Source organism: Mycolicibacterium helvum, assembly GCF_010731895.1.
GTDB classification, from domain to species: Bacteria; Actinomycetota; Actinomycetes; order Mycobacteriales; family Mycobacteriaceae; genus Mycobacterium; species Mycobacterium helvum.
Genome location: NZ_AP022596.1, coordinates 977,382 through 1,090,479 on the forward strand (window position 1 = coordinate 977,382; position 113,098 = coordinate 1,090,479).

Here is a 113,098-nt window from a genome sequence, read left to right on the forward strand (position 1 = left end):
GCCCAGCCGCTCCACTGCGGCGGCGATTCGTTCGTCCGTTGCGGTCAGAGCCACCCGAACGTGCTGCGCACCCCGGGCCCCGTAGAACTCCCCGGGAGCGACCAGAATGCCACGCTCGGCCAGCCAGGACAGGGTCGTCCGGCACGGCTCACCGCGAGTAGCCCACAAGTACAGCCCCGCCTCGGAATCGTCGACGGTGAAATCCGCTGACCGCATCGCGGCGAGCAGGACATCGCGGCGGCGCGCATAGCGCTGCCGCTGCTCCAGTTCATGGGCGTCATCGTCGAGCGCGGCCACCATCGCCGCCTGCACCGGCGTCGGCACCATCATTCCGGCGTGTTTACGCACCGCCAACAACTCCGCGACCACGTCAGGGTCGCCGGCGACGAACCCGGCGCGATACCCCGCCAGTGACGAGCTCTTGGACAGCGAGTGCACCGCCAGTAGCCCGGTGTGGTCACCGCCGCTGACCGAGGGATGCAGCACCGAGGTCGGCTCCGCCTCCCACGCCAGGCCCAGATAGCACTCGTCGGACACCACGAGAGTGCCGCGCTCGCGGGCCCATTCGATCACCTTGCGTAGATGGTCGCGGCCCAGCACCTTGCCCGTCGGGTTACTCGGAGAGTTGATGAACAGCACCGCGGGCGATTCGGGACCGAGCTGGGTCACCGAATCCGCGGGGATCACCCGGGCGCCGGCCAGCCGCGCCCCCACGTCATAGGTGGGATAGGCCAACTCGGGCACCACGACCACGTCGTCGGCACCCACACCCAACAGCGTGGGCAGCCACGCGATCAGCTCCTTGGTGCCGATGACCGGCAGCACCGCCTGCTCGGTCAGCCCGGTGATGCCGTAGCGCCGGTGCAACGCGGCTACCGCCGAGGCGCGCAGGGCCGGCGTACCCGCGGTCGTCGGATAGCCCGGTGCGGCGCTGGCCTCGGCGAGGGCGGCCCGGATTACCGGAGCCACCTCGTCCACCGGGGTGCCCACCGACAGGTCGACGATGCCACCGGGGTGCGCCCGCGCGGTGGCCGTCACTTCGGCAAGGGTGTCCCAGGGGAAGACCGGCAGCGCCGCTGACAGTGGCCGGCGGCGCGCACGCAACGGGATCGGAGGCGTCAGTCCTCTTCCTTGGGCGGCAGATCCTTGATGAACTGCGGGTCGTTATCGGTCTGCCCGACCTTGGAGGCGCCGCCCGGCGAACCGAGTTCGGCGAAGAAGTCAGCGTTGATCTGGGTGTACTGCGACCACTGATCCGGAACGTCGTCCTCGTAGTAGATCGCCTCGACGGGGCAAACCGGCTCACACGCGCCACAATCAACGCATTCATCGGGGTGGATGAACAGCATGCGCGCGCCCTCGTAGATGCAGTCGACCGGGCATTCCTCAATACATGCCTTGTCCTTGATGTCGACGCAGGGTTCGGCAATCGTGTACGTCACTGAGGTTCTCCTCGGTCTGTCTACTCGTCGGGGTGGCTGTTATTCGGTGTGGCTGTGTGTCTAGCGCTGGCGCTGAGAACGCCTAGTATCCGATGCCGGTCGCTGGATAGCCGACTCAGTGTGCCCTAACTTGTCGGATACCCGATACCAGGCCGCTCAGGTGTTCCGCGCGGTAACTGATACTAGACGTTTCGTATATTAACTAGCGACAGCCGCAGATGCAGTGGTGACACCGACAGCGCGTCACTATCCCCAGACAACCGAAGGCGGGCAGCCTCCTCAGGCAGCGCGGTCGGCGTACGTCGTAGTGCGCTGGCGGGCCGGGCGGCCGATGCCCTCGGCGATGGCGACCAGCTCTTCGACCGACTTCGCCGAGCCGTTCTCCGAACCCGCCATCCGCGAGATGGTCTCCTCCATCAGCGTTCCGCCCAGATCGTTGGCGCCACCGGTCAGCATCACCTGGGTGCGCTCCACACCCAGCTTGACCCAGCTGGTCTGGATGTTGGAGATCCTGCCGTGCAGCATGATTCGCGCCAGCGCGTGCACCGCACGGTTGTCGCGGTGCGTCGGCCCGGGCCGAGCGCCGCCGGCCAGGTACAGCGGCGAGCTCTGGTGCACGAACGGCAGCGGCACGAACTCGGTGAAACCACCGGTGCGATCCTGGATGTCGCGCAACACATTGAGGTGACCGACCCAGTGCCGCGGGGTGTCGACGTGGCCGTACATCATCGTCGAGCTGGACCGCAGGCCGACCTCGTGCGCGGTGCTGACCACCTCGATCCACATCGACGTCGGCAGCTTGCCCTTGGTGAGCACCCAGCGCACTTCATCATCGAGAATCTCGGCGGCCGTGCCGGGGATGGAGCCAAGACCGGCTTCCCGCAGCGCCGTCAGCCATTCCCGAATGCTCAAGCCGCTCTTGGTGACCCCATTGGAGATCTCCATCGGCGAGAACGCGTGCACGTGCATGGACGGCACACGTGCCTTCACCGCGCGCACCAGGTCGGCGTAGCCGGTGACCGGCAACTCGGGGTCGATGCCGCCCTGCATGCACACCTCGGTGGCACCGGCGACGTGCGCCTCCCAGGCACGGTCGGCGACTTCGTCGGTGGACAGCGAGTAGGCGTCGGCGTCGCCCTTACGTTGGGCGAACGCACAGAACCGGCAGCCGGTGTAGCAGATGTTGGTGAAATTGATGTTGCGGTTGACCACGAACGTGACGTCGTCGCCGACGGCATCGCGGCGAAGCGAATCAGCAAGGGCTGCAACGGCATCCATCGCGGGTCCGTCCGCGGTGGCCAGCGCGAAGTACTCGTCGTCGGTGCATCCGGCAGGATCGCGCTCGGCGGATCGCAACGCGGCCAGCACATCGGTGTCGAGCCGCTCGGGAGCGCGGGCGGCGAGCTCGTGCACCTTCTCGCGGATGGATTCCCAGTCGCCGAACGCGCTGCCCAGATCACTGCGGGTCTCGGTCAGCCGGCCCTCGCTGTCGATCGCCGTGTGCAGGTCGGTGCGCCCCAGCGACTCGGTCGCCTCATCGGGCTCCTGCCAGGGCCGGCCTACCGGATTGACGTCGAGGGCGTAACCGGTCTCGGGGTCGGCCAGCGCCTCGACGTGCCCGTAAACGCGGGGGTCGATCCAGGCTGCACCGGCCTGCACGTACTGCGGCTGGGCCGTCAGACGCTGCACCAGGTCGTAGCCCGCCTCGGCGGTCACCGCGGCCAGCTCGTCAAGCGCGGGCCACGGCCGTTCGGGGTTGACGTGGTCGGGCGTCAGCGGCGACACCCCGCCCCAGTCGTCGACGCCCGCGCCGATCAGGGCGAGGCACTCCTGCCGCGACACCAGGTTCGGTGGGGCCTGGATGCGCATCTTGGGCCCCATCACCAGGCGGGTCACCGCCAGTGTGGCCAGGAAGTCGTCGATGTCGGCATCGGGCACCGACGCCATCGCGGTGTGGTCCTTGGCCCGGAAGTTCTGCACGATCACTTCCTGGACATGGCCGAATTCCTTGTGCGAGCGCCGGATCGCGTGGATGGTCTCGGCGCGCTCGATCAGCGTCTCGCCGATGCCCACCAGCAGACCCGTGGTGAAGGGAACTGAAAGCCTGCCAGCGTCATCCAACGTCCGCAGCCGCACGGCGGGATCCTTGTCGGGACTGCCGTAATGGGCCTCGCCCTTGGTCTCGAACAGCCGGCGCGAGGTCGTCTCGAGCATCATGCCCATCGAGGGCGCCACCGGCTTGAGCCGCGACAGCTCCGACCAGCTCATCACACCGGGGTTCAGATGCGGGAGCAGACCGGTCTCTTCGAGCACCCGGATCGCCATCGCCCGCACATAGTCCAGCGTGGAGTCATAGCCCCGCTCGTCGAGCCACTGCTTGGCTTCTGGCCAGCGCGCCTCCGGACGGTCACCGAGAGTGAACAGGGCTTCCTTGCAACCCAATTCGGCGCCGCGCCGCGCAACGTCGAGTATTTCGTCGGGCTCCATGAACATGCCCTGGCCCTGCGCTCGCAGCTTGCCCGGCACCGTGACGAACGTGCAGTAGTGGCAGGTGTCGCGGCACAGGTGCGTCACCGGGATGAACACCTTGCGCGAATACGTCACCGGCAGGCGACCGTTCGCACCGCGGCGGCCGGCCGATTCCAGGCCGGCATCGCGGACCCGGGCCGCACTGGCACACAGATCCACGAGATCATCGCCCCGGGCGGTCAGCGCGATCGCCGCCTCGTCGACATTGAGCGCGACACCATCCCGGGCGCGACGCAGGACACGTCTCATCGCCGCAGGCGAGGGAGCTTCGGTCCGCGGCGGAACCACCGGGATGGGCAGCGGACTACTTGGCTGCGAGTTCAGGGCCACTCCCCGATAACCGTCCAGAGCTGGGAAATCATCCGGGTGTCTCACAATCTGAAACTCGGGTGACGGACATGGTCCACACAGTAGTCCGCGCAGTTAACGGCGCGACCCCGTGTCTCAGCGCCCCACAAACACGCGGACACGGCTAAGAAAGTTGTAACACTGCGCCATCAGCAACGTAAATTGTCGTTGTTAGCTGAAATCCAAGCAGGGGGTTCCGCCATGACCGTGTCCACCCGTTCCTATCTGACGGCAGGTGTGGCGGCGATGGTCGTCGGGGCTATCACACTCGTCCCGATCCAGCCATCGGCACCGGCCTCGATCACGACGGACACCGTGCGCCTGTCGGCAGCCGTTCAGCCCCTGGTAAACCAGGTCGACACCGCTGCGGCGGTGCTGGGCCAGGCCTCCCCCGCGGCGGCGGTGCAGCAACCCCACACCCAGGCCGCGGCGCAGGCGAACAACAACGCGTCGAACGCCATCGATGCCGCCTACAACGTGATCATGTACTGGGCGAACTACTGGGCCAACGACCTCGGGCCGTATTTACTGGGATGGATCCCGTTGGGCTATCTCATCAGCGACCAGATTCAGATCTGGTACAACAACTTCACCGTGCCAGTGGCCAACTCCTTCGTCTACGACTTCCTCGACCCGGTGGTCAATGACTTCTGGAACCCGTCCGTGTGGGGTAACGGCCTGAGAGCCCTTGCCAACACCACCGGCACCGCCCTGGGCCAGACCATCAACGCAGAGATCAACTACATCGTCACGCTGCAGTGGTTCCCAATCCCGCTGCCGCCATTGCCAGGGTCGGCTGCCGCCGCGGCGAGGGTGCCCGCCGCCGCCGCAAGCGCTGACCAGGCTGCGCCGGCCAAAGCGGCCGCCACCACGGGAACGGGCCACTCCGCCCGCCTGCAGGTGGTCACCCAATCGGCGGGCACGCTGACCGCCGAAGCGGTCACCGACACCGCCGTCACCACCGTCACCACCCCCAGCGCGTCGAAGTCCGCCAAGGCCGACAACACCAGTGCGACATCCGGCAAGAGTGGCGCGGCCAAGTCACAAGGTGACACCGGTAAGAAGCAGGGCACGGCGGGCTCGGCACGCAGCCACGGTCCGACGGCGGACAAGGCCGCCAAGTAACAGCCTCAGCGAGGACGGTTGTGCCGCCACAGGAGAAGCGCCGGCGGCGCGGCGCCCAGCGCCAGGAACACCAAGACCGAGTAGGCCATCACGCCCGGGCCGCCGAAGACGATGTCGCCGCCCGGCCCGCCGAGCGTCAGCAGGGCGACGGTGACCAGCCACGTCAGCAACGGCAGTGCGGCCAGGCGGTCCGAATCCGTCCAATGCACGGCCGCCCACACCAGGGCCAGATTCACCAGCCCAGTGACCAACGCGCTGATCGGGAACGGCACCGAGCCGAGATACAACGGCAGAAGTAGCGCGCCGGTCACTGCCGAGATGACGCCGTCGACGGCGAGCAGCGCGAGCACCACGGCGCGAATGGCCGGGTCGGTCTTATCTGGGTCTTCGTTGACCGCGACGGGACGTTTGGTGGCGGTCAGGTCGGGATGCTGCTTCAAACCCGCCTACTGTCCGAAGCCGAGACCGGCGAGCAGGTCGGTCTCCCAACCACGCTCGTCGGTCGGGCCTGCGGTGCCCTCGACGAGCACATAGTGTTCGGCGGCCAGCACCGGTAGGACGAGCTTGTTGGACAGGGTGAATGCCCGCCGGGTCGGACCGACCAGCATCTGAGTGGCGTGCGCGGCGATGGCGTCCACCTTGGCGGCGACGTGTTCAGGCGCCTCGACGACGGCGGTGATCTTCTCGTCGGAGAAGCCGAATTCGACGTCGGCGGGCGGCCGGATCCAGTCTTCCAACACGTCCTCATCGCCGAGCGCATTGACGCCGTCGCGAAAAGCGCTGGCCCCGATGACACCCCAGTAGAACTTCGGCACCTTCCACGTCGCGGCGGCGACGGCGGCAGTCGTGATGCGGTGGGTCTGAATGTGGTCGGGGTGCCCGTAGCCGCCGTCGGGGTCGTAGGTGGCGACCACGTGGGGCCGCAACTCGTCGATGACGGCGGTCAGCAGCCCGACGGCCTCGTCGAAATCGGCGTCGACGAACTTGGTGCGACCGCGCGCCGGGGTGCCGGGCATGCCCGAGTCGCGCCACCGACCCGCACCGCCGAGAAACCGCGGCCCCGGTAAGCCCAACTTCTGCAGGGCGGTCGTCAGTTCGGCGATCCGGTAGCCACCGAGCTGGTCGGCTTCGTCGACCGCCAGCCGCAGCCACCGATCGTCGATGATCTCGCCCTCTTCACCGAGCGTGCAGGTGACGACGGTGACCTCGGCACCCCGTCGCACGTAGCGCGCGATGGTGACGCCGTTGTTCATCGTCTCGTCGTCGGGGTGGGCGTGAACGAACAACAACCGCGGAGTCTCCTGCGAAGCCACGAACGTCACACTACCGGGGTTGGTGGCATAGATTCGGCCCGTGAACCGGCGCGACCTGGAGTTCGCCTGCGCGATCATGGCGATCGGTCTGCTGGCCGGGCTCGCCGGCGCCGCGACGACGTTGGTGCTGCACGCCGTGGAGCACCTCACCTATCACTACAGCTTCGGAACACTGCTCGACGGCGTCTCCGGTTCCAGCCCGGTGCGACGCGCGGTGGGACCGATGATCGGCGGCGCCCTGGCCGGTCTGGGCTGGTGGCTGCTTCGCCGGCGGAATCCGGTGCCCTCGTTGACCGATGCCATCAACGCACCCGGGCCGATGCAAAGGCTGACGTTGACCATCGACGCCGGTCTACAGGTGCTACTGGTCGGCGCCGGTGCGTCCCTGGGCCGAGAGGGCGCCCCGCGGCAATTCGCCGCCGCGCTGGGCGATCTGGGCACGTCGAGATTGGCTCTGACCGCCAGCGACCGTCGCATCTTGCTGGGCTGCGCGGCGGGCGCGGGCCTGGCTGCGGTCTACAGCGTGCCGATGGGTGGCGCCCTGTTCGCCATCCAGATTGTGCTGCGCAGCTGGCGTCTGCGTACGGTCGGCACGGCGCTGATCACCTCGAGCATCGCGGTGGCAGTGGCGGCTCCGGTCACCCGCCTCGACGTGCCGCTGCACTGGCCGAATCCCGAGCTGTCCTACCTGCTCACCGGATTCGCGATCCTGCTCGCCCCGTTGGCGCTGGCGGTGGGCCGGGGGTTCAACCGGCTGATGGACCACGCCAGAGCGCATCGGGTCGGCAACTCGTGGCTCCTGATCCCGGCGATCGCGGCCGCCGGGCTGTCGATCGGGGTCCTGTCCCACTGGTGGCCTGAGTTACCGGGCAATGGCAAGAGCGTGTTGACCGTCAGCGTCGCCGACGGCCTGACCCTCGCCTCGGCCGGGGTCATCCTGCTGCTCAAGCCACTGCTGACCGCGCTGTTTCTCCGTGCCGGCGCGGTCGGCGGTCTGCTCACCCCCGCGCTGGCGACCGGCGCGGCGATGGGCTCGGTGGTGGCGATCGCGGTGAACACGTGGACACCGGTGACGGTGAACGTGCCTGCGGTGTCACTGGCCTGTGCCGCGGGCGTGCTGGCGATCACCCAGAGCGCGCCCGCGTGGGCCGCGCTGTTCGTGTGGGAGCTGGCCCACCCGCCGTTGTGGCTACTGATCGTCTTCGCCGCCGCGGCAGCCGGCGCGTATCTGCTCGACAATCTGCTCAAGCCCCGGGCCGAGCGGAAACCACCCCACTGACCTCATTTGCAGAGGTCGGCGACCTGCCTGCGCTCGAAGTCGCCTTCGGCCTGCCGCGCGGCCTGCCGGGGATCGTTGTACGGCACACCGGCCAGCGCGTTCATTCCGACTTCCTGCAGGTCGCGGGCGAAAGCTCGGACGGCGCCGGCGAGATGGGCCGGGGTGTTGGCGTCCAGCTGGCGCATCAGGTAGTCGCCACCGCCGAGCAGTGCCAGGCTCGCATTGGCAGGCGCCAGATCACTGCGCGACTGTATGGCAGTCACCATCTCGAAGGCGGTACATACGCGCGTCTTCGGATCACCACGCAGCGCAACGCCATTGGCTTCGTTCGTCGACACGCGCACCGCCACCCAGATGGACACCGCCAGCGCAGTCACCGCGAGCAGGATGGCGAATGGCACCAGCCGCTGCCAAATTGTCGGCGCGGTAAGCGTTGGCGCGGAACGCACTTCGACATCTTGGTCGGCATCCGACATCAACCGACTATATCGGCGTGAATTGGACTATGGATACCCGTTTGCCCATTTTCTCCGGCGAAAACCAAAGGGCACCAATGCATCTGGCCGACCGATCCCGCCAACGGAGATTGCCAGTTTCGTAAATGACCGTCGAGCCGAGATTACGGTCGACCCACCTGAATCGGGCTATTTTGGTTGCGCACCGCACCACCTACCGCGAACCGATCTTTGCCAACACGGGCCGCGACAGGGTAGTCGTCAAACGTCGTCGTAGGGAGACCTGACAACGGCGGCCGCATCGGGTAGAAGAATCCTGGTGGAAAACTCGCCCCTTCAGAGCGCAATGGCCCGCCGACTGCACCGGCGTGCGATCGCCACCGGCGAGATCAGCGTGCCCGCAGTGCCCGGCATGCTCGAAGAATATGTGGCGATGTGCGCCGGGCTGTTCGAAAGCCTGGGCCGGGGGTTCTCCGACGAGGAGCTCGACAACCTCCGTTACATCCTCAACGACCAGCTCAACGAAGCCTTTGCCGCCTCACCGCGCTCGGAGATCGTGATCACCTACAACGCGCCGGTGGGGATGGTGGTGAATTACCACGTGAAGTGCCGCTGGTGGTCGGTCGAGGGCGCCTACGAGAACTGGATCGCCACCCGCGAACCACCGCTGTTCGGCTCTGAGCCCGACGCCCGGGTGTGGAACTTGGCCGGTGAGGCGGGCGATCCCCGCACCTACCCGATCCTCGACCTGGGCGCCGGGACCGGGCGCAATGCCCTGGCACTGGCCCGCCGTGGCCATCCGGTCGACGCGGTGGAGATGACGCCCTCATTCGCCGAGACCATCCTCGTGAGCGCGCAACGCGACTCACTGGCCGTCCGCGTGCTGCAGCGCGACATCTTCGCGACGCTGGACGATCTGCGCCGCGACTACCAGCTGATCCTGCTGTCGGAGGTGGTGTCGGACTTCCGTTCGGCGGATCAGCTGCGCGGCGTCTTCGATCTGGCCTCGCAATGCCTGGCCCCCGGCGGCCGATTGCTTTTCAACGCCTTCGTCGCACACCGGGACTACACCCCCGACGAGGGCGCCCTTCAACTGGGCCAACAGTGCTACACCACCATTTTCACCCAGCCGCAGATGGCCGACGCGCTGGCCGGGTTCCCGCTGACGCTGGTGTCCGACGAGTCGGTGTACGACTACGAGAAGGAACATCTGCCGGCGGAATCATGGCCTCCCACCAGCTGGTATGCCGACTGGGTCAGCGGCCAGGACGTGTTCGACGTCCCCCGCGCGGATCGGCCGATCGAGATGCGGTGGCTGATCTACGAAAAGCCCAACATGGTCGGCGGCCCTGCGATCGGCTGACGCACCGCTGGAATTTGCTGGCGTCGTACCGGGTCACGTACCCACCCGGTGACACCCGTCACAGCCTCGGCTATCGCCGCACCCGGCCACAGAAGTTAGCCGGTCTTTGCAAGCGTCCAACCCTCAGCCGCACCAAAAGCGCCCCACCCGATGGATTGGATTGGCCCGCAAGGATTTTCTCCTGAACCGGCGATACGTCGGTGAACTGCGTGGCAAAAATTCTCAGGAAGAGTCTTTAGCCTTATCAGCCTCCTCTCAGGTATCGTTCTTTCTTAGCTGTGCCGCAAACAGCGGAGGGAGACGGCATGCGACGGGCCCTGGGGCCATTCCTCACCACAGGAGTGGCGTTGGTGGCGGCCACTGTGGTCGTCGCTAACCCGGTCGCGCCGCCGTCCAGGGACATGCAGATCTCGACGACGCAGTTGTCCACAAGCCCCGACTTGCTCAGCCCCTCCGATAAATCGCTGCTCAGCGCGCTGACGCCGCAGTTACCGCTATCCGGCATCGGCCCGGCGCTGGCGCAGATCCTGGCCGCGCTGGCCGCCGACGCCGACCGGATCAGCCGCGAGGTCGCCTCGGAGGCGGGCCCGCAGGGGCTGGCCACCGGGGCGCTATCCGAGCAAACCGCCTATCGGCCCGAGTCGATGGTGGCGCAATTCGTCGAGTCGCCCAACGCGACCCCCGTCGCCGCCAGCACCGGATTTGCCTCAGCAGTCGTCAGCTCTGATGTCGTACAGGTCCTCAATGGCTTAGTCGCCGACACCTCCTACCTCGGCGGGAAGGTCGTCGAGGCCTCCTACGCCCTCGTCCAGGTCATCATCAGGGTCCCCGAGTTCGTCATAACCGCCGCTTTGGACCTGCTCAACGGCAATGTCGCTGGTGCGCTGGAAACCGTCCAATCGGCCGTCCAAGCATTCTTCGGCCCCGGGCTGATCATTCTTGACGGGATCAGGGACGTCCTCTACGGCCGGCAGCTGCCGCCGCTGCCGACCGCCGCGAAGAAGCTCGTGCAGCAGATCACCGGGACAAGCCCTGACCAGTCGGCGACCGGCGGCACGGCGCGTACGACCAGTGCCGACAAGCCCCAGTCGGCCCGCAAGCAGGCGCAGGCACCGTCGACCGCTGCGCTGCGGCCCACCACCACGACGTCGAAGCCGGCCACCTCGGCTGACCAAGCGCCGACGTCCGCCAAGCCTGCTGGCAGCAAGCCGGCGTCGGGGTCGACACGCGGCACGGCCGGATCGGCCCGGGAATCGAAGTCCGCCGCCAGCACCGGCGCGTCGGCCGACTGACACCGACCGATGCCAAAGCCGCAGCCAGCGGCTTCGCCCATCGTCCGCGACACTCATCCGCGCGGTTCTCTAGTGGTTGCGCACTCAAGAAAGTCGGATCGCCGACGTGAATTACCCTTTTCCTCAGGTTGCTCTCAGGTAGTTTTGCTGGTCAGCTCACTACGGGGAAGGGGCCTGAAATGCCTGCCGCAATCAGCTCGCTCTACAAGACCGGCATCGCGCTAGCGGGGGCGGGCGTCATCGCCGTCAGTCCACTGGCTCCCAGCCACAATGCGCAGATCACGACCGCGCACCTGCCCGAGATCCAGCTCACGTCCCTGTCGGTCCCCGCACTCGGCGCCATCCCCTACCAGATCGGTATCAACGTCCTCGGCGACATCATCGCCGCGGCGCCGATCCTGATCGGCAGCACGCAACAGTGTGCGACCTACTGCCTGGGACCGAACACTCCCGCGCCTGCACCGACCTACGCCCCGTTCACCGGTTGGGGCCTGGTCGGGCTTGGCAAAGGGCTGATCTCCAGTCCGGTCGCGTTCATCGCGGCGCTGCAGGCTGGGCAGAACGTCGCCCAGGCGCTCGGTGCCGCACTGCTCGCCATCCAGGTGCCGATCACAAACACCTTCAGCCTGCTCACCGCTCCGCGAATTCCCGCTGGCGGCTTCGAGCTGCAGGCGACGCTGGATCGCGCGTTCGCCGCCTACAAGCATGCCGTCGACTACGCGGTGAACATCGCCGCCCAGGCACTGGTGACCGGCCCGCTGACCGTTCTGGGCGGCGCGGTCGAGGGCACGACGGCGTTCGCGGCAACGCTGGCCCAGACTGGTGATTTCGTCACCGCATTCAACAACGGTCGCGCGCCGATCCAGTCCTCGATCCGAACCGCCACAACCGATCTCGTCAACGAGATCAACGAGGGCCGCTCGACCATCTACGCCGACCTGACCGCCGGGCCCAAAGCGACCACCTCGCCGATCCCCACAGTCCCGCCGCCGACGGCAGCGGCGCGCGTGAGCAACGTGGATTCGGCCAAGGCAGTTTCTGGCAGCTCCGCCGCCGCCAGCAGCAAGTCCGCCGCCCCCAAGAAGGGTGCGGTCGCCGGTTCCAAGCGCGCGCACAAGGCCGCCACTGGCGGATAGGCCCCATAGGCCTACTGCGCAGCGGCCTACTGCGCGGCCTTGGCCCACCGGCCGGCGTCACCGACGATGCCGACCGGTACCGCCCCGGTCAGGCTCACGTTCTGCACGCTCGGGCCCACCGCGACGATCGTGGTGTCCTGCAGGATCGGCAGCACCGCCGACATGTTCCACAGTCGAGGTTCGACCAGATCGATCACATCGTCGATCTTCGCCGAACCATCAAGGGCGGCATCGATATTGGGCTGAATGCTGCGATCGCAGATGCCGGTGAGGTTCGAAGGCGCCTGCACCAGCGCACCGGACTCCGGCGCGGGCGGCGGTGCGGTGGTCGGCGTCGTGGTAGCGACGCTGGGCGGCGGACTCGATGATGAAGTCGGCGACGTGCTGGCCGGCGTGCTGGCCGGAGCCGCCGGCGCGGACGGGACTGCCGTTGCCTGCAAGGCCGGGCACCCATAGCGGGACGCCAGCAGCGTGGCCAGGTCACCACCGGCGGCGTGCCAGCCGACGATCGCGTCGACGCGGTTGTTCACCAGCGCATCCCCGTAGAGCACCGGCGGATCCAGCGCCAGCACGGTCGCGGCGATGCCCACACTGCGCAGCTGATCGGCCGCGGTGTTGGCGACGGCCACTGCCGTTGGGTCGTTAGCGGCCACCCCGATCACAAGCGACAGCGTCTCGCCATCCTTGCTGATCCGTCCGCGGGTGATCTCCGGCGGGCCCGGCTGCGGGGTGGCGGTGCGTGACCCCGCCGACGGCGGCGGCTGCACGGGCGATTCGGTCGGGGTGCGGTCGATCTGGAAGCCGGCCTGCTCGAGCATCTCGAGTGACCGCTGCCGGCCCAGGGCCGGCGGCGCGGTGGGCACGTAGCCCGGATCGCTTGGGGCGCGGACCTGAGCCTGGGCCAGGGTGACGGTGTTATCGCTGCCGGCCCCCACCGCGGCGAGCAGATCCACGTCGAGCAGGCCCAGAATCGCTTTACGCACAGCCGGATCCGACAACTTCGGCTCCGCGGCACGCAGCGTCAGCTGCATGACCCGCGGGGTGACGATACGTGCGGTGCGCACATCCGGGATCGCGGACAGCTGCGCGAACGCCGCCGCCCCACCGTGGACCTGGGCCACCTGGGTGTCACCGTTGCGGATCGAGTCGGCCAGCGCGGCGGGCGCGCCGGCGCGGCGGAACAGGATCTGATCGGGATGGGCGGGCGGTCCCCAGAATCGGTCGTTGCGGGCAAGCAGGATCTCGTCGCGCTGCGGGTCGATGTTGTCCACCCGGAACTGCCCTGCGGTGACCGGTAGCGCACGGGCCAGACCCGCCGGGAACCCGCCCGGTACGTCCTTGACGATGTGGGCCGGCAGCAGATCGTTGAACAGCTCCCGCCACGCCGGGTACGGCTGAGAGAACGTGACCACCGCGGTCTTGCCGCCCTCGATCGACTGCACGCCGGTAATCAGGTCATAGCCCGCCGGGTCGACCACGCCGGGCTGGCTGACCATCTGGCGCCACAGGTACCAGAAATCGTCGGCGGCGATCGGGGCGTTATCGGTCCAGGACGCCTCGGGGCGAATCTTGTAGGTGACCGTGAACGGGTTCTGGTTGGTCACTTCCGCCGAGACGAGCAGCGTCGGGTCCATCTCCCAACGGGATCCCGTCGAGGTGGCCGGGTCTGGCACCGGCCGGAACGAACTGGGCAACACCAGCGCGCTGATGGCCGCATTGACCGGGGACTGATCGGAGAGCAGATGCGGGTTGAAGCCGGCGCCGATGGAGTCGATGCCCATGATGATCTGGGTTGCCCTCGGCGGTAACGGGGCCGGTGAATTGGCCGTCTCCGTGCTCTGCGGCGCGGGCGGCGGGCTGACCGTACACGCGGCCGTGACCAGCGCTGACACGAACACAGCCAGGGCTCGCGGGCTGCGTCGTCGGGTCGGCACGCCCATCAGAGTAGCGACACGTCTGTGAGCCGCCGGGTCAACTGCGATTGGTCGCCTTGGCCCTGGCCTTGGCCCTGGCCCGGCCGGTGGCGTCCAGTTCGACCTTGCGGACGCGGACGATCTCGGGGGTCACCTCGACACACTCGTCCTCGGCACAGAACTCCATCGCCTGCTCGAGGCCCAGCTCCAGGGGCCGCGCCAGCGTCTCCATCACATCGGCGGTAGATGAGCGCATGTTGGTGAGCTTCTTCTCGCGGGTGATGTTGATGTCCAGGTCCTCGGCGCGCGGGTTGATGCCGACGACCTGCCCCTCGTAGGTGTCCTGGCCGGGCTCGACGAAGAACTGCCCGCGGTCGGCCAGCTGGATCATCGCGAACGGGGTGACGGCTCCGGAGCGGTCCGACACCAGCGAACCGGTGTGCCGGGCGCGGATCTCCCCCGCCCACGGCCGGTAGCCGTCGAACACCGCGTTGGCGATGCCGGTGCCGCGGGTCAGGGTCAGGAAGTCGGTGCGGAACCCGATGAGGCCGCGGCTGGGCACGATGAAGTCCATCCGCACCCATCCGGCGGCATGGTTGGCCATCTCCTCCATACGTCCCTTGCGGGCGGCCATCAGCTGGGTGATGGCGCCGACGAACTCCTCGGGACAGTCGATGGTCATGGCCTCGAAGGGCTCGTGCAGCTTGCCGTCGACGGTCCTGGTGACCACCTGCGGCTTGCCCACGGTCAGCTCGAAGCCTTCGCGCCGCATCTGCTCGACGAGCACGGCCAGCGCGAGTTCGCCACGGCCCTGGACTTCCCAGGCGTCCGGGCGGCCGATGTCGACGACCTTGATGGATACGTTGCCGACCAGTTCGGAATCCAAGCGGGACTTGACCATTCGCGCGGTCAGCTTGTGCCCCGACACCTTGCCGGCCAGCGGCGAGGTGTTGGTGCCGACGGTCACCGAGATCGCCGGCTCGTCGACGTGGATGCGCGGCAGCGCGTGCGCATGCTCGGTGTCGGCGAGGGTGTCACCGATCATGATGTCGGGAATCCCGGCCACCGCGACGATATCTCCAGCCACCGCTTCCTCTGTCGGCGTGCGCTCGACGCCTTCGGTGACCAGCAGCTCGGTGATCTTGGCGTTGGTAATGACGGGGTGCCCGTCCACGTCACGCATCCAGGCCACCTGCTGGCCCTTGCGGATACGTCCCTTGTAGATCCGGATCAGCGCGAGGCGGCCCAGGAACGCCGACGCGTCCAGGTTGGTCACCAGTGCCTGCAGCGGCGCCTCGGGGTCGCCCTGCGGCGGCGGAATGTGCTCGAGCAGGACGTCGAACAGCGGGTTGAGGTTCTCCCCATCGGGGTTCTCGCCGTTCGCGGGTTGAGTGGTGCTGGCGATGCCGGCGCGGCCGGACGCGTACAACGTGGGTAGGTCGAGCGCCTTCTCGGCGGCCGCCTGCGCCTCCTCGTCGAGGTCGGACGCGACGTCGAGCAACAGGTCGTGGCTCTCCTCGACGACTTCGGCGATGCGGGCGTCGGGCCGGTCGGTCTTGTTGACCACCAGGATCACCGGCAGGTGCGCAGCAAGCGCCTTGCGTAGCACGAACCGGGTCTGCGGCAGCGGCCCCTCCGAGGCGTCTACCAGCAGCAGCACCCCGTCGACCATGGACAGCCCACGCTCCACCTCACCGCCGAAGTCGGCGTGGCCGGGGGTGTCTATGACGTTGATCACTGTCATGGAACCGTCGGGGTTATGGCGATGCACGGCGGTGTTCTTCGCCAGGATCGTGATGCCCTTTTCCTTTTCCAGGTCACCGGAATCCATCAGCCGTTCGATGGTGTCGTCGCCACGGTGTGTCAGGGCACCGGACTGCCGCAACATGGCATCCACCAGCGTGGTCTTGCCATGGTCGACGTGCGCCACGATGGCGACATTGCGGAAGTCTTGATTGTTCACGGCCCTGATTCTCGCAGCGCAGGTGCCCTTTTGCGAAAACGGGGAAGGACCAGCAGGGCCGCACCAAGGAAACACAGCGCCCCGAGGAAGGTGCCGAGGTTCGCCAGCAGCTCGTCCTCGGTGATCCCGGTGCGCCGTACGAAGGCGCCCACCGCCGAGACGCCGAAGGCGATCGATCCGATCATGTTGATCCACTCGGCCTGCCAGTCCCGCGAGCCCAGCGCGATCAAGCCGATCGCGATCGAGGCCGCGGCCACCCCCAATGCCGCGCTCACCAGGAAGGCGACGGACCCCAGGGCATCCGGGGCCCACACGTAGTGGCGCCGCACCCCGGTCGCGTGCGCCCACACCGCGGAACCGGTGCTGATGTTGAACATGAGAGTTCCGGTGAATTGAATTGCCGCCGAGAGCCATTCCAGCTTCTGCGACGGAGCCGAGCGCACCAGTTGCATCCAGGCAGCGGTGGTGAAGAACCAGGATCCGATGAAGCACAGCCAGTTGGCGGCGCCCGCACCGGCAACGGCCGAAAAACCGGGCAGGGTCGCGAGCGCGAAGAACGCCGAGCCGACGGCGAAGAGCCAACACTGCCGCGACAGCGTCGCGCACGTCCCCACACTCGGCATTTCAGCAGGCAATCCACATCCGATGCAAACCCCGCGGGGTTAGCCTGAATCACCGCCGTCAATTGGAGGCCTGACATGACGGTTTATGAAGTTCTCACCATCGCGATCATTGTCATCCTCGGCACTGCCGCGACCGCCGGGATCTACCTCGGTCTGCTCAACTGGATCGGCGCGGCGTACATCGTGCGGTGCGCGACCTGTCGCCACCTGACGGTCTCGTCGGATCGCCAGCAGCCGCAGTCGTGTCCGCACTGCCGCCATCCGGTGCTGATGCACCCGGTGCACGCGGCTCATCACCCACGAGAATTCGCCGATGTGCGGGTCGTGAGTGACCCGCTGAAGCACTGAGTGCCCGACCCGCCGGCCGTCAGCTGGAAATCGGTGCGGTCGGGGTGAATTCGACGGGCATGGCTTCCAGTCCGCTGACGAAGTTGGCGGGTCGCAGTGGCAGTTCGGCGCCGTCGGCCAGTCGCAGATCCGGTAGCCGCGCCAGCACGCGTCGGGTCATGGCCGTCAGTTCCAGGCGAGCCAGCTGGTTGCCCAGACAGAAGTGGGTTCCGAAGCCGAAACTGACGTGGGTATTGGGATGGCGGTCGATGCGAAATGCATCGGGATCGCCGAACACCGTCTCGTCGAAATTGGCCGACTCGAACAGCAGCAGCATCTTCTCGCCGGCGTGCAGCGCGGCACCGTGGAAGTCGGTGTCGGCGGTCAGGGTTCGGCACATGTTCTTGATCGGCGAGGTCCAGCGCAGCATCTCCTCCACCGCGGCAGGCAGCAACTCGGGATCGTCCTGCACGGCCCGCCACTGATCGGGGTGCCGGGATAGCTCGGCGGTTCCGCCGGACAGGGTGTGGCGGGTGGTCTCATCGCCGCCGATGAGGATCAGCAGCGTCTCGGCGAGGATCTGCTCGTCGGTGAGCCGCTGCCCGTCGACCTCGGCAGCGATCAGCACGCTGACAAGATCATCGGCCGGTTCCCGACGGCGCGCCTCGAGGAAGCCACCCATGAACTCGTTGTAGGCGAGAAGCGCATTGGCCGCCGACGTCAGCGACTCCTCGGTGGCCGCCGAACTCAGCGCCACCACCATGTCGTCAGACCACGCCAGCAGGGTGGCCCGGTCTTCGGGTGCCACGCCGAGCATGTCGCCGATCACAGCCATTGGCAGCGGTGCGGCGAGGTCACGGACGAAGTCGCACTCGCCGCGCTCACAGATGGCGTCGATCAGCGTATCGCACAGCGCCTCAATGGATTTCATCTTGGCTTGAACCCGCTTGCGGGTGAAGCCGGCGTTGACCAGCTTGCGTCGCAACAGGTGCGCGGGATCATCCATGTCGATCATGTGCGGCAGCGCCGGAGTGGTGGGGCGAATCCCGCCGGCGTTGGAAAAAAGTTCGGGCTGACGCTCGGCGTCGATCACCGCGCGGTAGCTGGCGGCGGCCGCCAGGCCGTTGCGGTCCCGAAAGACGGGCTGGTGTTCGCGCATCCAGCGGTAGGCGTCACGCGCCTGCATGGTGGCGTAGAACCGGCCGTCCATGAGATCGACGCCGGCGGTGACGTCCGTGAGCACGCCCCAGATCATAGGGCGAGAGGCTCACCGCCCAAGGCGTTTCGAGAGCTCCGGCAGCCAGGCCCGATCCGCGGGCACCCAGTCCAGCGATGCCAGCTCGTCCACGCTCACCCAGCGCAGCGCACGGTGGTCATGGGGATGCAGGGCGCCGCCGGTGTGCGCGACGAGGTACCCACGCAGGATCAGCGACTCCCCGACGGGCACGTCGGGGCCGAGCCGATCGCCGACGACGACGTCGACCCCGAGTTCTTCGCGCAGCTCGCGAACCAGCGCGTCGGGCTCGGTCTCTCCCGGGGCGACCTTGCCGCCCGGCAGCTCCCACAGCCCGGCAAGTTCCGGCGGGCGCTGCCGCTGCGCCACCAGGAGCGTCGCGCCGGAGATCAGCGCTCCGGCGACGACGATCTGGGACACGCCAATGAGCTTATGTCGTGGTCGGATTCGCCTTCACGATGGTCAGCTCGTAGTCGTTGCTCTGCCATCCGTTCAGAAAGGCACCGATGGGGACCGCCATGTCTTGGCCATAGCCCGGTCCGCTGTCGTTGAAATACACCTTGCCGTTCGGAATGTCCACGGCGATCACCACCGCCTCGTGGTTACCGTCGGTGTAGTTCGGTGTTGCCGACGACCGGTATCCCGGCTGGGTGCTCCACACGATGGCGGAGTTGATCGTGACCATGGTGGCGTTGCCCGCGGCCAACGCGGCTTCCAAGTCGCTCAACGCGATCTGGGCGTCCGCGGCGGTGGCACCGGTGATCCTATTGCCGGCATCGTCGTAGACGCCGTACCGCTTGGTAGACGCTGTGACGCCCCAGTCGGGGTTGGTGTTCATCAGCTGCACCGCGTCCTTGACGGCGACTCCCTTGGCGATGTCCTCGTCGAGGTACATCCGCCTACCGGGGTAAGCGACGCTGGCGGTCGTCTTGGCCAGGTAGACCATCTCTTCTTCGGTTGGCTTGGTTCCGGTGACCTGGCCGACGGCCATCGCTGTCGCCATGAGCGTGCAATTCTGATAGCTCTGTTTCACCCACCAGACTTTGTTGGCGCGGTTGCCGTAATAACCCGTGCCGTTGACCGTCACCACGATTTCGCGTTCCACCGTGTCCGGTTTGGCTAGGCCGAGCCGGACCGCCAAGGTGTGCAGAGCGTTCTGCAGCATGCCCAACGCGCCGGGCAGATCGGCGGCGGTTCCATTGTCGACGGTGATGGTGAAGCGGTCGGTGATGCCCGGGGTGACCAACGTCGAATAAGGCGTGTAGGTGTATTTGCCCGTGGCGTCCCAGGTGACGGTGCCGTGCGTGGGTTGCTGGCTCACCCCATAGGTGACGGCGTAGCCGTTATTGCTCACCCCGTTGGCGTCCACCCGGATCGTCCCGGCGCTGGACTGGTTGTACCACTGGGGCGACAAAGTGGGCGTCCGGTTGAAAAAGATGTAGGTCAGCTGGCGGGACAGATCGCTCCACATTGATGCGAGCGTCTGCGCCGGGGTTGCCGCCGCTGTCGAATTGGCCTGAGCTGCAACCGACTTCACCTCGACGACGTTGTCACTGACCGCTGCGGCCGTGGCCGCCGGGCCGGGTGCACCGTTGTTACCGGACGAGCCGTTGGTACCGCCGGAACCGCCAGTACCGCCTGGCCAGGCACTGCCGCCCCAACCGCCGCTGCCCCAGCCGCCACCCGAGCCGCCGTCACCGCTGCCCTGTCCGCCTTGGCCACCATCGCCGCCCGAGCCGCCGTTGCCGCCCTTGCCGCCGGTGAAACCGGTGCCGCCGGCACCGGCCGCTGCGCCCCAGCCGCCGTTGCCGCCATCACCACCGCCGGTACCGCCCTGGCCGCCGGTACCGCCGTCACCACCGGCGCCGCCGTCACCACCGTCGCCGTTGGCGCCGCCCTGCCCACCGGGTCCGCCCGTACCACCGGTGCCGCCTCTGCCACCGGCCGCGCCGGCGCCGCCCACACCACCGTTACCACCGCGGCCGCCGTAGCCGCCGAGGCCGCCATTGCCATCGGGATCCGTTGTGTAGCCGCCCCATTTGCCCACACCGCCGTTACCGCCGTTACCGCCGGCGCCGCTGATTCCGTTGGTGCCATTGGCTGCGATGAAGAAGAGATAGCGACCCGCCCCTGCGGCGCCGCCGCTGGCTCCGCCGGGCCCACCGTTGCCGCCGGCCCCACCGGTGCCGCCGGGCGCGCCGTCACCGATCGCGACGTTCCCGGGGTAGCGCCCGTTCCCGCCCTGGCCACCCTGACCGCCTTGACCACCCTGACCACCGTCGCCGCCGCTGCCGAAGACGAAGCTGCCATTTCCACCGTGGCCACCCTTACCACCGGGGCCACCGTCCCCGCCCGGCCCGCCATCGACGGTGGTCAGTGATTCACTCGTTCCAGGCAAGCCGGTCTGGCCGACACCGCCATTGCCGCCGTTACCGCCCTTACCGAAGACCGACAGCAATCCGACGCTGCCACCATTACCGCCGTCACCGCCGCCGAAACCGCCGGTACCACCCGCGCCACCATTGCCCAACCAGAGACCGCCGGTGCCGCCATGTCCGCCGTTACCACCGTGATCGCCGATATCGCCGTAGGTCGGGCTGGTCCCACCAACCCCGCCGGCACCACCATTGGCGAACACCGAGAGCAGTCCCCCGCTGCCGCCGTTACCACCATTGCCGCCGTTGGTGGATGCGCCACCGGCTCCACCGGCACCGCCGTAGCCCCACACCGACATCAATCCGGTGTTGCCGCCATGGCCGCCGTTACCGCCGGTGGCGCCGATCGGAATCGCGTTCCCACCTGCCCCCGCATTGCCGCCGCTGCCCAGGTACAGGCCACCACTGCCGCCGTTTCCGCCCTGACCGCCGCTGCTGTCCACTTCGGCCTCGCCGGCCAACACACCGCCAGCGCCACCCTTGCCGCCATTGCCGAACATGCCGGCCGCGCCGCCGTTGCCCCCCTTGGTGCCCTGCGCGAACGCCTCACCACCGGCGCCGCCGGCGCCGCCATTGCCCGCGATCAGGCCGCCGCGGCCGCCCCGGCCGCCGTTGCCGGCCTCCACGCCCGCGCCGCCGGCACCTCCGTTGCCGAACCAGCCGGCCGCGCCGCCGTTGCCACCGTTGAAGCCGGCACCGCCATCGCCGAACATCCCGCCATTGCCGCCCTTGCACACGGTGCTGCCGGTGCAGGTGTCGGTCGTCCACGAGTAGCCGTTGCCGGCGATGATGCCGGCGTTGGGATGCGCGGCGGTGCCGTTACTGATGAAGAAGCTGACGACGTCCTGGGGGGTCGGCAATGCCGGCACCGCCGCTGCCCTGGGCGCGGTGGTGCGCGCTGCCACGGGCGCTTTGACACTGGTGTCGGCCGCACTGACCGCGGCGCCAGATGCGGTCGCCGGTTTGGACGACTTCGACGCTGCCGGCGGCTTCAAACGCATGGTAGGCCGGTGCTGGCCAGTGGATTTGGTGCTGCTGCTGGACGTGCTGGGGCCGTTGGTGCCGGCCGATCCGGCCGTGTCGGCCGACGCTGTCGCGGGCATCGAGGCCAGCGCGGCACCGATGCCGAGGGCGATCGCGGAGGCGCCGAGCCAGCCGCCGAACTCCGCGGGAAGTACCCGCAACCAGGAAGGCCGCCGAGTCTCGTGACGGCTTTCGGTGATCGTAGACATGGCAGTAGAAGTCATCAGCGCCCCCGAGGTTGATGTGCGGGTTGCCCCGGTACCGTCCCGCTTCTTGAGACGGAGCTGTCGAGCAACGCTGGCAACCTAACACCGCTCCGGCAAACGAGTCCCGAACTTGAGACAGATGTCCTGGTTCTTTGTTGACCTTCCCCTCGGGTGCCGACCGGGGAAGACTTGGACCATGCCGCTAACCGATGAAGAAATCGATTCCGCCGTCGGGGATCTCGACGGCTGGGAGCACACCGACGGTGCGCTGCGCCGCTCGGTGAAATTCCCGGCCTTCCTGGACGGCATCGACGCCGTCCGCCGGGTCGCCGAACACGCGGAGGCCAAGGACCATCACCCCGACATCGATATTCGCTGGCGGACAGTCACTTTCACCCTGGTGACGCATTCCGAAGGTGGTATCACCGCCAAGGACGTGCAGATGGCGGCCGCTATCAACGAGATTGTCGGCGACCGCTAGCCGCAATCCAGGCCAGCGTCGTCAGCGTTGCCACGATGTAGATCAAACCTGGCCAGGCCAGATACCAGGGCCGGCTGATCTGCCAGATCGTGGGCTGGGCGAAGCTCAGCAGCCACGGCACCCCGATCAGCGTCAGCACCAGCCAGCCCCACCCCAGCAACCGCGCACCCGCCCTGCTCCGCCACGGACCGTGGATGAGCCAGATCATCAACGGCAGCAGCCACACCCAGTGATGCGTCCACGAGATCGGTGAGATCAACAGGCCGAACAGCTGCACCACCAACAACAAGCCCAACCGGTCACCGTCCAGCGCGCGCCAGGCCAGCAACGCCAGCGCCGTCGTCACCACGATGCCGGCCAACACGATTGGCCCGTAGCCGGCGTCATGGCCGAGAATCCGCGAGATCGCGCCGCGCCAGGACTGATTGAACGAGGTTCCGATCGGGCCGACGCGGCTCGCGTCACCGAGCAGGTCGGTGAAATAGAAGCGGGCCTGCTGACCGATCACCGCGACGGACAGCCCGACGGTCGCGAAGAACACCAGCGCGGAGAAGGCCGCTGCGCCCCAGCGGCGCACACCGAGGAAGTACAGCCCGGTGATGGCCGGGGTCAGCTTGATGCCGGCCGCCACACCGACCAGCAGGCCCGATAGCCACCACCGACTGCTGTAGGCGGCGTACAGGACCGCCAGCACCAGGATGACGTTGATCTGGCCGTAGTCGAAGTTGCTGCGCAGCGGCTCGATCCAGATACCGACGGCGGTCCACAGCATCGCGACACGATGGCCTTGCCAGGCCGGCACCCCGAGCAGCCGTTGACTGACCCTGACCACACCGTAGAGCGCGGCAACAATGCCGACCTGCCAGCAGAAGGCGACCAGCCCGAACGGCAGCAGGTGCAGCGGATAGAACACCAGCGCGGCGAACGGCGGGTAGGTGAACGGCAGCGGGAAGTCGGGGGTCTGATCGGCGTAGACGTAGGAGTACAGCGTGCCGGGGTGGTCGAGCGCGGCCGCGCCACCGAGATAGACGTGCAGGTCGACGAAGTTGGCACCGTTGGGCACAAGGTAGGTCCAGGCCAGGCGGGCGGCGACGCTGACGAGCAGCAACACGCCGGCCAGCCAGGCTGGCCGCGCCGCCGGGGCCGTCGTGTCCACCGTGCGACTGTAGCGACGGATGCGGCCGACTCCACGACTTCGGCGCGCTGGCGAGCGCCGGGCGCGTTCGGCGCACGTCACCGCGCCGAACACCGGCCGGCCCGCGACGGCCCCGTGCATCACCATCGGCCATCACTGCCGTAACGGTTGAATAAACACCACACGTGTCACTTGAGTAACTCTAGTAACGGACTACCTTCGGGTTCAGACCTGCACTCGAGGATTGGGATAACCATGCCAAATATTTCAAAGCTGTTCGCCGCCAATGTGATTGGAGCAGCCGGGCTGTGCTCGGTTGCGCTCGCACTCAGCCCGTCCGCCGCGGCTGACCCGGGCGTTTCGCCCGCCGTTCCCGGCGTGCCCGGTCTTGCCATGCTGCAGCAATTCGCCACGAATCCGGCCAGCGCCGCGGCGCTGCTGCAGACCGCCGCGACCGCCCTCGGCGGCGCGTCGGCCCTGACCGGCGCACCGTCGACGCTGCCGGTCTCGCCGATCGGCGGAGCTCCGTCAACGCTGCCGGTCTCGCCGATCGCCGGCGCTCCGGCCACCGCGCCGGCCGCCAACGCCATTCCCGGTGGCAGCATCACCGCGCCGATCATTCCGCTGCTGAACCAGCTCGGCATGCCCGGCGACCTGGCCAGCCTGACGCCGTCGAACATGCCGTTCCCGGTCAAGATCGGCGACAGCCTGGCCGTCGGCCAGCCAACGCCGGTAGCCCCCGTGGCCACCGGGGTTGCCGGACCGGCCGGTGTGCCGCCGGCCAGTAACCCGCCGGTGGCGCCGACCACCCCGGGTGGCGCTGGCCTCGGCCAGCTGCTGCCGCTGTCCGCTCTGCCCTGACCAACCACTACCCGATGAGGGAGTTCACCGTGCCGCAGATCGCCAGACTGGCAATCGGGCTGACCACCGCCGCGCTCGTGGCCGCGACCCACCTGGCGTTCAGCCCGGTCGCGGCCGCGGACCCGGCCATCCCGCTGGATCCCGGCCAGCTGCCCGGCCTCGACGCCATGCAGATGCTCGGACCGGTGGTCCAGCAGGCCGCGGGGAACCCCTCATCGGCGCAGTCGCTGCTGCTCGCGGCGGCTTCGCAGCTCGCTGGTAACGCCACCACGCCGGCCGGTTCGGCGGCGCTGGCCCAGCAGGTCACCAAATTCGTGCAGGAGGGCGGGGCCGCTGGCCCCTCCGCCGCACTGCCTTCGGCGGCTCCCCCCGCCGCCCAGGCAGTGAGTGGCATCGCGCACGGCACCACGCCGCTGCTGACGCCCGGCACCGGCAACGGTCCTGTCCCCCTGCCTGAACATCTGCCCGCAACCGGCGCCGCACCCAGCGCGATCTTCGGCACCGAGGCGCATCTGCCCATCGGCATCGACCCGGCGCATGCCGTCGGCCCGGCGCCGGAGGCGATGCCCGAGGTGCCCACCCCGGTGACCGTCGTGAACCCGGCCGCGCCGCCGTCGCCGTCGGCCACGCCGGCCGGTAACTCGATCAACGTCGCAACGCCGAACCCCGCGCCCGCAGCGGCGGCCGCCCCGAACTACGACCCGGCAGCGCCGCCCACCCAAGACTTCATGTACCCGTCGATCAGCAACGGCTGCCTGAAGGACGGCGGCAACGTGATTGCGACCGCGATCTCGGTCGCCGGGCCGGCGAAGATCCCCACGCCAGGACCGGTCGCCGGTCAGACCGCCTACGTGTTCACCGCCGTCGGCACCCCGGCACCGGCCGCCGAGCAGAAGCTCCCGCTGAATGTCACCTGGGTCAACCTGACCACCGGCAAGTCCGGCAGCGTCACGCTGAAACCCAATCCCGACATCAACTCCGCGGGACCGACCACGCTGACCGCCATCGCCGACACCGGCTCGGGCAGCATCATGTCGACGATCTTCGGCCAGGTGACCACTGTGGACAAGCAGTGCACCTTCATGCCGACGATCGGTTCGACCGTCGTCCCCTGAGGCCCGAAAAGCCGCGCTAGGGTTGGGAAATCGCAATCCCAACCCTAGGTGGGTTCATGGAGACGCTCGACCCCATCGACGCGATGATGCTGACGGCCGAGCTGATCTCGAGCCCCATGCATGTCGCGATCGCGCTGATCATGAGCCCGCCCGAGGGCATGACGGGTACCACGTTCATCGACGACATGTACGAGCAGGCACTGACCGCGCCCGATCCCGTCGACCCCCGGCTGCGCCGCTGCCCGCACCGCGGCGTGGATACCGGCGGCCTGTGGGTGTGGCGCGAGGTGGCCAATCTCGACCTGAGCCGCCACCTGCAGCGGCTGACGCTGCCGCACGATTCGACCACCTCGGCACTGTGGGAGCTGGTGTCCGAGTTGCACGCCGAGCCGCTCGACCGGTCGGCACCGCTATGGATGGCGTATCTGATCGACGGGCTCGCCGACGGCCGATGTGCCCTGTACATCAAGATCCATCACATCGTCGTCGATGGCGTCGCGGGGCTGCAGAAGATCGCCGACTCGCTGACCACCGATCCCGATCGGCGCGCGATGCCACCCTTCTACGCCAGCACCACGCCCGACGAGCTCACCCCGAAACAGCGCGGCTTCAATCCGCTGTCGGTGGTACGTGACGTCGCGGGCGCCGCGGCGTCCGGGCTGAGCCTGGCCCGCAACGTCGCGTCCGCAGAAGTGGCGAACATCGTGCGCGGCCTGACCACGCGCACAGTCGCGGCGCCATTCGGCGCCCCGCACACCCGGTTCAACACCAAGCTGGGCCCCGACCGGGTTTTCGCGGCAACCAGCCTGGACCGTAACCGAATTCGGGCTATTCAGCAGGCTGCCGACGTCACCGGCAATGACGTTGCGACGGCGTTGATCGCCGGTGTGCTGCGGGATTGGCTGGCCGAGCAGGACGAGCTGCCCAGCCAGTCCCTGGTGGCGCTGTGCCCGGTGACGGTGCGCGAGCGCGACGCGGCCACGCCCGACGGGCACGGCAACCAGTTCGGCCTCGGGCTGTGTCCGCTGGCCACCGAGATCGACGACCCAGCCGAGCGGCTGAACCTGATCCACGACGCGATGGCAGGCGTCAAACATCAGGTCACCACTCGCGGCCCTGGCGCAATGCTGCTGGTGCTGATGCCGGCCGTGGTGCCGACGGCGCTCTCCCCGCTACTGCCGTTCGGCTCGTGGGTGCGGCCCAGTTACAACCTGCCGATCTCCAACGTGCCGGGCCCCCGCGAGCGGAGTTACTTCAACGGCGCCAGCGTCGACGAGATCTACCCCGTGTCGGTGGTCTACGACGGGATGGCGCTCAACGTGACACTGTGCTCCTACGCCGACCGGATCGGCATCGGTTATGTCGCCGACCGCGACGTGCTTCCCGACGTCGACGGCCTCATTCCGCTGACCGAGGTCGCGCTCGCGGAACTGGAGGCCGCCGTCGGGGTGGCCTAGCCGGCCGGCTCAACCTTGCCGCCGAGATTGACGCCACGTAGAAGAAGTTCGAGTAGACCTCTGCGTGGTGCCAATTTCGCGGGCGATACCGGCTCAGTAGGCCATGAACAAGATTTCGTCCCGGCCGTAGTCCATGCCGGGGTGTGCGGCCGCCAGGTGGGCCTTGGTGAGGTCGACGAGCTCGTCCTCATCCTTGGCGCTGATCGCCTCGCCACAGGGACAGTTGATGTGGGTCTTCATGGTTCCTCCGTTATCCGGCCTTCGCCTTCGGCAACCCTATGGCTCAGGCCTTCGCCTTCGCTGCGGCTTTCATCTTCTTCTTGTATGCCCTGACCTCGTCCAGCGACCCCTTGTCGACCACATCAGCGATCGACATGTGGGTGCCGGGCCTGCCGTAATCGCCGGCCGCCTCACGCCAGCCCTTCGGCGTGACGCCATACTGCTTGCCCAGCAGGGCCAGGAAGATCTTGGCCTTCTGCTCACCGAAACCGGGTAGTGCCTTCAGCCGGCGCAGCACCTCGGCGCCGTCGGGGTTGCCGTCGAGCCACAGCTGCGCGGCGTCACCGTCGTAGCGGTCGACGATCTCGCGCGCCAGATCCTGCACCCGTTTGGCCATCGAGCCCGGAAAGCGGTGAACAGCAGGCGTTTCCGAGAACTTCTCGGTGAACTGCTCCGGGTCGTAGTCGGCTACCAGCCGGGGGTCGATACCGCCGATGCGCTCGACGATCTTGCGCGGCCCCGCGAAGGCCGTCTCCATCGGAATCTGCTGATCCAGCAGCATGCCGGTCAGCAGGGCGAACGGAGCCTCACTCAACAGGTCGTCGGACGCGGGATCCTGGGTGAGCTGCAGTCTCGCCATGGCCGACAGTCTAGGACGACGATCGGGACGGTTCGGGCATCTGTGCCGCTCAGGTGTGCGATCGTGTAGCGATTCCTGCGTGGATACACCCCTAGGAGATGGACATGAGACGGGCGATTGCACCTGTTGTCGGGGCGGTCGTTACCGCGATTGCTTTGGCCGGCACCGCGCACGCGATACCGGACCAGGGCTCGCCGGAATTCGACGTATACATGCAGGGCCTGGCCCGCAATGGCTACAACCTGAATCCCGACACTGCGTGGCGCGTTGCTCATCAGGCGTGCATCGGCGGCATACCGGGCTACATCGGGTTGGAACTGGCCGCCCAAGGGGTCATCGGCCCCGGTGCACAGGAGCGGGTATTCGACGTGGCCCGAAAGTACGCCTGCCCAGTTCAGTAAGCGAGAAGACGACATGTCGGGTGCGGTAGCGCTCGCACTGGCGGTCGCACTCGCCGCAGTCGCACTGATCGTCGGCGCCATCGCCGTCCTGACCCGCAGCGTGGTCAGCACCCCGACCGAGCGCACGGTGCACGCCGCGCTGCACACGGCCTCGCTGGCGGCGCGCTCGCTGCGCAAGGGTCTGGACGCCGACTCCGCGGCCGCCGCCGCCCCGCACCTGCGCGGCCTGACCGGCTCCGACGGCGTCGCGATCTACGACGGCGGCACGGCACTGCTGGCGTTCGACCCGCCCGGCGATTCACTGTGGACACCGGCCACCCTGGAGACCTGCCACCGCACCGCGCGGGACGCGATCGCCGGCCAGCGCCGGGTGCTGGCGCGCGACCAGTCCCCCGCCGTGGTGGCCCAACCCATCCCCCACGACGACGGCATCGTGATCGGCGTGCTCGTCGTGGTCAACACCGATGAACCGTCGCCGGGCATGCTCGGTGCCATCGCCGAGGTCGCGCGCTACGCCGCCAGCCAGCTCGAGCTGGCCGAACTGGACGCGTCGCGGGCCCGCCTCGATCGCGCCGAGGTGCTCGCGCTGCGCGCGCAGATCAGCCCGCACTTCATCTACAACGCGCTCAACACAATCGCGTCGTTCGTCCGCACCGACCCCGACCGGGCGCGCGATCTCATTCTGGAGTTCGCCGACTTCACCCGGTACTCGTTTCGCTCCGCGGGCCCCTACACCGTGCTCGCCGACGAACTGCGCAACATCGACCGCTACCTGACCCTGGAACGCGCCCGCTTCGGCCCGAATCTGTCGGTGACACTGCAGATCGCGCCCGAGGTGCTGACCGTCGTGGTGCCGTTCCTGGCGTTGCAGCCGCTGGTGGAAAACGCGGTGCGGCACGGCCTGGCCGGCCGGCAAGCCGGTTCGATCGAAATCGTCGCCCGCAACGAGGGTTCCGACTGTGTCATCAGCGTGGAGGACGACGGTATCGGCATGGACCCCGAGATCCTTCGGTCCGGGCACGGCGACGTGCTGGGTGAGGGTGAGCAGACCGCCCACGTCGGGCTGAGCAATGTCGACCATCGACTGCGCGCGGCGTTCGGCAACGACTACGGTCTGGTGGTCGAGACCGCCCCGGATGCGGGTACGAAGGTGATCATGCGGGTGCCGAAGTTCCGCACGGGCGTGCGGGTTTGAACCAGAGAGGACGGGCATGACGGCTCAGCTGTGGGTGCTCGCGGTCGACGACGAAGCCCCCGCGCTCGACGAGCTCACCTATCTGCTCGGTGAGCACCCCGACGTCGCCGAGGTGACCGGCGCCGGCGACGCCACCTCCGCGCTGCGGATCATCAACGAACGCACGGTCGACGCGATCTTCCTCGACATCAACATGCCAGGGCTGTCCGGCCTCGAACTAGCCGGTGTGCTGGGCAATTTCGCGCACCCGCCCGCCGTCGTCTTCGTCACCGCGCACGACGACAAGGCGCTGGCCGCCTTCGAGGTCGGCGCGCTGGACTACCTGCTCAAGCCGATCCGCAAGGAGCGCCTCGACGAGGCCATCCGGCGGGTCGTCACCACGCGCACCACCGAGCCGGCCCCGCCGGTCGACGAGGCGGCCGCCGACACCATTCCCGTCGAGCTCGGCGGAGTCACCCAGCTGGTGCGCTGCGATACCATCGGCTGGGTCGAGGCCGAAGGTGACTACGCCCGGCTGCACGCCGCATCCGGCTCGCATCTGGTGCGAATTCCGTTGAGCACCTTGGAAGATCGCTGGCGCAACCGTGGCTTCCAGCGGGTGCACCGCTCCTACCTGGTCGCACTGAACATGGTGACCGGCCTGCGCACATCGGGGGCGTCGACGATGGTGCGGATGCGGGCCAACGGCGCGTCGGCGGCCGTCGAGCTGCCGGTGAGTCGCCGTCAGGCCCGCGAGCTGCGCGACCGCCTGATCCGCGACCCGATGCGAACCTTCCGGCCCGGGACGACCGATGACTAAGCCGGGCCGCCCGCAACGTGAACGCGTCGTGCTGGCCCACCGGCGCGGCACCCGCGTGGTGCACACCCGCGTCGAGGTCCAGGAGCAGACCGAGATCGGCGACGCACTGGTGCGCGGTCTGGTGCGAGCCCAGCTCGGCCTGGCACTGCGGCTGGCTGCGGTGGTCGCGGGCGGAATGGCCGCACTGCCGTTGCTCAATGCGGTGTTCCCAGAATTGTCCGCCGCCACCGTATTCGGGATGCGACTGAACTGGCTGACCCTGGCGGTGTTGGTCTATCCAGCTCTGTACGGCGTCGGCCGGCTGTTCATCCGGCTGGCCGAACAGGGTGAACGCGACTTCATCGGCGTGGTCGACGATGAGAGCCCGCTATGACCTCGACAGCGACGGCGCTGACCGCCGGCGGCCTACTGGCTTCCGCCGTCGCGACGGTGGCCGTCGGCGCCTACGGGATTCGGCTGTCGCGCACCACATCCGATTTCCTGGTGGCCTCCCGCACCGTCGGCCCCCGCTGGAACGCCGCCGCGATCTCCGGTGAATACCTCTCGGCGGCTTCATTTCTCGGTGTGGCCGGGCTGATCGCCAAGTATGGAGCCGACGCGCTGTGGTACCCGGTCGGATTCACCGCCGGCTATCTGGGTCTGCTGCTGTTCGTCTCCGCGCCACTGCGCCGCTCCGGCGCCTACACCGTGCCCGATTTCGCCGAGTTCCGGCTGGGCTCGTCGCGCGTGCGCCGGGTCGCGATGGTGGTGGTCGTCACGGTGTGCATCCTCTACCTGATCCCCCAATACCAAGGCGCCGGCATAGCCCTGAAAGCCCTTCTCGGCGTGCCGGTGTGGCTCGGTCCGCTGGCGGTTGGCGGGATCGTCATCGCCAATGTCGTCGGCGGCGGCATGCGGTCCATCACCTTCGTGCAGGCGTTCCAGTACTGGCTGAAACTGACGGCCGTCGCCGCCCCCGCGCTGGTGCTGCTCGTGCACTTCGGCCACGAGCACCCCCAGCTCGGCGGCCCGCTTGCGCCCACGGTGGATCAACAGACCGTCGTCACGATAGACACCGACGTTGTCGTCACCGTCGCTGACCCGACCGGCCTGACGGTGAGCGGTCCGGCCCATAACGGCACGCTGGGGTCCCCTGGCGAGTACTCCCTGCCGACGGGAACCACCCTGACATTGGCCGCTGGCGCGCACACCCCGGTCGTCAGCGGCGCACCGGCCAACGGCGCGGCGTGGATCCAGAGTGGCGGCGGACTGGGCGGCAAACACCCGCTCTATCAGGTGTTTTCGATCATGGTGGCCACATTCCTTGGCGCCATGGGGCTGCCGCACGTGCTGGTTCGCTTCTACACCAACCCCGATGGGCGCGCAGCGCGGCGGACCGCGCTGTCCGTGATCGTCCTGCTGTCCCTGTTCTATCTGTTCCCCGTCCTGCTCGGGGTGTTCGCCCGGCTCTACGTGCCACAGTTGCTCATCACCGGCAAGGCGGACGCCGCGGTGCTGCTGCTGCCGTCGGCCGCTATCGCGGGCCTGCCCGGTGAACTGATCGCTGCCCTGGTCGCGGCAGGCGCCATCGCGGCATTCCTGGCGACTTCGTCGGGCTTGCTGGTCAGCATCGCTGGTTCGCTGTCCACCGACGTGCTGCGCGGCCGGGTCAGCGACTTTCGGGCCGCGGCGCTGGTCGCCGGGCTCATCCCGATTCCGCTCTCCCTGGTCGCGCCCACCCTGGAACTGTCCCGCGGGGTCGGCCTGGCGTTCGCTGTCGCCGCGTCCACGCTGTGCCCGCTGCTGGTGCTCGGGATCTGGTGGCGCGGGCTGACCGCAGCCGGCGCCATCGCGGGGTTGGTGGTCGGTGCTCTGGCCTCGGGGGCAGCCATCCTGGTCGCGGTCACCGGCTGGGTCGACGACGAGGTGCTCGGCGGCTGGCTGACGGCGCTGATCGGCTACCCCGCCGCCGTCACGGTGCCGCTGGCGTTCGCGACGATGGCGCTCGTCAGCCGGCTTACCCGCGGCGACGCGCCCGCCGACGTGGCGCGGATCTTCGCCCGCATGCACGTGCCGGAACGCCTGGGCATGGGTGTGGAGCGGGTCCCCCGCGGCTGACCCCTACCGTTCAGCGCCGCCGGGCAACCGTTTACCGCAGGGTGCGCGCGACCCCTAGGGCTGTGACCCACCTCTCAATACCCTGTGGGCACGATCGGAGTCACAACACTGAGCTGAGGAGCATGCGGTGCCCACAACCGACCTGCCGCCACGGGAAACCCATCCCAGCGGCACCGAATACCTGGCGGTACAGGCCAGCCCCGAGTTTCAGGAGCTGCGCCGCACCCTGCGCCGCTTCGTCTTCCCGACCACGGCGTTCTTCCTGATCTGGTACGCCACCTACGTCCTGTTGGGCGCCTTCGCCCACGACTTCATGGCCATCAAGGTGTGGGGCAACATCAACCTCGGCCTGCTGATCGGGCTGGGCCAGTTCCTGACGACGTTCCTGATCACCGGTCTGTATGTGCGGTTCGCTAACCGGGAGCTCGACCCGCGCGCGGAAGCCATCCGCGCCGAGATGGAAGGCGCCCAGAAGTGACCACCACCGTGCTCGCCGAAGCCAGCCGGATCGGCAACCCGGCCGTCAACATCAGCATCTTCGTGGCCTTCGTGCTCATCACGCTGTTCATTGTGATCCGCGCCGGCCGCTCCAACACCAACGCCACCGAGTTCTTCACCGGCGGCCGCGCATTCTCCGGGCCGCAGAACGGCATCGCCATCGCCGGTGATTATCTTTCTGCGGCAAGCTTTCTCGGCATCGCTGGCGCTATCGCGGTGTATGGCTATGACGGCTTCCTCTACTCCATCGGGTTCCTGGTGGCGTGGCTGGTCGCCCTGCTGCTGGTAGCCGAATTGCTGCGTAACACAGGCAAATTCACCATGGCCGACGTGCTGAGCTTCCGGCTCAAGCAGCGGCCGGTGCGGGTGGCCGCGGCCACCTCCACGATGGCGGTGTCACTGTTCTATCTGCTGGCGCAGATGGCCGGCGCCGGTGGCCTGGTCGCACTGCTGCTCGACGTCCATGGCCGCACCGCCCAGTCCGTCGTGATCGCGGTGGTCGGTGTGCTGATGATCGTCTACGTCCTGGTCGGCGGCATGAAGGGCACCACATGGGTGCAGATCATCAAGGCCGTGTTGCTGATCACCGGGGCGGCGATCATGACCGTGATGGTGCTGGTGAAGTTCGGGCTGAACTTCTCCGAGATCCTCGGCTCGGCGCAGCACATGGTGCATGAGGCAACCACCAAGGGCGTGTCCAGCCGGGACGTGTTGGCTCCTGGCGCTCAGTACGGCGCCAACACCACCTCGAAGATCAACCTGTTGTCGCTGGGCCTGGCGCTGGTGCTGGGCACGGCCGGTTTACCGCACGTGCTGATGCGTTTTTACACGGTGCCTACCGCCAAAGAGGCTCGGCGGTCGGTGGTTTGGGCGATCGGGTTGATCGGCGCCTTCTACCTGTTCACCCTGGCCCTGGGGTACGGCGCGGCAGCTATCGTCGGTCCGGACAAAATCCTGGCCGCCCCGGGCGGGCAGAACTCGGCCGCACCGCTGCTGGCATTCCAGCTCGGCGGGGTGATCCTGCTCGGCATCATCTCGGCGGTGGCGTTCGCCACCATCCTTGCCGTGGTCGCGGGCCTGACCATCACCGCGTCGGCGTCGTTCGCCCACGACGTCTACGCCAGCGTGCTCAAGAGTCACAAGGTGACCGAGGACGAGCAGGTGCGGGTGTCCCGGATCACCGCGGTGGTCCTCGGCATCGCCGCGATCGGGCTGGGCATCCTGGCCAACGGCCAGAACGTCGCCTTCCTGGTGGCGCTGGCGTTCGCGGTCGCGGCCTCGGCCAACCTGCCGACGATCGTGTACTCGCTGTACTGGAAGCGGTTCAACACCCGCGGTGCGTTGTGGAGCATGTACGGCGGCCTGATCAGCTGCCTGTTGTTGATCGTCTTCTCGCCGGCTGTCTCGGGAAACAAGACCGCGATGATCCCCGGTGCGGACTTCGACTGGTTCCCGTTGGCCAACCCCGGCATCGTCTCGATCCCGCTGGCATTCATCCTCGGCATCGTCGGGACGTTGACGTCGTCGGACGCCGGCGATCCGGAGCTCAATGCCGAAATGGAGGTGCGGTCGCTGACCGGCGTCGGCGCCGAGAAGGCCACCCACCACTAAATGAGGTGAGAATCTCGCCGGCTGCGGGAATGGTGTTGACGTGCCGATAACGTTGACTTCGCTATGACCCCTGGTCGCTCCGCTCCTGCCCGCCGGATCTCATGACCCACACCCGGCGAGATCTCGCCCTGGCGCTGCTGGCCTATGCCTTCGCCGCGCTCATGGTCGGCACTACCCTGCCCACCCCGCTGTACGCGCTGTACTCCGAACGCATGCATTTCACCGTCCTGACTACGACGGTCATCTACGCCAGCTACGCCGGCGGGGTGTTGTTCGCGCTGCTGGTGTTCGGCCGGTGGTCCGACGCGATCGGCCGTCGTCCCGTGCTGCTGGCCGGCACGGTCTGCGCGCTGGCCAGCGCCGTGGTGTTCCTGATCGCGGATTCGGTACCGCTGCTCCTGATCGGCCGAGTGCTGTCGGGGTTGTCGGCCGGCCTGTTCACCGGCACCGCCACCGCTGCGGTCATCGAAGCCGCGCCACCGAGCTGGCGGACCCGCGCACCTGCGGTGGCCACCATTGCCAACATCGGCGGCCTGGGCACCGGGCCGGTGCTGGCCGGCATCCTGGCTCAGTACGCTCCGGCCCCGCTGCAGCTCACGTTCATCGTGCACATCGCGCTTGTCGTGCTGGCCGCGATCGCGGTGCTGCTGATTCCGGAAACGGCCAGCCGATCCGGAAAGCTGGGGCTGCAACGGCTATCGGTGCCACCCGAGGTTCGGCCGGTATTCGTCGTCGCCGCGCTGGCCGCGTTCGCCGGCTTCGCCGTCACGGGCCTGTTCACCTCGGTCGCGCCATCGATGCTGACCAACATCATCGGGATCGGCAATCATGCGCTGGCCGGCCTGATGGCCGGGTCCATCTTCGGCGCTTCGGCGATCGCGCAGATCGCCGGGGCGCGCATCCCGCCGCAGCGCGCCGTCGCACTCGGGTGCGCGATCCTGGCCGTCGGCATGGGTGTTCTCGCTGCGGCGCTGCACTATTCGTCGCTGGCCGGGTTGATCACCGCGGCGGTGGTGTCCGGTATCGGCCAGGGCATCAGCTTCAGCCGCGGGTTGGCCGCCGTGGCGCAGCGCACGCCCGCGCAGCGCAGGGCCGAAGTCAGCTCCACCTATTTCGTGGTGGCCTACATCGCGATCTCGATCCCGGTGATCGGCGAGGGTTTCGCCGCCCAGGCCTGGGGCCTGCGCACCGGCGGGACCGTGTTCGCCGCCGCGATCGGGGTGCTGGCGCTGGCCTGCCTTGCGGCCATCCTCTGGCAGGAGTCTGGAGAGAAATCAGGTAGATCTACCTACGCCGAAGAAGGCTAGATTCGCCTGCATGAGATTGGCGTTCCCCACGCCCGCCGACGTTGCGGCACAGACACCGCCGGATCGTGACCGGGCGATCGACGTCATCCGGATCTGCGCGCTGCTCGGCGTCGTCGCGGGCCACACCGTGATGGCAACCAGCATCATCACCGACGGTGTCCTGCACTGGGACAACCTGTTGACCACCTCGGTGGTCTTCCAGGCCGCGACGTGGATTTTTCAGATCATGCCGCTGTTCTTCTTCGCCGGTGCCGCGGCCAGTATGGCGTCGTGGCGAGCCGACGTGGGTTGGGGCCAGTGGCTGATGAAGCGCTGCGCCAGGCTTTTTCGGCCGGTCTTCTATTACCTGACGTTCTGGGCCGTGGCGTTGACCGTGCTGCGCCAGGTCCTGGCACCGCATGTCTACGGCCCGGTGGCCGGGGTCTCGACCCAGCTGTTGTGGTTCCTGGGCGCCTACGTGCTGATGCTGGCGGCGATGCCGCTCCTGATGCGGGTCACCACCGCGACACAACTGGTCGCCGGCGTCACGGCGGTCTACCTGGCGGTGGCGGTCGTCGACATCATCCGGCTCGCGGTTCCCGGCTGGCAGGCACTGGGGTATGCGAACCTCGCGGTGTGGCTGATCCCCGGCATGTTCGGGGTGGCCTACCGACGTGGAGTGCTGCGGCCGGCGACGGCGCTGCGCGCGGGGCTGACGATGCTGGCCGGCAACGTCGCACTGGTGACGTTCGGGCCCTACGAACTGAGCCTGGTCGGTATCGAGGGCCAACGGATGGCCAATATGACACCACCATCGCTGCTGCTGGCCGGACACGCAATCATGATGTGCTGCTTGATCATTGCCGCCGCACCGGCTATTGGGCGCTGGGCGCAACACCCGCGAATCTGGTGGCTGACGGCGATCGGCAACTCGGGCGCGATGACGCTGTACCTGTGGCACATGCCGGCACTGCTCGGGATCCATCTGCTGTTCGATGTCACCGGCCATCCCCGCTATCCCGGGCAGCCGGATTTCCTGATGACCTCCATCGCACAGTTGGTGCTCATGGCGGTAGGAGTTGCGGCGCTGTTCGTCGCACTCCGGCCGCTCGAGAACAACCCGCTGCCCGGCTGGGACGGGCCGATCGCGGTCAGCGGCGCCCGTAGCGTTGGCGTCGGCATCCTATTGTGCGTGGCCGGGCTGGCCACCCTGGTGTCGGTGAAGTGGGGGCTGAAGGACGACGGCCTCTACTGCACCGCCGTGCTCCTGGCTGCATTGGTCAGCGCGCGGATCATGTGCGGAAGTCGCTCTGCGGTAAGGCTTCCCGAGCGGATCGCCGGCTAGCCGCTCTTGCGGCGGAACTCCCGGCGGTTCTCTACCGGCCCCTGCGTACGGGATTGCTTGGCACCGCGGTCGGTGTGCGCGGAGCCACTCGCCGATTTGGTCTTCTTGCGCTCCAGCGCCTCGCGGAACTTCTGCTTGGTGTCGTCCTGCGGATCGGACTCTGATTCGGCCATGCTGGTCAGCCTAACGTGACGGTGAGCTCTTCAGCGGATGCCTGGCGGCATTCCGTAGACATGCGAGATCGGCATCGTCAGCAGCACCCGGCGGTCGGTGACCATCGCCCGGCGGTAGTCGTCCCAATCCGGATGTTCACCGGCGACGTTGCGATAGAGCGCGATGAGGGCCTCGACGGTGTCGTCATCCGGTGCGGCCGCCGGTGGAGTGAGGATGGAGTTCCCCTCGGCGACGGCATAGGACCAGCCGTCATCTGAGGACACCAGGATCGAGGCCCGCGGGTCGCGCCGCAGGTTGCGAGTCTTGGCGCGCGGTTCGGTGATGGAAACCTCGACGACCAGATTGCGCGGGTCGAAGTGATAGGTCACGTTGGACAACTGCGGGCGACCGTCCCGTTTGATGGTCGCCAGCACACCCAGCGAGTTGCCTGCGATCACCGCCAGCAGTTTGTCGTCGAACACGTGACGGGCCATGTTTGGAGACTACGTGTTCTGTTCCAAATCCCATGCGTATTCCCGTCAGCTACAGCCAGACGTAGAGCCCGATGACCACTGCCGCGCTCAACAGCGTCCAGCCGTTGACGATCAGCTGCAACCATCGCGGGGAATGGCGGATGTCCATGAAGTACTGGGTGACGAGCCAGACCTTGACGAACGACGCCACCAGAACGACCGCCATCGCCAGCCGGCTGAACCCGAGGAGATGGTCGATGCCCAGGACGTAGGACCCGACGGTGATCACCGCCAGGACGACTCCGACGGTGACCGCCGTCTTTTTCAGCGACGCGCTGTTGTCCGAGAGAATTGTCATGTCAGTTCACCAAGTAGAAGAGTGGGAACAGCACCAGCCACAAGAGGTCGACCATGTGCCAATAGCAGGTTGCGGAGATGAAGAGCTCGCGATCGCGGGGCCCGGGCAGACCAGCTGCCGTACGTGCGCGCATCAGGCCCAAGGTGACGGTTCCCAACAGCACATGCAGCAGATGCGCCCCGGTGACGGCAAAATAGATCATCCAGAACGTGTTGGTGTGGATCCACATTCCGTGATCGATCACCGAGTGGTATTCAACGGCCTTGACGGCCATGAAGAACACTCCGGTGGCCATGGCCCCGCCGAGGTAGCGCGATGCCTGCTGGAATCGATCGGCGTGCATGGCGTCGATGGCCAGCACGACCAGGACAGAGCCGACGATCAGCACGACGGTGTTGACCAACCCCAGGGGTTGGCTGAGCACCCGTGAGCCTGCGGCGAATGCCTCCGGCTGGTGTGCGCGGTTCCAGACGATGACGCCGAAAAGTGCTGTGAAGATCGCCATCTCGGCCAGGATGAAGACCCAGACACCCGGCTCGCCGGGGACGCGTGGTGCGGGGCGCGTTGGGGGCGCCGGTGTGGTTCGCACGGCCTGTTGTGTCATCGGACGGCCGCCTTTGCACGGTCGGCGCGGTTGCGACGGTGAGCGAAGTACAGCTGGAGGACCATGATGTTGTACCAGGCGAAGAAGATGGCTCCGGCAATCCAGAAGCTGATGAAGCCGTTCCAGGTGAACGGTCCGTAGGTGAAGAACGGAATCAGTGACCCGGTCAACGATCCGAACGCCATACAGAGGCTGTACCAGCCGACCCACCGCGGGAATACCGGGGTGGACGAGGAGTCCCCGAGGATCGCCCACGCGGTGGCAGCAGCCTGCATCGCACCGGGTTGCCACAGGCCGATCAGCGCCATCCAGGTCACATGATTGAGCAATTGATAGGAACTGTCGGCCATATCAGGCCGATGCAGTCCGACCAACATCATCGTGCCGCAGATCATCATCAAGGTGGTGGCGATGACGGCGGCGCCGAACTGCGTCATGGCGGCCAGCGGCCCGATTCCGGCGACGTGGCGCAGGCGATTGGCGATCGCTGCTCCGAAGGGCATGAACATGCTGCCGCCCACGATCACCAGGATGACCCCAAGCCGTTTCAGGTCGATGTCGTGGTGGAAGTACTCGGCCGTCACGTCGGCGGCGTACGGGCCGGGCGGCGGGATGAACCCGGCGAGGATGAACCCGATTCCGATGAAGGCCGGTAGCGCGACGCCGGCCGCGATTCCGAAAATGCCGACGGACCGTGCAACGGGTTGTGCAGTGGTGGTTGTGGTCATGAGTTTCCCTGGGTGAGGATCAGGCCGTTGGGCTGCTGTGAGACAGTGCGCGGCGGTCGCACACCGGGGCGCGACGGCCGCCTTACCTTCAGATTTGTTGGGTGGAGCTGTTTTTCACGACCCGGTTGGGGTCTTGGCAGCCGGTGTTGAACCTGCCCAGCCCTGGGGTGCGACGCCGATCTTGGTCAGGAAGACGTCACGCAGAGTCGCGTCGCGGTCGATCTCGATGCCTGCACGACGTTGGGCGCGGGAGATCTCCCCCAGCACGAGCCAGACCAGCAGTCCGGCAAGGACCACCGTGGCGACACCGCCGAGGTAGACCAGGGGCCACGAGCCGTTGCCGTTGACCGCAGGGGTGAAATTGCTGTTCAGTGCCGTGAAGACCGGCCAGCCAAGCGCGCCGTTGAGGCCGGCGTAGAGGCCCGGCAGCATGGGAATGACCAGCAGCTGGCCCCAGCCCACGAGTCGATCACGCAGCAAGAAGAAGATGAGTCCCGCTGTCAGCTGCAGGGTCGCATCGATGGTGTACCACCACATCGGTGCCCCCAGGAACAGGAACGGCTGCTGTCCGTAGTACTGGTAGAGACCGAGCTGCGCACCACTGATCTGCAATGCGGCATCGAACACCCACGACAGCGCGAACGCGTACAGGAAGAACCTGGGGCCCTTACCCACGTGGATGGCTCGGTAGATGATGTAGGCCTGCAGGCCGAAGAAAAAGGAATACCCGAGAACGACATAGAGCGGAATGTGCCGACCAAACAGGTTGACGGCGACCGCGACGTTGTCCTGGGCAAACCACAGCAGACCGAGGTAGTCCAGATACGGCTCGAGTAGTCCCATGCACAGTCCACCAACGAGGAAGACGACACCCAGCATTTCTCCCCGCATCGCCAACCGGATGGCCCAGGTCAAGGCGGCGAGGAAGAACCCGATGCACACCACGGTGAACAGCAGGCTCCACGAGTGTGGCGCCGACAGATCAGCCGGTGGCACCGGATACATCGGCGGGGCTTGTGCAAGCCAGACAGAGTCCACCAATTTCCTGGCTCCCTTCTAGAGCGATGACCAAGGTGTCCGTGACGCGCGAAGGTGGGCGTCGTTTCAGCGCGCGGTATGCGACCCAAGCGCCACCCGAGTGTGGCACATCACAACCGAATATCCTAGTTTTGCGTAGCACATCAGAGAAATCAATACGCATTATGTAGAGATGTGGTCGGACGTCTAGTCCGCGGCCCGCGGCCGGGTGTCACCATCGCAGGAGTGAACAATTGCCAGGTCGCCCGCCCTTGCCTGCAAATTGCGTAGAGTGTCGCGACGAGACTGGGTCACAACCGTCAGATCGGATGGGAATCACCGTGGCAACTCGGGCCGGAGCCAACAGAACCAACAGTGGCACGCTCGACCAAGGTTCGGCCGCAACACCTGCGGAACTCGACCACCTCGACCGGGCGCTCATCGAAGAGCTCACCCACGACGGACGCGCGGGAAACCGGACGCTCGCGGCGCGATTGCACGTCAACGAAGTCACGATCGCCGCCCGTCTGCGCCGATTGGAGGATGCCGGTGTCATGCGCGTGGTCGCGATCACCGACATCCGGCTCTTCGGCCATCGCGAGTTCGCCTTCGCGCTGATCCAGGTGGCGGGCCGACCCGTCCACGCCGTCGCCGCCGAAATGGCGAAACTGCCGGAGTCGATCGGCGTCACCATCTGTACCGGCAGGTTCGACATCGTTGTCGCCCTACTCGGTCGCGACCGGCAGCACCTGGCCGACCTCTTCGGCAGGGTGTTGCCGAAGATCAAGGGAGTCGGCGTTGTTCATGGCAGCATCGCGCTCGACGTCTTGAAATACGACTCCAAATGGGCGCTTTTGAGTGCAGACGCCGGCAGCACTCCCGAAGCTCAGGTCAGCGAGACCGTCGATCAGATGGACCTGTCGATCATCGCGCTGCTCCAGCAGAACGCCCGACGCAGCAACCGGCAGATCGCCGCCGATCTCGGGGTGTCAGAGGGTACGGTGCGCGTCCGCATCAAGAGAATGCTGACCGACCGGGTTTTCCGAATTCAGGCGGTGTCCGACGTGGTGCTGTCGGGGGTGGGCGCTCACGCCTATCTTCTGGTGTCGGCCGCTCCCGGGAAGGTCGGCGACATCGCCAAGGCGCTCGCGCGCCGGGAGGACGTCGCGCAGATAACCCGGGTACTGGAGCCCGTCGATCTGGTTGTTGTGCTGCACTCGAGCGACCGCTCGACCCTGCTGAACAGCATCTTCGACGAGATCGCCCTGATCCCGGGAGTGCGCCGCGCGGAGACCATGGACGGTGTCGCATCCCTCAAGCACGCCTACGCCTGGACCTGGATCGTCTGACATTCATCATCGTCAGCGGTCGATGACGCGCGGCCTTTGATTGCGACAGACACGCAAACTTGCATCATTTGACCGTCTAGTCTGAAGTAAGCATCGTACCGTCGGGGCTGCGTGCTGTCAGCGAGCCGCCTGGCTATTGCCCCCTGATCGCTTGGAGGACGCCGAGTGGCAGTTACGCCACCCGCCAAGGGCCCACTGGCCGCGGCTGACCGAGCAGTCCTGCATCCACCGAACGTTCGCGGCGCGACGCGCGGATCGACCGGATTCGCGGCGCGCGGTCGTGCGGACGCCACTCTCGATGAGGTGGACAAGGCGATCGTCAACCATCTGTTGCTTGACGGCAAGGTGACCAATCGCGATCTCGCCCAGCGAATAGGCATCAGCGAATCGGCGGTGAGCGTCCGAATCCGCAAACTCGTCGAAGCTGGTGTCCTCGTATTCACCGCGTTGATCGATTGGGAGGCAGCCGGTTTCGAGTGGTTCGTCATCTGCCGGATGAAGACCCGGTTGCGCGCGCCTCGTGAGGTTGCCAACGACATCGCCATGCTTGCCGGTTGCGAAGCCGTCGCCGTGGTTCTCGGATCCCATGACATCCTCGGCTACTTCCTGGCTGCCGACCGCGCAGAACTCAATGCCATCATCGATGCGCTCTCGCTGGTCCCCGGTGTAGCGTCCCTCGACGTCGACCTCGCAACCGATACCGCCGTCAGTCCGCGCGGGCGGCAGTTGTTCCTGGCCGTCGATGCGCCCCCAATACGGTTGCCTTGTCCGCGGATCGAACTCGACGATCTCGACGTTGCACTTCTTCAAGAACTCGTGCGCGACGGACGCCAATCGAGCCGCAGCATGGCCCGCTCCTTCGGCGTCTCGGAGGGGACGATCCGGGCGCGGTCTTCCCGGCTGTCGCGCGCGGGACTCGCCCAGGTGGTGGCGATGGTGGAACCGGTGGCGTTGGGAATGGCCGGAGTCATTGCGTCCCTGTCCATCCGGGTCGACCGCCGTAACCTCGAGGCTGCCCTGGCTGCGCTGATCGAGATGCCCAACGTCGTGTTCGGTGCCCGGTGCGTGGGCAATTTCGACCTGCACCTCACCGTCACCGGTGCCGACCCCTACGAGCTGATGGAATTCGTCGGCACCAGTGTCCAGTCGGTGATCGGTGTCCGAGACACCGACACGCTGTTGTTCGTCGACGCGTTGCGGTTCAGCCCCTACCTCAAACGACTGGTCGCACCCACCTGAACCGTCCGCCTATTCTCCGGTCAACCGGAATGCGGGGTGTTGCCGTAACAGGTGGCGTTGCCGACGTCCAAGACACTCTCGCAGAGCATTTCGCCATTGGCGAAGATGCGGACGGTGACCCATTTGGCCGGACTGCGGATGCGACGCCAATCCGCACGCAACTGTGCGCCCGTGCCCGTCGGCCCTCGCGCGTCATCGAGCGGGACGTCGATCCGCCACGGCAGCGATACCCCGGTCACCAGCACACGGCCACCCGGCTGCATGAACTCGACGTCGACGACCGCAATGGTGTCGGAGTCGATCTCGTAGGTCACCGTGTCGGCAGCGTGCGCGAGCGGTATCGATGCCTGGCCCGTGCCGACCACCGCCGCCACGGCGAGAATGGGCCCGAGCCGGGCAGCTCGCCCGCGGGTCACTTGCCGGCAACGACGGCGCTGATTCCGCCGACATCGGTGATGAGCCAGTTGTTATTGCTGTCGATGGTGATGCTGTAGGTCGCGGTGGATTGCAGGTTGTCGGGCGCCTGGGTGGTCTTGGTCAGCACACTGACGAAGGTGTCGACAACGTAGACGCCGTTGACGTCCGAACGCACCTTGGCGGCAAGCGGTTTGGAGGTCGACGTCCACTGCAACGGCACCAGAAGCTGTTGCATGGAAGTAGCCGCCTTGGACAGCTTGTCGTTGAGCTCCGGCGATGTCCCCTTGACCAGGTTGACTTTCCACCCATTGAGGTCCTGATAGTTCATCGCGGCCGCGTTGACGGCGTACTCGAGGGCGATCTGCTCGGCCTTCTGCTGATTCTGCGCGGCGCGAACGTTGGCCTCGACGGTGCCGCGTTGACCGATGTACAGCCACGTCATCACGCCCAACCCGGCCGCCAGGGCAAGCATCACCACGCCGATCACCAGCGCGCGAAGCGTCAGCGACACCCGCCGGGGCGGCGGACTTGCCGGGCTGTCAACAGAGGCGCCGCCGGCTGGGATGTCGGCATGCTCGTCGAGCTGATCGTCAGTGTCCATGGTGTCGATCACGGTAGTTCTTTCCACCTCGACCACATCCTTTCTTGTCGGGCTTAGGGTTGCGGGGTTTTCACGCGCAGCGTGACCACACCGTCTTCGGGGTAGGCGGCCAGCATGTTCGACAGGATCTGACCGGTGTCGAGGTTCATCGCCGCAGCGGCGATGCCGTTGATGTTGGGTGTGAGTGCCTCGGCGAACACCTTGAGATCCGGGCCGCGATCGTCGAGGAACTTTTGCACGCTTTTCATCAGTCGACCGACATTGCGCAGGCCCTCGGGCGACCCGGTGTCGTCGACCAGGTGCTTGGCGTTGTCGAACAAGCCCCACATCTCCGGACCCAGCGCGTACAGCGCCGGGGTGATCTCAGCCACCCGTGGACCGACGAAACCGGCGTTGCGCAGCAGGATCTGAAAGTCGTCGAGCAGCTTGGATCCTCGACCGTCCATGCTCGACACCGCGTTTCGGAGCAGCACACTTGCCCGGGCAAGGTTGGGTAGGACGACATCGGGATCGGGTAGAGCCGCATCCGTCTCAGTGACGAGGTGATTGAGACTGTCCGGCTTGAGCTGATTGAGCACGCGCGCCAAGCTGACGGACAGCTCCGAAATCGAAGCGGGCGCAACGATGTTGTCCGCAACGACCTTTTGCCCGTTCTGGAAGTACGGACCGGAGGCCGACCGCGGGACCAGGCCGATGTAGGTCTCGCCGAGGGCGGATAGGTTCTCCAGCCGGACCTCACTGTCCACCGGCACCGGGACGTTGCGGGTCAGGTAGAAATCGACCGTCGCACCCGACAACGTGGTAGAAATCCCAGTCACCTTGCCCACCGGGACACCGCGCAGCAGGACGTTGGAGTCCACGACGAGGCCGTTGATGTCGGGCACCCGCATGCTCACCGAGATGCGGTCATCTGGGGGGCCGACTCGTACTCCCAGCGCGGCGATGTAGTACACGCAGAATCCCGCGATGGTGATGAAGGCCGCGAACGACATCAGGTACCGGGGCTTCACGGAATCGCTCCCAGCATCCGCAGGACATCCTGCACGTTGTTGGTGATATCGCGCCCGTTCGCGGTCTGGACCGACACGATGTTCATCGCCGGATACTTGTCCTGCGGCAGAAACGCTTCCTGGAAAAGGTCGCGCCATGGCCGGTATTCACCTTCGATGGCCCACTTGCTCTTCTGCACCGCGCCGACGGCCACCCCGAGTGATTCCAGCATCGGCACCAGCCAGTACCCGCCGGTGTAGATGCTGCCGACGGACGGGATCAAGACGCCGTTGGCCGCAGAGACCACAGCCATCCGCTCCCACTGGGTCATCCCGTCCGGTGAGAACCAGTACTGGAGCTTGGGCACATGGGTGGCCAACACTTGCCCGGTGCCCGCCACGCCGTCAAGCCAGTGGTCCACCGTGTCGACGTTGTCTGACAGGTCACGCAGATCCGTCGCCACCCGCGAGGCGATCGCGCGCACCTGCTCGGATCGCTCGGGCGTGACGTTGTTGACCCCGATGATGGTGTTCTGGATCCGTTGGATCGACCCGCTGGACACGAAGTTCGCCAAGTTCGCGATCGTGTCCTCCAGCTGCGGCGGGGATGTCGTCTGCGCCAGCGCGATTCGGCCACCGGGTGGCAGTGACGGGCCGGCCCCGGTCTGGTCGGCCGCGGTCTGGTCGGCCCGGGTGATCGCGACATAGATGTCGCCGAGCACCGTCGCCTGCTGCAAGATGGCGTGCGCATCGGCGGGGATGCGCACGCTCTTGTCGATCTGCGCCTTCACATCGACCGACCGAGGGCCGATCTTGATGTCGTCGACGATCCCGATCGTCGTCCCGTCCATCACCACCTTGGCCCGATCCGGCAGGTTCAGGACGTTGGCGAACTCCATCGTTACGGGGTAACCGTCACCGTAGGCATTGCCTGGTTGTGGCAGATCGTTGACGGTGATCGCCGAACAGGAACAGAGTATGCCGGCGCACAGACACACCGCCAGGACCCGTGCAACCCGCTTCATCGTCGACTCGCTTCCACGAAGACGTACTGCAGCAGATTGATGTCGACCCCGTATGGTTGGCCGGCCACATTCGCGCAACTACCCGGCGTATCGATGTTCATGAAGTGGCACACCAGGGGCCCGTTGGGACTTCGCACTCGATAGAGCGGAGGCCGGAACGACATGATGAACTCTCGGTTGTTGAAGTGGTTCGCCGCGCCGTTGATCCACCAGGGCAACGGATCGAGCAGGCTGGCGAGTCCAGCAGCGTGCGGCGACAGGATGCGTACCGTGTCCGACACCGTGTCGAGGGTCAGCGCGATCTCGTCCCCAGCGTGCACCTGCAAATCCGAGATCGCGGTAATCAGTTGCGGGAGTGACTCGGTCATGTTCCGCGCGCCGTGGATTGCGTCCACGAGGTCGGGTGTGGTGTGCGCGCCATCCTGAAGGATCTGTTTGAGCGGGTCCCGTGTGGCGACCAGGGTGTCGGTGATGTCGCCGAGGTTATGCACGATCGACGTCATGTCGCTGATTGCGCCGTCCGGACTGTCGAGCAGCTGGGAGGAGGTGGTGAGAATGCGGTTGATTCCGGGGCCATTGCCCGTGGCCGCCTGATCCAGCTGCGTGATGACAGCACCGATGTTGTTCGACGTTTCGGGGTTGACCGCGTTGACGAAAGTGTTTGCCGAACCGATGATCTCCGACAGGCTCTTCGGCGTCATCGACCTGTCCAGCGGGACACAAACGCCTGGCGTGAGCCGAGGACCGGACTCGTAGTTGCCGACGAGTTCGAGCGCACGGTCGGCGAGTATCGACGTCGAACGTACAACTGCCTTCACGTCTGCGGGCATGGGCCGGTCCTCGGCGAGGGAGAATCCGACACGCACACTGCGTGCGCCGGGGGTCACCGTGTCGATCGTGCCGATCTTGTATCCCATCTGGGTGACCGGATTGCCGACGTATAGACCGACGGCGTCCGGCAGGGTCGCGCAGTACTGCGTCGCCGCCTTCGCCTCGTCGTTACCACCGCACGAGGCGGTCACCAGCGCAACGGTGGTCACGGCCAGCACGCCGCCGAGGCGCCGTCCGAAAGTTTGTCCCACCATCAGCAGGGACTCCCGGGAACCGGAATGCACACATCCGTCGCCAGCAGCTCCGGTGGGGCATTCTGCCGATCCAGCGTCCGGTAGAGCCGCTCACGAGTGCGCTTGAGGATGCGGATGACCAATCCATTGCGGTCGGCCCAGGTTCTCACGATCTGTTGCCATCGAGTGAGCTTCTCCAAGAACTCTTCTCGGTGAGCCATGTAGAAGTCAGCGACGGGACCCAACCCGAGCAGGATCTTGCCCATCCCTTGCATGGCCTGCGCGAAGCCCTTGCCGTAGATGACCAGCGTCTGCTCGAGAATGGCTACCTTCTCGATCAGTTCCTCCAACCGGCCCCGGTATTGCGCCAGCTGCTCGATGTATTCGTCGGACATGTTCAGAATCTGTGACAGCTCGCCGCGCTGTCGGTCCAACGTGTCGGTCAGCGCCGTTCCCGCGTCGACGATCGAGGAGATGGTGGTCAGGTTGGATCCAGCCAGGCCTTGCTGAATATTGTCGAGCGACTGCTTGATCGGCGCTGGGGCCAGACCGTCGGTGATCTTCGTGGCATCGGTCAGAGTCCGGACCAGACTGTAGGGCAGCGTGACCCGCTCTTTGGGAATGGTCGACTTACCAAGGGGCTTGTTCCCCAACGAATCCAGATTCACGTAGTAGCCGCCCACCACGGTCAGCATTCGGACGTCGATGCTGGACTGATCGCCGACGAAGGCGCTGCCTTCGACGGTGGCATTCACCCGAACCTGCTTGGGCTCGATGGACAGACCCGTGACCTTACCGACCGTGATTCCGGCGATCCGCACCGTGATTCCCGGCGAGATGGAGGAGGCGTCGTCGGTGTAGAAGCTGACCGTCTTGTTGCCGGGCGGGCTGATGTAGACCGCTGCCGCGACGACAGCGAGGATGGTCGCGATGGCCAGCGCCGTCGTGCCCCATAACCGCGGATCGCGCAGCACCGTCATCTTCATTGCTTGCACAACACCACCTTTTGACCGTTGATCAGCACGTCGACCGGCAACGGCAGCTCCGCACGCCCTTGCGAGCACGCCAGCGGCGTGCCCTCCTGGGCCGGCGGTGGAATGTTGTCCCAGACGACCGGCACCATCTTGACCGCGTCCATGACGTCGTCGAAGTTGGTGATGGCCTTGTCGATTGCCTTGTCGACATCGATTCCGGGCTTCAGTCCGGCATTGTCCAGTAGCTGACCGACGGATCGGGTGAAGTCGGGGCCGTAGATCTGCGACTTACGGAATTCGTCCAGGACGGACAGCGAGGCGTCGATCGGCTTGTTGACCAACTCGACGACGTGGATGAAATCCCTACTGTGACCGGACATCGCAGTGGCCACCGACTGGAGGTTCTTCAATAGCGTGGCCACCACCTGCTGCCGGTCGGCCAGGAAGCGGGTCAGCGTGTTGACGCTCTCCAGAACGGGTCCCAGGCCGCTGCCGTCACCCGACAGGAAGTTGTCGACGTTGGCCGTGAACACATTGAGGTCCTCGGGACTCAGCGTGGCCAGGACGGGTTGTAAACCGTTGAAGAGCCGCGTGATGTCGAACGACGGCTGGGTCATCGATGTCGGGATATGGCTGTCGGTCAGCGTGGCGGGGGTGGCGCCCTCAGCTGGATTCTGGACGTCGACGTAGCGGAGCCCGGTCAGTGCCTGATATTTGACGGCCAGCCGGGTGTCGGAGCCAATGCGGAAGTTGGTGTCGAGCGTGAGCGCGACCTCGGCGACGCTCTGCCCGCCCCGCCGCTGCAGCTCGATGGATTCCACCTTGCCCACCCGCACACCACGAACGCGTACGTCGGCACCGCTGCGTAATCCCGACACATCGGTGAAGTCCGCGGTGTATCCCTTGAGCTTGGCGTCGACGGGCTGGCTGATCACATTGATCACCAGGATGATCAGCAAGGTCGCGATCACCCCGGAAATTGCCAGGCGCCACAGTGCCGCAACGGGTTTCATCGCGGGCCGCTTTCCTGGGACGGCAGAACGGAATTATCCGATGCGGGCACCTGCTGACCTGCCGCCGCCGGCGCGTCCGACACTGGCGCGGCGCCCATCGCGTCGATCGGCGCGGCCACCCCCGGGATGCTGTCGAGGATCAGGCGGACGTTGACGGCGCGACGGTCGGGCGGCCCGGAGAACAGGCGCTCCAGCCGAGTCCGCAACTCGACTGCGGTGGAGGCGATCTCATCGGAAGGAATAACCCCCGGCGCGACGTCGGCAAGCACCTTGATCATGTTGGTCAGGGGTGCCAGATCTTCGCTGTGACTGCCAACGAGCTTGCCCGCTGCCCCGAACAGATCGGTGGCCGCCAGTTGGATAGATGGAGAGTAGGTGTTGTTCCAGTAGTCCTCAGACACGCCGTCCAGCCCACCGTGCAAATACCGATCACCGGTTTTCATCGCCGCGTCAACAAACCCGGGGAAGGCTAGGCTGATTCCGGTCGCGTTGGCCATCAGCGTTGCGGTACTGACGTTTTGAACCTTGGCCAGCGAATTCGCCACGACCATCATCGTCTCCAGCAGTGGGTCCAGTCCGTCGACGTAGGTGGTGGTCCGGTCGATGACGTCGATGAGCTTGGGCGTGAGCACGCCGTGCGAGATCTCGCCCAGCCTGGCCAACAGCGCCTGCAGAGTGAAGTTCCCCGCCGGGGCCGTGGCGATGACGGCACCGTCGGCCAACGGAGCCCCGCCGACGCCGGGTCGGAGGTTGATGCCGGTGACTCCGAAGTAGTTCGCCGGCCGGAAATCGATACTCATCGCATCAGTCAGGCCATCGATGGGAGCACGTTGCAGGTCGGCGTCCAGCCGGACACCCCGCCCCGGCATGCTCGTCACCTTGGTCACCTCACCGACCTTGACCCCATGAACCATCAGTTCGGTGCCCTGCTGGACGCCCTCTCCGACATACGGCGACTCGATCGTGACGTTGATCAGGTCCGCGGGACGGCGGTGAAAGGGGTCGGCGACGATCAGGGCGGATGCCACGGCCACAGAGGTGATTACCGCCATCCCGACCAGGGTCAGGGTCCGCGCCTCCGACGCCTCCGACGATTTGTGGAACAGCATGCGCCTAACCCTTGAACACGAAGACCGGTTGGAGGCCCCACAGGGCGATTGTCAGAATGACGTCGAGCACCATGATCGCCACCAGACTTGCGCGCACGGCACGACCAGACGCCTGGCCGACTCCGACCGGTCCACCCGAGGTGAAATAGCCGTAGTAGCAATGGATCAGAGTGACGGCGGCACAGAATATCGCGGCCTTGACCAGCGAATAGACAATGTCGCCGAATGGCAGGAACTGGACGAAATAGTGGTCGTAGGTTCCGCCCGGCTGGTCATGCAGGATCCGGATCACCGTGCTGGATACATAGAAGCTGGTAACCAGGGTCAGCAGATAGCCTGGGATGACGCAGATCATCGAACCGACGAGCCGGGTGCCAACCACGAACGGAATGGGTCGCAGGCCGATGACTTCCACGGCATCGATCTCCTCGGCGATCCGCATCGAGCCGATCTCCGCTGTCATGCGACAACCGGCCTGTGACGCGAACGCGATACCGGCTACCAGTGGCGCCATCTCGCGTACGTTGGCCAGCCCGCCGACGATTCCGGACAAAGCTCCGAACCCGATGAGGTTGAGGGTCGCGTAGGCCTCCACCGCGACGGTGCCGCCGATCGCCAAGCCGAGGATCACCAGGACGCTGACAACGCCACCGTCGACGATGAGAGAGCCTCGGCCCCAAGCCAAGTCGTTCATAGCGTGCAGTGTCTGGCGCCGGTACCGCCGGACCGTCACCGGCAGCAGCCACAAGGTCTGACAGACGAAGACGACGAACTGTCCACTCTGCAAGAACGCTGCTTGAACCGGGCGCGCGGAGGCGATCCGGGCGACGAAGGGATGCAGGCCAGAGGATGGCCGGCCCACCGATACCGCGGTCACGACACCTCCATCGGGAAGAACATCGTCTGCAACTGGGTCAACGCGAGATTGATGATCGCGATGAAGACGACATTGAGGACCACCGAGGAGTTGACCGCGTCGGCGACACCACGCGGACCGCCCTTGGCTTCCATCCCCCGCAGACAGGAGATCACCGCAACCACGCCCGCGAAGATCAGCGATTTACCAAGGGTGAACCAGACATCCGTCACCGATGCGAAGGTGCCGAATGACTGCCAGAAGCTGCCCGTGGTCACCCCGCTGACGCCGACCGCGATGGTGAACGACGCGGCGACCGCCGACGCGATGATGATCGAGCACAGCATCGGGGCGATGATCAGCAATGCCAGGAAGCGGGGAACTACGAGGGATCGCACGGGATCGATACCCAGGACGCGTAAGGCGTCCAATTCTTCGCGAATCGCGCGCGCGCCGAGGTCCGATGCGATCGCCGAGGCAGCGGCGCCGCCCATCAGCAGCCCCGCGGTGACGGGCGCCCCCTGGCGCACCACTCCCACCCCGCTGGCGGCACCGACGAGCGAACTGGCTCCCACCTGGTTGACCAGCCCGGCGGTCTGGATCGACACGATCGCGCCAATCGGGATCGCCATCAGCAACGCCGGAGTGGCCGTCACCTTCAGCAAACCCCATGCCTGCACCAACATCTCGCCGCCGGGGAGACGCAGCCGCACCCCATCGACGATCGAGTAGCGGAGCACCGAAATCGCCAGAGCGACACCACGGCCGATGGTTCCCACACTGCGTACCGGGACCGACAACAGATGAGCCACCACACGTCTGAACAGCGCGGCAGGGCCCGTTCGTCGAGGCCGATCACGCCCGTCGGCGCGCACCGGAGAGACGGCGGGCGGCGGGGCCGCTACGCCTACTTCTGTCACACCGGTACCGCTACGCAACATCAACTCGCTTCTGAACCGCATTTCCAGGATGCATGGCGAACATCGTCCTTTCGTGCGGATGCTGCATTGCGACGTATGATTCCTACACACGTTACTGACTTGTTGTCAATCATCGGCGCCGCGCCGATCCGGGCCGGGGGTCAGTCGCAGACGTGGGAGTGGCCGATGCGGCTGCCCCAGCGCTTCGCACGCTGCAGTGACGGTCCGACGAACCACGCCGGCTGTCGCCCATGGATCCCGGCGCTCACATTGGACAGGTGCTGCCAGAGCCGGAAGAAGCTTTCACCCTGGTAGAGCGGGAAAAAGTCGTCGCCAAGGTAGTCCTGGGTCAACGTCAGGGCCTGCGCACGTGGCGCAAGGTAGGCCTCCGACTGGTCGATGTTGGCCGTCACTGCGTCGGCAATAGCCTGATTGTTCTCGACGGTGTAGTCCCCGTTGCTCCTCGTCAGATTGGTGTTGAACCGGTCAATCTGCTTGATGAGGGCGTCGTACTGGGCGTTGTACCACTGGCACATCTCGCGCTCGGCATTGATATCGCCGTCGGTCACCTGATTGCGGCTGGCGTCGAAGGGGTACGGAAACTTGGGCTGCCAGTTGCTCGGGCCCGCGACGATCACCGGCAATGGTGGCGCAATGTCGTCCACAAGCGGATCGGCATTCGACGGACCCGGCGCCGCCATACCGAAACAGATCAAACCCACAATCACCAAGCCGAACAGGCGCTTTCGACGCATCTTCTGCCTCACATCCGTCGTCGTAACAGCAGTACCCGCGGCGGTTGGGCAACAACGGCCGACTGCCACCATCGCAGGTTCGGTGCGTGTTTCACAGTCCGCGCATCCGCTGAATGTATTTTCTACGCGTACTGTCGCGCAACGGCGATGTTGCTATACGGTGTGCGAATCATCCGTCGGCCCGATCTTTGCGAGGTGTAGTACGTGCTGTTCCCACGGATCTGGACAACAGCCGCCGCAGCGACTCTCGCGTCCACGCTTTTGGCCGCGCCGCCGGCACTCCCCCAGGTCAAGGCCGACCCATCGACCACCCTGGCACAGGGCGTGGCTGCCGCCCGGACCACGTCCAATTGCCCTCCCTTACAGCAGAATTCGCTAGTCGAGCGCAGTGCCTCGATGGCCAACCAGGCAACGGCCGCCTACATCAGCCATCGCAGTGCCGCGGTGCCCTTCACCGATCCTCTGCCCGCCCTGGCGGCAATCGGCTATACCGGCAGCAAGGGCATGGTGTTGGCCGGGCACGGCGCCACGGACGCCGAGGCCGTGCAAGCGTTGCTTCTGCAGTATCAGGCATTTAAGCCAGACTGCGCATACTCGCAGTTCGGAACCGACCTGGGGCGCGCTGACGACGGCGCCGCGCTCGCGGCAGTCGTTCTCACGGTTCCAGTCGGACACCCGTAGCCGTGGTGGCATCAGCGATCCGCAATTAACGGCCATGATCAGCTGATCCACAAACCACGCATCGGTTTACCAGTGAATTTCTACGCATCTTTGACATCACCGGCCTTCAGCGGCTATTCTTCCAAGAGTGTCGGCCGTCACAGCTTGGCGACGATCGGCCTTTCCGATGCCGCACTGGAGGAGTTACGTCACAGTGACGAATAATCGGAGTATTCGCGTTCCCATGGTGCAGGCCCGAATTGGCCTCCTCGCGGTCGCGGTCGCGCTTGCGCTCGTCGCTCTCGTTTCGCTGATATCGACTCCGCCGCTTGGCCGGGCGGACACCTCCTCACCCAACTATCCGCAACTGCGTTATTTCACCGAGATCGATTCGGCCCCCTATGCCATGTCGAACCCACCGGGTGCCTCATTGCCGGATCAACCCGGTTACTGGTTCGTCACTGCGCAGGGCATCGACTGTGGCATCTGGTTCCGCGGGAGTTTCGGCTGCACTGGGCCGATTCCGGGCGCCCCCCAGGGCGTAGACAAGATTGGCTGGATCACCGGTGACACCCGCGTCCACTACGACTGGACCCTCGCGATCCGGTTTCCACCGACTCGAGGATCGGCCACCATCCCACCGCTGTCCTACATCAGCGTGGACGGCACCACATGCGGGACAACCCTTGACCTGAGTACCTATTGCGAACGAGGTCCGTTCCGCTTCATGATCAGCCCCACGCACACCTGGCTCAACTAGATGGCATCCACCCAGCAACGAGTGGTCGTCGGCCTGCTTACCGTGCTTGGTTTGGCGGTCACTGCTCCCCCAGTCAGTGCCCAAGCCGCCGTCTACCCCGACATCGACAACTACACCGCCGTCAACAACGAGATCTACCGGGTGCCTGACGAGGAAGGTGTCTGGCTGACGACACCGTTGGGAATCCATTGCGCCATCGATGATTCCGGCAGTTACGGATGTTCCGGCGCACTTCCCGGTGGCGCCGCGGGCGACAATGAGGTCGCGTGGTTCGTCGGCGATCCTTACCCGAGGCTATACGCCACCGCGCAGCCGCGGTTCGTCTCCGGCGCCGGTCAGTCCATCCTGAATGGCGAGCACGTCATCGACTACCACGGCGCGCGCTGTGCTGTCACCCGCGAGTCCGGAATCTACTGCGTCCACGGCGACGACCCGAACAGTCAGCTGATGGTGACGTCGGCCCGCGTCTTGCGCGGACCGGACGCCACACCGAGCAGCTGAGGCTCGGCTCCGCTGGCCACCAGTGGCCGACGTCAGTGCTTGATGTCCTTGAGAACCGCGGCTGCGCAGTGCTTTCCGGGGAGCCCGGAGACTCCCCCACCGGGGTGCGTACTAGCCGAACCCAGATACAGTCCGTCGATGGCAGTACGGTAACCACCAGCTCCCGCGGCCGGCCGCATCGGACCGAGTCGGGTCGGCGCGTTGTCGATGTGATAGATGCAGCCATTCTCCGCACCGGTACGCACGGCGAGATCCTGTGCCGTCTCCACGAAGGTTCCGATCGTCATCGCGGAGAATTCGGGCGCGAACTGCTCGACCTTGTCGACCAGGCGGCGCTCGGCCTCACCGCGCCACTTGTCCCATCCACCAACGGGATCCACCGGAGCGGGCCCATACAACTGAACGACATCCTGCCCGGCCGGCGCTTGGCTCTGGTCGATTGCCGACAGAATCCCCAGGCAGAAGACCGCCCGATCCGGCACCTCGCCGCGTGCCGACTGTTCGCCCGCGGCGACGACTTCCTCCAGGGTGCCCGCGTACAGAGCCGGCCGCCGCAAGTCGAGGCCGTCGGTGCGGTGCGGTTGATGACCGGGGAGCTCGAGCCTGCCGGACAGCGCGGCGTTGACGGTGAAGGTCCCAAGGCCGGTGGCGTTGGCGGGCGCCTGGCGGATGCGGCTGGCAATGTCGATCGGCAGGGCATCTCCCACCAGGTCCGGAACGCGCTGTGCAGGACATGCAGCGATGACCGCGCGACCGGCACGGATGACCGAACCGTCGGCGAGTTCCACCACACCGCCACGGCCACCCATACGAATGGCCGCAACCTCGCTGTCGAGCCGCACCTGCCCGCCGTGTGCGAGCAAGCAGCGCTGCAGAGCTGCGACAAGTCCGCCCATTCCACCGACGGGACGGACTGCGCCCTGATGATGGATCATCGACGGTGCGAGCAATGCGATGGCGCTGCCGTCCACGGTGAGCGGAGCCAGGATCGAACCGGTACCCGCGAAAATGCCGCGCACCGCTTCAGACTCGAAGAGCCCGTCGATTCCGTCGGCCGCCGTCGTCGTCAGCGAGGACGCCAACAACGACCGCACCCGCCGACCGCCGGCGAGCGCCCGCAGCACGGCCCGGATGGTGGCCCGACTGGGCCGGCTCGGATTCGACAAGCCGTACTGATCCTGGATCTTGAGGATCTTGATACCCGCGTCGGTGAGCTCGGCGTAGGTCTGAGCATCCTTGGCCGAGAACCGTCGAATGTCGGCGACGGTCTTGCCGAGATCGGCTTGCAGCGCCAGGGATTCGCCGGAGTCTCCGAGCCACGCCCACCCCGCGGCGTCGAGATCGCGGTGGCCGTAACGGTCGAGTTGGAGTTCACGACCCACGCCGCCGGCACGGAAGTACACGTTCTCCCAAGCCCCTGGGCTCAAGATGTGCTCGGGGGCCGCATCGACGAACGGTCGGGAGGCGGCCATGCCGCCGAGCCAGGAACGCTGTTCGAGTACCAGCACGCGCAGACCCGCACGGGCCAAGTAGCAGGCCGTCACGAGCCCGTTGTGTCCACCGCCGACGATGACGATGTCGTGTTGCTCAGTTGCGTTCTCAACACTGGTCACGGCGCTGGGCTCCTCGTGGTGACGGTGACGCGAAAGGACGGTCACGGCAGATGAAACCTGACAACAGGACTACACACCGGGGAAGCCGCCGTGGCATAGACAACCCTAGATCGACTATCAGTAGACAGTCAATTATGCGTAGCTAGATGAGTGATTTACTCTGCATAGATCGGTATAACGCTCGTTTGCGCCGGCAGTCCACACACTCCCAGTCCGTGGATCAGTGAAGATCTGCCCACAGCCGTTGCACGAGCGGGCTTCCCGACCGACCGACCCCGAAAGGACCGCCGTGACCTCAACACTTAGCCGTCCCACCTCTCCGTCATCGTCCTGGATGACCGACGACGTCGCCGCGGTGGCCGAACTGGCCCGAGACTTCTTCACCCACCACGTGATTCCGACGGCCGAGCAATCGGTCCGCGACGGGCGTCCGGCCCGCGAGCTCTACCGCAAGGCCGGCGAGATGGGCCTGCTGTGCATGTCGATTCCCGAGGAGTACGGCGGCGGTGGCGGAACATTCGCGCACGAGGCCGCGCTGGTGACCGAGCAGACGCGGGTGGGCGATTCCTCGATGCACCTGGGTGTGCACTCGATCATCGTTCCGCACTACATCCTGGCCTACGGTAGCGAGGCGCAGAAGCAGCGTTACCTGCCGCGCTTAGCCTCGGGTGAGTGGATTTCGGCGATCGCCATGACCGAGCCGGGCGCCGGGTCTGACTTGCAGGCCATGACCACCAAGGCCGTGAAATGCGATGGTGGCTATTCGATCACCGGAACCAAGTGCTTCATCTCCAATGGATTGAACGCCGATGTGGTGGTGCTGGCCGCCAAGACCGATCCCGGAGCCCGCGGTGCCGGGATCTCGTTGTTCATCGTCGACGTGACCGAGGCGGCAGCCGGCAGCGCGCCTGCGGGCTTCTCCCGTGGCGCGGCACTGCACAAGATCGGGCAGCAGGGCCAGGACACCGCCGAGCTGTACTTCGAGGACTTCGTGGTCCCAGAGGACGCTGTCCTCGGCGAGCTGAACACCGGTTTCAAACAGCTCAAGACCCAGCTCGCTGCCGAGCGAGTCATCCTCGGCGTGGGAGCAGTCGCGGCGATGGAGCGCGCGGTGGCCCTGACCACCGAATACACCAAGCAGCGCAATATTTTCGGTGCACCCATGCTGGCCATGCAGAACACTCGCTTCGAACTGGCTGAGTGCGCAACGCTGGCCAAGGTGTCCCGGGTCTTCATCGACGACTGCATCACCGCCCTCATCGCAGGGGAGCTCGACGCCACCACAGCTGCGATGGCGAAGTACTGGCTTGCCGAACAGCAGTGTGTGGTCGTCGACCGGTGCCTGCAGCTCTTCGGCGGATACGGCTACAGCCTGGAATACCCCATCGCTCAGATGTACGCCGACGCGCGCATCCAGAAGATCTATGCCGGCGCCAACGAAGTCATGAAGGAATTGATCGCCCGGACCCTGTAATACCCGGGTGACGCTCGGGTTCACGCAGGACGATAACGCCTGCACCGTTTACCTGTCGGGGGGCGGTGCAGGCGTTATCTTTTGCCTCAGTACATCGGCGGCGGCTCGCCACCGCCGTCTACGACGATCCGCTGCCCGGTGATGTACTCACCGCCGGGACCAGCGAGAAAGACCACGAGCCGGGCGATGTCACCGGGTTTGCAGATGCGGCCAAAGGGTGCGTTCAGCTCGGTCTGTTCGATGGTGCCACCGTCCGAGCCGGCGCGAACCAGCTTGGCGCCCATATCCGTATCGACCAGACCCGGCGAGATGATGTTGACCCGGATCCCGTTGTCACGCTCCTCGCGTGCCAGTACCCGACACGCCGTCTCCATCGCGGCCTTGGCCATCGCGTAGGGCGCCGTGTTGGCCAGGCACGCGTCGACGATAGCGCTGGAGATGACGACGATGTCGGCACGGTCCTTCGCCCGCATGGCCGGCAGCAGAGCGCGGATCAGCTCCAACGGCCCCAACGCGTGCACGGCAAGTAGCTGATGGAACTCCTCGGGGTTGCTGTCGGCGATCGTTCTCCCGCGGCTGGCCACACCGGCGTTACTCACCAGAAGGTCGACCTCGCCGAGATTCGTGGCGATGGACTCGGCCGCGGCTCGCCATGAATCACCGTCGGCGGCCGAGGCATACACCGAAATAGCCTGTCCCCCAGCTAATTCAATGTCCGATACCACCTGGGCCGCGGAATCCGGGGAATTCATGTATGTCACGGCAACCTTCGCTCCGGCTGCCGCGAGTTCGCGAGCAACTCCGGCGCCCACCCCGCGTGAACCTCCGGTCACCAGTGCGACCCGGCCCCGCAGCGGTGCGTCCCTGGCAGTTCTCACGGCGGTGTCGGCCACCTCGCTCATACCCGTGCTCCTTGTGCTCGACGTTCGGCGGTCGCCACCAGCCGCTGCAATAGCCCGGAGATGGTGGTTCGAAGCATGGCCCGCAGCACGGGTGCCATGGCAGGGCGCTTCGGGGTGAAGGCGATTCGCCACTCCACTTCGACTCCGCCGTCGGGACTTTCGGCGATGGTCACCGACCCGAGGTAGTGGGAGAACACCGCGGGGCTGATCACCGTGTAGGTGTGGCCGCCGGCATCGCGGGTCAGGATCAGCTCGCGGATGAACACCGGCCAGGCACCAAGCCTGCGCACCGCGCCGACCCCACCCGGCTGACCTTCACCCCAACGTTCCCACTGCGCCTGCAACAGCAACGGACGCGCCCAACTGGGCCAGTTGTCCACATCATCGAGGACATCCATCACCGTCGCCGCGTCGGCCTGGCAGTGCGCGACGAAGGCAAATGTTCCCTGCACGGTCACGCTGAGCGCCGTCCTGTCCTGCCGAAGCGTAGGTTGGTCATCTTTCGCAAGGCCCACACCGTGACTCGCGGCCGAAAGAGCAGCATGCCGTTGAGCCCGGGGAGGTCGTAGAGCTTGGTGGACACCGACTTGGTCCGGCTGAATGTCCGCAGTCCTTCGTCGCCATGGATGCGGCCGAAGCCGCTTTCTCCGACACCGCCGAACGGCAGGGCCGGAATGCTGACGAACGCGATGACCGAATTGATCGACACCATCCCGCACCTGAGCGCGGCGGCTATGCGCCGGCCCTCGGACCGGGAGAACACCGCCGCACCAAGACCGAACGATGTTCCGTTGGCGAGCCGGATCGCGTCGTCGACACTCGACACCGTCTTCACGGTGACCATGGGCCCGAAGGTCTCCTCCTGGACTGCCCGGCTCGACTCGTCGGCGTCAACGAGCAGGATCGGCTCGCCGAACTGGCCGCGGACCCGCTCGACGCCGCCCAACGGCGCGCCGGCACCACTCTCGATGGCCGCCCGGACTTGTTCGCGCATGGTCTCGGCCTGTCCCGCCAGCATCATCGGCCCGTAGGTGCTGCCCTTATCTGTGCCGACCTGGACGCGCGCCAGCCGACGTTTCAGGGCCGCAATGAACGGGGCGGACACATCGCGGTGTACGTAGATGCGCTCAACGCCCACACAGGTCTGTCCCGCGTTGCTGAACCCGCCCCAGGCGGCCGCGTCGGCCGCATCCTCGACATCGGCGTCGGGAGCCACGATCAGCGCGTCCTTACCGCCGCACTCCATCACGGCCGGAGTCAGGGTCTGCGCGCACGCCTGCAGGATCAGCCGTCCTGTCCGCGGTGAGCCGGTGAACGCCACCTTGTCGACGGGCGCGGCGATGAGACCAGCACCTGCCGCGGCATATCCGGTAGCCAGGGCCAGGATGTCGGCCGGCAGGCCGGGATTGGCGCGGGCGAAGGCGGCCACCAGCGCGGCGCCGACAGCCGTGGTGTGTTCACTCGGCTTGAGCACCACGGCATTTCCAGCCGCCAATGCGGAGGCGATCGGCGCCACCGGTGCGAACAGCGGATAATTCCACGGGCTGATCACTCCGACCACCCCGAAGGGTTCCTGGTCGATCACGCCGGCATAGTTGGCCATCAAGACGGTGGGGCGGATGCGACGGGTTCGCAAGACTCGCTTGGCGTTGCGGGCCGCCCAGCGGATGTGCTCGACGGCGATCACCAATTCCAGGTAGGCGTCGGCGGCGGGCTTTCCGCTTTCCCGGTGGATCAGGCTGACCAGCTCATCGGAGTGGTCGACGATATCGGATGCCCACGCCTGCAAGTACATACGGCGCTGGGCGAATCCCAGCCGGCTCCAGATGACTGTCGCCGATCTGGCGCGCCGCACCACATCGGCGACGGCGGCGGCATCCATCGCGGGGTAAGTGTCGATCACCTCACCGGTGGCGATGTCGCGAGACTCCAGCCGGGCGAGCGCTGTGGGTGCGGTGTCGAGCGTGGAGCTCATCGGGCTGCCGCCGCGGATGTGTAGAGCGCGTCGATATCGTCGCTGTACTTCTGGCTGATCACGTGTCGCTTGAGCTTCAGAGTCGGGGTCAGCTCTTCGCTGTCGGGTACCCAGAAGCGGGGCAGGACAACGTGAGTCTTGATCTGCTCGACTCTGGCGAGCTGCGTGTTCGCCCGATCGATGGCCTCAGCCACCACCGCGCGAACGACGTCGGTATCCACCAATTGCTCCGGTTCTGACGCGGACAGTCCGTGCTGAGCCGCGAAGTGGGCGAGTTCGTCAGGGTCCAGCACCACCAGGGCGGTCAGGAAGGGTCGGGCATCCCCAACTGCCATCACCGATCCGATCAACGGGCTCTGCGCCTTGATCGCCGCCTCGACCTTCGCCGGGGAGATGTTCTTGCCGGCAGAGTTGACGATGATCTCCTTCTTGCGGCCGATCAGTGACAGGTAGCCCTGGTCGTCGATGACACCGAGATCGCCTGTGCGCAAACGCCCGTCGGGGGTGAACGCCGCCGCCGTTGCGGCCGGATCGCCCCGGTAACCACGCATGGTGATCGGTCCCCGTACCAGCACCTCACCGTCGTCGGCCAGGGTGACCTCGACCCCGCGCAACGGTCTGCCCACGGTGTCGACCTTTTGCGCACCCGGCGCGTTGACCGTCGCCGCGGAACTCAGTTCGGACATCCCCCACACCTCGACGATCTCGAGACCGAGGCCGCAGAGGTATTCGTGAACGTGCGGTGCTGTCGGTGCGGCCCCGACCATCAGCCACCGGATTCGCCCGAGGCCGATAGCGGTGCGCAGGCCGGCGAGGATCGGCTCCACGCCCGCGCGTTGTTCGGCCAGAGCTTCCGGGATCCGGCCTCCGGTCAACCGGGCGTCGTTGCACGCCTTGGCATAGCGCTGTCCGATATCGACCGCGGCGGCAACCATGGTCCGCTTGTGCGTATCGGGCTCGGCATCCAGCCGCGTGCGCAGGGCGGCCACCATCTTCTCCAGGATCCGCGGCACGGTTCCCCAGATGTCGGGCTGGATCGTCACCAGGTGGGCGCCCATGGTGGACAGGTCGGCGATGCAGATGACCTCCAATCCCAGGGCCATCCCGGTGTAGTGGGTGCCCCACCGTTGGGCGGCATGCGCCATCGGCAACGCCGACGGTACCTGGTCGCCGGACCGGAACTCGAGAACCTCGGCCACGAGGAATGTTTCGGCGACGATTGCCCGATGGGTGAGCTCGACCGCCTTGGGCTTCCCGGTCGTGCCGGAGGTGTAGATGAGCGTCAGGACGTCATCCGGTTCGACGGCTTGCCACTGGGCCTCGAAATCGAAGCCGTCCGGGCGGGCAAGGTCGTCGAGGCACTCGGTGCCGGTAACGCCACGTTCGGTGCAGAGCACATCGATCGACGGTGCCGCTTCGACGATCCGCGCGGCGAAGCCACGCTCACACACTGCGATCCGCGCGCCTGAGCTCTCGACGATGTGGGCGATATCGCGTGCTGGTGAGGTGTTGTAGATCGAGCATGCGACCGCGCCGAGGTGCATCACCGCGGCATCGACGATGTGGAACACCGGCCTGTTCTCGAACATCAAGGCCACGACGTCGTGGCGTCGGACACCACGCTCGTACAACGCCGCAGCGACATCAGCTACGGCGGAGCGATATTCGGCGTAGGTGTAGTGGGTGTCGCCTTCGGCGGAACGCAACGCGGTCTGCTCGGGGATGCTGCGCACGGTGCGACCGAACGCCTCGCACAACGTGGCAGGCCAGTCCAGCTCACCTGGCTCGTGGGTTGCCATCAGCGGGTCGCCTTCGCGGTCGCGTGCACGGATTTCGCCGAGGCGGGGATCCGCTGCGGGAGGGTGTCACCATCGAACTCCGACGGGTTGAAGTGCCGGGTGGCCCGGGCGTAGGCCAGGTGCGAAGCGGGCCACATCGCCGTTACTTTGCCCTGTTCGTTGGTGTACCAGCCTGGGCAGTTGTCGGTGAATACAGTGCGATCCAGCTTGCTCTCCAACCAGCCTTGGAAGCACTGGTAGGTGGTGGGACTGACTTCCAGCCGCGAAAGATGGTGTCGATCCTTGTACTCGACGGCCTGCCGGATATAGGAAGCCTGCCGCTCCAGCAGGAACACGATGGTGTTGGTGATGCTGTTGGTATTCGGCCCGAAGAGCATGAACATGTTCGGGAAGCTCGGCACGGTCATGCCCAGGTATGCCGCGGGCCCGCCGGCCCATTGTTGGTGAAGGTCAACGCCACCTCGGCCGGTAATGGTGATCGGCGCAAGGAACTCGCTGGCTTTGAAACCGGTGCACCACACGATCACATCGGCGTCGATATGCCCTCCGTCGGTGGTGACGACACCCGTCTGATCGACCCTCTCGACCGCCGCACCCACCAGGTGGACATCGTCGCGACCGATCGTGGGATACCAATCGTTGGACAGCAGCAGCCGGTTGCACAGCAACCGGTAATCGGGGATCGCGGCCTTGACCTCGGCCGGATCCTTGACATGGCGCTTCAGCCGCCAGATCAGATACCACTGCGACAGCCGGCGCACCGGCTCGGCCGCGCGGGTCACCAGGGGGTAGCGCACTTCGTATGCGAGGAACAGCGCGATGTGGTGCAGCGTGCGCAGCCATCCGAAACGGCGCATCAAGGCGGTCTGCAGGCGCCCCGGGACCCGACGGCTCTTCCACATCACCCAGTTCGGTGAGCGCTGGACGATCGTCAAGTCGGCTACCCGGTCGGCAATGGCGGGCACCACCTGAATGGCACTGGCGCCGCTGCCGACGACGACGACCTTCTTGCCGGTCAGGTCGACGTCGTGATCCCACTCTGCCGAATGGAACGACGCCCCGGCAAAGGTGTCGAGCCCGTCGACGTTGGGTAGTTTGGGCCGGCTGAGCTGGCCGGTCGCCAGGATCAGTACGTCGGCGGTCGTCACGGTCCCGTCCACCGTGCCGACTTTCCAGGTCGCGGTCGGCTCGTCGAACTCGGCGGAGGCGACCTCGGAATTGAATCGGATCAGCGGTTCGATGCCGAACTCGACGGCGACGTCGGCGAGGTACCGGTGAATCTCGGGCTGGGCGCCGAACAGGGCCGACCAATCCGGTTTCAGCGCATAGGAATACGAGTAGATGGGCGATGGAACGTCGCAGGCCGCGCCCGGATAGGTGTTGTCCCGCCACACACCCCCCACTGAGGAGGCACGCTCGAAGATCGTGATGTCCTCGATGCCGGCTCGCTTCAGTTCGATGGCGGCCGCCAGTCCCCCGAACCCGCTTCCGACGATGATCACCGAGGTGTCGCTGCGAGAGGACCGGCCCAAGACATGGCGCATCGCCGACGAGACGTTCACCTATGAACCTGCTTTCTTGTGAAACTGACTGCTAACAGCCACGTGCCGGAGCTGCGGCGGTGCGCACCCCCGGCACGTGGCGGTAGTCGATCAGGATGAAGCGGACGCCGTCGCGCTCAGCAGCACTGGCGTCGGCGCCGGAGTGGACGCATCCTGGTTGAGCTCGCGCTCCACACCGAGGTAGTACTCCGCGGTGGATCCAGGCCAGTTGCGCAGCAGATCGTCGTGCTGGAACAAGCACGGTGTCGCTTCGGGGACTTCGAATTTCGCCACCCGGGTGCGCCCACCAGGAGCGGTCTCGGCGGCCAAGCCACGGGTGTAGATCGCCGCGAAACGCTCTCCGAGGAACTTCTCGAAGAAGGCCTGGCCCTTCTCCCCTGTGAACCACTTCGACAGCAGCCGCATCGCGGCTTCGGTGGCACGGCGCGACCCGAGCTTGGGACGGCGGTTGATCGAGATGAGCTCACGCTCCTCCCAGGACATGGTCAACATCGCCATGTCGGAGAAGGAGCGCAGGACGAACATTGCCGCCTGCCGCACTCCGGCCGGCAGGTCACCAATCGCCGTGCCGCGCGGATACACGCCGTTCGCGAAGGGCGACAGGACTTCTCGGGCCTGCAAGCCGGTCGCGAAGCGATTGCGCGCCTGTGCAATGAAGTCGACGAGGCCACCATAGGTGTCCGGAAGGTGAGCGGGATTGACGCCGAGCAGCGCGGCGGGCACCTTCTGCTCCCGGCAGAACTGATCCCGCTGGGCGCTGGTGAGCTCGCCATAGAGCAGTTCATAGGCGGCCAGGAAGGACGCCGACAGCATCGCCTGGGTCAGAACGAGTTCGTATTCGGCGTTCGCCTGGTAGGGCAGCTGTGTCAACGGCTCCATGCCGACGATCGTGTTGTGCCTGCGGCGGACGATATCGCTGACGAACTCAGCCTCGTCCGGAGTGCCGTAGGTGGCCCCGTAGGTGTACCAGGCGACGTGTTTGAATCGTGCGACGGGATCATCGTTGAAGCTGTCGTGGTCGACTGCCGCGGCGGCAAATGCAGGATGCAGGGTCAACAGCATCGCTTCGCGCAGCAGGCCGATGATGAAGACCGTCGGGTCCTTCATCACCCGCCAGCTCACCGAACCGGGTCCGAGCGCCCAGGTGATGTCCCCGGCCTCCGCGCTTGCACCGGTCGCCGAGTTGGCGGTTGATGTCACGGCTGCAATTCCCATGGCCTAAACCCTTTCTGCACCTGTCCGACTGGCCCGCTGACCAAACGTTGTGGGCCACTGTCGCGGCCCGATACGTCTGCCGATCGGACCCCCCTCGTAGCCGATCGACGGAGTAACACGCATATTATTTGCCCGAAGGCGGCTCGGTCAACAATTTGCGCATTATCTGCTCGTTTTTACATCGCAGGCATCGGATCGGGACTCCATGTCGCTCGGGTATGCGAGCATGAGCTAAGGCTTAACCAGGCGTGTCGCCAGCCCTCGAGGCCGCGCCCCGACGGCACCGGAGAAGAACGGCCCCCATGCAACCGACCGATACGGCAGCCGAACGCCTGCCACCCCGGCGGCGACGCATCGGTTCAGAACGCCGCCGCGAACAAATCCTGATGATCGCGGCGCGCCACTTCGAATGTCGGCCCTACAGCGAGGTATCCACCGGTGCGATCGCCGATGAATCCGGAGTCGGCCGCCCCCTCATCCACTACTACTTCGGCACGAAACGTGAGCTCTACCTCGAGGTGGTCCGCCGCCTGGCACTCGTCCCACCGAATGTCCCCTCAACAGTGGTGGAGGGCATACCCGACGATGCGCTCGAAGAGCGCATCCGGGTCAGCATCGACTACTGGTTGTCAGTCACCGCGCGCCACAAGGCCATGTGGACATCGACGATCAGTCTCGACGCAGGCGACCGAGACTTGCAGGCCATCCTCGAACAAGCCGATCAGGTGGCCGCCGATCGCATGCTCGAGGCACTACGCCTTGACGGCCACCCCCAGCGCGCCCGGCTGCACACCCTGTTGCTCGCATTCGGCGGGTTGACCCGTGCCGCCGGGCGGCAATGGTTGGTGCACAACACCTTGTCACGCGAAGACGTCTTCCTGCTGCTGACTCAGACCGTGCTCACCATCATCCGCGACGTCCTGCCGCAGCTCGACGGGGCTCAGCGACCATAGTCGGGCGTTATACGCATAGTTGCGATTAATCGCGCTCCTAGTTTAAATACGCATAGCTTTATGCCATCCATGCTGGGCACATTACTGTCCATGGCGGCGAGGGCGGAGCCGCTCGATTCAACTCAGAAAGGTGACCATGTCCGAAGAAGCCTTCATCTACGAGGCGATCCGAACACCGCGCGGTAAGCAGCGCGGCGGCTCGTTGACCGAGGTCAAGCCCATCAACCTAGTCGTTGGCCTGATCAACGAAATGCGGATCCGCTTCCCTGATCTGGACGAGAAGCTGATCAGCGACGTGATCCTGGGCTGTGTGTCGCCGGTCGGCGATCAGGGCGGCGATATCGCCCGTACCGCGGTCCTGCTCGCGGCCATGCCCGACACCACGGGCGGGTTCCAGCTCAACCGGTTCTGTGGATCGGGCTTGGAAGCGGTCAACTTGGCCGCGCAGAAGGTGCGATCGGGCTGGGACGACCTGGTGCTGGCCGGCGGCGTCGAGTCGATGAGCCGGGTACCGATGGGCTCCGACGGTGGCGCCTGGGCCGCTGACCCGGAGACCAACTATGCGGTGTCGTTCGTCCCGCAGGGCATCGGCGCAGACTTGATCGCCACCATGGAGGGTTTCTCCCGGGAGGATGTCGACGGCTACGCACTGCGCAGCCAGGAGAAGGCTGCCGCAGCATGGTCAGGCGGCTACTTCGCGAAATCCGTTGTTCCCGTGCGTGACCAAAACGGCACACTGGTACTGGATCACGACGAGCACATGCGGCCTGGCACCACGATGGAGGATCTGGCCAAGCTCAAGCCGGCATTCGAGGGAGTCGGCGCGATGGGTGGTTTCGACGATGTGGCGCTGCAGAAGTACCACGCCGTCGAGAAGATCAACCATGTGCACACCGGCGGTAACAGCTCGGGCATCGTCGACGGCGCCGCGCTGGTGCTCATCGGCTCCGAAGCGGCCGGCGCATCACAGGGTCTGACCCCGCGCGCGCGCGTGGCGGCTACCGCCACCAGCGGTGCCGACGGGACCATCATGCTCACCGGCCCGACACCGGCTACCCGCAAGGTGCTCGACCGCGCCGGGCTCACCGTCGATGACATCGACCTGTTCGAGATCAACGAGGCGTTCGCCTCAGTGGTGCTGAAGTTCCAGAAGGATCTGGGCATCCCGGACGAGAAGCTCAACGTCAACGGTGGTGCCATCGCGATGGGCCACCCGCTGGGCGCCACCGGCGCCATGATCATCGGAACCATGGTCGACGAACTGGAGCGCCGCGGCGCCCGGCGTGCCCTGCTCACGCTGTGCATCGGCGGCGGCATGGGCGTGGCCACCATCATCGAGCGCGTCTAGGACGAGGTAGGAAGACCGAAAAATGGCTGTAGAGAACACCATCCAATGGGACAAGGATGCCGACGGCATCGTCACCCTGACGTTGGACGATCCCACCGGGTCGGCCAACGTCATGAACGAGCACTACCAAGCGTCCATGCACAATGCGGTGGATCGCCTTGCCGCCGAGAAGGATTCGGTCACCGGCGTGGTGATAACCAGCGCGAAGAAGACCTTCTTCGCCGGAGGTGACCTCAAGGCGATTCAGCAGGTCACGCCGGAGACTGCGGACCAGTTCTTCGCCACCGCGGAGTACATCAAGGCCGACCTGCGCAAGTTGGAGACGCTGGGCGTCCCGGTCGTCGCCGCCATCAACGGCGCCGCACTCGGCGGCGGCCTGGAGATCACGCTGGCATGTCATCACCGCATCGCAGCCGACGTCAAGGGTGTGCAGATCGGCCTGCCCGAGGTCACTTTGGGCCTGCTGCCCGGCGGCGGCGGTGTCGCGCGCACGGTGCGGATGTTCGGCGTCCAGAAAGCCTTCATGGAGGTCCTGAGCCAGGGCACCCGGTTCAAGCCGGCCAAGGCGGTCGAAATCGGGCTTATCGACGAAGTGGTCGGCACCGTCGAGGAACTGGTGCCCGCTGCCAAGGCTTGGATCAAGGCCAACCCCGACGCTTTCGAGCAGCCGTGGGACAAGAAGGGCTACAAGATGCCCGGCGGCACTCCGTCCAGCCCGGCGCTGGCCGCGATCCTGCCATCGTTCCCGGCGCTGCTGCGCAAGCAGCTCAAGGGCGCGCCGATGCCGGCCCCGCGAGCCATCCTGGCCGCCGCGGTCGAGGGTGCCCAGGTCGACCTCGACACCGCCAGCCGCATCGAGAGCCGTTATCTGACGCAGTTGGCGGCCGGCCAGATCTCCAGCAACATGATCCAGGCCTTCTTCTTCGATATGCAGGCCATCAACGGCGGTGGCTCTCGCCCGGAGGGCATCGCGAAGCAGGAGATCCGCAAAATCGGTGTGCTGGGCGCGGGCATGATGGGCGCCGGCATCGCCTACGTCTCGGCGAAAGCCGGCTTCGACGTGGTACTCAAGGATGTCAGCATCGAAGCCGCCGAAATGGGCAAGAACTACTCGGAGAAGATCGAGGCCAAGGCACTCGAGCGGGGCCGCACCACCCAGGAGCGCAGTGACACGCTCCTCGCCCGCATCACGCCAACCGCCGATCCGCAGGGCCTTCAGGGCGTCGACTTCGTCATCGAGGCCGTCTTCGAGAACCAGGACCTCAAGCACAAGGTCTTCGGCGAGATCGAGGACATCGTCGAACCGAACGCGCTGCTGGGTTCGAACACCTCGACGCTGCCCATCACCGGGCTGGCGTCCGGGGTCAAGCGCCAAGAGGATTTCATCGGTATCCACTTCTTCTCGCCGGTCGACAAGATGCCACTGGTGGAGATCATCCGGGGTGAGAAGACCTCCGACGAGGCGCTGGCCCGGGTGTTCGATTACACGCTGGCCATCGGCAAGACCCCGATCGTGGTCAACGACAGCCGCGGGTTCTTCACCAGCCGGGTCATCGGCACCTTCGTCAACGAGGCCATGGCGATGCTCGGCGAGGGTGAAGCCCCCGCCAGTATCGAACAGGCGGGTAAGCAGGCCGGCTACCCGGCGCCGCCGCTGCAGCTACTCGATGAGCTCAATCTCGATCTGTTGCAGAAGGTTTCGATCGCCAATGAGCGCGGATCCCAGGAGGCGGGGCGTACCTACGTCAAGCACCCCGGCGAGTACGTCGTCGATCAGATGATCGAGATCGGCCGGCCCTCCCGCCTCAAGGGTGCCGGGTTCTACTCCTACGTCGACGGCAAACGCGTCGGGCTGTGGGAGGGCCTGGCCGAGACCTTCAAGTCCGGCACCGCCGATATTCCGATGCAGGACATGATTGACCGCATGCTGTTCGCCGAGGCACTGGAAACCCAGAAGTGCATCGACGAGGCGGTCCTCACCACGACTGCCGATGCCAACATCGGCTCGATACTCGGCATCGGGTATCCCGCGTGGACCGGCGGCAGCGCGCAGTTCATCGTCGGCTACTCCGGTCCGCTGGGCACCGGCAAGGCAGCGTTCGTGGCTCGAGCCAAAGAGCTGGCCGCCAAGTACGGCGACCGCTTCCTGCCCCCGGCGTCGCTGGAGGCCTGATCCCCCTGGCAATGCTCTCCGCGAGTTCTGAACTCGCGGAGAGCATTGCCGGTGCCGCGGCAGAAGGGCAGTTCGATGCACGCCAGAGGTATAACGTCGCGGTTGGCCTGGAGCACGGGTATCGCCGGCGCCGGGTTCGCCGCGAAGGCAGCGCTGACCGCATGGTGTGATCGGCGTGGGGTCGATCCGCAACTGCGCAGCCCACTGTTGCCCATGGTGTCTGTCCCGTATACGGCGGCGACATTGCCGATATGGCGAATGATGTTCCAGGTACCGCGGTGGTCGGGTCCAGGGGTCCGCGTCCGGACCCGCTTTTTTGGCGAGGCGAACATCCGGGTACGAGTGACGACACCAGCCGGTGAAGCGCGCCGCCGGCCGCTGGTGATCTGGCTGCATTCAGGCGGCATGATCGCAGGCTCTCCGCAGTTCGAGGGTCCGATGGCCGGGATCCTGGCGCGCCGGGTCGATGCCGTGGTCGTGGCGCCCGACTATCGCTTGGCACCCCAACATTCCTTCCCCGCCGCGCTCGACGACTGCGTCGGCACGGTGAAATGGGCGATCGCCCACGCCGACCAACTCGGCATCGACCCGAACCGCATTGCGCTCGCCGGGGCCAGCGCCGGCGGTGGCCTCGCTGCCACATGCGCACAGCGGTGCCGCGATGAAGGTATCGAAATCCGTTCGCTGGCATTGCTTTACCCGATGCTGGACAACCGGCCTGTTCAGTCACCACTGTGCGCCGGCGTCGCGTGGAACGGCACGTCGAATCAGTTCGCGTGGGACAGCTACCTCGGGAACAATGCCGGTGACTGCCCCCCCTATTCCGTCGCGAGCCGACGGGATGATCTGACCGCAGCCCCACCCACACTCATCGCCGTCGGCGATATCGACATTCTCTGTGCCCAGTCGACCGAGTATGCGAACCGACTGCGCGAGTGCGGAATTCCCTGCGAACTCCGCGTGGTCCCCGGCATGTACCACGCTGCCGACATCCTCGTGCCGTGGTCTCGGAAGATGCGTCGGCTGCACGCCGACGTGACCGAGCACCTCCGCGGCCATCTGTCGGCGCCGGCGCGGCTCAGCAGTGAATCACCGTGCCGCCACCGCCGTCGACGCTAACTCTGTCACCGGTCGAGAGCACCTTGGTTCCCGCCCCGGTGTCCATCACGCACGGCACTCCCAGCTCCCGCGCGATGAATGCACCGCGGCTCATCGACCCACCAGCGTCTACGACAACAGCTGCAGCACACGACATGTACGGAATCCAGCCGGTGTCCGCCGTCGGACACACCAGAATCTCCCCTGGTTCGAACGGGTCGGTGACGGGATCGAGGACGACGCGAACGACTCCCTGCGCAACACCTGCCGATGCCGCGACGCCTTTGAGGTGGGTGCTCTGCGCGTCCGACTGGGCGGGACCCGAGCGCGGCAAGGCGGCCGGCTGCCCGATCCACGACTCGGGCAACTCGTGAGCGAGATACCGAGCGCGCTGGCCGGCGCGGACGTCGACGATGCTGGACAACAAGGACGGATCGGCATGCAGCAACTCCGCCGAGGTCAGTAGCAGCACGTCAGCTGGCTTGGCCAGCAATCCGCCGGCGACGAACTCCCGTCCCATGATTCGTGCAGCGGCCCGCAGAACGTCGAAGACCTGCAATACCATGGCTGCGCCTTCTTCACGGGGCGCAACCAGCTGCCGAGCCATGGCTACGGCCGCTTTTGCCGTCGCGCGATGGCGCCACGACGCGCTACCGAGCAGCCGGGCCACTGCCTCGTGTGAAGGGTTCACCTTGTCACGCGAGCCACGATCGGGCAGCGCTGCACGCCGTTGCAGTGTTGCCGCAAGGAGCTCCGGCCGTTCGCGCCACGAGGGCGCGGACAACTCGAACGCAGCTGGCCCGTGGTAACCGAACCGGGCCAGGAAACTCGCCAGACTCTGTTCGTCACGCGCCACGGCGGCCAACTCGTCGAGCAACTGCTGTTCGATGAGTCTCGCACCCGCCGAGCCGATTTCACATTCCAGGCCGCCCAATCCGGCTGATCGGCACGCCGCCGTCAACGACTGCACAGCAATCATGCAACCGTGAGCGCCGAGAGCGTCCCACTCCAACGCCGATTCCAGCATCCGCTCAGCCCGCAGGAAAACTGCGCGCGCATTGCGTCCACGTTCGAGATCGGCGAGGGTCCGTTCGTACCAAACCTGCTGATTGGCTGCAGCGGCTCGCATTGCCCGCGGCAGGCGCAGGTAGACGGCGGGTACCCGCAGGAGCCCAGCCGCACCGAGGGTGGGTGTTCGATCAGCAATCCAGCGCATCCGGTCCACGTTGATGGCCGGGCGACCGTGGAACACGCCGAACAGGCGATGGAACGGATCTCGGTCGGACACTTCATCCTTGGTGATCAGCCCGATCCGGTGCCACGCCCTGCGCATCGCTTGCTCGCCGTTGCGCTCGAACAGGTCCCAGGTCAGTGGTGTCGGCACGGCTGGAACGGCCTCGGCCACTCCGGCAGTCGTCCACGCGGCGTTCGACGGACTTTCCATGTGGACGGGGTTCGGCACGAACGCGCTGTTCAGCTGCACCGCAGGCTTCTTCGATGCACGGGAGTCCCAGGCGTCGAGGATTGCGAGCTCCGGGAGCAGCGATTCGACCGAGCCCGCCGCGATCGGTTCACCTTCGGTCGCCAGACCCAACCACACGGCGCCGGTAGAGCCGTCGACCGTGATCGTGTCCCCGGCCCGGAACAGCACCTGACCGGCGGGGCCGAGGATGTTCTCGCCGTCGATCGACAGTTCGTGGGCGCCGACAACTGCGGGCACACCCCAGCCCCGCGCCACTACCGCGGCGTGACTGACAAGGCCGCCACGCATCGTCAGAATGCCCTTGGCAACCGACATGCCGTGCACGTCATCGGGATCTGTCTCTGCCCGCACCAGAATCACGCCGTCCTCGGCAAGCGCAGCGTCGTTCGCATCGAGGACCACTCGCCCACTGGCCTGCCCCGGCGAAGCAGCCAGTCCCGTCGCAACTTTGGAGCCGTGCGTACCGCGGCTGCCGGCCAGGTCGGCGCACGCACGGGCGCGAACATCAGCGGGGACGCGGGCAACCGCCTCCTCGGTGGTCAGCGCGATGTGCGGGTCGGTGACCATCGCGACCGCGGCCCGAACGGCAGCAATTGCGCTGCGCTTTCCGACTCTGGTCTGCAGAATCCACAATCGTCCCTGCTCGTAGGTGAATTCCACATCGCAGATGTCGCGGTAGTGCTCCTCGAGCCGGCGCAGATGCCGCAGCAGCTCGGTGTATGCGTGTGGGTCGTACTGCTCGAGCGCACTGATGTCCTGGGTTCGCGCGGCGCCCGACACAACGTCCTCACCCTGGGCCTCGGGCAGAAAATCACCGAATGGCTTGCTCTCGCCGGTGGACGGATTCCGGGTGAACACCACGCCGGTGCCGGAATTCGTGCCGCGGTTGCCGAACACCATCGCCTGGACGTTGACCGCGGTCCCCGTCGACTCGTCCACGCCCTCGCGTGCGCGGTAGGCCCGGGCGCGGGGGTTGTCCCATGACCGGAATACCGCCTCCACTGCCTGGCGCAGTTGTTGTTCGGGTTCGGCGGGTACTGCCGTACCCGTCTCCTTCTCGATGACCGTCTGCAACCGCTTGGTCTCGGCTCGGAGTTCGGCGACGCTGCGCCCGTTGCGGCCCGGCTCGCCAAGAACCTGGTGCGGCGCGCCCAGGACGGTGGCCCCGAACATGCGCAGGAACCGTCGATAGGTGTCCCACGCAAAGCCTTCATCATTGGCGACAGCCGCGAGTCCGGTCACGTTGGACTCGTTGATCCCGAGGTTGAGAACGGTATCGAGCATCCCCGGCATCGACCGGGGCGCACCACTGCGCACCGCGACCAACAGCGGGTCATCGTTCGCACCGAAGCTGCGACCGACGCGGTCTCCGATCACCGCCACTTCGGCGTTGATCGCCGGCGTCAGTTGGGCCGGCCAGCCGCTGCGCCGGTACTCGCTGCACATGTCGACGGCAATCGTGAAGCCCGGCGGCACAGGCAATCCCAAGACCGACGTCATCTCGGCCAGGCCGGCGCCTTTGCCTCCCAGTAACGCACCCAATTCCCTGGGCGGTGCCTCGTGCGGGTGGTCGAACCGGTAGATGGGCATCGTGGTGGTAACGGTGATTGTCATGGCTTCCTCTGGCTCAGTGCCCGTCCGCGCTCGATCGCTCGCGGCCCAAGGTGGTCATCAGGTCTTGATGCAACTCCATCCAGACGTCGTGGTAGCTGTCGGTCAACGGGTCGGCGAACGCCGACTTCTCGCCTGAATCAAGACGCTGCCAAGCACTTTCGAGACGGCCTGCGTATCCGGACAGGTGCGGGAGTTCGGCTGGGAACTCAGCTGTCATGGCGAGCGCTGCGGTATGGAATTCGCGAAGTCGATCGATGACGACTGTGTCGTACTCCGGGTCGCTGTGATCGTTGATCTGACCGGCCCCGGTGATATCTGGGCGCATCTGCCAGGCCGTGCAGATCTCCTTGAAGGGCTGATTCAGGGTGAGGAACGCAGCGTACGCCGTCTCGGTTTGGGGGCGGCAGCCCAACTCCGCCATGTGCTTTGCCAGCATCGCGGCGTGGACGTGGCGACCGCTCGGGCTCAGAATCCAGCCCGCGAGGCGCCCCTTCCGCAGCTTCACCAGACCATCGCGCGCCGCTATCTCCAGCATCTCCTGCACGGCAGCCGGTTCGAGCCCGGTCGACTGACAGATGACATCAGCCGACGCCATTCCCTTCACGATCAGAACATGCAAGATCGGCAGGATCTCGGCAACGTATTCGTCGGCGACGGAGGTCGGTGTTTCCGACGGTGCCGATATCGTGGCCTCGACAGGATTGCCCTCGCCAAGGATGGATACCTGGCCGGTAGCCCCGTCAACGCGGATCTCTGCGCCGTTGGTGATCCGCTTGGTCCCGTCGATGGTGTTGATGACACACGGAATACCAAGGGCTCTGGCGATGATCGCCGCGTGACTGAGCGGGCCGCCCACGTCGACGACCAGACCCGCAGCCCCCATGAAGAGCGCAACCCAGCCGGGATCGGTGGTCCGGGCAACGAGGATCTCCTGCGCTGACAGCGGTTGGGTGCACTCGGCGGCGTCGGTGACAACCCGGGCGATCCCGGTGGCGATCCCCGACGACACCGGCAGACCCGACACGGTCTCACCGACTATGGCGACCGACGTCGTCACGGTGATCGGCGAGGGTTCACCCACGCCGTAACCGGACAGCTCGATGTCCTGATAGCGCTTGCGCTGTTGCATGCGAAACCGCACGATGTCGCTCGCTGCGGCCGGCGGCCGTCCAGCGGCGATCTCTTCGAAGGTCAGGTACACGATGTCATCGGCGGATTCCAGCAGGCCGCGCTGTACGAAATCATCTGCAGTGCAACGGATAGCGAGCCGAAGGACGTCCAACACCCGCAGGAAGGCCGCCTTGACCGCCTCTCGTCGTGCTTCTGCGCGGGATGCACTACGCAGGGCCGCGTCGAACACCGGGCGCAACGCCGGTGACAGTCCGTCATGAACCAGTTTCACGGCAGCACTCTTATCGTTTCGCCGAGCCCGCCGACGAGCAGCGGGGCTCGACTCCTCGGGCATTGTTTGGTACGCCGCGGCAGCATCCACAACCAGGTTGGGCGCCTCCCGCCACGACCGGCTCACGAGCTCACCGGCATCCGGCCCGTGATAGCCGTGGTGGGCGACGAATTCGGCGACGCTCAGCCGTCCGCGGCCGATGTCCCATAGCCCGTCCGCGATCTTGGCTTCCTCCATGTCGGAGGTTGCGCACAGTAGCTGTGTTTCCAGACCAACGTGTCCAGCCCTGGCCGCCAGCTTGGCGACGGCCTGGTACGACGACTGGGCCACGGCCGCTTGAAGTGATTGCAGGAACATTGCGTGGCGGAAGCGGTCAAGCGCATCGGGGATCACCGCGCGGGCTTGTGCGGTGGTCATGTCCCGGCTGACGGCCGACTGCCACCATTGCCGGCTCTCGGCAACGAAAGCGTCGACCCTGCCACGATGTCCGGCCAAGGCGACCGGAGCGTTGCGGAGCACACGAAGCCAGCCTCGGCGCTCGGGGCGGGGCGTGCCCTCGTCCGAGTCGATGCCGAAGAAGTCGAGTTCGAACTTGGCTGGGCTCATTCCCGGCACTCGGCTCATTGCCACGCTGAAGGTGTCGATCACGGCGACCGGACGCCCATGCGAGATGGTGATCGTCGCCGTGCCGTGAGCCTCCTGCGCCGCGAGTTCGGCAGCGGAGTAGAGCCCGAGGCTCCGGTAGAGAGTTCGGCTGCCCTCGTTGATCGCATCCCCCCACAACGACCAGGTCAACGGGGTGGGAATACCGGGAATCGCCTCACCGACATTGCGGGTGGTCCATCGGACGCCGTCGGCGATGGGTTCGTGCAGGGGGTCGTAGATCGTCATGCCATCACGCCCTGATGCTGAGGCCGTCGACGATGGATGCGCGCAACCCCACGACGGGATCGGTGCCGTCGGCGTGAATGTTGTTGGACGCCTCAACATTGCAGAATCCGGTGCGCCCATCGGACTCTGCGACGCAGATGGTGTCGACGTTGTTGAAGGCTCCCCCGGCAACCGGGAACACCGCTCCGTCGATGACCGTCGCGCGCACGCGGAACTCGGGCCGGCTGTCGAAGCGCATGACAAGCTCACCCCCACGATGGGTCAGCCCGTCGGCTTCCTGGTGGATGACGATGTCCACGTCACTGGTTCGGTGGTGTTGCTCGCCGTCGACGAGGATGCCGTCGAACACCAGGCGGCCCCCGACCGCGAGCACTGCCGTCGCTGAGAAGCACAGATCCGGTCCGAGCGTTCCGGCGAACCAACGGTGCGCGCGCACGGCGGAGTACAACCGCGGACCCCAAGACCTGTCGCGAAACGCCACCGCATCCACATCATGGCGCTGACCGCCAAGGACAACGGTGCCGGCAACGCGTCCGACACCCTCGAAGTGGTTGCCCGCCATATCGGCGGTCGTGGTGTCATCGCCGAGATAGGAGAACATCGGCCGACTCGACGTCCACGTCACGTCGACCTCGCAGCCGGGCTCGGACACGCGAAGGCTGTACTGATCGTCGGACAAGTCGATGCCCTGTGACGCCGAAACCCGATACGCGGGTTCCTGTGTCGGCGTCCACCGCAGATCCCAGCCCGAGCTCCGGTAGCGGGTCCCGCCGGGGCCGAACACTGCGCACCAGTAGTTGCTGGTGAGAGTGGTCGGGTGAATAGCGAAGCGGTGCATACCCGCAACTCCGCGGTGCTCGTCGAACCACATGCACCAGTGGCTGTCCTGAAAGTGAGCGTCGTCCGGGGTCGGAGCGGTATGGACGTAGTTGTCCTGGGGCATATAGGGCTTCACGGTGGCTCTCGTCCTGTCCCCTCCTCGGCACTGACCAGCAGGACCAGCGGAGTGATATCAAAGATACTGACTTAGTCATATTAGTAACATGTGTGCCATGTCACGGCAACACCCGATCGGTCGATCTCGTCCACAACCGGGCCACCCGGCGCCCACCGCCACCGCGCATGTCACGATCAAGCCATGACCTCGGAGGATGCGCGCTTCATGGTTCACGGGTTCGCGCAGGCCTCGGCCGCGACGACCACCGAGAGCCGCACCGACACCGCGATCCTGAACGCCGCGGCGGCCGTGATCGGCGATTACGGCGAACGCAACTTGACGATCGGCCAGGTCGCCGAGCGGGCCGGCTGCGCCCGGATGACGGTTTTCCGCCGATTCGGCAGCCGCGAGCAGCTTCTACTCGCCACCTACAGCCGAGAGCTACGCAGGGTCATCGACTCCGCAACCCAGGCCGTCCAAACGGCCACCACCACCGTGGATTGCGCCGAGATCATGGTGGCCGAATTCATCGACAACGCGCTGCGTCACCCGATCTTCATCAGGCTGATCCGCGTGGAGCCCGGCACGGTGCTGGCGCTCTCCCGCGGCATATCGGGCTTCAGCGCCCAGGAGTTGGGCGCAACGTTATTCGCACACGTCCTCAGCGACGACCGGCTCGACGACCCGCTACCGATTCGCGATGCCACCTTCATCGGCGACCTGCTCATGCGGCTGGTGTTCTCGCTGTCACTGGTACCCGCGCCCGAGATTGAACAGTCCGGTGAGTCCCGGCGCACCTATATCCGGGAGCTGGTCGAGCGGATCGTTCCGGCGCGCGACGACCAGTGACGGTGCATCCAAGTGTGCGACGGTGACCACGATCCGCCGGCCTCACAGCGACGCGTCCTCCCCGAGCGGCATGATCTGCCGAACCCGGTCGGCGGTCGGTGTGATCCGCTCGTAGACGGCGGCGTCGAAATCGGCAATCCGGCGCTTGTACTCAGTGTGCGATCCAGCCCAGACCGTCGTGACCTTTCCTCCGGCGGTCGAGTACCAGCCCGGGCATCCACTAGTGAAAATCGTTCCCTTGAGCCGTCGTTCGAGCTCGTCGTTGAAGTCGTCGTGCACCGACGGGGAGATCGAGTAGGCCCCACCATTGCGCCCGATGTACTCCACGGCCTGACGGATGTAGCCGGCCTGGTATTCCAGCATGCTGGTGATGGTGTTGGTCAGGGAGCCGGTGTTCGGACCGTAGGACATGAACATGTTCGGAAAATCGGGGGTGGATACCCCGAGGTATGCCTCCGGGCCGTCCTTCCACCGCTGGTGCAGGTCTGCACCGTCGCGGCCGGTGATCGTGATCGGCGCAAGGTACTCGGTAGCGGTGAAGCCGGTGCACCAGATCACCACGTCGGCGTCGATGTGCGTGCCGTCCGAGACGACGACGCCGGATTCATCCATGGATACGACGTTGCTGCGGACCACGGAAACGTCTGGCCGGGCAAGGGTTTGGTACCACTCGTTGGAGAGCAGGAGCCGCGCGCAACCCATTCGATAGTCAGGGTTGCACGCCCGGTACTTCTGCTCGTCGCCGAGCAGTTTGGCCATCCGTTTGCGCCACACCCGTTCGTAGACCGAGCGGAAGCCGTCGGATCGGTGCAGGACGAACGGATACTTGGCCTCGAACCACCACCACATCGCCAAGTGGTACGCGCGAAGGAACGCCGGTATCCGGGATAACGTGCGCTCGACGAGTCCGGGCGTCCAGTCGTACTTGCCGACAACCCAACTCGGTGACCGCTGAATCACCGTGAGATGGGCGACGTCTTTGGCGATGGCCGGCACGATCTGGATGCTGCTTGCGCCGCCGCCTACCACGATCACTCGCTTGCCGGTCAGCTCTGTCGCGTAATCCCATTCCGCGGAGTGGAACTGCCTGCCGCTGAAGCGGTCCCGGCCTGCCACGTCAGGCAGACGCGGACGGCTCAGCTGTCCGGTGGCACCGACCAAGATGTCCGCCGTCAACGTCTCACCGTCGGTGAGCGTGACCGTCCACTTCAGGGTGTCGTCATCAAACTCCGCGCTGAGGACTTCGACGCCGAAACGAATATGCGGGCGAACGCCGCTCTCGATGGAGACTTGACGAATGTAGTCGCGAATCTCGGACTGACTGCCGAACCGTCGCGACCAGTTCGGCTTCAGGTGATCGGAGAACTGGTAGATGACGCTGGGCACGTCGCACGCCGCGCCGGGGTAATCGTTGGCCTGCCAGACACCGCCCACCTCACTCTGCTTCTCCAGGATCGTGAAGGTGTCGATGCCAGCCTGCTTGAGCTGCAAGGCGACTGACATGCCGCCGAAGCCGGCGCCGATGATGACGACCTCGGGAGTCCTCCGGAATCCGTGGCTCATGACATTTCCTCTCTTCAGCGGTGGCGTTCGCCGCCCATGTATATCAAGAATCATCAGTGAATCACTTATTTCGTTACGCATCATGTGACCTTGGTCCTTAGTATCGTGTCTATTGCGCAGTAGAGTGCCCGCCAGGGGCAACCTGCGAGATCACAACCCGGCATTCACCCGGTTCTAAGATCGAGGGCATGACGCGCTATGCCGCTTTCCTGCGTGGCGTCAACGTCGGCGGCGTGACCCTGAAGATGGCCGACGTCGCCGCCGCGCTGACCGATGCCGGATTCGTCAACGTCCGGACCGTCCTCGCCAGCGGTAACGTGCTGCTCGACGGCGGCACCACCGCAGCGAAGGTTCGCACGAAAGCCGAAGCCACACTGCGGGATGCGTTCGGCTACGAGGCCTGGGTGCTGGTGTACGAACTCGAGGCGGTGCGCGCGGTCGCCGCGGCGTACCCTTTCGAAGCCGAAGTCGACGGCCACCACTCCTACGTGACGTTCGTCAGCGATCCCGACATTCTCGGCGAACTCACTACGCTGGCCGACGACGCCAGGCCCGATGAGAAGATCGTCCGAGGCGAGGGCGTCCTCTACTGGCAGGTACCCAAGGCGTCCACCCTGGACTCGACCATCGGCAAGACGATGGGCAAGAAGCGCTACAAGTCATCGACCACCACGCGCAACCTGCGCACCCTGGCAAAGGTAGTGAAATGAATACTCCGAAGATCGATGCCAGCGAGTTGCGCGGTGTCTCGGAAACCGCGCTGATGACGCTCAACGGCCGCGCCTATCAGGCCGGCTTGCCCGGTGCGATCCTGCACGACCCGATGGCCATCAAGCTCGTCGACGCCATCGATTTCGATTTCGACAAGTTCGGCCGTAAGGGCCAGGAGATGGCGGTGCGCTCGCTGGCCGTCGATGCCTGCACGGTCGACTACCTGCGCCGCTATCCGCAGGCCACCGTCGTCGCATTGGCCGAGGGCTTCCAGACCAGCTTCTGGCGATTGAGTGAGGCCGTGCCCGATCCGCAGTTCCGATGGCTGTCGGTGGACCTGCCACCGGTGATCGAACTGCGCGAGCGGCTACTGCCGTCCTCGCCGCGGATCACCGCGCTGGGCCAGTCCGCGCTGGACTACAGCTGGATGGACCAGGTGGACACCGACAAAGGCGTCTTCATCACCGCCGAGGGACTGCTGATGTACCTGCAGCCCGCGGAGGCGATGGATCTTATCGTCCAGTGCGCCAAGCGTTTTCCCGGCGGTCAGATGTTCTTCGACCTGCCGCCGGTGTTGGTCAAGAAAATCGCCCCGAAGGGGATGAAGTCCTCGCGGCACTACCGGGTGCCACCGATGCCGTTCAGCCTGAGCACCAACCAACTGGCCGATCTGGCCAACACTGTCCCGGGAATCAAGGCCGTGCATGACATCCCGATGCCGAAGGGTCGCGGCTTCTTCTTCAAGACGGTGTTCCCCGCGGTCTGGCATTTCGGTCCGACGAAACGCTTCCGTGGCGCCTACGCCCTGCTGGAATTCGGCTGACGCCTCAGCCGAACGCAGAGTCCAGATACTGCAGCGCCTCGTGCTTGCCCAACCCGAGCGCGCGGGCGGCCTCGACGTAGGCGTTGGCCGCGGCCGCCATCGCGGCGTCGGCCGGGTCGGCCCGCGCCACGAACGTCCCGAATCGGCCCCGGGTTTCGACGATCCCCGCGGTCTCCAGCTCCCGGTAGGCGCGCGCCACGGTGTTGACCGCCAGCCCCAACTGGCCGGCCAGCTCACGTACCGTCGGCAACCTGGTGCCGGGCGACAACCGCCCCTCGCGGATACCCTCGATCACCTGCGTTCTGAGCTGATCAAACAATGGACGCGCCGCCCCTGCGTCTATGCGCAGTCCAAGCCCCAACTCCGACACCTGCTCAGTATCGCTTAGACCGGCTATTTTGGGGATGTGCGTATCGCGGTGCTGAGCGGGGCGGGGATATCCGCCGAGAGCGGCGTGCCGACGTTTCGCGACGACAAGACCGGACTGTGGGCCAAGTACGACCCCTACGAGCTGTCCAGCACCGACGGCTGGCAAAGCCATCCCGAACGGGTGTGGGCCTGGTATTTGTGGCGGCATCACCTGGTCGAGCGAGTGGCGCCCAACGACGGACACCGTGCGGTGGCGGCTTGGCAGGAGCACTCCGACGTCACCGTGGTCACCCAGAACGTGGACAACCTGCACGAGCGCGCCGGCAGTAAGACAGTGCATCATCTGCACGGCAGCCTCTTCGAATTCTGGTGCGACACCTGCGGATCCCGCTACCACGGCCCGCTGCCCGATATGCCCGAACCCGAACTGGAGAAGATGCCGCCGCAGTGTGAGTGCGGCGGGCTGATCCGGCCGGGCATCGTGTGGTTCGGTGAGCAATTGCCCGATGAGCCGTGGCAGGCCTCGGTAGAGGCGGTGGCCACCGCCGACGTGCTGGTGGTGGTCGGCACCTCGGGGATCGTCTACCCCGCGGCCGGCCTGCCCGACGTGGCGCTGGCCCGCGGCGTGATCGTCGTCGAGGTCAATCCGGAACCGACCCCGCTATCGGACAACGCGACCATTTCGATCCGGCAGTCGGCCAGCACGGCGCTGCCCCGGCTGCTGCAGCAGTTGCCCGATCTACTCAACAGCTAGAAGCTCTTTCCTCGCCCGCCCCAGCGCGACCTCCTGCGCCGGCAGCGGCACCCACGCCGGCAGCATCGCCTCGCGGCGCGCGGTGTCGATGACGAACCCGGCACCCGCGATCGAACGCTCCGTCTCGCGGTGGGTGTGGCAGTTTCCGGCGAACCGCGGCCAGATCGTGGCATCGGCCAGCCGCTGCAACCCGCCCCGCCAACCGCTGCTGGCGATGTGCTCGAAGTAGCGCAGCTCGCCACCGGGCCTCAGTACGGCATTGAGCTGACGCAGCACCCCGTCGGGGTCGGCCACCGAACACAGCACCAGCGAGCACACCACCGCATCGAAGGGCTCGGTGGCGGACATGGTCTCGATCGTCGACTCGATCACGGTGACCGGAACCGGGGCCGCCGCGGCGGCTGCTTTGGCCAGCGGTGCCAGCCGGGTCTCTGGCTCGAGTGCGACGACCTCGGTGACCGAATCGGGGTAGAACGCGAAGTTGGTCCCGGTGCCCGCACCCACCTCTAGAACGCGCCCGGAGAGCCCTAAGAGATTGGCCCGGCGGAGCTCCCGCATGCCTCGTGACTCATGCGCCGAAAGCACCGTCCAGAAGCGGGCGAAGAACGGGTTGTCGACAGTCTGTTGTGCCATGGTTTGTGGTGCCCCTTCCTGCTGGAAACCACCCTAGTCGCAGGTGGTTTTTCCCCCTGACCTGCGGGTAAGTGACTGGCGAGTAACCCAGCACCTGACTCACGGGTAACCCAGCACCTGACTCGGGAGTAAGAATTGCCAGGAAACTCCGAATCGTGGCTCAAAGTTTCCTTAATCGAGACTCATAGAGTCCTGGGTATGTGGATCGACGACACCAGTGCCGATGTCATCAAAATCGATTTCGATGAGCTCTACCACGGTGATTTTCTCGTGGAGGGCGATACCTCGGAGCAGTTCGAGGATCTCCCCCCGCTCGCTAACGCCAGCTGAGCCAAGCGCCGAACGGCGCCATCACCGCTGACATGCGGTGTGGCGCCGTCGGAGAGCTTCCAATACGCGTGCAGTGCCCGCCTGTGATCAGGCGGGCACTTTTGCGTCTTGGCTGGGTTTGACCATGCCCGCCAGCCGGCGGGAGATGATGTCCTCGGCTTCACTGACGATCCGGCTGATCAGCTCGTCGCAGGTCGGGATGTCGTTGATCAGGCCCATCGCGGTACCCACGGTCCAGATGCCGGCGTCGATATCACCGTCGTCGAAGACCTTGCGGCCACGCACGCCGGCCACCAGATCCTTGACGTCCTCGAACTGACCGCCACCCTTCAGGATCTCCACGACTTCGCGCGAGACCACGTTGGAGGCCACCCGGGCGGTGTTGTGCAGGCTGCGGAAGATCAGCTCGGTGCCGCGCTCATCGCCGGCCACGATCGCTTCCTTGACGTTCTGGTGGATACCTGACTCAGCAGTGCACATGAACCGCGACCCCATGTTGATGCCGTCGGCGCCCAGAGCCAGCGCGGCCACCAGGCCACGCGAGTCGGCGAAGCCACCGGAGGCGATCATCGGGATCTCGATCTTGTCGGCCGCGGCCGGGATCAGCACCAGTCCCGGGATGTCGTCCTCACCCGGATGTCCCGCGCATTCGAAACCGTCAATGCTGATGCCGTCCACGCCCAGGCTCTGCGCCTTGACCGCATGGCGCACCGAGGTGCACTTGTGCAGCACCTTGATCCCGTTGTCGTGGAACATCGGCAGATGCGGGGCCGGGTTGGAGCCCGCGGTCTCCACGATCTTGACACCGGAGTCCACGATCACCTGGCGGTACTCGTCATAGGGCGGCGGGGTGATCGAGGGCAGGATCGTCAGGTTCACCCCGAACGGCTTGTCGGTCAGATCGCGCGTGCGAGCGATCTCGTTGGCCAGGTCCGCCGGCGTCGGCTGAGTGAGCGCCGTAATAAAACCTAGAGCACCCGCATTGGCCACGGCCGCAACAAGTTCCGCGCGACCCACCCACTGCATACCGCCCTGGGCGATCGGGTGCTCGACCCCGAAGACCTCGGTGAACTTCGTCGTGAGGCTCATCGGGGGGCCATCCGGATCGCGCCGTCAAGGCGGATCACTTCGCCGTTGAGCATCGGATTCTCGACGATGTGGGTGGCCAGGGCGCCGTACTCGTCGGGGTCGCCGAGACGGGCCGGATGCGGCACCTGCTGACCGAGGGAGCGCTGCGCCTCTTCGGGCAACGAGCCCAGCAGCGGCGTCTTGAACAAGCCCGGCGCGATGGTGACGACGCGGATGAGCTCCCGGGCCAGGTCGCGGGCGATCGGCAGGGTCATGCCGACCACGCCACCCTTGGACGCCGAGTAGGCGGCTTGGCCGATCTGGCCATCGAACGCGGCCACCGAGGCGGTGTTGATGATGACACCCCGCTCTTCGCCGAGCGGTTCGGTCTTGGCGATCCGCTCGGCGGCCAGCCGCAGCACGTTGAAGGTGCCGATCAGGTTGACCTGGACGACGGCGTTGAACCAGTCCAGCGGGAACGGCCCATCCTTGCCAAGGGTCTTGACGGCGTTGCCGATACCGGCGCAGTTGACGTTGATGCGCAGCGGCCCAAGCTCTTCGGCGAGGTCGAGGGCGGCCGAGACCGACTCCGGGTCGGTGACGTTGGCCTGGGCGAAGCGAGCACGCGGGCCGAGTTCGGCTACCGCCTCTTCACCCTTGAGGTCGATCACCACCACCGATGCACCCCTGTCGAGCAGGCGCTTGGCGGTGGCCAGGCCTAGACCCGAGGCACCACCGGTGACGACGGCTACGGCGTCCTTGATCTCCACGAATGGGTTTCCTTTCGATAGCTCGACCTACTGGTTGGTTGGGGACTATACCCAGTCCCTCAGCACTGCGTCGTTGTCGACCCCCGGGATACCAGGGGCACGGGGGGTCTCGGGCGTGGTGCGCGAAAAGCGCGGTGCCGGAGCGGGGAACAGCGAGCCGTTTTCGCTGTAGAAGGTGTCGCGCTCGGTGTTGTGCACCTCGGTCTCGACCTCCCCGAAGGACAGCACCGGAGTGACGCAGGCGTCGCTACCGGTGAAGACCTTGGCCCAGTGATCACGGTCGTGGGCGGCAAACGCCTCGGTGAGCACCGCACGCAGTTCCGGCCAGCGCGCGGTGTCATTCTGATCGGGCAGGTCAGCGGCGTTCAAGCCCAGCTTCTCCAGCAGCTCGGCGTAGAACTGCGGTTCGATCGAACCGACGGCGACATAGCGCCCGTCGGAGCATTCGTAAGTGTCGTAGTAGGGCGCGCCGGTGTCGAGCATGTTGGTGCCGCGGGTGTCGCTCCACATGCCCATGTGGCGGAAGGCCCACATCATCGTCGCCAGCACGCTCGATCCGTCGACCATTGCGGCGTCGACGATCTGGCCCTTGCCGGAGCGCTCCCGCTCCCAGAGCGCGGCCAGTATGCCGACCAGCAGAAACATCGAGCCGCCGCCGAAATCACCGGCCAGGTTCAGCGGCGGGACGGGGCGCTCGTTGACCCGGCCGACGGCGTGCAACACGCCATTGAGCGAGATGTAGTTGATGTCGTGGCCGGCCTGCTGGCTGCGCGGGCCGGTCTGACCCCAGCCGGTCATCCGGCCGTAGATCAACCGTTCGTTGACCTTTGCGCAGTCCTCCGGGCCCAGCCCAAGGCGCTCGGTGACGCCGGGCCGGAAGCCCTCGATGAGCACGTCGGCTTTGGCGATGAGCCCGAGCACCATGTCGCGGTCTTGCGGGTCTTTGAGGTTGGCGCCCACCGAGCGGCGGTTGCGCAGCAGGTAGTCATTGCTGGGGACGCCGGCGCCCTTGCCGAGCCGATCGATGCGGACGACGTCGGCGCCGAGGTCACCGAGGATCATCGCGGCGTGCGGACCCGGGCCGATGCCGGCCAATTCGACGACTCGCAAACCGTGCAGTGGTCCGGCCATAGCTGTCTACCCTCCAGTTGATTGATCGCGCCTTAACTATTTACACCCGAGCTGACCCGGCGCGGCCTGCGCCCCCATAGGCGCTTAAGGTGCAGCCATGACGACCATCGACGCTTACGCCGGCATCCCGGAATTGACTGTGTCGCTCGACGGCGGACTACTGACGGCGACGCTGAATCGGCCGGACAGCCTGAACTCACTGAATGCGGCGATGCTGCGGACGCTGGCCGACGTCTTGACCCACGCGGCCGACGACCCGGCCGTGCGGGTGGTGCGACTCAGCGGGGCGGGCCGCGGGTTCAGCTCGGGCGCGGGCATCAGTGCCGAGGATCAGTCCAGCCACCGGCCGGATACGCCGGACGAGGTACTGGCCGAGGCCAACCGCGCGGTGCGGTCGGTCGTGAACCTGCCCAAGCCGGTGGTGGCGGTGGTACACGGTCCGGTGGCCGGCGTCGGGGTGTCGCTGGCACTGGCCGCTGACATCGTATTGGCCTCGGAGAAGGCCTTTTTCCTCCTTGCGTTCACCAAGATCGGCCTGATGCCCGACGGCGGGGCGTCGGCGTTGGTGGCTGCGTCCATCGGCCGGGCCCGCGCGATGAAGATGGCGCTTCTGGCCGAACGTATTTCGGCCGTCGAGGCGTTCGATAGCGGGCTGATCAGTGCGGTGTATCCCGCCGACGAGCTGGAGGCCGAGGTGACCGCAGTGATCGGCAAGTTGGCGTCCGGCCCGGCCGTCGCGCTGCGCAAGACCAAGCAGGCGATCAACGCCGCGACACTGACCGAACTCGACGCCGCGATCGGCCGGGAGAGCGAAGGCCAGCTGATCCTGTTGGGAACGGACGATTTTCGCGAGGGCACCAAGGCGTTCCAGGAGCACCGCTCCCCAACCTTCACTGACTCCTAGCCGGCGCACGGGCCTGGGCGGCCCCCCACTATGCACTTTTCCAAAACGTGATATCACCGGCGATATCGCGTTCCGGAAAAACCACCCACCCTAAACAGAGCCAGGCCCGCCAAACTCACCCAAATACGTCAGACCGCCTCGCCATCATGAGGCGATGATCTACTACACCTACCGCGCGGAGTGGTCCGACGAATACTGCCAATACGTCGGCCTGTGTCTGGAATTCAAGGGGCGCTACGCACTCGCGTTGACCCCGCACGAGGCGATCGAGCGGGTCGAGCTCTTGGTCGCCAAGGAGCTCGAGGAACTGGCCGACCTCGGCATGGATCCCCCACCCTCGCTGACCGACCACCGCTACAGCGGGAATTTCGCGGTGCGCACCTCGCGCGTCCTGCATGAGCGGCTCATCGTCGAGGCCGCTGAGCAAGGCGTCTCGTTGAACCAGTGGGTCAGCTACAAACTGGCTGGCCGTCCGGTGCCCAACCCGCTCGACGAGCTCTTTCTCTGAGCCGAAAATCGTTGGACGTGGTCCCCTTCGGTCAGCGACCATCGATGTCATGAGTACGCCCTGCGAGATCGACGAGCCGGTTAAGACCACCGGCCGTTGGCGCGTGCTCGCGCCCTTCAGATACCGCGAATTCCGTCTGCTCATCACCGCGATGTCGCTGTTCCTCTTCGCCGAGGGCATGTGGACCGTCGTGATGGCTCTTCAGGTCATCGCCCTGGCCGATGACCCCGCCGCGCTCTCGCTGGTCGCCGCTTGCCTCGGCGGCGGCATGCTGGCCTTCATCCTGGTCGGTGGCATCGTGGCCGACCGGGTTTCACAGCGCGCCGTCATCATCGCCGTCGAGGCCACCAACGTCGCGGCGACCGGCGCCGTGGCTGCCCTCAGCTTGCTCGGCGACCTCCGGCTGTGGCATATGGCTGTTGCTGCAACGGTTCTCGGCATCGGCGCGGCATTCTTCTTCCCGGCCTACAACGCTTACTTGCCGCGGATCCTGCCCGCCGAGCACCTGCTGGCCGCCAACGGCGTCGAAGGCACGGTCCGCCCGACCTTGCAGCAGGCCATCGGCCCCGCTGCGGCCGGTGTCCTGATCGGACTCACCTTCCCCGCGCTGGGCTCGGTGACGGTGAGCGTGCTGATGGCGGTGGGGCTGATCCTGTTGGTGGCAATGCGCCCCGGTCACGGCGAGCACATCGTGATGACAGTGGAGCGCGAGAAGCCCCATGTGCTGACCGATCTGCGGGAGGGTCTGCGCTTCGTGGTGCATACCCCGTGGCTGCGCTGGACGCTGCTGTTCGCCAGCACCTGGATATTTCTGGCTCTGGGCCCGATCGAAGTGCTGCTGCCGTTCATCGCCCGCGACCGGTTCGCTCACGGTGACCAGGTGTACGGGCTCATGCTCGCCGCGTTCGGGGTGGGCAGTGCGGTGGGCGCAGTCGTCGTGTCCTCACGGCCGCTGCCTCGCCGATATCTCACGGTGATGATGACGATGTGGGGTGTGGGCTCGCTGCCGTTCGTGATTGTCGGCACGACGTCCTCGCTGCCGATAATGCTGGTGGCGCTGTTCATCATCGGTCTCGCCGAAGGGGCCGGCGTCATCTGGGGCACGCTGCTGCAGCGGCGGGTGCCGCCGCAGATGCTGGGCCGGGTGTCGAGTCTGGACTTCTTTGTCTCGCTGGCGTTCATGCCGTTGTCGATGGCGGTCGCCGGCCCACTGTCCAAAGTGGTTTCGGTGGAACTCATCTTCGCCGTGGCCGGCATCGCGCCGGTGCTGCTCGCCGCTGTCGCGCTGGTCGCGGCGCGCATGCCCCGCGACGAAATCGACCATCCACTGGGCTAATTGGCGCCGAGAATCGGCGGTGCTAATTCACGCCGAACATCGGCGGTAGTGCCAGTACCATGATCAGCCCCCACACCACATGGGTCAGGACCGGTGCCAGCACTCCGCCGGTGGCCCGGCGTTCGACGGCACACACCGTGCCCAGGATGACGGCCGCAAAACCGAGCATCTGATTGCCACTGGCGCAGGTCGCCACGGTGTAGAGCAGCGTGGAGATCACCACCGGATGGAACGTGCCCAGCGCGGTGTACAGCGCGCCTCGGAAGAACAACTCCTCGGCGAAACCGTTCACCAGCGTGATCGCCACGACCAGCGCCAGGCTGCCGTGATTGGCGTACTCGAGCACACGCGTAATGCGTTCGGCCACCGGCCCGATCTCGCGGGCCACCAGCCCACCGACCACAAAGGCGCCCCCGAGCAACATTCCGATCGTGATCCCGGTGAGCACCGGACGCTGGTTGCGCCCGCGCCAGCGGATGCTGCCCAGGTGCAGCGGGCCCGATAGCCGCGCACCCAAGGCCCACACCGCCGCGAGTGCCAGCGTCAACCAGTAGAACGCCGCGTCGCCCGGCGTGCGGGTCAGCGAAACGCCCAACAGCACCGCACCAACGACCAGCACCACGCACACCACGATGCGCCTGCGCCGAATCATGGACGGCCATTCCTGCTGCGGCACAGCGGCATTGGTGACCGCAGCGCGGATCTCGGCCAGAGTTGTCAATGCGCACGCACCTTCGCCAGCAGTAGATCGAGTCCGGTTCGCAGCACACCGGCCAGCGGACCGGGCACCGAATCGAACAGCTCCAGCGCAGGTCGGGCCATCGCGGGCGTCACCGTCGCAGCCACCCGGCGCAGCCGCAACGCGTCTCCCCCGGCCCAGATCGGATCGCTGTCGGCCAGGTGATGCGGGTCGGCCAGCTCATCGACCGGGCATGGCGGTCGACGGGATACCGCCGCGGCGACGGCGTCCTCGATGGCGGTGAGGCCACCCGGCGGATCGGGCACATGGTCACGCAAGACAGTGTCGGAGGCCGTCATCGAATGGTCCAGCGATTCGATGAGATCGGCCGCCAGCCCGGTCGGCACCGGCACCGCGACGCCGGCCATCCGGCCGACAACACTGCGGGGCACAATGTCGCGCATCGGCAACCCCGCGCGAAGCGAGCCCACCGCGTCGACGTAGGTCGACAACAGCTCGCGATAGGTGGTCCGGCCCGGTCCCGCGATGTCGTACGCACCAGCCGGTACGACGGTCGGATCTGCGGCGGCCAACAGGTAGTACAGCACATCGCGGATCGAGATCGGGTCGATGTCATGATCGGCCCACGGCGGCAACGGGATCAGCCAGAATCGGTCGCCGACGTAGCGCACCATTTCGAAGGACGTCGACCCAGCCCCGATGATGACCGCCGCGCCGAGCCAGACCAGTTCGGCTCCGCCTTCGACACTCAGTGCGCCTGCGACCTCGGCCCGGCCGGCCAGGTGTTCGGAGAGCGCGGCGCCGTCGGGCACGAACCCACCGAGGTACACGATCCGCTTCACCCCAGCAGCCCTGGCCCCAGCCGCGACAGTGGCAGCCCCGGAGTTGTCCCGCTCGCGGAAGCCGGGCTGGCCGATCCCGTGCACCAGGTAGTAGACGACATCGATCTGGCCGGCAACGGCAAACGCTGATTCCACCGAACTCGGGTCGTCGGCATCAAGGACGACCGCTGTCACCCGCTCACACCAGCCGAGCCGGCCGAGCTTTTCCGGGTCGCGGGTGGCGGCGACGACGTCGTGGCCGGCGTCGAGCAACGCGGCCACCAGCCGGGAGCCGACGTATCCAGTGGCACCAGTGACCAGAAAGCGCAGCGACTTCACGCTAGGACTATCGGCAATCTGGCGCCTGCGCAAACCTACTGTGGGTTGCGGTGCAGGTCGATGAGGTGTTCGTACACCGCGGCGTTGAGGTTGTTGCCGTCCAGCTCGGCGTCGGACAACGCGCGCCGGACCTTGGCCGGCACCCCGGCCACCAGCGATCGCGGCGGCACGACCATGCCCTGCGGCACCACTGCGCCAGCGGCGACGATCGACCCCGCCCCGATCACCGCCCCGTTGAGCACGATCGCGCCCATCCCGACCAGGGACCCGTCCTCGACCGTGCACCCGTGCAACACGGCGTTGTGCCCGACCGTCACACCGGCGCCGATCCGCACCGGAAAACCCGGGTCGACGTGCACAGTGGAGCCGTCCTGAACATTGCTGCCCTCGCCGACGTCGATCCACTCGGCCTCGGCGCGCAGCGTCGCCGAGTACCAGACACTGACTCGCGCGGCGAGTCGCACCTGGCCGATCACCGCCGCGTTGGGCGCGACCCAGGACTCGTCGTGCAATTCGGGAGAGTGTCCGCGCACGGACATGATCAGTGGTTCGGCCATGGCCGACATCGTAGGCGGTATACCTCGCGTTCCATCTGGCCGCCGGGCCCTGCGCGATGGCGGCGCTGCTGTGCTGGCGGGTTCGCCGGCGGGCGCTCTGAACTGGGCATTCGCCGCCCGTTTTGAGACTGGCACTTTGCTGCCAGTACGCTTCACGGGGCGCAGCGGTAACGGGGACCCGCGATTCGCCGACTCCATAAAAGAACCAAAGGAGCCACGTGAGCACTCGTACCAAGTCCCTCGGCGTCGCTGCGGCGCTGGCGGCCATCGCCGTCGCCATCCCGACCGCCGTCCAGGCCTACGCCGATCCGACGCCCACCACGACCACCCCGGCAGCGCCGACCACGTCGGAAATCCCCGCGCCGAGCATGAGCCAGCTGCCCGATCCGCAGGGCTCGGGCTGCGACGCCTACAAGAACAGGATCCCCTCCGGGCCCGGATCGTTCGCCAGCATGGGCACCCAGTCGGCGACCGCGGCCATCGCCGCCAACCCGGACCTGAGCACCTTCAGCGCGGCGATCTCCGGCGGGCTGAACCCGGCCGTCAACATCACCAGCGTCATCGACGGCGGCCCATACGTGATCTTCGCGCCCACCAACGATGCGTTCGCCAAGCTGGACGAGGCGACGCTGGCCGAGTTCAAGAGTGATCCGGCGCTGCTGACGTCGACGCTTTTCTATCACTTGGTGCTCGGCTACCTCGGCCCCGACGACCTGCACGGCAAGATGCCGACGCAGCAGGGCAGCCAGGTGAACGTGACCGGCAAGGGCGGCGATATCAAGATCAACGACAGCGTGAAGGTGTTGTGCGGCTACACCACTCGCGCCGCCTACATCTACATGATCGACACCGTGCTCAGCCCCGGCGATGCGCCGACCCCGAACACGGCGACGAGCACGACAAGCCCGACGACCACCCCGACGACGTCGAGCACCCCGACGACGACAACCAAGCCGGCCTAACTCGCTAGCGCGCCTTCCAGACCGGCTGGCGCTTCTCGGCGAAGGCGAGCGGGCCTTCCTTGGCGTCCTCGGATTTCATCAGCGCGCCGATCTCCCGCATGGTGCGTGTCCAGCCGGCCTCGTCGGCGGTGATGACGCGATCGTCGACACCGACCGCGACGCGCTTGCTGGCCTGCACGGCCAGCGGTGCGTTGGCGGTAATACGTTGCGCCAGAGCCATTGCCGCGTCGACGACGGTGCCATCGGGCACCACCTCGTTGATCAAGCCCCACCCGAGCGCTTCGGCCGCGGTGATCGGTTCGCCGGTGAACAGCAAGTGCATGGCCACCTTGCGCGGCAGCTGATCGACGATGCGGAACACCCCGCCGGCCGCCGCGACCAGGCCGCGCTTGACTTCGGGCAAGCCGAACTTAGCGCTCTCTTCGGCAACCACCAGATCGCTGGCCAGGGCGAGTTCGGTGCCGCCACCCAGGGCGGTGCCGTTGACCGCGGCGATGGTCGGCTTGTCGATGAAATGACGAACGTAGCCGGCGAAGCCCCACTCGGGGTGCTGCGAGTGAAAGAGGTTCTCCCGCCGCGAGATTGCCTTCAGGTCAGCCCCGGCACAGAACGACTTGTCACCAGCGCCGGTGATCACCACAGCCCAGATGTCGGCGTCGTCCTGGGCCTGCTGCAGCAAGTCACCGACGGCGGTACTCACCGCGCCGTTGACGGCGTTGCGCGCATCGGGGCGGTTGATGGTGATCAGCAGGACGTTGCCCCGCCGCTCGGAAAGAGCGGCGGGGGTCTCGACGTCAGTCATCGCTACAGCAGCTCGAGGATGGTGGCGTTGGCCTGGCCGCCGCCCTCGCACATGGTCTGCAGTCCGTAGCGAATTCCGTTGTCCCGCATGTGGTACAGCAGTGTGGTCATGATCCGTGCGCCGGATCCGCCGAGCGGGTGACCCAGCGCGATCGCGCCGCCGTTGGGGTTGAGCCTCTTCTCGTCGGCGCCGATCTCCTTGAGCCAGGCCATCGGAACCGGCGCGAACGCCTCGTTGACCTCGAAAACACCGATGTCGTCGACTGAGAGGCCGGAACGCTTCAGCGCCTTCTCGGTGGCCGGGATCGGCGCACTCAACATGATCACCGGGTCGGCACCGGCCAGCACCGCGGTGTGCACGCGGGCAAGCGGCTTGAGACCAAGAGACTTAGCCTTCTCGGCCGACATGAACAGCAGCGCGGCCGAGCCGTCGGAGATCTGCGACGCGTTGCCCGCGTGGATCACCCCGTCCTCTTTGAAGGCAGGCTTGATGGCGGCCATCTTTTCGATGGTCCCGCCGCGGCGGATCCCTTCATCCTTCAGAACAAGGTTGCCGTCGGCATCCTTGATGCCCACGATCTGGTCGTCAAAGGCACCGGAATCCTGTGCAGCAGCGGCCTTCTCATGGGAATCCAGCGAGAACTGATCGAGTGCGGTTCGGTCGAAGCCCCACCGCTCGGCCATCATCTCCGCGCCGACACCCTGGTTGGGGGTGCGCTCGTAACGGCTCTTAAAACCGGCCGAGTAGGGGTTGCCGCCGTTGGCCAGCGAGGAGCCCATCGGGGTGCGCGACATTGACTCGACACCACCTGCGACCACGACGTCGTAGTGGCCTGCCACCACGCCAGCGGCGGCGAAATGCACCGACTGCTGGCTGGAACCGCACTGCCGATCAACGGTCACACCAGGTACCGACTCGGGCCAACCCGCCGTCAGCACCGCGGTGCGGGCGATGTCGAGGGCCTGCTCGCCGGCCTGCATGACGCAGCCCCAGATGACGTCGTCGACGATCTCGGGATCGATACCGGCACGCCCGACCAGGCCGTTGAGCACCTGGGCCGACAGCTCGGCGGGGTGCACGCCGGACAGTCCGCCGTTGCGCTTGCCGACCGGCGCGCGCACTGCTTCGACAATTACCGCTTCGGCCATCGGCCTTCTCCTTGGGTGAGGTGACTAGTTGATCTTCGATTCTTAGCACCGCACCTCAGGCCGCCTTCGAGCGGGGTCAACCAACCGTTCGGTCAGTCGTGCCGATCCCCGGGTCGCTGTGCCCAGCCGGCCGCCCCGATGTCACGTGCACCGGCAGCGTGTCGTCCCAGGGCTGGCGGGTGACCATGTCGGAGACATTGACGTACCCGGTCTCGAACTCACCGGTCGCGGCGTCAACCAGCCGGTAGGCCTGCCGTTGCCGGTGGATCGGCTGGCCGTCGAGCAGGACGACGCGGACCTCGCCGGGTTCGAAGTGGCACCGCGCCTGCATCGCGGTGATGAGCTGTTCGTTGTGCATATGCCCGTCGCCGAAGTTCCAGCCGATCGCCATACTGCAGATGCGTTCGCCGTCGGTGATGGAGTAGTCGTCCTCGTTCTCTCCGGCCATGGCGCGGTGAGCAAGGGTGAACAGAGCCTTGCCGTGAGTGTTGAAGGCGCGGAACGCATATCCCATGAAGAGCGGGATCTGCGCGGCTTCCTTGCTGCCGTAGAACTTCTCCAGCTGAGCGGCGGGCATGTTGGCGATCGTCACCAAGTTCTGCTCGATCTTGGCCTCTGCGGAGGGCTTCACGCACCACAGCGTGGTGTCCCAGTTGCCGGCGTAGTAGCGCATGCCGGGCAGGAAGGAAACCTTGCGCGGGACAGCGTTTCCCAGAAACACCGTCACGGCGAGCGCTAGGAACAGCAGAATCGGCCACGGTGTGGTGATGTCGGTGATCCCAATCTGGGCGTGCGCGACGAACAGCGACAGCACGGAGAAGATCATGAAAACGTTCCACTCCAGGGGCACCCCCATCGGGATGGCCGACAGGATGCCGAAGTGGAAGCAGACCATCACGAAGGCCGCGATCGCGGTCGGCCAGCCACCATGAGAGAAGAACAACGCCAGCGGCACCAGCCCCTCGATGGCCGTGCTGACATGCGCCAAAATATGCGACATCCGGCCGGGCCGAAGGTCTTCGGGGAAGTTCTTGAAGAACATCCGCTTGAGGAACCGAGGCCGCACGACCGGGCTGTTGGACATCATCGTGGAGATGACGAACGGGAAGTGCCGGGTGAGCTTGGATGTCGCGGCGCCGATCCAGATCGCCATGCACACCAGCTTCAAGGCGATGATGACGTCGACGCCGGCGAACAGGAACGCGACCGCCAACGCGCCGTACACCTCACCGCGGGCGGCCAGGAAGATCACCTTGTCCCGCAGGCCTGCCAGCGCCAGCAGCGCAACGACAGTCGCGATCTGCCAGGTCGGCAGTAGTCCGACCGTGGTGCCCAGCTCCGGGATCGGCCCGGTGCCGTCGGAGAACAACGCCACCAGGATCATCACGATCAACGCCGCATAGAGCGCCACGTCGACGGGGCTGCGGCTGTCGCCCTTGGTCAGCGGCACCAGGTTGGGCCACGGTGGCAGCCGGATCGTCTTGGGACGCAACCAATACAGGATCGAGCCCATCGGCGGCCAGAAGCGGTTGTTCAGCGGGCCGAAACCACAGCCGAGGCCGACGACCTCGAAGAGCATCGTGTACAGCACGGCCTTTTCGTAGACGATCGGTTCCGACCACCACGAGCCGATATTGGTGAAGCCGTCGATGCCCTTGGTGGCCAGACCGAATAGTGCGCCGACAAAGACGTACAGCAGGATCTTGACGACGTAAAACAGGTGCAGCGCCACCGGGGTGCCAAAGCCGACCTCAGCCCAGTGCCGGGCCATCGGCTTGATCTTCTCCGCGCGCGTGCCCTGGCTCCACGTCTCGAGGTCGATGACGGGTACTTCCTGCTTCAGAAATCCCATACCGCAAAGACTAGAACGCGTTCTAGTCTGGTGGGACAGAATTCCCGCGCGACGAGACTGCTACCAATCAGGCCTTGGCGGGCGGGCGGTAGAAGATCGCCAGCTGCCCGATTCCGCCGGCCAGACCGAGCACCACCGCGATCAGCAACCCGCACCAGCCGTGCAGCCAGTGGTAGACGCTCGTGCCGTGAAAAAGCGCGTAATCCAGGCTGTACTTGCCGGCGCCAGTCGCCGCCAGCGCCACGGCCCCGGCCGCCAGCACCAGGTTGTACTCCCAGCCTTCCTTGACGATGAAGAAACCGTTGTGCCGGTGCACCGTCCAGGCCGCGACCAACATCAGCGCCACGAACCCGGCAGCCGGTACCGGTGTCAGCAACCCCACCGCCAGACCTATGCCGGCCGCCATCTCAGTACTGGCCGCCACCCGTGCGTGGAAGATGCCCGGCCGCATGCCGATGCTGTCGAACCAGCCGGCGGTGCCCTTGATCCGGCCGCCGCCGAAGAACTTGTTGTAACCGTGGGCAGCCATGGTCACCCCGAGCACCACACGCAGGATCAGCAGTCCGACACTGTAGGCAGTCATGGGAGTAAACCTAGAGCATCAGACCCCGTGCGGTGCCGATGCTCAGCCGAGGTAGCCGCGCACCCGAAGCGCCACCCCCAGCCGCTCCCAATAGTCGTCGACATCGACGTTGTCCGGGTCGGCGTGCACGCTGACCGTGATGGTGTCGCCGAGCCCGTGCACACCGTGGGTAAGGCTCATCATCGGCGACAGCCCGGAGAACCCCGCGGCGAGCAGGACAGGGAATCCGCCGAACGACAGATCCGCCGGCCCGCGGTTCACGCTGGACACCACGGTATTGCCGGTGACCGTCGCGCCACGCGCATCCGGATCGAACTGCCGCACTCCCCAGCGCAGCAACGGGGCGGGAATCGCCGCGGACGCGGCGGCCGATGCCCGCATCGCCGGGTGTTCGCCGCGGCGGCGCTGGGCGCCCAGTTCGGTGCTGATCAGCTCGGCTCGGCGGGCCCGGTCCAGATCAGGATGGAGCCCAATGCCGACATTGCGAAAGTTGTTGTGCGCACTCGGATCCTGCTGTCCGGCCATGGTGACTTCGGCACCCAGTGTCGAGGTGTCCTCACCGCCCGCGGCCAGATAGCCCGCCAGTGCGTCGGAGACCGCAACCAGCACGCCGATCGTCACGGTGGGGCGTGCCAGCTGATCGCGCCGCAGCGCCACTGTCCGCACCACCGGCCTCGCTCGGGGTCGCGCGTTGATGCTGAGCAACGGGCATCCTGGGGCGGGCGGGGGCACCACGCCCGCCTCGGTGTCGCGCACCAGCATGCGATGTGCCCGGGCGGCGGCGATTCCACGCACCGGCAGGAACCCGCGCCGGGTCACAACGGGCACTGGCACCGGCCGTTCGCGGCCCAGCAACGCGCCGGCCAGCGCAGTCCCCCGACTGCCGTCGGCGAACGCATGGCCCGTCTGCAGCACCACCACCGAGCCGACCCCGCTGGACCCCGGCACTCCCAAAACCTGCGGGAAAATGTGTGCGCGCCAAGTCATTCGGCGAAGATCGAGCGGGTCGCCGCGCAGGCCTGCCGCGGTGTCCAGACAGCCCTGCCAGTCCACTCCCCCGGCATGATGGACGACGAACTGCTCGGCGCCGACCTCACGCGGAATCCAGCGCGGGTACCGCCATCCGCCGCCGTCGACCACCCGCAAGCACAGTTCGTCGCACCCCTGCGCCCGGCGCCGCAGCTCGTCGACGGCAACGTCAAGAGCACCGGGCGAGCCGTCGAAGGCGTACACCACGATCTGGTCGTTGGGAACTGCGGCCGACAACCAGAACATCTGCGCGTCAACCGCGGTCATCACTCTGCTGCTGGCCGCCATCTGATCATTGTCCTAGGCTGGCAACGTGCTGCCGCCCCCTGGTCCCAGCCGCGCTGCGCTCATCACCGGAGCCTCATCAGGCATCGGGGCTGAGATTGCCCGGCAACTCTCCGCCCGCGGCCATCATGTCATCCTGGTGGCCCGGCGCACCGACCAGCTCACTGCGCTCTCCGAAGAGTTAGAAGGCCCCAGTTCTGTTGTTGGAGCTGATCTTTCGAAGCCCGCCGACCGAGCCGCTCTCCCCGATCGGGTGGCCGCACTCGGCCTCGAAGTCGACATCCTGGTCAACAACGCCGGACTGTCCACCACCGGTCCGGTGGCCGCGGCGGACCCCGGTGCCGAGTTGAACGTGGTCGAAGTCGACGTCGCCGCGGTGGTCGATCTGTGTACCCGGTTCGTGGCCGGCATGGTGCGCCGGCGCCGCGGCGCGGTGCTCAACGTGGCCTCGCTGGGCGCCTTCGGCCCGCTGCCTGGCCAGGCCGTATACGGTGCGGCCAAGGCCTTCGTTCTGTCCTACACCCACGCGCTGCGCGAGGAACTCAAACCCAGCGGCGTGACGGCCACCGCCCTGTGCCCGGGTCCGGTCAAGACCGGATTCGGCGAGGCCGCCGGAATCTCCGACGAGGACGCTGAAGCCGCGCTACCCAAACCACTGTGGGTGTCGGCCGAAGATGTCGCCAAGGCCGCCGTGGACGGATTGGCCGCCGGTAAGCCCGTCGTCGTACCGGGACGGCTCAACCACGCGGCCACCGTGGTCTACCAGCTGACGCCGAAGCGGCTACTTTTGCCGCTGCTGGCCCGCAGTCACCCCAGCCTCAAGCCGAAGTAGCCGACAGGAAGTCCACGATCCGCTGACCCACCGCGTCGGGCCGTTCGAGCTGCAGGAAATGTCCGGCATGTTCGACGATCGCCGCATCGCTGCCGGGCGGCAGGACGTCACGCACCCACGGCGTGAATTCCGGTGTCATACAACCATCGTCGCTGCCGTGCAGGTACAGGGTCGGCAGGCGGGGTGCCTCGAGCCAGAGGGCGTGCAGTTCGGCGTAACGGGCCGGCAGGCGGGTGTTACGGATCGTCGCCCGGTAGGTGCCCAGCGCGGCGCGCCACCGGTCCGGCGAGCCGATCGCGGCATCGACGTGGCGCAGATCCTCGGCGGCGTTGTAGCCGGGCGACCAGCGCCGCCACAGCAGCGGGACGATCCAGGACGATGAGCGCTCCGGCAGAAAGGGCAGCTGGAAGTAGCTGATGTACCAGCTACGCACGAACTGCCTCGGCACCAGCCGCAGCAGCCGGCCCCGGTTGGCCAGCGGCCTGCCGACCCGCGGCCGCAACGCCGCCGACGGCGGCACCGACATGACGACGGCTCGGGTGAACGGGGTGTCCGGCATCGCGGCCAGGCCGGTGGCGGCGATAGCACCCCAGTCATGGCCGATGACGACATCGGCGTCGGTGGGATCACAGGCGGCGCGCACCTGCAGCGCGTCGTCCATCACCGCCCCGATGTGATAGCTGCCGTCGGTGGGGATCGATGAGGGGACATAGCCACGCATGAACGGGGCGATGACCCGGTAACCTGCGGCCACCAGGTGCGGCGCCAGCTTCCGGAATCCATAGGCGGTATCGGGAAAACCGTGCAGACACAAGGCAATCGGGCCGTCATCGGGTCCCCAGCTCAGCGCGCGCAGCTGTACCGCAGGTGCCGAAACGTCAATCCAGCGCGGCTCCGTCATCGCCCCCCCTGTCGGCTAGACCGGATCGAACCCCGAGATGAGCCAACGGTCGCCGACCTTGTCCAGAGTGACCCGCACACTGGAGGCGGTGTTGGTGGGTGCGTCAGTGCCCATCACGACGGTCTGGTTCACGAACAGCAGCACCACGGCATGGTCGGGCTTGGCGAAGACCGATGCAGCGGCAGGCACCTGAGCCACCGCCGAGATCTTCTTCTCCTTGGCACCGGGGATGACGACGTTGTTGACCAGCTGGGTGTAGGCGTCCAGGAAGCTTCCCGTCAGCCGGTCGCGGGCGGCGCCAAGATCTTTGTCGACGGTCTCGGCCTTGTAACTCAGCAATGCGACGGTCGAGTCCTTGGCGGCCTGCACCGATTCGGTGCGGGCCCGGTCGGCGTCCCGCCGCGATGAGTCTTCCCATTTCAGGTAGCCGGCGCCCGCGCCGAGCAGCAGAGCAAGGATCGGCAGGAGTCCGAAAGCCACCGCACCAGCAAGGCTGAAGCGCCCCTTCGGTGCGGCTTCGGGCGCGGCAGCGGTTTCCCCGGCGGGAGCCTCCTCCCCGGAACTCTTGGTCAGATCGACCGCGGTGGTCTTGGCCTCGACCACTACGGGATCGGGAGTATCGGGCTTGTCAGTCGTCACGGCACGAACTCCACTTTCGAGACCTTCGCTTCGTCATTACCGGTCTTCTTGACCGTCAACCGCATCCGCCACGAACGCGGTGGCTGGTTGGGCGCGCCGGCGTTGGAGGTCGTGACGGTGACGGCCACCAGCACCTGACCTTGGTCGCCGGTCATCGACTCCAGCCCGGCCTCGGTCACCTGGCCGTCGGACTTGGACTGCGCCTGCTTGACGACCTCGATGAACGGCTGGGACCGCTTGGCGAAGTCGTCGTAGAACGCGTCGGTGGCCGAGTCGAGGATGCGCTGCACATCCTTGTCGGCCTCGTCGAAGTGGATGGTGGTCAGGTTGATCGCACCCTGCCTGCCGACGCTGACGAGGAGCTCGCGAAGTTGATCGGTCTTCTTGGCGTCATAGGCGCGATAGCCGAGCCAACCGGCGAGCCCGCCGAGGGCGACGACGATAACGGTCCCCACGACCAGAGCGAGCCGAACATGGGTCCACCCCGACTTGACCACCAACGCCTGCGCCGGCTCGTCCAGCAGTTCACTGTCGTCGGCCGCCAGGGTCGTCTCAACCTCTTCTGGCGTGGCGGCCTCGTCCTCGGACGCGGCGGGCTCGTCAGCCATCGTTCTCCCTCTACGGCGCTACGGGCTCCGATCACCCGTACTTGGGGCGAAAGGCTACCGGTAGGCCCTGTGAGCGCCGTCACGGGTGCGCTGCGGCGGCCTCCAGATCGGCGATCACGATTTTGCGCATCCCGAGCATGGCGGTGGTCGCGGCGGCCGCCCGGGCCGGATCCGGGTCGCACAGCAGCTGGTAAAGCCGGGTGGGCACCACCTGCCTGCTCAGCGCTCGGTGGGCACGGATGGTCTCCTCTGTTCGGTCTCGATGGGGTTGACCCGTCGGGGTGCCGAAAGTCATCGCGGACGCCGCTGAGTAACGTGCTGTTGAGGTTCGGCCGAGAGGATGCCCGTGAGCAGCGCAAAGAGCGGTTCCCAGACCGTCGAGTTCCGGGGCGACAAAGCGCTCACCCTGGTGGCCGACGAATGGAACCGCGACGCCCCGGAGATCGCCGACCGGCCGACGATCCTGATGCTGCACGGTGGTGGCCAGAACAGGTTCTCCTGGAAGAACACCGGGCAGGTGCTGGCCGACCACGGCTTCCACGTGATCGCGCTGGACGCTCGCGGACACGGCGACAGCGACCGGGCGCCCAACGCCGAGTACACCGTGGACGCGCTGTCGGCCGACGTGCTGCTGGTGCTCGAGCAGATCGGCCGGCCGGTGGTGTTGATCGGAGCCAGCATGGGCGGGCTGACCGGCATTCTGGTCGCCGAGCACGCCGGGTCTGCAAAGGTCACCAAGCTGGTGCTGGTCGATGTGGTGCCGCGCTTCGAGAAGGGCGGCAGCGCCCGGATCCGGGACTTCATGTTCAGCCATGTGCACGGCTTCGAGAACCTGCAGCAGGCTGCCGACGCCATCGCCGAATATTTGCCGCACCGGAAGAGGCCGAAGAACCTCGACGGCCTCAAGAAGAACCTGCGGCTGCGCGACGGCCGGTGGTTCTGGCACTGGGATCCCGCGTTCCTGACCGCCCCCGACGACGATCCGTTCGCTCGGGTCGAGCGCCTCGAGCAGGCTGCCATCGATCTGACCATCCCGATCCTGCTGATCCGCGGGAAGCTCTCCGATGTTGTCAGCGCCGAAGGGGTTCAGGATTTCTTGACGAAGGTGCCGCACGCGGAATTCGTCGAACTCGCCGATGCCGGCCACACCGCCGCAGGCGACGATAACGACGCCTTCAGCGAGGCCGTCGTCTCGTTCGTCACCCGCTAGACCGGCGTGACCAGCTGCCCGCTGGTCAGGAACTCCTCCAGGTTGCGCATCGCCACCGTGGCCATGGCCGTTCGGGTTCGGGCGGTCGCGCTGCCCACGTGTGGCAGCAGCACGACGTTGTCGAGTTCGGCCAACGCGGCAGGCACGGTCGGTTCGTTCGCGTAGACATCCAGCCCGGCGCCGGCCAACCCACCGGCGGTGAGCAACTCGATCAGCGCGTCCTGGTCGACGACGCTGCCGCGGGCGATGTTGACCAGGTAGCCCTGCGGGCCGAGTGCCTCCAGAACCTCGCGGTTCACCAGGTGCGCAGAGTCCGGTCCACCTGCGGTGGCGACCACCAGGACGTCGACGGACGCGGCCAGCTCCACCGGTGAAGCGGCGTAGCGGAGTGGGCTGTCAGGGATCGCGTTGCGGTTGTGATAGGCGATGGCACAGTCGAATCCGAGCAGCCGGGTGGCGATCGCCGAGCCGATCCGGCCCAGGCCCAGGATGCCGACCCGGCTGCCGGTGACGTCACGGGTGTACGGGAACGGTCCCTGCGCTGCCCAGCGCCCGGCGCGCACATAGCGGTCGGCGGCGGCGAATCCCCGCAGGGTGTCGAGGATCAGGCCAAGCGCGGTGTCGGCGACGGTGTCGCTGAGCACGTCGGGGGTATTGCTCACCCCGATCCCCCGCGCGCGGGCCGCGTTGAGGTCGATGGCGTCGACACCGGCTCCGAAGTTCACGATGGCGCGCAGCTGCGGCAGTGCGTCCATCAGCGCGGCGTCGACGCCGGGTCGCCCGCCGCACACGATCACCGTGACAGCATCGGCGTGCTGGCGCAGGAAGTCGGCCCGTTCGGGCGCTGCCGGTAACCGCAATGGGGTGTGCGCGGCGGTGAGTTGCTGTTCCAGTGCCGGTTCGAGCCTGCCGACGACGAGGATGGCCATGTAGCCAGTGTGCTACAGCCGAACAGGCACCGTCGCGTGTCGTTCATCGGTGAGTATCTCGAATATCGCCCGCCCAGATGCGAGGAGTTCGGTATCACAACCGTTGCTGGACAGGGTGATTCGGTGGGGCGTCTTGCGACTGCATGGTGGCGTGAGCCAGACCGTCTGGGCCCGATCCGGGTGATTGGCACGGAGGAATCTGCTCTCGTGGTAGGGAGGCATCATCAGTTCAGGATTCTCGACCGGAGGGCGGCGCAGGAGTGGGTTGGACGATCGCGGCGGCGGTATTGGCGGTGCTTGCCGTGGCCGAGGCCGTAGCGCTGGTCGTGCTGCGCGCACGCCTGCGGGCCAGCGAGCGCGAGGCCGAGGAGATGCGGGGGCGCCTGGACACCCGCAACATGCTGTGGACGGGCGGTCGGGAGGCAGTCAAGACCGTGTGGCAGACCGCCAACCTGGTGCGCACCCAGGGCTTCGGTGGTGCGGTGCGGTCCTCGATCGAGGAGCTTGCCGACTGGGCCGACGTCGAGCGCCCGGACCTGGCCCGGCTGGCCCCCGACGGCAAGTTGGTGGTGATGTTCTCCGACATCGAGGAGTCCACCGCACTCAACGAACGCATCGGCGACCGAGCGTGGGTCAAGCTCATCGGCAGTCACGATCGGCTGGTCCGTCGGCTGGTCAAGGCGTTTGACGGCCATGTCGTCAAGAGCCAGGGCGATGGGTTCATGGTGGCCTTCGCCGATCCGACAGCCGCAGTGAGCTGCGCGGTGGCGATGCAGCGCGCGCTGGAGCGCGATGCAAAACGGGCGCGGCACAACAGAATTCGGGTACGAATCGGAATCCACATGGGTAAGTCGGTGCTGCGCGGCGATGACGTGTTCGGCCGCAACGTGGCGATGGCGGCCCGCGTCGCCGGCCAGGCCGACGGTGGCGAGATCCTGGTCAGCGAATCGGTACGCACCGCGGTGGGCGGCAGGCACGATTTCGACGCGGGCCGGGAGGTCGAGCTGAAAGGTTTCGCCGGAACGCATCGGCTCTACGCCGTGTCGACCTAGCCCGGCCGTCTCAGGACACGTATCACGCGCTCCTGCAGATTGTCGTCAATTGTCAGCAATCATGCGCTGTAGACTGAACGCCCAGGAGAGAGGTGGGTACGTGGCCGAGATTCGTGCATCGTTGAAGAACGACTCGCGAAGGCATCGCGTCGCGCAGATTCTTCGCCAGGAAATCGTTGCCGGCAGGCTCAGGCCGCGGGACAAATTGGTGGAAAGCGACCTGGCCGATCAATTGGGGACCAGTCGCGGACCAATACGCGAAGCGCTTCGGCAGCTCGAACAAGAAGGCCTCGTCGTCTCCTACCCGTACCGCGGTACCGAGGTTCTGGGGGTCACCGACGAAGAGGTCCACGACATCCTGGTACCGATCCGTTTGACACTAGAGAAATTCGCCATCACCCACGGCCTCGAAAACATGCCTGACACGGTCTTTGACCGCCTGGCCTCCATCGTCGATCTGATGGCGGACGCCGCCAACCGCGGCAGCTTGGACCTGCTGGCAGATCTCGACGTGCAGTTCCACCAAACCCTTATCGACTCATCGGGCCACGAGCATTCGCCACAGCTCTGGAGCGTGATCCAGCCGCGGGTGTGGGCCTACTTCCGTCGCGATGCACGCCGTCATGCCTCGGCACATGACATCGTCGATCAACATGCTCACCTCCTGGAAGTCCTGCGCCGCCGCGACGTCTCGGCAGCCGTCGCCGCCTTGACGGCGCACGTACACGACCTGCCAGGTAGCTGAATCCTCGTTCGCAGAGCCTCCTTTGAGTGATTGACAATTGTTGACAATCAACTATATGGTCCACGCCACACGTTGTTGACAATTCGGAGGCGAGCCCATGCCCGAAGTGACCCCCGTTGTACACACCACGCCAGCCGGCGTGGGCGAGCCGACTCATCTGCCACGACGCGTGGTGCTGATCTCGATTGCCGCCGCCATCGGTGGCTTCTTGTTCGGGTTCGACACGGCGATCATCAATGGCGCGGTTGACGCCATCACGAAGACGTTCGACCTCAGCAGCGCCATGCTCGGCGCCGTCGTCGCCGTAACCCTTGGTGGTGCAGCGGGCGGAGCGGCGGCAGCGGGCTGGATCGCCGATCGACTCGGTCGCCGCCCCGCCATGCTGATTTCCGCTGTGGTCTTCTGCGCATCAAGCGTCGGCTGCGCCTTGTCGTCGTCTCCGGGCGCATTGGTGGGATGGCGCCTGACGACGGGGATCGCTGTCGGCATGGCGTCGGTACTCGCGCCGCTGTACATCTCCGAGATCGCCCCCGCCGCGCGACGCGGAGTCTTGTCCTCGCTGCAGCAAATGGCAATTGTCCTAGGGATATTCACCGCGTTGCTGTGGTCGGCGATGATCGCCGACCTGCTCAACGGCGCCGACGCAGCCGAGCTGCTTGGACTTCCCGCATGGCGGTGGATGTTCCTCGCGGGCGTTGTTCCCGCCGCTCTTTACGGTCTTTTCGCCTTGGTGATTCCCGAATCGCCACGTCATCTGGTCGCTACGGGAAAACTGGGGGCGGCGAGTCAGACGATCCAACGTTTGTTCGCGAGCGCACCGTCAGCCGCGTCCGAACAGGTGAGCCGGATCGCCGCCACCCTGTCGGCGGATGTCAAGCCTCGATTCCGTGATGTGCTCAGCTCGCGAACAGGGCTTCTGCCACTGGTGTGGGTGGGGGTCGGCATCGCAGCGTGCCAGGCCCTGGTCGGCATCGACGTGATCTTCTACTACTCCACCTCGCTGTGGAACAGCGTCGGGTTCGGCGAATCGGCGGCGTTCTCCCTCTCGGTGGCGTCGTCTGTGGTCAACGTCGTAGCGACCATCGTGGCGATTCTGCTGATCGACCGCGTGGGACGACGACGCCTGTTGCTGGTCGGGTCAGCGGGGATGGCCGTCAGTCTCGTGGTCGTCGCTATCGGATTCAGCCGCGCGGTTCTCAACGGAGACGGTCATCTCGCCCTTCCGTCACCGTGGGGCGTCACCACCCTGATCGCCGCCAACGTCTTTGTCGTGTTTTTTGCGGCGTCGTGGGGTCCGGCAGTGTGGGTGCTCCTGGGTGAGATGTTCCCCAATAACATTCGTGCCGCGGCACTTTCATTGTCTGCAGCCGCCAACTGGGTAGCCGGCATCGCCGTGAATCTCACCTTCCCGACATTGCGGGAGATTTCACTTCCCTTCAGCTACAGCCTGTATGCGTTCTTCGCCGTGGTGTCCGGAGTTGTCGTGTATCTGGGAGTCCGCGAAACCGCCGGCCGTGAACTCGAAGAAATGACCACCGAACTTCCACTGACTGACCGCGGAACGGACGTATGAACATGCGCAGCAACCTCATCATCACCGGCGCTGCCGGGGGCATCGGCCGGGCAACCGCACTGCTGTGTGCCGAGCACGGCATGGGGCTGACCCTGATCGATCTCCATCGCCAGGCTATCGAGCCGGTCGCTCGCGAGGCACGCGAACGCGGTGCCGGCGACGTATTGTCGATCAGCTGCGACGTCAGTGTGGAGACACAGATCGGCGAATCCATCGCCGCCAGCGTAGAACGTCTCGGGCCCCCGACAGGCCTGGTGGCCAGCGCCGGAATCGAGATCAACGCGCCAGCACATCAACTGAATCTGGTTGACTGGCAACGCACTCTCGATGTGAATCTCACTGGGGCGTTCCTGGTCTGCAAGTACACGCTCGCAGCGATGGTCGACGATGCGACGAGCGGGGTTGGCGCGGGGCGATCCATCGTCTTGGTGTCCTCACCGGCGGCGCTGGTGGGTTTCGCCGGCGGCGGGAACACCGCGTATGCAGCCTCCAAAGGAGGCGTGTCGGCCATGACGCGGGCTCTGGCACTGGACTATGCCGACCACGACATCCGCGTCAATGCCGTGGTCCCCGGCAGCACCGACACCGACCTGCTGTACGCGGGCGTCTCCCCAGCGGACCTGCCAGACAAGCGCGCTGCCATCAGCAACGCGGCCCGCGAACAAATACCGCTGAGGCGCCTCGCCGACCCTCGTGAAATCGCGCACGCCATCCACTGGCTGCTGTCCCCACACTCGTCCTATGTCACCGGCTCACACCTGATGTGCGATGGCGGCCTTATGGCCAAGAGCGCCAACACTTTCTAGAAGGGAAACAGCTCCATGTCTCTCGGAGTCACCACCTGGGTCCTCGTCGACGGTTACATCCCGCCCACCAGCACGGGACCCGAACCGGGGATGACCAGCCACGACACCGTTTGTATTCTCAACACCGGAGATTCCGACGCCGCCGTCGAGCTCACCATCTACTTCAAAGACCGCGAACCGGCAGGGCCCTACCGTCTGCGCGTGGCCGCTCGCCGCACCCACCACCAACGGTTCAACGACCTGTGTGATCCCGAGCCCATGCCCGTTGACGCCGACTTCTCCTGCGTCGTGACCAGTGACCGACCGGTCGTCGTGCAGCAGACACGACTGGATTCCCGACAAGCCGAAAATGCGTTGATGACCACGATCGCGTTCCCCATTCCCTGAACGCCGAGGCCATAAACAGCCCGGCACCGGTCAACATCATTCGATACCAACAGTTCCCAGCGAAAAGGAGCACCATGACAAGGACAACGCGACTCCTGGTTGCCGTACTGGCTGCCCTCGCGCTGACCGTAACGGCAGCGTGTACATCGTCAAACCAGGCCGGCACGAACAACGGACAGCCGAGCACGCTGACAAAGATCTTGAGCACCAAGAAGATCACCATCGGGGTCTTCGCCGACGCACCGCCCTACGGGGTCATGACTAGCACCGGCCAATACGAGGGATTCGACATCGATCGGGCAAAAGCCCTGGCCAAATCCCTCAATGCCGAAGTCGACTTCGTCGGCACCACCAACGCCAGCCGCATCCCCATGCTCGAAACCGGGAAAGTCGATGTTGTCATCGCGGCGCTCACCAATCTCGATGAGCGAGCCCAGGTGGTGGCCCTCACGCGTCCATACGCCACCGAAGGCCAACTGGTTGTTGTGCCGGCCGACAGCCCGATTCGCAGCTACGCCGATCTGGCCGGACGCACCGTGGCCGCAACACGCGGCAGCGTCCCGGCGACAATCTTGGCCGCTCAGTTCCCCGAGGCGAAAGCAACCCTGTTCGAAGCCGTCGCCGACTCCATCCAAGCCCTTCGCAGCGGAAAGGTCGACGCGTTGATGGAGAGCACCTCCGTGGTCGCCGACATCCGCAAGAGCCAGGGCGGCGCCGTCCGTGTCCTCGACGCGCCCGCACTGGCACCATCGTTGGTGTCGTTCGGCGCCAAGATGGGCGACCAGATCTGGCTGAACTACCTGAACAACTTCATCATGAACTACAACATCAGCCAGCCCGCCAACGATTCTTACCAAAAGTGGCTCGGGATGGACGTCCCCGACCTCATCAAGTAGACAGGAGCACCGTCGAAGAACGCCTCGGATAACCCATGCAGCTCTACTACGGCGATCTCATCCCCTACACCAGTGCACTCTTGCGCGGTCTGGGAATCAGCGTGGCCATCAGCGTCGCCGCCACACTCATCGGCGCAGCCCTGGGCATTCTCGTTTACGCGGCCCGCCAAGCCTCCTGGCGCCCCTTGCGGTGGACAGCCGCGGGATACATCGAAATCATCCGCAACACGCCTCTGCTGCTGCAGTTGTATCTCATCTATTTTGCGCTGCCACAGGTTGGAGTCAATTTCGATCCGATCACTGCTGGAGTGATTGCACTCAGTATTAACAATTCTGGGTACCTCGCTGAAATCTATCGGGCGGGTTTTCGGTCGGTACCCAAAGGTCTGACCGAAGCCGCCGCCGCCCTCGGCATCAGCAGCCGGGACACCTTCTGGCGAGTGCTGCTGCCGCCAGCCTTACGAAATGTACTGCCCGCCATCACTAATCAGACCATTCTGTTGTTCCTTGCTTCGTCGATCACCTCTGTGGTGGCCGTACCAGACCTCACACACGTCATGATGGGCATCACCTCGACCACGTTCCGCACCATCGAAGCCTTCACTATCGGCGGGCTGCTCTACTTCTCTGTTGCGTTCATCATGGCCGCGCTGTCCCGACTGATCGAAACCCGCTTCATCAAGTGGAAGGTGGCGTGATGTTCCAGGAACTCAATGCCGATCACCTGTCCCTCATCTGGCGGGGCGCCGTCGTGACGGTCCAGATCTGCTTGCTGTCAGTTCTTTTCGGCGGTATCGGCGGGACGGTGATCGGGCTGATGAGCACTGGACCGGTCAAGCTGCTGCGTTGGATCGCGGCGATCTATGTCGCGTTGATCCGCGGTATACCAGTGCTGCTCATCATCTTCTTCGTCTACTTTGGTCTGCCCCTGCTCAATCCCGGCAGCAGCCTGCCCGAGTACTGGGCAGCCGTGATTGCGCTATCGGTGTTCGCCGCCGCGTACATCGCCGAACTGGTCCGCGGCAGCATTCAGGCCGTGCCCCGCGGCCAGTTCGAGGCGGCTCAGGCGCTGGGCATGTCGTACGCCCAACAGATGCGCTGGGTCGTGGTACCTCAGGCGGCGCGCATCATCATTCCCCCGGGCGTTGGGTTCCTCGTCGTATTGATCAAAGACAGCTCGCTGGTTGCCGTGATCGGGCTTGTCGAACTGACGCGCGCCGGCAACGTCGTCAGCTCGCTCACCGCCGATCCAATCCTGACCTATCTGATCGTCGGCCTGTTCTACTTCGTGATCTGTTTCGCGCTGTCGACGGCAGCACGCTGGTACGAGCAACGCCTTGGCGTACATGCTGCGCCGCCCGAGATCACCGATGCACTCGCCCTGACCACAGGAGCAAAATCTCAATGAGCAAACCAATTGTGGCTGTCACAGACCTACGCCTGAGCTTCGGTAAAACCGAAGTCTTGCATGGTGTTTCATGGACCGTCTCCGAGGGAGAAGTGGTGTGCATCATTGGCGCCTCGGGATCGGGCAAGAGCACACTGCTGCGTTGCATCAACGGCTTGGAGCGACCATCGGCGGGAACTGTGGTAGTCAATGGCCACACCTTGACACCGAACGAAACCTCAGCTGATCTGGCGACGGTCCGCCGCGATGTCGGCATGGTGTTTCAACATTTCAACCTCTTTCCCCACATGACCGTTATCGACAACATCACTCTTGCTCCGCGCCGAGTGCTGCAGCGCCCCAAACAGGAAGCCGAAGACCGCGCCCGCGATCTGCTTGATCGGGTAGGGCTCACCGAGAAGGCAAAGGTGTATCCCGACTCCCTATCCGGCGGTCAAGCGCAGCGAGTGGCGATCGCACGGGCCCTGGCGATGGATCCGGCAATCATGTTGTTCGACGAACCGACGTCGGCGCTCGATCCCGAGATCGTCGGTGAAGTACTCGCCGTGATGAAGGGTCTGGCCGCCGACGGAATGACGATGATCGTCGTCACACACGAGATGGGATTCGCCCGTGAGGTCGCCGATCGCGTCGTGTACATGGATGCCGGCACGATCATCGAGATCGGCTCTCCCGTTGAGGTATTCAGCGATCCGAAACAGGACCGAACCCGCGCCTTCCTCAGCAAGGTGCTCTGAGGTGTTCGCTGTGGACACCCTGCTTGTGGGCGGCGAGATCGTCGATGGCACCGGAAGCCAGCGACGGCGCTGCGATGTCGGGCTCTCGGGGGATCGCATCGCCTACATCGGCCTGTCCGATGATGTGACCGCTCGGCAGACGCTGGACTGTCGCGACATGATCGTCACTCCCGGGCTGATCGACCCACACAGCCACAGCGACTGGTCAGTACTGGGCAACGCCGACGCGATGAGCACCATCCACCAAGGAGTGACAACCGAGGTCGTCGGCAACTGTGGCGTGACCTACGCACCGCTCAGCGAGCACGACGTCGCCGGCGCGCGCGGCTCATTGCGTTCGATGGGGTACGACGGCCCCGTGGACTGGCGGAGTTTCCCAGACCTACTCACCCGAGTGCATTCGGCCGGCACAGCGCAGAATCTCATGTGGTTCGTCGGTCATACGGCCATCCGGGCCGCGGCTCACGGGCGCGCGGAAAGCGAGGGAATCGACGAAGAACGCGAACGCATCCGTCTGCTCGAAGAGGCGATGGATGCCGGCGCGATCGGACTGTCCAGTGGCTTGGAGTACGGGTCTGGCCGATTCTCCCGTACCGAGGAACTCGCGCAGCTGGCCCGCGTCGTCGGCCGGCGACATGGCATGTATGCCAGTCACATTCGAAACCGCGACCAAGGTCTCGGTGCCGCGGTCGACGAGTTCTTCAGCGTCGTTCACGCCGCGCAGGTTCGTGCGCAGCTATCGCACCTCAACGTGCGCCACAACACCGGCGCGCAACCCGGTGCATGGGAGCGCGCGGTCGAAGACGTGATGAAACAGCGCCGCAGCGGGATTGACGTCTTGGCCGATATGACCCCGTACCCGCATGGCATCGGGTTAGCGGCTGGACTGCTGCCGGGCTGGCTGGTTGAGCGGCCTGCCGCCGAGGCCGCCGCGCTGTTGAACGATCCGAAGATTCGGCACCGTGTCCGCCAGGACAGCGACAGATACTGGCGGTTCGTGCATGCGGGGCAGTGGGATCGTGTCCGGCTTGGGGTGAGCGCCACCCACCCGCACTGGCAGGGGCTGACCTTTCCCGAGATCGCACATCAGCAGGGTCAAGACGAATGGGACTGCCTCTTCGACGTCTTGGCCGCCGCAGGTGCTGATCTCGGTGGCGTACAGCTCATGGGTGAACTATTCACCGCCGAACACGTCGCCGAAGCAGTGCGCCACGATCACTTCCTGCTCGGCGTCGACGCGTTCACCACCCGCCACGACGGCCCACTCGCCGCTCGTACGCGCCACCCGCTCTTTTTCTACGGCCATACCCATTACCTGGCGCACCACGTTCCCGCAGGCACCCTCAGTCTGGAAGAGGCCGTACACAAAATGACCGGAATGGTGGCCGAGCACTTCGGTATTCGCGGGCGCGGGCACCTCGTCGTCGGTGCTCACGCCGATGTCGTGGTGTTCGATCCGGCCATCCTCGACCGAACAGACACCTGGAAAGTGCCACAGGGATACGCCGACGCGGCTCGACACGTCTGGGTCAACGGCACCCCAGTCGTCAGCGACGCAGTCCGTACCTCGCACCGGCCGGGACGGCAACTAACACAACACAACTGATTACCTCGACAACCCTTCGAAGGAGCACATCGTAGTGAACATCGTCCGTATCGAGACTTGCGGATTGCGCGGAGCCACACCGGAGGGCGGCTGGTCCAACGAACTCAAGCCCGACGACGTCGTACACACCCTGGTCGCCGTCCACACTGACACCGGGCTGATCGGAGTGGGAAGCGCATTCACCTCGCAGGCACTCGTCGACGCCGCCCTGGATCTGCTGCGCCCACAGCTGATCGGCGAGAACGCTCTCGAGGTGGAGCGGATTACCGAAACGCTGCACCAGGGGGCATTTTGGATGGGACGCGGCGGCGCCTTGACCCACGCCACCAGTGCCCTCGACATCGCCCTGTGGGACGTGGCCGGCCAGGCGCTGGGACAACCGGCAGGCAGACTCCTGGGCGGACGGCACCGCGAACGGGTGCGCCCATACGCATCGGTGCTGATGGACGAAGAGCCGACGATGACCGACAACCTCAGCCGTCTCGTCGATGCCGGATTCACCGCATTCAAGATCGGATGGTGGAAGTTCGGACGCGTCGACCGTGCCACCGACGAGCGCACCGTCGCGGCCGCGCGCAAGGCGGTCGGTGAGCATCTGTTGGCGGTCGATGCCGGCGGTTCGGAGGCTTTCTTCCCCGGGGATTTGTCGTGGGCGAAACGCACCGCTGACATGTTGGCCGACTACGACGTCGCCTGGTTTGAAGAGGCGCTGCCACCCGATGACGTCGACGGCTTCGCTCGGTTGCGGGCGTACTCGAAGGTACCGATCAGCGGCGGGGAGGTCCTGACCCG

112 protein-coding genes and 1 pseudogene (2 of these 113 only partly in view) are annotated in these 113,098 nt (G+C 66.0%); 52 read left to right on the forward strand and 61 right to left on the reverse strand.

Translation table 11 applies throughout. The features are described from left to right. The 3 genes from dapC to G6N38_RS04310 all read right to left on the reverse strand — a co-directional run. Nucleotides 1–1,083, reverse strand: the 5' portion of a protein-coding gene (gene dapC, locus G6N38_RS04300; RefSeq protein WP_163751793.1) for a succinyldiaminopimelate transaminase. 3 nt of this gene lie to the left of the window's left edge; the window shows 1,083 of its 1,086 coding nt (coding positions 1–1,083); it begins with the start codon at nt 1,081–1,083; the stop codon falls past the left edge of the window. Nucleotides 1,084–1,118: 35 nt separating this feature from the next. Further along, nucleotides 1,119–1,442: a ferredoxin gene (gene fdxA, locus G6N38_RS04305; protein WP_163746406.1), complete on the reverse strand. Its 324-nt coding sequence runs from the start codon at nt 1,440–1,442 to the stop codon at nt 1,119–1,121. Nucleotides 1,443–1,721: 279 nt separating this feature from the next. Beyond that, on the reverse strand, nt 1,722–4,220 hold the full coding sequence (locus G6N38_RS04310) for a bifunctional FO biosynthesis protein CofGH (protein WP_407662928.1): 2,499 nt from the start codon (nt 4,218–4,220) through the stop codon (nt 1,722–1,724). Between the two features lie 300 nt (nt 4,221–4,520). Here G6N38_RS04310 and G6N38_RS04315 point away from each other — a divergent pair, with 300 nt between their 5' ends. Continuing rightward, entirely contained in the window at nt 4,521–5,444 is a 924-nt protein-coding gene (locus tag G6N38_RS04315; protein ID WP_163746407.1) for a hypothetical protein, read from the forward strand. Between the two features lie 5 nt (nt 5,445–5,449). Here G6N38_RS04315 and G6N38_RS04320 read toward each other — a convergent pair whose 3' ends face one another. Together G6N38_RS04320 and mshB are read right to left on the reverse strand one after the other, a co-directional pair. Beyond that, the gene (locus tag G6N38_RS04320) at nt 5,450–5,866 is read right to left on the reverse strand and encodes a DUF6113 family protein (RefSeq protein ID WP_163751795.1); all 417 of its coding nucleotides are present in this window, start codon (nt 5,864–5,866) and stop codon (nt 5,450–5,452) included. A 24-nt stretch (nt 5,867–5,890) separates the two neighbouring features. Beyond that, a complete protein-coding gene (mshB, locus tag G6N38_RS04325; protein WP_163746408.1) occupies nt 5,891–6,757 on the reverse strand; it encodes an N-acetyl-1-D-myo-inositol-2-amino-2-deoxy-alpha-D-glucopyranoside deacetylase in 867 nt (288 codons plus the stop codon). 40 nt (nt 6,758–6,797) lie between these two features. Here mshB and G6N38_RS04330 point away from each other — a divergent pair, with 40 nt between their 5' ends. Then, on the forward strand, nt 6,798–8,036 hold the full coding sequence (locus G6N38_RS04330; RefSeq protein ID WP_163746409.1) for a chloride channel protein: 1,239 nt from the start codon (nt 6,798–6,800) through the stop codon (nt 8,034–8,036). A gap of 2 nt (nt 8,037–8,038) precedes the next feature. Here the strand turns inward: G6N38_RS04330 and G6N38_RS04335 are convergent, their stop codons facing one another. Continuing rightward, nucleotides 8,039–8,512 carry a hypothetical protein gene (locus G6N38_RS04335; protein ID WP_163746410.1) on the reverse strand — a complete coding sequence of 158 codons (474 nt, stop codon included), beginning with the start codon at nt 8,510–8,512 and terminating at the stop codon, nt 8,039–8,041. A 298-nt stretch (nt 8,513–8,810) separates the two neighbouring features. Here G6N38_RS04335 and G6N38_RS04340 point away from each other — a divergent pair, with 298 nt between their 5' ends. The 3 genes from G6N38_RS04340 to G6N38_RS04350 all read left to right on the forward strand — a co-directional run bounded on the left by G6N38_RS04340 (nt 8,811) and on the right by G6N38_RS04350 (nt 12,282). Further along, a complete protein-coding gene (locus tag G6N38_RS04340) occupies nt 8,811–9,854 on the forward strand; it encodes a class I SAM-dependent methyltransferase (protein WP_407662929.1) in 1,044 nt (347 codons plus the stop codon). A 305-nt stretch (nt 9,855–10,159) separates the two neighbouring features. Further along, the gene (locus tag G6N38_RS04345) at nt 10,160–11,146 is read left to right on the forward strand and encodes a hypothetical protein (RefSeq protein WP_163746411.1); all 987 of its coding nucleotides are present in this window, start codon (nt 10,160–10,162) and stop codon (nt 11,144–11,146) included. A 179-nt stretch (nt 11,147–11,325) separates the two neighbouring features. Further along, nucleotides 11,326–12,282, forward strand: a complete 957-nt coding sequence (locus tag G6N38_RS04350) for a hypothetical protein (protein WP_163746412.1) — start codon at nt 11,326–11,328, stop codon at nt 12,280–12,282. A 26-nt stretch (nt 12,283–12,308) separates the two neighbouring features. Here G6N38_RS04350 and G6N38_RS04355 read toward each other — a convergent pair whose 3' ends face one another. The 3 genes from G6N38_RS04355 to G6N38_RS04365 are packed head-to-tail and all read right to left on the reverse strand — an operon-like array spanning nt 12,309 to nt 16,781. After that, nucleotides 12,309–14,222 carry an ABC transporter family substrate-binding protein gene (locus G6N38_RS04355; protein WP_163746413.1) on the reverse strand — a complete coding sequence of 638 codons (1,914 nt, stop codon included), beginning with the start codon at nt 14,220–14,222 and terminating at the stop codon, nt 12,309–12,311. Between the two features lie 31 nt (nt 14,223–14,253). Beyond that, the gene (gene typA, locus G6N38_RS04360) at nt 14,254–16,158 is read right to left on the reverse strand and encodes a translational GTPase TypA (RefSeq protein WP_163746414.1); all 1,905 of its coding nucleotides are present in this window, start codon (nt 16,156–16,158) and stop codon (nt 14,254–14,256) included. Then, on the reverse strand, nt 16,155–16,781 hold the full coding sequence (locus G6N38_RS04365; RefSeq protein ID WP_163746415.1) for a hypothetical protein: 627 nt from the start codon (nt 16,779–16,781) through the stop codon (nt 16,155–16,157). Before G6N38_RS04365 ends, typA begins: the two co-directional genes overlap by 4 nt. Nucleotides 16,782–16,856: 75 nt before the next feature. On the opposite strand from G6N38_RS04365, the gene G6N38_RS04370 reads away from it, so the two are divergent. After that, the gene (locus tag G6N38_RS04370; protein WP_163746416.1) at nt 16,857–17,129 is read left to right on the forward strand and encodes a hypothetical protein; all 273 of its coding nucleotides are present in this window, start codon (nt 16,857–16,859) and stop codon (nt 17,127–17,129) included. 19 nt (nt 17,130–17,148) lie between these two features. Here G6N38_RS04370 and G6N38_RS04375 read toward each other — a convergent pair whose 3' ends face one another. The 3 genes from G6N38_RS04375 to G6N38_RS30955 are packed head-to-tail and all read right to left on the reverse strand — an operon-like array spanning nt 17,149 to nt 21,637. Next, on the reverse strand, nt 17,149–18,363 hold the full coding sequence (locus G6N38_RS04375) for a cytochrome P450 (protein WP_163746417.1): 1,215 nt from the start codon (nt 18,361–18,363) through the stop codon (nt 17,149–17,151). 12 nt (nt 18,364–18,375) lie between these two features. Continuing rightward, nucleotides 18,376–18,762: a (deoxy)nucleoside triphosphate pyrophosphohydrolase gene (locus G6N38_RS04380; RefSeq protein WP_163746418.1), complete on the reverse strand. Its 387-nt coding sequence runs from the start codon at nt 18,760–18,762 to the stop codon at nt 18,376–18,378. A 10-nt stretch (nt 18,763–18,772) separates the two neighbouring features. Continuing rightward, nucleotides 18,773–21,637 (reverse strand): Ig-like domain-containing protein, encoded by a 2,865-nt coding sequence (locus G6N38_RS30955; RefSeq protein WP_163746419.1) that lies wholly within the window; start codon nt 21,635–21,637, stop codon nt 18,773–18,775. Here G6N38_RS30955 and G6N38_RS04390 point away from each other — a divergent pair. Both G6N38_RS04390 and G6N38_RS04395 read left to right on the forward strand, forming a co-directional pair. Next, nucleotides 21,603–21,986: a hypothetical protein gene (locus G6N38_RS04390; protein WP_163746420.1), complete on the forward strand. Its 384-nt coding sequence runs from the start codon at nt 21,603–21,605 to the stop codon at nt 21,984–21,986. The genes G6N38_RS30955 and G6N38_RS04390 overlap by 35 nt on opposite strands. Nucleotides 21,987–22,202: 216 nt before the next feature. Then, nucleotides 22,203–22,487, forward strand: a complete 285-nt coding sequence (locus tag G6N38_RS04395) for a 4a-hydroxytetrahydrobiopterin dehydratase (RefSeq protein ID WP_163746421.1) — start codon at nt 22,203–22,205, stop codon at nt 22,485–22,487. Here G6N38_RS04395 and G6N38_RS04400 read toward each other — a convergent pair. Then, the gene (locus G6N38_RS04400) at nt 22,462–23,763 is read right to left on the reverse strand and encodes a mannosyltransferase (protein ID WP_407662973.1); all 1,302 of its coding nucleotides are present in this window, start codon (nt 23,761–23,763) and stop codon (nt 22,462–22,464) included. The genes G6N38_RS04395 and G6N38_RS04400 overlap by 26 nt on opposite strands. Nucleotides 23,764–23,877: 114 nt before the next feature. Here G6N38_RS04400 and G6N38_RS04405 point away from each other — a divergent pair, with 114 nt between their 5' ends. Genes G6N38_RS04405 through G6N38_RS04415 form a run of 3 tightly spaced genes read left to right on the forward strand, consistent with a single transcriptional unit; the run spans nt 23,878 to nt 27,055 of the window. After that, the gene (locus G6N38_RS04405) at nt 23,878–24,483 is read left to right on the forward strand and encodes a hypothetical protein (protein ID WP_163746423.1); all 606 of its coding nucleotides are present in this window, start codon (nt 23,878–23,880) and stop codon (nt 24,481–24,483) included. A 14-nt stretch (nt 24,484–24,497) separates the two neighbouring features. Then, a complete protein-coding gene (locus tag G6N38_RS04410) occupies nt 24,498–25,598 on the forward strand; it encodes an Rv1157c family protein (protein WP_170314148.1) in 1,101 nt (366 codons plus the stop codon). Between the two features lie 56 nt (nt 25,599–25,654). Then, nucleotides 25,655–27,055 (forward strand): wax ester/triacylglycerol synthase family O-acyltransferase, encoded by a 1,401-nt coding sequence (locus G6N38_RS04415; protein ID WP_163746424.1) that lies wholly within the window; start codon nt 25,655–25,657, stop codon nt 27,053–27,055. 93 nt (nt 27,056–27,148) lie between these two features. Here G6N38_RS04415 and G6N38_RS04420 read toward each other — a convergent pair whose 3' ends face one another. Then, nucleotides 27,149–27,295 (reverse strand): DUF1059 domain-containing protein, encoded by a 147-nt coding sequence (locus G6N38_RS04420; RefSeq protein ID WP_094478574.1) that lies wholly within the window; start codon nt 27,293–27,295, stop codon nt 27,149–27,151. 43 nt (nt 27,296–27,338) lie between these two features. Next, complete coding sequence (locus G6N38_RS04425) at nt 27,339–27,914, reverse strand: HhH-GPD-type base excision DNA repair protein (protein ID WP_163746425.1); 576 nt, start codon at nt 27,912–27,914, stop codon at nt 27,339–27,341. A gap of 98 nt (nt 27,915–28,012) precedes the next feature. On the opposite strand from G6N38_RS04425, the gene G6N38_RS04430 reads away from it, so the two are divergent. From G6N38_RS04430 to G6N38_RS04470, 9 genes are all read left to right on the forward strand, one after another. Continuing rightward, a complete protein-coding gene (locus G6N38_RS04430) occupies nt 28,013–28,315 on the forward strand; it encodes a DUF732 domain-containing protein (protein WP_163746426.1) in 303 nt (100 codons plus the stop codon). Nucleotides 28,316–28,328: 13 nt separating this feature from the next. Beyond that, entirely contained in the window at nt 28,329–29,510 is a 1,182-nt protein-coding gene (locus tag G6N38_RS04435) for a sensor histidine kinase (RefSeq protein WP_163746427.1), read from the forward strand. Nucleotides 29,511–29,526: 16 nt separating this feature from the next. Further along, nucleotides 29,527–30,309, forward strand: a complete 783-nt coding sequence (locus G6N38_RS04440) for a LytR/AlgR family response regulator transcription factor (protein ID WP_163746428.1) — start codon at nt 29,527–29,529, stop codon at nt 30,307–30,309. Then, entirely contained in the window at nt 30,302–30,682 is a 381-nt protein-coding gene (locus G6N38_RS04445) for a hypothetical protein (RefSeq protein WP_163746429.1), read from the forward strand. The genes G6N38_RS04440 and G6N38_RS04445 overlap by 8 nt, the downstream gene beginning before the upstream one ends. Further along, nucleotides 30,679–32,406 carry a sodium/solute symporter gene (locus tag G6N38_RS04450; protein WP_163746430.1) on the forward strand — a complete coding sequence of 576 codons (1,728 nt, stop codon included), beginning with the start codon at nt 30,679–30,681 and terminating at the stop codon, nt 32,404–32,406. The genes G6N38_RS04445 and G6N38_RS04450 overlap by 4 nt, the downstream gene beginning before the upstream one ends. A gap of 127 nt (nt 32,407–32,533) precedes the next feature. Further along, on the forward strand, nt 32,534–32,884 hold the full coding sequence (locus tag G6N38_RS04455) for a DUF485 domain-containing protein (RefSeq protein ID WP_163746431.1): 351 nt from the start codon (nt 32,534–32,536) through the stop codon (nt 32,882–32,884). Beyond that, nucleotides 32,881–34,515: a monocarboxylic acid transporter gene (locus tag G6N38_RS04460; protein WP_163746432.1), complete on the forward strand. Its 1,635-nt coding sequence runs from the start codon at nt 32,881–32,883 to the stop codon at nt 34,513–34,515. Before G6N38_RS04455 ends, G6N38_RS04460 begins: the two co-directional genes overlap by 4 nt. Nucleotides 34,516–34,616: 101 nt before the next feature. After that, nucleotides 34,617–35,822, forward strand: coding sequence for an MFS transporter (locus G6N38_RS04465; protein WP_163746433.1), 1,206 nt, complete (start codon nt 34,617–34,619; stop codon nt 35,820–35,822). A 10-nt stretch (nt 35,823–35,832) separates the two neighbouring features. Beyond that, on the forward strand, nt 35,833–37,146 hold the full coding sequence (locus G6N38_RS04470; protein WP_163746434.1) for an acyltransferase family protein: 1,314 nt from the start codon (nt 35,833–35,835) through the stop codon (nt 37,144–37,146). Here the strand turns inward: G6N38_RS04470 and G6N38_RS04475 are convergent. The 6 genes from G6N38_RS04475 to G6N38_RS04500 all read right to left on the reverse strand — a co-directional run bounded on the left by G6N38_RS04475 (nt 37,143) and on the right by G6N38_RS04500 (nt 40,500). Continuing rightward, nucleotides 37,143–37,319, reverse strand: coding sequence for a DUF5302 domain-containing protein (locus tag G6N38_RS04475; protein ID WP_163746435.1), 177 nt, complete (start codon nt 37,317–37,319; stop codon nt 37,143–37,145). The two genes, G6N38_RS04470 and G6N38_RS04475, sit on opposite strands and share 4 nt — an antisense overlap. 30 nt (nt 37,320–37,349) lie before the next feature. Further along, complete coding sequence (locus G6N38_RS04480; protein WP_163746436.1) at nt 37,350–37,793, reverse strand: PPOX class F420-dependent oxidoreductase; 444 nt, start codon at nt 37,791–37,793, stop codon at nt 37,350–37,352. 49 nt (nt 37,794–37,842) lie between these two features. Further along, nucleotides 37,843–38,130, reverse strand: coding sequence for a cytochrome C oxidase subunit IV family protein (locus G6N38_RS04485; protein ID WP_163746437.1), 288 nt, complete (start codon nt 38,128–38,130; stop codon nt 37,843–37,845). 1 nt (nt 38,131) lies between these two features. Next, nucleotides 38,132–38,734, reverse strand: coding sequence for a cytochrome c oxidase subunit 3 (locus G6N38_RS04490; protein ID WP_163746438.1), 603 nt, complete (start codon nt 38,732–38,734; stop codon nt 38,132–38,134). Then, entirely contained in the window at nt 38,731–39,462 is a 732-nt protein-coding gene (locus G6N38_RS04495; RefSeq protein WP_163746439.1) for a hypothetical protein, read from the reverse strand. Before G6N38_RS04495 ends, G6N38_RS04490 begins: the two co-directional genes overlap by 4 nt. 114 nt (nt 39,463–39,576) lie before the next feature. Then, complete coding sequence (locus G6N38_RS04500; RefSeq protein WP_163746440.1) at nt 39,577–40,500, reverse strand: hypothetical protein; 924 nt, start codon at nt 40,498–40,500, stop codon at nt 39,577–39,579. A 308-nt stretch (nt 40,501–40,808) separates the two neighbouring features. On the opposite strand from G6N38_RS04500, the gene G6N38_RS04505 reads away from it, so the two are divergent. After that, the gene (locus G6N38_RS04505; RefSeq protein ID WP_163746441.1) at nt 40,809–41,828 is read left to right on the forward strand and encodes an Lrp/AsnC family transcriptional regulator; all 1,020 of its coding nucleotides are present in this window, start codon (nt 40,809–40,811) and stop codon (nt 41,826–41,828) included. Nucleotides 41,829–41,993: 165 nt separating this feature from the next. After that, nucleotides 41,994–43,067, forward strand: a complete 1,074-nt coding sequence (locus tag G6N38_RS04510; protein WP_163746442.1) for an Lrp/AsnC family transcriptional regulator — start codon at nt 41,994–41,996, stop codon at nt 43,065–43,067. Nucleotides 43,068–43,087: 20 nt separating this feature from the next. Here G6N38_RS04510 and G6N38_RS04515 read toward each other — a convergent pair whose 3' ends face one another. From G6N38_RS04515 to G6N38_RS04565, 11 genes are all read right to left on the reverse strand, one after another. Then, nucleotides 43,088–43,483 (reverse strand): hypothetical protein, encoded by a 396-nt coding sequence (locus G6N38_RS04515; RefSeq protein WP_246227693.1) that lies wholly within the window; start codon nt 43,481–43,483, stop codon nt 43,088–43,090. Next, nucleotides 43,480–44,085: a hypothetical protein gene (locus G6N38_RS04520; RefSeq protein ID WP_163751799.1), complete on the reverse strand. Its 606-nt coding sequence runs from the start codon at nt 44,083–44,085 to the stop codon at nt 43,480–43,482. The genes G6N38_RS04515 and G6N38_RS04520 overlap by 4 nt, the downstream gene beginning before the upstream one ends. A gap of 53 nt (nt 44,086–44,138) precedes the next feature. Further along, entirely contained in the window at nt 44,139–45,095 is a 957-nt protein-coding gene (locus G6N38_RS04525; protein ID WP_163746443.1) for an MlaD family protein, read from the reverse strand. Then, nucleotides 45,092–46,099 (reverse strand): MlaD family protein, encoded by a 1,008-nt coding sequence (locus G6N38_RS04530; RefSeq protein WP_179968480.1) that lies wholly within the window; start codon nt 46,097–46,099, stop codon nt 45,092–45,094. Before G6N38_RS04530 ends, G6N38_RS04525 begins: the two co-directional genes overlap by 4 nt. Beyond that, nucleotides 46,096–47,184 carry an MCE family protein gene (locus G6N38_RS04535; protein ID WP_163746444.1) on the reverse strand — a complete coding sequence of 363 codons (1,089 nt, stop codon included), beginning with the start codon at nt 47,182–47,184 and terminating at the stop codon, nt 46,096–46,098. Before G6N38_RS04535 ends, G6N38_RS04530 begins: the two co-directional genes overlap by 4 nt. Beyond that, nucleotides 47,184–48,143, reverse strand: a complete 960-nt coding sequence (locus G6N38_RS04540) for an MlaD family protein (RefSeq protein WP_163751801.1) — start codon at nt 48,141–48,143, stop codon at nt 47,184–47,186. Before G6N38_RS04540 ends, G6N38_RS04535 begins: the two co-directional genes overlap by 1 nt. Before the next feature lie 2 nt (nt 48,144–48,145). Further along, nucleotides 48,146–49,150 (reverse strand): MlaD family protein, encoded by a 1,005-nt coding sequence (locus tag G6N38_RS04545; protein WP_163746445.1) that lies wholly within the window; start codon nt 49,148–49,150, stop codon nt 48,146–48,148. Beyond that, nucleotides 49,147–50,259 (reverse strand): MlaD family protein, encoded by a 1,113-nt coding sequence (locus tag G6N38_RS04550; protein WP_163746446.1) that lies wholly within the window; start codon nt 50,257–50,259, stop codon nt 49,147–49,149. Before G6N38_RS04550 ends, G6N38_RS04545 begins: the two co-directional genes overlap by 4 nt. 4 nt (nt 50,260–50,263) lie before the next feature. Next, entirely contained in the window at nt 50,264–51,079 is an 816-nt protein-coding gene (locus tag G6N38_RS04555) for an MlaE family ABC transporter permease (protein ID WP_246227952.1), read from the reverse strand. Between the two features lie 53 nt (nt 51,080–51,132). Continuing rightward, nucleotides 51,133–52,035 carry an MlaE family ABC transporter permease gene (locus G6N38_RS04560; protein WP_407662931.1) on the reverse strand — a complete coding sequence of 301 codons (903 nt, stop codon included), beginning with the start codon at nt 52,033–52,035 and terminating at the stop codon, nt 51,133–51,135. A gap of 161 nt (nt 52,036–52,196) precedes the next feature. Next, complete coding sequence (locus G6N38_RS04565; protein ID WP_163751803.1) at nt 52,197–52,736, reverse strand: hypothetical protein; 540 nt, start codon at nt 52,734–52,736, stop codon at nt 52,197–52,199. Between the two features lie 258 nt (nt 52,737–52,994). On the opposite strand from G6N38_RS04565, the gene G6N38_RS04570 reads away from it, so the two are divergent. The 3 genes from G6N38_RS04570 to G6N38_RS04580 all read left to right on the forward strand — a co-directional run bounded on the left by G6N38_RS04570 (nt 52,995) and on the right by G6N38_RS04580 (nt 54,711). After that, entirely contained in the window at nt 52,995–53,471 is a 477-nt protein-coding gene (locus tag G6N38_RS04570) for a hypothetical protein (RefSeq protein WP_163746448.1), read from the forward strand. A gap of 193 nt (nt 53,472–53,664) precedes the next feature. Then, a complete protein-coding gene (locus G6N38_RS04575) occupies nt 53,665–54,210 on the forward strand; it encodes a hypothetical protein (RefSeq protein WP_163746449.1) in 546 nt (181 codons plus the stop codon). Then, nucleotides 54,211–54,711 carry a hypothetical protein gene (locus G6N38_RS04580; protein WP_163746450.1) on the forward strand — a complete coding sequence of 167 codons (501 nt, stop codon included), beginning with the start codon at nt 54,211–54,213 and terminating at the stop codon, nt 54,709–54,711. Between the two features lie 32 nt (nt 54,712–54,743). On the opposite strand, the gene G6N38_RS04585 is transcribed toward G6N38_RS04580, so the two are convergent. Then, nucleotides 54,744–56,324, reverse strand: coding sequence for a phytoene desaturase family protein (locus tag G6N38_RS04585; RefSeq protein ID WP_163746451.1), 1,581 nt, complete (start codon nt 56,322–56,324; stop codon nt 54,744–54,746). 334 nt (nt 56,325–56,658) lie between these two features. On the opposite strand from G6N38_RS04585, the gene G6N38_RS04590 reads away from it, so the two are divergent. After that, nucleotides 56,659–57,798, forward strand: a complete 1,140-nt coding sequence (locus G6N38_RS04590; RefSeq protein ID WP_163746452.1) for an acyl-CoA dehydrogenase family protein — start codon at nt 56,659–56,661, stop codon at nt 57,796–57,798. An 86-nt stretch (nt 57,799–57,884) separates the two neighbouring features. On the opposite strand, the gene G6N38_RS04595 is transcribed toward G6N38_RS04590, so the two are convergent. From G6N38_RS04595 to G6N38_RS04620, 6 genes are all read right to left on the reverse strand, one after another. Continuing rightward, complete coding sequence (locus G6N38_RS04595) at nt 57,885–58,700, reverse strand: SDR family NAD(P)-dependent oxidoreductase (RefSeq protein ID WP_163746453.1); 816 nt, start codon at nt 58,698–58,700, stop codon at nt 57,885–57,887. Next, entirely contained in the window at nt 58,697–59,158 is a 462-nt protein-coding gene (locus G6N38_RS04600; RefSeq protein ID WP_163746454.1) for an SRPBCC family protein, read from the reverse strand. Before G6N38_RS04600 ends, G6N38_RS04595 begins: the two co-directional genes overlap by 4 nt. Next, nucleotides 59,155–60,675 (reverse strand): aldehyde dehydrogenase family protein, encoded by a 1,521-nt coding sequence (locus G6N38_RS04605; protein WP_163746455.1) that lies wholly within the window; start codon nt 60,673–60,675, stop codon nt 59,155–59,157. Before G6N38_RS04605 ends, G6N38_RS04600 begins: the two co-directional genes overlap by 4 nt. Next, the gene (locus G6N38_RS04610; protein ID WP_163746456.1) at nt 60,672–62,474 is read right to left on the reverse strand and encodes an AMP-dependent synthetase/ligase; all 1,803 of its coding nucleotides are present in this window, start codon (nt 62,472–62,474) and stop codon (nt 60,672–60,674) included. Before G6N38_RS04610 ends, G6N38_RS04605 begins: the two co-directional genes overlap by 4 nt. Then, nucleotides 62,474–64,036 carry a flavin-containing monooxygenase gene (locus tag G6N38_RS04615; protein ID WP_197748117.1) on the reverse strand — a complete coding sequence of 521 codons (1,563 nt, stop codon included), beginning with the start codon at nt 64,034–64,036 and terminating at the stop codon, nt 62,474–62,476. Before G6N38_RS04615 ends, G6N38_RS04610 begins: the two co-directional genes overlap by 1 nt. Nucleotides 64,037–64,126: 90 nt before the next feature. Then, nucleotides 64,127–65,251, reverse strand: coding sequence for an oxygenase MpaB family protein (locus tag G6N38_RS04620; RefSeq protein ID WP_163746457.1), 1,125 nt, complete (start codon nt 65,249–65,251; stop codon nt 64,127–64,129). A gap of 302 nt (nt 65,252–65,553) precedes the next feature. Between G6N38_RS04620 and G6N38_RS04625 the strand changes: the two genes are divergently transcribed. From G6N38_RS04625 to G6N38_RS04640, 4 genes are all read left to right on the forward strand, one after another. Next, nucleotides 65,554–66,204, forward strand: coding sequence for a TetR/AcrR family transcriptional regulator (locus tag G6N38_RS04625; protein ID WP_163746458.1), 651 nt, complete (start codon nt 65,554–65,556; stop codon nt 66,202–66,204). Between the two features lie 136 nt (nt 66,205–66,340). Further along, nucleotides 66,341–67,552 carry an acetyl-CoA C-acetyltransferase gene (locus tag G6N38_RS04630; RefSeq protein WP_163746459.1) on the forward strand — a complete coding sequence of 404 codons (1,212 nt, stop codon included), beginning with the start codon at nt 66,341–66,343 and terminating at the stop codon, nt 67,550–67,552. Nucleotides 67,553–67,574: 22 nt separating this feature from the next. Further along, nucleotides 67,575–69,725, forward strand: coding sequence for a 3-hydroxyacyl-CoA dehydrogenase NAD-binding domain-containing protein (locus tag G6N38_RS04635; protein WP_163746460.1), 2,151 nt, complete (start codon nt 67,575–67,577; stop codon nt 69,723–69,725). 342 nt (nt 69,726–70,067) lie between these two features. After that, on the forward strand, nt 70,068–70,844 hold the full coding sequence (locus tag G6N38_RS04640; RefSeq protein ID WP_220101379.1) for an alpha/beta hydrolase: 777 nt from the start codon (nt 70,068–70,070) through the stop codon (nt 70,842–70,844). On the opposite strand, the gene G6N38_RS04645 is transcribed toward G6N38_RS04640, so the two are convergent. The 3 genes from G6N38_RS04645 to G6N38_RS04655 are packed head-to-tail and all read right to left on the reverse strand — an operon-like array spanning nt 70,804 to nt 77,168. Then, the gene (locus tag G6N38_RS04645) at nt 70,804–73,920 is read right to left on the reverse strand and encodes a pyruvate, phosphate dikinase (RefSeq protein ID WP_163746462.1); all 3,117 of its coding nucleotides are present in this window, start codon (nt 73,918–73,920) and stop codon (nt 70,804–70,806) included. The genes G6N38_RS04640 and G6N38_RS04645 overlap by 41 nt on opposite strands. A 13-nt stretch (nt 73,921–73,933) precedes the next feature. Then, entirely contained in the window at nt 73,934–76,213 is a 2,280-nt protein-coding gene (locus G6N38_RS04650; protein WP_163746463.1) for a PEP-utilizing enzyme, read from the reverse strand. Nucleotides 76,214–76,217: 4 nt separating this feature from the next. Then, the gene (locus G6N38_RS04655) at nt 76,218–77,168 is read right to left on the reverse strand and encodes a DUF7064 domain-containing protein (protein ID WP_163746464.1); all 951 of its coding nucleotides are present in this window, start codon (nt 77,166–77,168) and stop codon (nt 76,218–76,220) included. Nucleotides 77,169–77,351: 183 nt separating this feature from the next. Between G6N38_RS04655 and G6N38_RS04660 the strand changes: the two genes are divergently transcribed. Beyond that, nucleotides 77,352–77,999: a TetR/AcrR family transcriptional regulator gene (locus tag G6N38_RS04660; RefSeq protein WP_163746465.1), complete on the forward strand. Its 648-nt coding sequence runs from the start codon at nt 77,352–77,354 to the stop codon at nt 77,997–77,999. 42 nt (nt 78,000–78,041) lie between these two features. On the opposite strand, the gene G6N38_RS04665 is transcribed toward G6N38_RS04660, so the two are convergent. Beyond that, a complete protein-coding gene (locus G6N38_RS04665; protein WP_163746466.1) occupies nt 78,042–79,562 on the reverse strand; it encodes a flavin-containing monooxygenase in 1,521 nt (506 codons plus the stop codon). Between the two features lie 188 nt (nt 79,563–79,750). Between G6N38_RS04665 and G6N38_RS04670 the strand changes: the two genes are divergently transcribed. Continuing rightward, complete coding sequence (locus G6N38_RS04670; protein WP_163746467.1) at nt 79,751–80,272, forward strand: DUF1697 domain-containing protein; 522 nt, start codon at nt 79,751–79,753, stop codon at nt 80,270–80,272. Then, the gene (locus G6N38_RS04675; RefSeq protein WP_163746468.1) at nt 80,269–81,096 is read left to right on the forward strand and encodes a class I SAM-dependent methyltransferase; all 828 of its coding nucleotides are present in this window, start codon (nt 80,269–80,271) and stop codon (nt 81,094–81,096) included. The genes G6N38_RS04670 and G6N38_RS04675 overlap by 4 nt, the downstream gene beginning before the upstream one ends. A gap of 4 nt (nt 81,097–81,100) precedes the next feature. Here the strand turns inward: G6N38_RS04675 and G6N38_RS04680 are convergent, their stop codons facing one another. Then, a complete protein-coding gene (locus tag G6N38_RS04680; protein WP_163746469.1) occupies nt 81,101–81,466 on the reverse strand; it encodes an Rv1152 family transcriptional regulator in 366 nt (121 codons plus the stop codon). Nucleotides 81,467–81,502: 36 nt separating this feature from the next. On the opposite strand from G6N38_RS04680, the gene G6N38_RS04685 reads away from it, so the two are divergent. After that, the gene (locus tag G6N38_RS04685; protein WP_163746470.1) at nt 81,503–82,219 is read left to right on the forward strand and encodes an NAD-dependent deacylase; all 717 of its coding nucleotides are present in this window, start codon (nt 81,503–81,505) and stop codon (nt 82,217–82,219) included. Here G6N38_RS04685 and G6N38_RS04690 read toward each other — a convergent pair. Further along, the gene (locus G6N38_RS04690; protein ID WP_163746471.1) at nt 82,205–82,852 is read right to left on the reverse strand and encodes a class I SAM-dependent methyltransferase; all 648 of its coding nucleotides are present in this window, start codon (nt 82,850–82,852) and stop codon (nt 82,205–82,207) included. The genes G6N38_RS04685 and G6N38_RS04690 overlap by 15 nt on opposite strands. Before the next feature lie 198 nt (nt 82,853–83,050). On the opposite strand from G6N38_RS04690, the gene G6N38_RS30960 reads away from it, so the two are divergent. Next, a complete protein-coding gene (locus G6N38_RS30960) occupies nt 83,051–83,182 on the forward strand; it encodes a hypothetical protein (RefSeq protein ID WP_005147116.1) in 132 nt (43 codons plus the stop codon). 87 nt (nt 83,183–83,269) lie between these two features. On the opposite strand, the gene G6N38_RS04695 is transcribed toward G6N38_RS30960, so the two are convergent. Genes G6N38_RS04695 through G6N38_RS04705 form a run of 3 tightly spaced genes read right to left on the reverse strand, consistent with a single transcriptional unit; the run spans nt 83,270 to nt 86,151 of the window. Further along, nucleotides 83,270–84,271 (reverse strand): NAD(P)H-dependent flavin oxidoreductase, encoded by a 1,002-nt coding sequence (locus tag G6N38_RS04695; protein ID WP_163746472.1) that lies wholly within the window; start codon nt 84,269–84,271, stop codon nt 83,270–83,272. After that, on the reverse strand, nt 84,268–85,020 hold the full coding sequence (locus tag G6N38_RS04700) for a 3-hydroxyacyl-CoA dehydrogenase (protein ID WP_163746473.1): 753 nt from the start codon (nt 85,018–85,020) through the stop codon (nt 84,268–84,270). The genes G6N38_RS04695 and G6N38_RS04700 overlap by 4 nt, the downstream gene beginning before the upstream one ends. A gap of 45 nt (nt 85,021–85,065) precedes the next feature. Next, nucleotides 85,066–86,151 carry a CaiB/BaiF CoA transferase family protein gene (locus G6N38_RS04705; protein ID WP_163746474.1) on the reverse strand — a complete coding sequence of 362 codons (1,086 nt, stop codon included), beginning with the start codon at nt 86,149–86,151 and terminating at the stop codon, nt 85,066–85,068. Between the two features lie 97 nt (nt 86,152–86,248). Here G6N38_RS04705 and G6N38_RS04710 point away from each other — a divergent pair, with 97 nt between their 5' ends. The 3 genes from G6N38_RS04710 to tet(V) all read left to right on the forward strand — a co-directional run bounded on the left by G6N38_RS04710 (nt 86,249) and on the right by tet(V) (nt 88,899). Further along, complete coding sequence (locus G6N38_RS04710; protein ID WP_163746475.1) at nt 86,249–87,055, forward strand: enoyl-CoA hydratase; 807 nt, start codon at nt 86,249–86,251, stop codon at nt 87,053–87,055. A gap of 154 nt (nt 87,056–87,209) precedes the next feature. Further along, the gene (locus G6N38_RS04715; RefSeq protein WP_163746476.1) at nt 87,210–87,563 is read left to right on the forward strand and encodes a type II toxin-antitoxin system HicB family antitoxin; all 354 of its coding nucleotides are present in this window, start codon (nt 87,210–87,212) and stop codon (nt 87,561–87,563) included. Between the two features lie 49 nt (nt 87,564–87,612). Beyond that, on the forward strand, nt 87,613–88,899 hold the full coding sequence (tet(V), locus tag G6N38_RS04720; protein ID WP_163746477.1) for a tetracycline efflux MFS transporter Tet(V): 1,287 nt from the start codon (nt 87,613–87,615) through the stop codon (nt 88,897–88,899). Nucleotides 88,900–88,921: 22 nt separating this feature from the next. Here tet(V) and G6N38_RS04725 read toward each other — a convergent pair whose 3' ends face one another. The 3 genes from G6N38_RS04725 to G6N38_RS04735 are packed head-to-tail and all read right to left on the reverse strand — an operon-like array spanning nt 88,922 to nt 91,316. Next, nucleotides 88,922–89,620, reverse strand: coding sequence for a CPBP family intramembrane glutamic endopeptidase (locus G6N38_RS04725; protein ID WP_246227699.1), 699 nt, complete (start codon nt 89,618–89,620; stop codon nt 88,922–88,924). After that, on the reverse strand, nt 89,617–90,750 hold the full coding sequence (locus G6N38_RS04730; protein WP_163751805.1) for an NAD(P)H-binding protein: 1,134 nt from the start codon (nt 90,748–90,750) through the stop codon (nt 89,617–89,619). The genes G6N38_RS04725 and G6N38_RS04730 overlap by 4 nt, the downstream gene beginning before the upstream one ends. 44 nt (nt 90,751–90,794) lie before the next feature. Next, complete coding sequence (locus G6N38_RS04735) at nt 90,795–91,316, reverse strand: gamma carbonic anhydrase family protein (protein ID WP_163746478.1); 522 nt, start codon at nt 91,314–91,316, stop codon at nt 90,795–90,797. 218 nt (nt 91,317–91,534) lie between these two features. Between G6N38_RS04735 and G6N38_RS04740 the strand changes: the two genes are divergently transcribed. Beyond that, on the forward strand, nt 91,535–92,278 hold the full coding sequence (locus G6N38_RS04740) for a fasciclin domain-containing protein (RefSeq protein ID WP_163746479.1): 744 nt from the start codon (nt 91,535–91,537) through the stop codon (nt 92,276–92,278). A 4-nt stretch (nt 92,279–92,282) separates the two neighbouring features. On the opposite strand, the gene G6N38_RS04745 is transcribed toward G6N38_RS04740, so the two are convergent. From G6N38_RS04745 to G6N38_RS04765, 5 genes are all read right to left on the reverse strand, one after another. Next, nucleotides 92,283–93,080, reverse strand: coding sequence for a crotonase/enoyl-CoA hydratase family protein (locus tag G6N38_RS04745; protein WP_163746480.1), 798 nt, complete (start codon nt 93,078–93,080; stop codon nt 92,283–92,285). Nucleotides 93,081–93,082: 2 nt separating this feature from the next. Further along, nucleotides 93,083–94,228, reverse strand: coding sequence for a thiolase family protein (locus G6N38_RS04750; RefSeq protein ID WP_163746481.1), 1,146 nt, complete (start codon nt 94,226–94,228; stop codon nt 93,083–93,085). 76 nt (nt 94,229–94,304) lie between these two features. Beyond that, entirely contained in the window at nt 94,305–96,080 is a 1,776-nt protein-coding gene (locus G6N38_RS04755) for a DUF3556 domain-containing protein (protein ID WP_163746482.1), read from the reverse strand. A 67-nt stretch (nt 96,081–96,147) separates the two neighbouring features. Further along, entirely contained in the window at nt 96,148–96,663 is a 516-nt protein-coding gene (locus tag G6N38_RS04760; protein WP_163746483.1) for a DoxX family protein, read from the reverse strand. 42 nt (nt 96,664–96,705) lie between these two features. Continuing rightward, complete coding sequence (locus G6N38_RS04765; protein WP_163751807.1) at nt 96,706–97,959, reverse strand: DUF1298 domain-containing protein; 1,254 nt, start codon at nt 97,957–97,959, stop codon at nt 96,706–96,708. Between the two features lie 46 nt (nt 97,960–98,005). Between G6N38_RS04765 and G6N38_RS04770 the strand changes: the two genes are divergently transcribed. After that, on the forward strand, nt 98,006–98,809 hold the full coding sequence (locus G6N38_RS04770; protein WP_163746484.1) for an SDR family NAD(P)-dependent oxidoreductase: 804 nt from the start codon (nt 98,006–98,008) through the stop codon (nt 98,807–98,809). Here the strand turns inward: G6N38_RS04770 and G6N38_RS04775 are convergent. From G6N38_RS04775 to G6N38_RS04790, 4 genes and pseudogenes are all read right to left on the reverse strand, one after another. Next, the gene (locus G6N38_RS04775; RefSeq protein WP_163746485.1) at nt 98,796–99,710 is read right to left on the reverse strand and encodes an alpha/beta fold hydrolase; all 915 of its coding nucleotides are present in this window, start codon (nt 99,708–99,710) and stop codon (nt 98,796–98,798) included. The two genes, G6N38_RS04770 and G6N38_RS04775, sit on opposite strands and share 14 nt — an antisense overlap. Before the next feature lie 15 nt (nt 99,711–99,725). Then, nucleotides 99,726–100,349: a hypothetical protein gene (locus G6N38_RS04780; RefSeq protein ID WP_163746486.1), complete on the reverse strand. Its 624-nt coding sequence runs from the start codon at nt 100,347–100,349 to the stop codon at nt 99,726–99,728. Then, entirely contained in the window at nt 100,346–100,957 is a 612-nt protein-coding gene (locus tag G6N38_RS04785; protein ID WP_163746487.1) for an Rv1363c family protein, read from the reverse strand. The genes G6N38_RS04780 and G6N38_RS04785 overlap by 4 nt, the downstream gene beginning before the upstream one ends. A 79-nt stretch (nt 100,958–101,036) precedes the next feature. Then, nucleotides 101,037–101,180: pseudogene (locus G6N38_RS04790) on the reverse strand (VOC family protein); the annotation flags it as partial. Between the two features lie 117 nt (nt 101,181–101,297). Here G6N38_RS04790 and G6N38_RS04795 point away from each other — a divergent pair. Continuing rightward, nucleotides 101,298–102,167 carry an alpha/beta fold hydrolase gene (locus tag G6N38_RS04795; RefSeq protein WP_407662932.1) on the forward strand — a complete coding sequence of 290 codons (870 nt, stop codon included), beginning with the start codon at nt 101,298–101,300 and terminating at the stop codon, nt 102,165–102,167. Here the strand turns inward: G6N38_RS04795 and G6N38_RS04800 are convergent. Further along, entirely contained in the window at nt 102,164–103,096 is a 933-nt protein-coding gene (locus G6N38_RS04800) for a 2-hydroxyacid dehydrogenase (RefSeq protein WP_163746489.1), read from the reverse strand. The genes G6N38_RS04795 and G6N38_RS04800 overlap by 4 nt on opposite strands. A gap of 260 nt (nt 103,097–103,356) precedes the next feature. On the opposite strand from G6N38_RS04800, the gene G6N38_RS04805 reads away from it, so the two are divergent. From G6N38_RS04805 to G6N38_RS04855, 11 genes are all read left to right on the forward strand, one after another. After that, nucleotides 103,357–104,148, forward strand: a complete 792-nt coding sequence (locus tag G6N38_RS04805; protein WP_163746490.1) for an adenylate/guanylate cyclase domain-containing protein — start codon at nt 103,357–103,359, stop codon at nt 104,146–104,148. A gap of 100 nt (nt 104,149–104,248) precedes the next feature. Further along, complete coding sequence (locus G6N38_RS04810) at nt 104,249–104,893, forward strand: GntR family transcriptional regulator (protein ID WP_197748118.1); 645 nt, start codon at nt 104,249–104,251, stop codon at nt 104,891–104,893. A 97-nt stretch (nt 104,894–104,990) separates the two neighbouring features. Further along, entirely contained in the window at nt 104,991–106,466 is a 1,476-nt protein-coding gene (locus tag G6N38_RS04815; protein ID WP_163746491.1) for a sugar porter family MFS transporter, read from the forward strand. 2 nt (nt 106,467–106,468) lie between these two features. Next, nucleotides 106,469–107,272, forward strand: coding sequence for an SDR family NAD(P)-dependent oxidoreductase (locus G6N38_RS04820; RefSeq protein WP_163746492.1), 804 nt, complete (start codon nt 106,469–106,471; stop codon nt 107,270–107,272). 15 nt (nt 107,273–107,287) lie between these two features. Then, nucleotides 107,288–107,659 (forward strand): sensory rhodopsin transducer, encoded by a 372-nt coding sequence (locus G6N38_RS04825; RefSeq protein ID WP_163746493.1) that lies wholly within the window; start codon nt 107,288–107,290, stop codon nt 107,657–107,659. Between the two features lie 74 nt (nt 107,660–107,733). Next, on the forward strand, nt 107,734–108,555 hold the full coding sequence (locus G6N38_RS04830; RefSeq protein WP_163746494.1) for a transporter substrate-binding domain-containing protein: 822 nt from the start codon (nt 107,734–107,736) through the stop codon (nt 108,553–108,555). Nucleotides 108,556–108,590: 35 nt separating this feature from the next. After that, entirely contained in the window at nt 108,591–109,253 is a 663-nt protein-coding gene (locus G6N38_RS04835; protein ID WP_163746495.1) for an amino acid ABC transporter permease, read from the forward strand. Then, a complete protein-coding gene (locus G6N38_RS04840) occupies nt 109,253–109,963 on the forward strand; it encodes an amino acid ABC transporter permease (protein WP_163746496.1) in 711 nt (236 codons plus the stop codon). The genes G6N38_RS04835 and G6N38_RS04840 overlap by 1 nt, the downstream gene beginning before the upstream one ends. Next, nucleotides 109,960–110,700, forward strand: coding sequence for an amino acid ABC transporter ATP-binding protein (locus G6N38_RS04845; protein ID WP_179968481.1), 741 nt, complete (start codon nt 109,960–109,962; stop codon nt 110,698–110,700). The genes G6N38_RS04840 and G6N38_RS04845 overlap by 4 nt, the downstream gene beginning before the upstream one ends. Before the next feature lie 10 nt (nt 110,701–110,710). Beyond that, nucleotides 110,711–112,306, forward strand: coding sequence for an N-acyl-D-amino-acid deacylase family protein (locus tag G6N38_RS04850; RefSeq protein ID WP_281357887.1), 1,596 nt, complete (start codon nt 110,711–110,713; stop codon nt 112,304–112,306). Between the two features lie 34 nt (nt 112,307–112,340). Then, on the forward strand, nt 112,341–113,098 hold the 5' portion of the coding sequence (locus G6N38_RS04855; protein ID WP_163746498.1) for a mandelate racemase/muconate lactonizing enzyme family protein. The gene runs 379 nt beyond the window's last position; 758 of the gene's 1,137 nt are visible here — the first part of the coding sequence; its start codon is at nt 112,341–112,343; its stop codon lies off the right edge, out of view.

Excerpts from the sequence above, each read along its gene's own strand:
- G6N38_RS04310 (WP_407662928.1), bottom strand. The coding sequence starts at position 4,220 with ATGAGACGTGTCCTGCGTCGCGCCCGGGATGGTGTCGCGCTCAATGTC.
- G6N38_RS04315 (WP_163746407.1), top strand. The coding sequence starts at position 4,521 with ATGACCGTGTCCACCCGTTCCTATCTGACGGCAGGTGTGGCGGCGATG.
- G6N38_RS04335 (WP_163746410.1), bottom strand. The coding sequence starts at position 8,512 with ATGTCGGATGCCGACCAAGATGTCGAAGTGCGTTCCGCGCCAACGCTT.
- G6N38_RS04345 (WP_163746411.1), top strand. The coding sequence starts at position 10,160 with ATGCGACGGGCCCTGGGGCCATTCCTCACCACAGGAGTGGCGTTGGTG.
- G6N38_RS04350 (WP_163746412.1), top strand. The coding sequence starts at position 11,326 with ATGCCTGCCGCAATCAGCTCGCTCTACAAGACCGGCATCGCGCTAGCG.
- G6N38_RS04355 (WP_163746413.1), bottom strand. The coding sequence starts at position 14,222 with ATGGGCGTGCCGACCCGACGACGCAGCCCGCGAGCCCTGGCTGTGTTC.
- G6N38_RS04365 (WP_163746415.1), bottom strand. The coding sequence starts at position 16,781 with ATGCCGAGTGTGGGGACGTGCGCGACGCTGTCGCGGCAGTGTTGGCTC.
- G6N38_RS04370 (WP_163746416.1), top strand. The coding sequence starts at position 16,857 with ATGACGGTTTATGAAGTTCTCACCATCGCGATCATTGTCATCCTCGGC.
- G6N38_RS04375 (WP_163746417.1), bottom strand. The coding sequence starts at position 18,363 with ATGATCTGGGGCGTGCTCACGGACGTCACCGCCGGCGTCGATCTCATG.
- G6N38_RS04390 (WP_163746420.1), top strand. The coding sequence starts at position 21,603 with ATGAAGAAGCTGACGACGTCCTGGGGGGTCGGCAATGCCGGCACCGCC.
- G6N38_RS04395 (WP_163746421.1), top strand. The coding sequence starts at position 22,203 with ATGCCGCTAACCGATGAAGAAATCGATTCCGCCGTCGGGGATCTCGAC.
- G6N38_RS04400 (WP_407662973.1), bottom strand. The coding sequence starts at position 23,763 with ATGCACGGGGCCGTCGCGGGCCGGCCGGTGTTCGGCGCGGTGACGTGC.
- G6N38_RS04405 (WP_163746423.1), top strand. The coding sequence starts at position 23,878 with ATGCCAAATATTTCAAAGCTGTTCGCCGCCAATGTGATTGGAGCAGCC.
- G6N38_RS04410 (WP_170314148.1), top strand. The coding sequence starts at position 24,498 with ATGAGGGAGTTCACCGTGCCGCAGATCGCCAGACTGGCAATCGGGCTG.
- G6N38_RS04415 (WP_163746424.1), top strand. The coding sequence starts at position 25,655 with ATGGAGACGCTCGACCCCATCGACGCGATGATGCTGACGGCCGAGCTG.
- G6N38_RS04420 (WP_094478574.1), bottom strand. The coding sequence starts at position 27,295 with ATGAAGACCCACATCAACTGTCCCTGTGGCGAGGCGATCAGCGCCAAG.
- G6N38_RS04425 (WP_163746425.1), bottom strand. The coding sequence starts at position 27,914 with ATGGCGAGACTGCAGCTCACCCAGGATCCCGCGTCCGACGACCTGTTG.
- G6N38_RS04430 (WP_163746426.1), top strand. The coding sequence starts at position 28,013 with ATGGACATGAGACGGGCGATTGCACCTGTTGTCGGGGCGGTCGTTACC.
- G6N38_RS04435 (WP_163746427.1), top strand. The coding sequence starts at position 28,329 with ATGTCGGGTGCGGTAGCGCTCGCACTGGCGGTCGCACTCGCCGCAGTC.
- G6N38_RS04440 (WP_163746428.1), top strand. The coding sequence starts at position 29,527 with ATGACGGCTCAGCTGTGGGTGCTCGCGGTCGACGACGAAGCCCCCGCG.
- G6N38_RS04445 (WP_163746429.1), top strand. The coding sequence starts at position 30,302 with ATGACTAAGCCGGGCCGCCCGCAACGTGAACGCGTCGTGCTGGCCCAC.
- G6N38_RS04450 (WP_163746430.1), top strand. The coding sequence starts at position 30,679 with ATGACCTCGACAGCGACGGCGCTGACCGCCGGCGGCCTACTGGCTTCC.
- G6N38_RS04465 (WP_163746433.1), top strand. The coding sequence starts at position 34,617 with ATGACCCACACCCGGCGAGATCTCGCCCTGGCGCTGCTGGCCTATGCC.
- G6N38_RS04470 (WP_163746434.1), top strand. The coding sequence starts at position 35,833 with ATGAGATTGGCGTTCCCCACGCCCGCCGACGTTGCGGCACAGACACCG.
- G6N38_RS04475 (WP_163746435.1), bottom strand. The coding sequence starts at position 37,319 with ATGGCCGAATCAGAGTCCGATCCGCAGGACGACACCAAGCAGAAGTTC.
- G6N38_RS04480 (WP_163746436.1), bottom strand. The coding sequence starts at position 37,793 with ATGGCCCGTCACGTGTTCGACGACAAACTGCTGGCGGTGATCGCAGGC.
- G6N38_RS04485 (WP_163746437.1), bottom strand. The coding sequence starts at position 38,130 with ATGACAATTCTCTCGGACAACAGCGCGTCGCTGAAAAAGACGGCGGTC.
- G6N38_RS04490 (WP_163746438.1), bottom strand. The coding sequence starts at position 38,734 with ATGACACAACAGGCCGTGCGAACCACACCGGCGCCCCCAACGCGCCCC.
- G6N38_RS04495 (WP_163746439.1), bottom strand. The coding sequence starts at position 39,462 with ATGACCACAACCACCACTGCACAACCCGTTGCACGGTCCGTCGGCATT.
- G6N38_RS04505 (WP_163746441.1), top strand. The coding sequence starts at position 40,809 with ATGGGAATCACCGTGGCAACTCGGGCCGGAGCCAACAGAACCAACAGT.
- G6N38_RS04520 (WP_163751799.1), bottom strand. The coding sequence starts at position 44,085 with ATGGACACTGACGATCAGCTCGACGAGCATGCCGACATCCCAGCCGGC.
- G6N38_RS04530 (WP_179968480.1), bottom strand. The coding sequence starts at position 46,099 with ATGAAGCGGGTTGCACGGGTCCTGGCGGTGTGTCTGTGCGCCGGCATA.
- G6N38_RS04535 (WP_163746444.1), bottom strand. The coding sequence starts at position 47,184 with ATGGTGGGACAAACTTTCGGACGGCGCCTCGGCGGCGTGCTGGCCGTG.
- G6N38_RS04540 (WP_163751801.1), bottom strand. The coding sequence starts at position 48,143 with ATGACGGTGCTGCGCGATCCGCGGTTATGGGGCACGACGGCGCTGGCC.
- G6N38_RS04545 (WP_163746445.1), bottom strand. The coding sequence starts at position 49,150 with ATGAAACCCGTTGCGGCACTGTGGCGCCTGGCAATTTCCGGGGTGATC.
- G6N38_RS04550 (WP_163746446.1), bottom strand. The coding sequence starts at position 50,259 with ATGCTGTTCCACAAATCGTCGGAGGCGTCGGAGGCGCGGACCCTGACC.
- G6N38_RS04565 (WP_163751803.1), bottom strand. The coding sequence starts at position 52,736 with ATGGCGGCGCCGGGTCCGTCGAATGCCGATCCGCTTGTGGACGACATT.
- G6N38_RS04580 (WP_163746450.1), top strand. The coding sequence starts at position 54,211 with ATGGCATCCACCCAGCAACGAGTGGTCGTCGGCCTGCTTACCGTGCTT.
- G6N38_RS04590 (WP_163746452.1), top strand. The coding sequence starts at position 56,659 with ATGACCGACGACGTCGCCGCGGTGGCCGAACTGGCCCGAGACTTCTTC.
- G6N38_RS04595 (WP_163746453.1), bottom strand. The coding sequence starts at position 58,700 with ATGAGCGAGGTGGCCGACACCGCCGTGAGAACTGCCAGGGACGCACCG.
- G6N38_RS04605 (WP_163746455.1), bottom strand. The coding sequence starts at position 60,675 with ATGAGCTCCACGCTCGACACCGCACCCACAGCGCTCGCCCGGCTGGAG.
- G6N38_RS04610 (WP_163746456.1), bottom strand. The coding sequence starts at position 62,474 with ATGGCAACCCACGAGCCAGGTGAGCTGGACTGGCCTGCCACGTTGTGC.
- G6N38_RS04620 (WP_163746457.1), bottom strand. The coding sequence starts at position 65,251 with ATGGGAATTGCAGCCGTGACATCAACCGCCAACTCGGCGACCGGTGCA.
- G6N38_RS04625 (WP_163746458.1), top strand. The coding sequence starts at position 65,554 with ATGCAACCGACCGATACGGCAGCCGAACGCCTGCCACCCCGGCGGCGA.
- G6N38_RS04630 (WP_163746459.1), top strand. The coding sequence starts at position 66,341 with ATGTCCGAAGAAGCCTTCATCTACGAGGCGATCCGAACACCGCGCGGT.
- G6N38_RS04635 (WP_163746460.1), top strand. The coding sequence starts at position 67,575 with ATGGCTGTAGAGAACACCATCCAATGGGACAAGGATGCCGACGGCATC.
- G6N38_RS04645 (WP_163746462.1), bottom strand. The coding sequence starts at position 73,920 with ATGACAATCACCGTTACCACCACGATGCCCATCTACCGGTTCGACCAC.
- G6N38_RS04650 (WP_163746463.1), bottom strand. The coding sequence starts at position 76,213 with ATGACGATCTACGACCCCCTGCACGAACCCATCGCCGACGGCGTCCGA.
- G6N38_RS04660 (WP_163746465.1), top strand. The coding sequence starts at position 77,352 with ATGACCTCGGAGGATGCGCGCTTCATGGTTCACGGGTTCGCGCAGGCC.
- G6N38_RS04665 (WP_163746466.1), bottom strand. The coding sequence starts at position 79,562 with ATGAGCCACGGATTCCGGAGGACTCCCGAGGTCGTCATCATCGGCGCC.
- G6N38_RS04670 (WP_163746467.1), top strand. The coding sequence starts at position 79,751 with ATGACGCGCTATGCCGCTTTCCTGCGTGGCGTCAACGTCGGCGGCGTG.
- G6N38_RS04675 (WP_163746468.1), top strand. The coding sequence starts at position 80,269 with ATGAATACTCCGAAGATCGATGCCAGCGAGTTGCGCGGTGTCTCGGAA.
- G6N38_RS04690 (WP_163746471.1), bottom strand. The coding sequence starts at position 82,852 with ATGGCACAACAGACTGTCGACAACCCGTTCTTCGCCCGCTTCTGGACG.
- G6N38_RS30960 (WP_005147116.1), top strand. The coding sequence starts at position 83,051 with ATGTGGATCGACGACACCAGTGCCGATGTCATCAAAATCGATTTCGAT.
- G6N38_RS04695 (WP_163746472.1), bottom strand. The coding sequence starts at position 84,271 with ATGAGCCTCACGACGAAGTTCACCGAGGTCTTCGGGGTCGAGCACCCG.
- G6N38_RS04705 (WP_163746474.1), bottom strand. The coding sequence starts at position 86,151 with ATGGCCGGACCACTGCACGGTTTGCGAGTCGTCGAATTGGCCGGCATC.
- G6N38_RS04710 (WP_163746475.1), top strand. The coding sequence starts at position 86,249 with ATGACGACCATCGACGCTTACGCCGGCATCCCGGAATTGACTGTGTCG.
- G6N38_RS04715 (WP_163746476.1), top strand. The coding sequence starts at position 87,210 with ATGATCTACTACACCTACCGCGCGGAGTGGTCCGACGAATACTGCCAA.
- G6N38_RS04735 (WP_163746478.1), bottom strand. The coding sequence starts at position 91,316 with ATGGCCGAACCACTGATCATGTCCGTGCGCGGACACTCTCCCGAATTG.
- G6N38_RS04745 (WP_163746480.1), bottom strand. The coding sequence starts at position 93,080 with ATGACTGACGTCGAGACCCCCGCCGCTCTTTCCGAGCGGCGGGGCAAC.
- G6N38_RS04750 (WP_163746481.1), bottom strand. The coding sequence starts at position 94,228 with ATGGCCGAAGCGGTAATTGTCGAAGCAGTGCGCGCGCCGGTCGGCAAG.
- G6N38_RS04755 (WP_163746482.1), bottom strand. The coding sequence starts at position 96,080 with ATGGGATTTCTGAAGCAGGAAGTACCCGTCATCGACCTCGAGACGTGG.
- G6N38_RS04760 (WP_163746483.1), bottom strand. The coding sequence starts at position 96,663 with ATGACTGCCTACAGTGTCGGACTGCTGATCCTGCGTGTGGTGCTCGGG.
- G6N38_RS04765 (WP_163751807.1), bottom strand. The coding sequence starts at position 97,959 with ATGACCGCGGTTGACGCGCAGATGTTCTGGTTGTCGGCCGCAGTTCCC.
- G6N38_RS04775 (WP_163746485.1), bottom strand. The coding sequence starts at position 99,710 with ATGACGGAGCCGCGCTGGATTGACGTTTCGGCACCTGCGGTACAGCTG.
- G6N38_RS04785 (WP_163746487.1), bottom strand. The coding sequence starts at position 100,957 with ATGGCTGACGAGCCCGCCGCGTCCGAGGACGAGGCCGCCACGCCAGAA.
- G6N38_RS04795 (WP_407662932.1), top strand. The coding sequence starts at position 101,298 with ATGCCCGTGAGCAGCGCAAAGAGCGGTTCCCAGACCGTCGAGTTCCGG.
- G6N38_RS04800 (WP_163746489.1), bottom strand. The coding sequence starts at position 103,096 with ATGGCCATCCTCGTCGTCGGCAGGCTCGAACCGGCACTGGAACAGCAA.
- G6N38_RS04815 (WP_163746491.1), top strand. The coding sequence starts at position 104,991 with ATGCCCGAAGTGACCCCCGTTGTACACACCACGCCAGCCGGCGTGGGC.
- G6N38_RS04820 (WP_163746492.1), top strand. The coding sequence starts at position 106,469 with ATGCGCAGCAACCTCATCATCACCGGCGCTGCCGGGGGCATCGGCCGG.
- G6N38_RS04825 (WP_163746493.1), top strand. The coding sequence starts at position 107,288 with ATGTCTCTCGGAGTCACCACCTGGGTCCTCGTCGACGGTTACATCCCG.
- G6N38_RS04830 (WP_163746494.1), top strand. The coding sequence starts at position 107,734 with ATGACAAGGACAACGCGACTCCTGGTTGCCGTACTGGCTGCCCTCGCG.
- G6N38_RS04835 (WP_163746495.1), top strand. The coding sequence starts at position 108,591 with ATGCAGCTCTACTACGGCGATCTCATCCCCTACACCAGTGCACTCTTG.
- G6N38_RS04840 (WP_163746496.1), top strand. The coding sequence starts at position 109,253 with ATGTTCCAGGAACTCAATGCCGATCACCTGTCCCTCATCTGGCGGGGC.
- G6N38_RS04845 (WP_179968481.1), top strand. The coding sequence starts at position 109,960 with ATGAGCAAACCAATTGTGGCTGTCACAGACCTACGCCTGAGCTTCGGT.